We start from the raw sequence: 115,343 nt of genomic DNA, 5'->3' as shown, positions 1-115,343 counted from the left end.
TTCGCCGCCGCGGGCCTGCGTCCCGGAGACCGGATCGCGCTGCTGACCGCGCACGGCGCACCGACCGTCGCGGCGCTGCTCGGCGCCCTGGCCGCCGGGTGCGCGTACGTGCCACTGGACCCGGGCTTCCCCGTCGCCCGGCTGCGCCACATGGTCGACGCCGCCGGCGTCACCGCCGTCGCGTGCGCCGCCGAGCACCGCGACCTGGCCTCGGCGCTGGCCGGCGAGCGTCCGGTCGTGCCGCTGGACGAGGTGCCGCCGGCCCCGCTGCGCCCGGTTCCGGCCGAGCCGGACGCGCTGGCGTACGTGCTGTTCACCTCCGGCTCCACCGGCGTGCCCAAGGCGGTCGGGCAGACCCACCGCAACCTGGCCCACGTCGTCGACAACCAGATCGCCGCACTCGGCGTCGGACCGGACGACCGGCTCAGCCTGCTCGCGTCGTTCAGCTTCGACGCCGCCATCCCCGACCTCTACCCGGCGCTGCTCACCGGCGCCGCCGTCGTCCCGGTCGACCTGCGCCGCCAGGGACTCGCGTACGCCGTCGAGCAGCTCGACCGGCACCGCGCCACGGTGCTGCACTGCACGCCCACCGTCTACCGCTTCCTGCTCGACACGCTCGGCGCGCGCCGGCTGGCCACGGTGCGGGCGGTGCTGCTCGGCGGCGAACAGGCCACCTGGACCGACGCGGCCCGCGGCCGGGACCGGTTCGCCCCCGAGTGCGTGCTGGTCAACGGCTACGGCGCCACCGAGATGACGTTCGCCGCCCGGCATCTGCTGCCGCTGTCCGAGGTGAACCCGGGCGCCCACGGGCCGCTGCCGGTCGGCACCGCGTTCCCCGGCTACCGGCTCGACCTCGCCCCGGACACCGGCGAGATCGTCGTCCACAGCCGGCACCTCGCCCCCGGCTACCTCAACCAGGACAGCGACCGCTTCGGCGTCGACGCCGACGGACTGCGGTCGTACCGCACCGGTGACCTGGGCCGGCTGCTGCCCGGCGGGGAACTGGTCTGCCTCGGCCGGCTCGACCGCCAGGTCAAGGTACGCGGACACCGCGTCGAGCTGACCGAGATCGAAGCGGTGCTGTCCGCCCAGCCCGGCGTCGCCGGCGTCCGCGCGATCGTGCGCGACGGCGAACTGCTCGCGTACGCCCGCCCGGCCGGCGCCCGCCCCGACCCGGCGGCGCTGCGCGCCGCCCTGACCGCGGAGCTGCCCGACTACGCGGTGCCCCGCGCGGTGGTGGTGGTCGACGAGTTCCCGCTCACCGTCACCGGCAAGGTCGACGAGCGGGCGCTGCCCGACCCGGTGACCGAGGTGCCCGCCGACGCGGCGCCGGCCACCGAGACCGAGCGCGCCGTGCACGACATCTGGTGCGCGGTGCTCGGCCGCGACGCGGTCGGCCGCACCGACAGCTTCTTCGACGTGGGCGGGCAGTCGCTGCTGCTGGGCCAGGTTCAGCAGCGCCTCGCCGAGCGGTTCGGCGTCCGCCTGCCGATGCTGCGCCTGTTCGACCACCCGACCGTCGCCACCCAGGCGGCGCTGCTCGACGCCCCGCCCGAGGCGGTCCGCGCCCCGGTGCTGCCCGCGCCCGCCGCGCCGGTACGCGCCGCCCGCGAGTACACCGGCGACGAGATCGCCGTGGTCGGCCTCGCCGGCCGGTTCCCGGGCGCGCCCGACGTGGCCACGTACTGGTGGAACCTGTGCACCGGGGTCGACTCGGTGCACGACCACACCGACGAGGAACTGGCCGCGCTCGGCGTCGGGCCCGGCCTGCTCGCCGACCCCCGGCACGTGCGCGCCACCGGCCGGCTCGACGGGGTGGCCGACTTCGACGCCGAGTTCTTCGGCTTCGGCGCCGACGAGGCCGCCCGTACCGACCCGCAGCACCGGCTGTTCCTGGAGACCGCCTGGGAGGCGCTGGAGGACGCCGGGCACGACCCGGCCCGCTTCCCCGGGCTGGTCGGCGTCTACGCCGCCACCTCCGTCAACCGCTACTTCCTGTTCCACCTGATGGACAACCCGGCGGTGGTCGGCGACGTCGACCCGGACGACTGGGAGGCCCGGCTCGTCGGCCGCCAGCTCACCGACCACCTGCCCGGGCAGGTGGCCTACCGGCTCGGCCTGACCGGCCCGGCGATGGCCGTGCAGTCCGCCTGCTCCAGCTCGCTCGTCGCGGTGTGCGTGGCCGCGCAGAGCCTCGCCGACTACCAGTGCGACCTGGCCCTGGCCGGCGGCTCCACCGTGATGTGGCCCCGGCACCGGGCGGGCGGGCTCGTCTCGCCCGACGGCCGGTGCCGCGCCTTCGACGAGGCCGCCGCCGGCTCCGGCTTCGGCTCCGGCGCCGGCGTGGTCGCCCTGCGCCGGCTCGCCGACGCGCAGGCCGACGGCGACCGCATCTACGCGATCCTGCCCGGCTGGGCGGTCACCAACGACGGCCCGGACCGGGCCGGCTTCGCGGTGCCCGGCCCGGCCGGGCAGGCCGCCGCCGTCGCCGGCGCGCTCGCCACTGCCGAGGTCGCGCCGGGCGAGGTCCGCTTCGTCGAGGGCCACGGCAGCGGCACGCCGCTCGGTGACGCCATCGAGGTCGCGGCGCTGCACGAGGTGTACGCGGGCGCCGCGCCCGCCGAGTCCACAGCGCTCGGCTCGGTCAAGACGAACATCGGTCACCTCGACGCCGCCGCCGGCATCGCCGGGCTGATCAAGACGGTGCTCGCCGTCCGGCACGGGGTGATCCCGCCGAACCTGCACTTCAGCCGCCCGCACCCGGAGATCGACCTGACGGCCGGACCGTTCTACGTGCCCACCAAGGCGCGGGACTGGCCGGACGGCGCGCGCCGGGTCGCGGGGGTCAGCGCGTTCGGCCTCGGCGGCACCAACGCGCACGTGGTGGTGGAACAGCCGCCACCGGCCGAGCCGGCCGACCCGCCCGGCGAGGGGCCGTGGCTGCTGCCGGTCTCCGCGCGTACCCCGGCGGCGCTGCGGGCCGCGTTGACCCGCCTGCGGACCCACCTGGCCGGCGCCGCCCCGGCACTGTCCGACGTGGCCGCCACGCTGGCGCTGGGCCGGCGGGCGTTCGCGCACCGGGCGGCGGTGGTCGCCGCCGACCTGCCGGCCGCGCTGTCCGCCCTGGACGTGTTGCTGGACACCGACGCCCGGATCGCCGGCGACGGCGGTCCGCTGCGCGAGACGGCCGCCGACTGGGTCGCCGGGCGTGACGTCGACTGGCACGAGCTGCACCCCGACGGCACGGTGCGTCGCACCGGACTGCCCACCTACCCGTTCCAGCGCCGCCGGCACTGGATCGACCCCGTGCAGAAAGGTCCGCGGTGAACTGGTTCGTCTCCGCCGGAAGCCGACCCGAGGCCCCGGTGCGATTGTTCTGCCTGCCCTACGCCGGTGCGGGCGCCAGCGCGTTCCGGCGCTGGGCGTCCGAGTTCGGCGAGAGCGTCGACGTGACGCCGGTGCAACTGCCCGGCCGGGAGAACCGGATCACCGAGGACCCGCGCTTCAGCGTCGCCGAGGTGGCCGACGCCATCGCCTCCCGGGCCGACCGCCCGTACGCGATCTACGGCCACTCGATGGGCGGACGGCTCGGCTTCGACGTGGTCCGCGAGCTGCGCCGCACCGGCCGCCCGCTGCCGCTGCGGCTCTACGTCGGCGGTGCCCGCGCCCCGCACGTACGCACCCCCGGCCCGTTCGACGGGCTGTCCCGGGCGAGCGACGACGAGCTGCTGCGCCGCCTCGGCGAGGGCGGCGGCCTCCCCGCCGAACTGCTCGACCACCCGGAGCTGGTGGAACTGCTGCTGCCGCTGCTGCGCGCCGACTTCGGCCGGGTCGACGACTACCGCCACGTGCCCGGCGAGCCGCTGCCGGTGCCGATCGTCGCGTTCGCCGGCCGCACCGACCGGGCGGTCACCCGGGACCAGAACGCGGCCTGGGCCGAGCACACCGCGGCCGGGTTCACCCTGCACGAGCTGGACGGCGGGCACTTCTTCCTGCACGACCGGCTGCCCGAGCTGGCCGCGCTGATCCGCGCCGACCTGACCGCCGCGCTTTCGGACCCCCGCGCCGGCACGCCGGACGCGGGTCCGGACCCGGTGCGCGCCGCCGGCCGCGGGACCGCCGGCGCCGCGCACCGGGTCCCCCTCGGCGACACCGGCTGGTCGGTGTGGCGCGACGCGGTGCTGCGTACCACCGGGTTCCCGGCCGACGGGCTGGAGCTGTTCAGCGCGCCCCGGGCTGCCACCGCCGCCGACGAGCTGCTCGCCACCGGCGCGGGCGCGGACCGGTTCGACAAGGAGTTCGAGGAGGCGCTGCGCTCCGGCGCGCAGCGGTTCACCGCGCTGGCCGCCGATCCGCTGCTTCGCGAGGCGGTCACCTGGCAGAACCGGGGCGCGCTCGTCGCGTTCGACGGGCTGGTGCGCGGCGGCGCCGACGCGGCCCGCAACGTACGCCGCCGCGACCGGGAACGGGCGCTGCTGAAGTACTGGCAGCGCTACTGCGGCAAGAACGAGACGGTCGGCTTCTTCGGGCCCAGCTGCTGGGTCACAGTCGATCCGGCACAGCCGGAAGTTGCCCGGGTCAACCCCGGCGACCGGTTGACCCGCCGACGCTGGGTGTGGTTCGAGTCGTGGGCGCTGACCGCGTACGCCGACCGGATCGGCGCGGACCTGGCGGTCCGCCGCTGGTGGCCACCGATGCTCCGGCCACACCTGGCGGTCCGGGACCGGGCCGTGCTGCGCCCCGGACGTCCGCCGCTGACGCTGACCCCGGTCGAGGCCGGGCTGCTGCGCGCGGCCGACGGGCGGCGCCCCGCCGCCGACCTGGTCGCCGACCCGGCGATCGGGCTGCGCCGCCCCGAGGACGGCTACGCGCTGCTCGACCGCCTGGTGGAGCGCGAACTGATCACCTGGGACGCGGCCCTGCCGGTGAGCCCGGACGCCGAACGGGTGCTGGCCGACCGGATCGAGGCGATCGGTGACGAGCCGGCCCGCGCCGCCGCCCGCGCCGGGTTCGACCGGCTGCGCGCCGCGCGCGACGAGGTGGCCGCGGCGGCCGGGGACGCGGAGCGGCTGCGCGCCGCGCTGGACGCGCTCGACGCCACGTTCACCGAGCTGACCGGCGTGCCCGCGGTACGCCGGGCCGGACAGATGTACGCCGGGCGCACGGTCTGCTACGAGGACAGCGCCCGGGACCTGGACGTGGTCTTCGGCGCGCCGCTGCTGGCCGAGCTGGCCGCCCCGCTGGACGTGCTGCTGCGCGCCGCCCGCTGGCTGGCCAACGCGCTCGCCCGCGCCTACCTCGACGTGCTGCGCGGCCTGTACGAGGAACTGCGCGCCGAGTCCGGTGGCCCGGTGCCGCTGGCCGACCTGTGGTTCCTGGCCCAGGGCATGTTCTGGGGCGACGGCGAGCGGCCCGTCGACGCGGTGGCGGCGGAGTTCGCCGCCCGCTGGTCCGGGCTGTTCGGCCTGGACACGCTGCCCGCCGGCAGCACCGACGTACGGCTGCGCGCGGCCGACCTCGCCGACCGGATCGACGCGGTGTTCCCCGGCGCCGGCCCGGAGTGGTCCAACGCCGCCATCCACAGCCCCGACCTGCAGATCTGCGCCACCGACGCGGACGCGCTGCGGCGCGGCGACTACACCGTGGTGCTCGGTGAGCTGCACGCCGCCTGGTCGTCGTTCGACTGCGCCGTGTTCACCCCGTCGCACCCGGACGTGGAGCGGCTGCGCGACGCGCTGGCGGCGGACCTCGGGCAGCGGCGCGTCCGGTTGCTGTTCCCGGCCGACTGGCCGCGCCGGACCAGCCGTACCGCCGAGTCGCTGACCGGCCCGACCGACCGGCACCTGGCGTTCCTCGACGCGCCCGGCGCCGACCCGGCCCGCGTGCTGCCCACCGTGGACCTGGTCGTCGACGACGTCGACGGCGAGCTGGTGGCGACCGCCTCGGACGGGCAGCGCTGGCCGCTCACCGAGATCTTCGCCGAGCCGTTCAGCGCGCACGCCGTGGACGGCTTCAAGCTGGTCGCCGCCGCGCCGTACACGCCCCGGATCACCGTGGACCGGCTGGTGCTGGCCCGGCAGACGTGGCGGACCACAGTGGGCGACAGCGGCCTGGCCGTCCCGAACGGGGAGCGCGAGCGCTTCCTCGCCGTCCGGGACTGGCGCCGCCGCCTCGGCCTGCCCGAACAGGTGTACGTCAAGTTCGGCACCGAGACCAAGCCCTGCTTCGTCGATCTGTCCGCGCCGGCGTTCGCCACCACGCTCTGCGCGATGGCGCGCGCCGCCCGGGTCGACGGCGGCGACGACGTCTCGTTCACCGTCAGCGAGATGCTGCCCGCCCCGGAGCAGGCGTGGGTGCCCGACGGGCAGGGCCGCCGCTACTTCAGCGAGCTGCGCCTGCACATCACCGACGCCCGGCGGGAGGACCACCGGTGAGCCATCTGGTGCCCCTGGGCGACACCGGCTGGTCGGTGTGGCGTGACGTGGTCCTGCGGACCGCCGGTTTCCCGGCCGCCGGGCTGGACCGGTTCGCCGCGCCGGACTGCGCCGCCGTCGCGGACGCGCTGCTCGCCGGCGACACCGGCGCCGAGGTGTTCGACAAGACGCTGCGCGAGGCGTTCGCCGAGTCCTCCGCGGTGGCCGGCGAGCTGGCCGCCGACCCGCTGCTGCGCGAGGCGGTGACCTGGCAGAACCCGGACATGCTGATCGCGCTGGACGGGCTGCTGCGCACCGACCCGCAGGTCCGCAACGTGCGCCGCCGCAAGCGCGAGCTGAGCCTGCTGCGCTACTGGCAGCGCTACTGCGGCAAGGCCGAGACCATCGGCTTCTTCGGCCCGGTCTGCTGGGGCACGTTCGACACCACCCGGCCCGGCGTGCACACCGTGCCCGGTGCCGCGCTGGTGCACCGGCGGCGGGTGTACTTCGAGGCGTGGGCGCTCATCGCGTACGCCGACCGGCTTGCCGACGACCTGGCGGTGCGCCGTTGGTGGGCGCCGGCCCTGCAACCGCACCTGACCGTCGCCGGCCGGGAGCTGCGCTGGCCGCTGCACCCGCCGATCGCGCTGACCCCGGTCGAGGCGCTGGTGCTCGGCGCCTGCGACGGGCGTACCCCCGCGGTGGAGCTGGCGCAGCGGCTGTGCGACGCCGGCGACGTGCACAGCGCCGACGACGTCTACCTGCTGCTGGACCGGTGGGTCGAGCGCGGCCAGCTCAGCTGGGGCGCGAACCTGCCGATCGCGCCCGACGCCGAGCTGGTGCTCGAAGCGCGGATCGCCGCGATCGGCGACGAGCCGGTCCGCGCCGCCACGGCGGCCGAGTTCGGCCGGCTGCGCGCCGCCCGCGACGAGGTGGCCGCGTCGGCCGGCGACCCGGACCGGCTCGGCGCCGCGCTCGCCGCGCTCAACGCCGAGTTCACCGCCGTCACCGGCCGCCCGGCCACCCGGCACAGCGGGCAGATGTACGCCGCCCGCACCGTCTGCTACGAGGAGACCGCCCGCGACCTGGAGTTCCGCATCGGGTCGGCGGTCATCGACGCGCTCGCCGAGCCCCTCGCCGTGGTGCTGCGTACCGCCCGCTGGTTCACCGGCGAGGTGGCCGCCCGCTGCGGTGAGGTCTTCACCGAACTGCACGAGGAACTGGCCGCCGACGGCCCGGTGCGGCTGGCCGACCTGTGGCTGCTGGCCCAGGGCACGCTCGTCTCCCCGGACGGCCCGATCGGCCGGGCCGGCGCCACGCTCACCGCACGCTGGGCCGAGCTGTTCGGCCTGGCCGACCTGCCCGAGGGGCAGCCGGAGCTGCGGCTGCGCGCCGCGGACCTGACCGACCGGGTCCGGGAACTGTTCCCGGCGACCCGACCCGGCTGGCCGTCGGCCCGGCTGCACAACCCGGACGTGCAGCTGTGCGCCGCCTCGCCGGAGGCCGTCGAGCGGGGCGACTTCCTGCTCGTGCTCGGCGAGCTGCACCCGGCGTCGGTCGCGTTCGACAGCGCGGTGCTCAGCCCGTTCCACCCCGACCCGGCGGCGCTGCGCGCCGACCTCGACGCCGACCTGGGCCCGGTCCGGCTGCGGGTGCTGTGGCCGGACAGCTTCCCCCGCCGCACCACCCGCACCACGTACGCGCTGACCGGCCCGGCGGACCGCCAGCTCGGCATCGACACGGCGCACGGCGCCGACGTGGACCGCCTGGTCCCGGCCACCGCCGTGCTGGTCGAACGCACCGGCGACACGCTCACCGCGGTCTTTCCCGACGGCGCCCGCTGGCCGCTGATGGAGGTCTTCGCCACGCTGCTCGGCTCGCTGCTGCTCGACGCGTTCAAGCTGCTCGGCGCCGCGGCGTACATGCCCCGGATCACCATCGACCGGCTGGTGGTGGCACGGCGCACCTGGCGCACCACGGCCGGGGCGTGCGGGCTGGGCGGCCACCCCGACGAGACCTCCCGCTACCTGGCGGTACGCCGCTGGCGCGCCGAGACCGGCCTGCCCGAGCGGGTCTTCGTCAAGGTCGGCACCGAGATCAAACCCTGCTACGTGGACCTGACCGGGCCGCTGTACGCGCAGTCGCTGTGCGCCATGGTCGACGCCGCGCTGCGGACCGGCCCGGACGTGCCGGTGGTGGTCTCCGAACTGCTGCCCGCCCCCGCCGAGGCCTGGGTGCCCGACGCCCAGGGCCGCGGCTACGTCAGCGAACTGCGCCTCCAGATCACCGACCCGGCCGAGCACCTTGGAGCACTCCGGTGACCGACACCCTGACCGTCAGCGCCGTCCACGGCACCGACCTGCCCTGGCCGGACGCCACCCTCGCCGACCTGATCACCGCGCAGGCGGCCCGCACCCCGGACGCGGTGGCGGTGCGCCAGTGGGACACCCGGCTCACCTACCGGCAGCTCGTCGACCGGGCCGCCGGGGTGGCCGCCGCGCTGCGTGAGCACGGCGTCGGCCGGGGCGACCGGGTCGGCGTGTGCGGCGCGCGTACCCCCGACCTGGTGACGACTGTGGTCGGCGTGCTGCTCGCCGGCGCCGCGTACGTGCCGCTGGAGCCGGGCGGCCCTCGGGCCCGGCTGCGCGGCATCGTCCGCGACGCGGGCGTCCGGGTCGTCGTCGGCGACGCGGCGGCGGCCGAGTTCGGCGACGAGCCCGGCGTGACGGCGCTCGGCCTGCCCGGCCCGGCCCCGCTCGCGCCCTGCCCGGCCCGCCCCGGCGACCCGGCGTACGTGCTGTTCACCTCCGGCTCCACCGGCCGCCCGAAGGGCGTGCTGACCACCCACCGCAACGCCGTCGAGTTCGTCACCGGCGTGAGCGCGCTGACCGGCGCCGACGCCTCGATCCGCAGCCTCGGCATCGCCTCGCTCGGCTTCGACGCGGCCACCATGGACCTGTTCGTGCCGCTGACGCTCGGCGGCGCGGTGCAGCTGCTCGGCGCCGACGACCGGGCCGACCCGGTCCGGCTGGCCCGGTTCGTCGCCGAGCACGAGGTCACCTGGGGCTTCATCACCCCGACCGTGCTGTCGCTGCTGGACCCGGCCGGGTTCCCGTCATGGCGGGTGCTGCTCTGCGGCGGCGAGGCGGTCCCGGCCGAGCTGGTCGCCCGCTGGGCGCCGGGCCGGCGGTTCCTCAACGGCTACGGCCCCACCGAGACCACGGTGCTGGCGGTCACCTGCGACCTCACCCCGGCCGACACCGACCCGATGCCGATCGGCCGGCCGTTGCCCAACCACCGGGCGTACGTGGTCGACGCCGACCTGCGTCCGGTGCCGGCGGGCGAGACCGGCGAGCTGCTGATCGGCGGGCCCGGCCTGGCCCACGGCTACCTGAACCGGCCCGGCCTGACCGCCGAGCGGTTCGTGCCCGACCCGTTCGGGGAGGCACCGGGCGAGCGGCTCTACCGCACCGGCGACCTGGTCCGGCAGGGCCCGGACGGCCGGATCGTCTACCTGGGCCGCGCCGACCGGCAGGTCAAGGTGCGCGGCCAGCGCATCGAGCTGGGCGAGATCGAGGCGGTGCTGGCCGCATGCCCCGGCGTCGAGCGCGTCGCGGTGGAGGCGGTGCCCGGCCCGGCCGGCGCCGAGCTGGTCGCGTTCCTCACCCCGGCCGGCGCGCCCGGCGACGACGAGCTGCGGGCGTACGCGCAGACGCGGCTGACCACCGCGATGCTGCCGGCCCGGACGGTGCGGCTGGACGCGCTGCCGGTCAGCCCGGTCACCGGCAAGCTGGACCGGCCGGCGCTGCGCGAACTGGCCGCGGCGACCCCGGCCGCAGTCGCCGACGCGTCCGCCGACGACGACCCGGTGACGGCGGCGGTCCGGCGCGTCTGGACCCGGCTGCTTGGCGCCGCGCCCGCCCCGGACAGCGACTTCCTCGCCGCCGGCGGCAACTCCATCGCCGCGATGCGGCTGGTCGCGGCGCTGCGCGCGGAGCTGGGCCGGCAGGTGGACACCCGGGTGCTGTTCGCCGACCGCACGTTCGCCGCGCTGGTGGACCGGGTCCGCGCCGCCGACCCGGCCGACGCCGACGGGCTGACCACCGGCAACCCGCCGACGCTGTCCCCGCCGCAGCGGCGGCTGTGGTTCATGGACCAGCTCGCCCCGTCCAGCGCGCCGTACAACATCGCCGTCGCGCACCGGCTGCGCGGGCCGCTGGACGTCGCCGCGCTCGGCGCCGCGCTGCGGGCCGTCGCCGAACGGCACGACGTGCTGCGCTGGCGGATCCCGCAGAACGGCGGCGTGCCGTACGCGGTCCGCGAGGAACCCACCGACGTGGCGGTGCCGGTGGTCGACCTGACCGCCGCCGCCGACCCGGACACCGAGCTGGCCGGCATGCTCGCGGCCGGCGCCGGGCACGCGTTCGACCTGGCCACCGGCCCGCCCTGGCAGGTGACCGTGTACCGGCTCGCCGCGCAGGAGCACGTGCTCGCGGTCACCGTGCACCACGCGGTCTTCGACGGCTGGTCCGAGGCGCTGCTCTACGACGAGCTGGCGCTCGCGTACGCCCGCGCGCTCGGCCGGTCCGTGCCGGGCCGCCCGCCGCTGCCCGCCACGTACGCCGACTACGCCGTGTGGCGCGCCGACCGGGACCGGCGCCGCGGCGAGACCGACCTGGCCTGGTGGACCGCGCACCTGGCCGGCGCGCCGACGGTGCTGGACCTGCCCCGCGACCGGCCCCGCCCGGCCGTGCAGACGTACGCCGGCGCGGAGGCCGCGGTACGGCTGGACGAGGCCGCCGACCGGGACGTGCGCGACCTGGCCGCGCGGCGCGGCACCACAGTCGCCGCGGTGCTGCTGGCCGCGTTCGGCGAGCTGCTGCGCCGGGTCACCGGCGGCGACGAGCACGTGCTCGGCGCGATCGTCGCCGACCGGCGGCTGGCCGCGTTCGACGAGGTGATCGGCTTCTTCATCGACACCGTGCCGGTGCGGGTCCGCTCCGGTGGCGCGAGCTTCGCCGAGCAGGTCGACCGGGCCGCCGCCGAGCTGCACGAGGTCACCGCCCACCCGGGCGCGCCGCTGGAACGCATCGTGGAGGCGCTCGGCGTGGGCCGGGACACCTCACGTGCCCCGCTGGTGCAGGTGCTGTTCAACGTGCTCAACTTCGCCCCGCCCCGGCTGGCGCTGACCGGCCTGGCGGCCGAGCCGGTGGCGGTGCCCAAGCCCGGCTCACCGTTCGACCTGACCGTCTACGTGGTGGAGCGTGACGGGCGGGCCGGCGTCGAGGTGGTGCACAACCCGGACCTGTTCACCGCCGAGCGGATCAGCGCGCTCCTGGCCGACCTGGCCGCCCTGGTCGGCGCGCTCGCCGCCGACCCGGACGCGCCGGCCGCCGAGGTGGCGCCCGAGCTGCCCCGCCCGGCGGTGCGTGTGGCCGCGCTCGGCGCGATGACCGTCGCCACCGCCGAACCGGCCCGCGCGCCGCTGCCCACCGGCTCGGACGCGCTCACCGGCACCGAGGAGCTGATCGCCGGCATCTGGCGCGACGTGCTCGGCCGGGACACCGTCGGCGTCACCGACAACTTCTTCGACATCGGCGGCCACTCGATGGCCCTGGCCGCCGTGTACGCCCGCCTCACCGAGGCCACCGGCCGCTCGATCACCATGCTCGACCTGTTCCGCCACCCGACCGTGCGGGCGCTCGCCGCCAGCCTGGACGGGGCCGCCGACCGGCCGGAACTGGCCCGCGCCGCGCTGCGCGCCGCCGCCCGGCGGGGCCGCGCCCGCCGAACCCCGCCGCCACGCCGACCTCACCCGTGACGCGATCCCTTGTGAATGAAGGAACCCCCATGCAGAACGACATTCCCGCCGACGACGGCGTCGAGCCCATCGCCATCGTCGGGCTCGCCGCCCGCCTGCCCGGCGCGGCCGACGTCGACGAGTTCTGGCGCAACCTGGTCGACGGCGTGGAGTCGACGACCGAGCTGACCCGCGAGGAGCAGCTCGCCCGCGGCGCCCAGCCGCAGGAGGTCGACGACCCGGGCTGGGTCAACCGTGCCCCGCTGGTGGACGGCTACGACGAGTTCGACGCCGGCCTGTTCGGGATGACCGCCCGCGAGGCCGAGATCACCGACCCGCAGCACCGGCTGTTCCTGGAGACCTGCTACACCGCGCTGCAGGACGCCGGCTACGACCCGGGCCGCTACGACGGCGCGGTCGGCGTGTACGCCGGTACCGGCGGAAACACGTACCTGCACCGCAACGTGTACCGCAACAAGCGGGTCGGCGGGAACCCGCACGGCGCGGTGTCGCTGGCCACCGGCAACTCGCCGAACTACGTGGCCACTAACGTGTCGTACCGGCTGGACCTGCGCGGACCCAGCATGACCGTGCACACCGCCTGCTCCACCTCGCTGGTCGCGTTCCACCTGGCCTGCGAGGCGCTGCGCAACGGCGAGTGCGACATGGCCCTGGCCGGCGGCGTCAACATCGAGCTGCCGCACGTCGGCTACCTCGGCATGGACGGCTTCACCTCGCCGGACGGGCGGTGCCGGCCGTTCGACGCCGCAGCGAACGGCACGGTGTGGGGCAGCGGCGTCGGCGTGACGCTGCTCAAGCGGCTCTCCGACGCGATCGCCGACGGCGACCACATCCGCGCGGTCGTGCTCGGCAATGCCATCAACAACGACGGCGCCGGGAAGGTCGGCTTCACCGCCCCCAGCATCGACGGGCAGACCGAGGCCATCGCCCAGGCCGTCGCGCTCGCCGGCGTCGACCCGCGCAGCATCAGCTACGTCGAGGCGCACGGCACCGGCACCGCGCTCGGCGACCCGATCGAGGTCGCCGCGCTGTCCGCCGTCTACGCCAAGGACACCGACGAGCGCGGCTGGTGCGGCATCGGGTCGGTGAAGTCGAACATCGGCCACCTGAGCCAGCCCTCCGGCATCGTCAGCGTGATCAAGACGGTGCTGGCGATGGAGCACGGGCTGATCCCGCCGACCATCAACTACGAGTCGCCGAACCCGGCCATCGACTTCGCCGACACCCCGTTCTACGTGGCGAACACGCTGACCAAGTGGGACACCGACGGCGGGCCGCGCCGGGCCGGCGTCAGCTCCTTCGGCATCGGCGGCACCAACGCGCACGTCGTGCTCCAGGAGGCGCCGGCGGCGGAGCGGGACGAGCCGCCGGCCCGCCCGGCGCACCTGCTCCAGGTGTCGGCGAAGACGCCGACCGCGCTGGACGTCGCCGTGCGCCGGCTCGCCGAGCACCTGGAGGGCGGCAGCGACGTGGCGCTCGCCGACGTGGCGCACACGCTGCGCGTCGGCCGCCAGACGTACGCCCACCGCGCCGCCGTCGTGGCCGGGGACCCGGCGTCCGCCGCCGCCGCGCTGCGCGAGCGGCGCAAGGGCCACCGGGGCGTCGCCGACGGACCCGCCCCCCGGGTGGCGTTCCTGTTCAGCGGCCAGGGCTCGCAGTACGCCGGGATGGGCGCCGAACTGTACGCCCAGGACCGGGCGTTCGCCGCCGCCGTGGACGAGTGCGCCGACCTGCTCCGCCCCGAGCTGGGCCTGGACATCCGGGACCTGATCCTCGGCCGCGACCCGGACGCGGCGGACAAGCTCACCGAGACCCGGTGGACCCAGCCCGCGTTGTTCACCGTCGAGTACGCCCTCGCCGTCGCGTGGCGGGCCGCCGGGGTCGTCCCGGCCGCGATGATCGGCCACTCCATCGGCGAGTACGTGGCCGCCACGCTTGCCGGCGTGCTCGACCTCGCGGACGCGCTGCGCGTGGTGGCCGCCCGGGGCCGGCTCATGCACTCCCTGCCCGCCGGTTCGATGCTGGCGGTCACGCTCGACGAGTCGGCGGTGGCCGACCGGCTGCCTCAGGGCCTGTCGGTGGCCACCGTCAACGGCCCCGGCACCTGCGTGGTGGCCGGCGAGACCGCGCTCGTGGAAGAGTTCGCCGCCAGTCTGGGCGGCAAGAACAAGTCGAAGCTGCTGCGCACCTCGCACGCGTTCCACTCGCCGATGATGGACCCGATCCTGGACGAGTTCACCGCGCTGATGGCCACCGTGCCGCTGCGCGCCCCGGCGGTGCCGTTCCTGTCGAACGTGACCGGAACCTGGATCACCGAGGCGCAGGCCACCGACCCGGCGTACTGGGCCGCGCACCTGCGCCGCCCGGTCCGCTTCGGCGCGTGCGTGGCCACGCTGCTCGCCGAGGGCACCTGGGCGCTCGTCGAGTGCGGCCCCGGCCGGCAACTGGCCAACCTGGCCCGGATGCAGGTCGCCAAGGCCGGCGAGGCGCAGCGCGCGCTGACCCCGCTGGGCAGCCTGCCCGGCGCGGGCGAGCCGACCGGTGACCTGGCCGCGCTGCTCGGCACGGCCGGCGCGCTCTGGTGCGCCGGGGTGCCGGTGCGCCTTGCGGCCGACCCGGCGGCGCGGCGGGTGCCGCTGCCCACGTACCCGTTCGAGCGGCGCCGCTACTGGATCGACCCGGACCCGGAGCAGGAACTGGCCGCGGCGCCCGTCGAGACCGGCCCCCGGCCGCTGCCGGAGTGGTTCGCGGTGCCGGTGTGGCGCCAGGCCGCCTCGGCGCGCGCCGTGGAGCCGCTGGGCCGCTGCCTGGTGCTGGCCGACGGTCCGCGCGGCGAGGCGCTCGTGGCCGCGTTGCGCGCCGCCGGCGACGACCCGGTCGAGGTACGCGCCGGCGAGGCGTTCACCGCCACCGCGAGCGGTTTCCGGCTGCGCCCCGGCGTACGCGCCGACGCCGAGGAGCTTCTCGCCGCGCTCGGCGCCGACGTGCCCCGGCGGATCGTGCACGCGTTCGCGCTCGACGGCGAGCCGGCCGGCACCGACCCGGCGGCCGCCTGGGCGGCGCAGGAGCGCGGCTTCTTCGGCGCGCTGCACCTGGTGCAGGCGCTCGCGGGCGCCGGTGTGACCGCCGACGAGGCGGGCGTACGCCTGGACCTGGTCACCGCTGGCATCGGCGACGTACGCGGCGACGACCTCGTCCGCCCCGAGCACGCCACGCTGGCCGGCCTGGCCCGGGTGCTCCCGGCCGAGCTGCCCGGCCTGACCGTGCGGCTGCTGGACACCGACCCGGCCGCGCGCGGCGTGGCCGCCCTGGTGGCCGAGCTGCGCAGCCCGGTCGACGCCGAGCACCCGGAGGTGGCGCTGCGCGGCGACCGCCGCTGGCTCGGCGGCTACGAGCAGGTGAGCGTCGCGGCCGAGGCGGAGCCGGGCGTGCTGCGCGAGGAGGGCCGCTACCTGATCACCGGCGGTCTCGGCGGCATCGGCGTCACCCTGGCCGAGGACTTCGCCCGCCGGGCCCGCGCCAAGCTGGTGCTGCTGGCCCGCTCCGGGCTGCCCGGGCGCGACGAGTGGGACGGGCACCTGGCGGTGCACGGCGGCGCCGACCGGGCCGGACGCGCCATCGCGGCGATCCGCCGGATGGAGGCCGCGGGCGCCGAGGTGCTGGTGCTCGCCGCCGACGTCACCGACGCGGACGACCTGCGCCGGGTCCGCGACGAGGCCGAGCGGCGGTTCGGCGGGCTCGACGGCATCGTGCACGCCGCCGGCCTGCCCGGCGGTGGCATGGCCGAGATCAAGGAGCGCGACGAGGCGCAGCGTGTGCTGGCCCCGAAGCTGGCCGGCACGCTCGCGCTGGCCCAGGTCTTCGGCGACCTGCCGCTGGACTTCGTCGTGCTGTGCTCCTCGATCACCGCGGTGATCGGCGGGTTCGGCCAGGTCGACTACTGCGCCGCGAACAACTTCCTGGACGCCTTCGCGCGCTCCGGCACCGGGTTCCGCGCCCCGGTCGTGTCGCAGAACTGGGGCGGCTGGGCCGAGGTCGGCATGGCGGTGGAGACCGCCGCGCCGGCCGCGTTCCGGGCCGCCGGGCGGGACACCGTGACCACCACGGTCACGCACCCGGTGCTGACCACGATGGTCGCCGGGCCGGACGGCACGGTGCTGCACGGCCTGGTCGCGGCCGACACCCACTGGCTGCTCGACGAGCACCGCATCGGCGGCGTGCCGGTGGTGCCGGGCACCGCCCACCTGGAGTCGGTACGCGCGGCGGTGGCCGCCGCGCTGCCCGCGCCGGGGCCGGACGCCGCGGTCGAGCTGCGCGACGTGGTGTTCCTGGAGCCGTTCTCGGTGCCGGACGGCACCGTGGCCCAGTACCGGGTCGAGCTGACCCCGACCGAGGACGGCACCGACTTCACCGTGGCCAGCCTCGCCGCCGGCCAGGCGCGCGCCCACGTACGCGGCAGCGCCGGGTGGACCACCGAGGCGGCCCCGCCGGCCGCCGTGCCCGCCGTGGCCGGACGGCGGGTCGACGACGACGCCTCGTTCGGCCGGGGACGCACCAGCATGCTGACGTTCGGCCCGCGCTGGGCGGCGCTGGCCGAGCACCACCTCGCCGACGGCGAGGAACTGGCCCGCGTGCAGGCGCCCGCCGCCGCGCTCGGCGACCTGCCCTCGTGGGGGCTGCACCCGGCGCTGCTGGACGTGGCCACCGCGTTCGGCCGCGGCCAGGGCTCCGGCACCTACCTGCCGCTGTCGTACGGCCGGATCGTGGTGCGCGGCGCGCTGCCGGCGACGTTCCACAGTCACCTGCGGCACCGGCCCGCCGCCACCGACGAGGTGGTCGCCGCCGACCTGTCGCTGCGCGACCCGGACGGGCGGGAACTGGTCGCGATCAGCGACTTCGTGCTGCGCCGGGTCGACCAGGACGCGGTCACCGGCAACCTGGCCGACGCCCCGGCGGACGCCGACGCCCCGGCGGCGGTGACCGAGGACATCCGCCCGGTCGACGGCGCGGAGGCGTTCCGGCGCAGCCTCGCCGCCGGGCTCGGCGCCCAGGTGGTGATCGCCACCCGCACCGTCGCCGACATCCGTCGCCGGGCCGCCCGGGTCACCACCGACAGCATCGCCGAGGAGACCGACGCGGCGGCCGGCGCGACCGCGGCCACCGGCGGCGGCTCGGCCGCACCCGGCACCGAGCTGGAGAAGACCATCGCCCAGGTGTGGCGCGACGGTCTCGGCGTCACCGACATCGGCGTGGACGACGACTTCTTCGCCCTCGGCGGCAACTCGCTGGTCGCCGTGCAGCTGATCGCCGCCATGCGCAAGGCGACCGGGGTGCGGCTGCCGATGCGCAGCCTCTTCGAGACCCCCACGGTGGCCGGCCTGGCCGCCCGGATCGAGGAGCTGCGCGCCGAGGCGCCCGCCGACCAACCGGCCGCCCCGGCGGCGATCCCGGCCATCCCGCGGCTGCCCCGCGGCTGACATCCGACGGAACAAGGAGACACCGCACCATGAGCGAGACAACCGCGACGCTGCCGGTGGTCGTCGAGAACGACGGCCGGCCGCTGACCGACCTCATCGCCGCCCGGCGCGCCGAGCTGCGGGACACCCTCGTCGCCAGCGGAGGGCTGCTGTTCCGCGGCTTCGACGTGGGTGGCGTGGACGGCTTCGACCAGGCCGTACGGGCGCTGGCCGGTGAGCCGCTGACCTACACCGAGCGCTCCTCGCCCCGGCACTCCATCAAGGGCCGGGTCTACACCTCGACCGACTACCCGCCGGACGAGGAGATCTTCCTGCACAACGAGAACTCGTACCAGGCGCGCTGGCCGCTGACGCTGTTCTTCTACTGCGTCACGCCGCCGGACAGCCAGGGCGCCACGCCGCTGGCCGACGTGCGCCGGGTGTACGAGCTGATCGACCCGGCGGTACGTGAGGAGTTCGTCCGCCGCCGCTGGATGCTGGTGCGCAACTTCCACGGCGACTTCGGCACCCGCTGGCAGGAGGTGTTCAACACCGAGAGCCGCGCCGAGGTGGAGGCGTACGCGGCGGACAACGGGATCACCGTGGAATGGGTCGGCAAGGACGGCCTGCGTACCCGCGCGGTCCGGGACGTGGTGCACCACCGGCCGGGCTCGGACACCCCGCGCTGGTTCAACCACGCCACCTTCTTCCACCTCAGCACGTTGCCCAAGGACTACCAGGAAGGGCTGCTGGCCATGTTCGGCGCCGACGGGCTGCCGTCGAACACCTACTACGGCGACGGCGGCGAGATCCCCGCCGACGTGATGGACCACCTGCGCGCCGCCTACCGGGCGGCCACGGTCCGCTTCGACTACCAGCGCGACGACGTGCTGGTGGTGGACAACATGACCGCCGCGCACGGCCGGGAGCCGTTCACCGGCCCCCGCAAGATCGCCGTGGCGATGGCCGAGCCGCACACCCCCGACACCGCAGGAGCGAACTGACATGGCCGAATCCCGATTCCTGGTCGTCCGCAACGACGAGGAGCAGTACTCGATCTGGTCGGCCGACCGCGAGCTGCCCGCCGGCTGGCACGACACCGGCTTCGCCGGCAGCCGCGAGGAGTGCCTGGCCCACGTGGACGAGGTCTGGACCGACATGCGTCCCCGCTCGGTGCGCGAGGCCCTCTCATGACCCAGGAGTGGACGTTCCCGGCCTCCTACGCCCAGGAGCGGGTGTGGATGGCCAACCAGCTCGACGCCGGGTCGCCGGTGTTCAACGTCTCCTTCCCGTGGATGTTCCCCGGCGACGTGGACGCCGAGACGGCCGGCGACGTGGTCAACCGGGTGATCGCCCGGCACGAGGCGCTGCGTACCCACCTGCGGGTCGACGACGGCGCGCTGGTGCAGGTCGTGCGCGCCCACGAACCGGCGCCGCTGCCCGTCACCGACGTCACCCATCTGCCCGCCGGTGAGCAGCGCGGCGAGTTCGAGCGGATCCGCGGCGAGATGGCGCGTGCCCCGATCCCGATGGACGCCGCGCCGCTGTGGCGGGCCCGGCTGATCCGCATGGAGGACGGGCTCGCGCTGGCGTTCGTGGCGCACCACGCCGTCTTCGACAGCCACTCGGCGGTGCTGTTCCACCACGAACTGGTCGCGTTCTGCGAGGCCGCGCGCACCGGCGCCGAGCCCGCCGTGCCCGAGCTGCCCATCCAGTACGCCGACTTCGCGGTCTGGCAGCGCCAGCAGCTCACCGGCGAGGAACTGGACCGGCAGCTCGCCTTCTGGACCGGCCACCTGGCCGGAGCGCCGCCGGTGATCGGCCTGCCGCTGGACCGGCCCCGTCCGGGCCAGCTCGGGTTCGCCGGTGACGAGGTGCGCTTCACGCTGCCCGACGGGCTGCTGGACCGGATCGGCACGCTGGCCACCGGCGCGCAGGCCACCCCGTACATGGTGCTGCTGGCCGGTTTCGCGGCGCTGCTGTCGCGGATCTCCGGCGACACCGACGTGGTGGTGGGGGTGGCCACCGCGGGACGCGACAACCCGGAGCTGGCGCCGCTGATCGGCATGTTCGTCAACCCGGTGGCGCTGCGCTGCGACGTCTCCGGCGACCCGGCGTTCGCGGCGCTGCTCGGCCGGATCCGCAACGGCCTGATCGACGCCATGGAGCACGGCCAGGCGCCGTTCCAGAAGATCGTCGAGGCGGTCGACCCGCAGCGGGACCCGTCGGTGCAGCCGATCTTCCAGACCGCCCTGAACTGGATCCCGGACTCCGGCCTCGACCCGGTGGAGCTGGGCACCACGAAGGACGACCTGGCCTTCGACATCACCACCGGGGAGTGCCGCCTGGTCTACCGGACCGAGCTGTTCGACCGGGAGACCGCCGAGGCCGTGGTGCGCCGCTACGTGCGGCTGCTCGCCGCCGCCGTCGCCGAGCCGCAGCGCACCGTCGCCGCGCTGCCGCTGCTCACCGACGACGAACATGACCTGGTGCTGGGCGCCTGGAACGACACCGCCCACGACGTGCCGGCGACCACTGTGGTCGACGAGGTGCAGCGGCAGGCCGCCGCCACCCCGGACGAGCCGGCGCTGGTCTGCGACGGCGCGACGCTGCGCTACGCCGAGCTGAACACCGCCGCGAACCGGCTGGCCCGGCTGCTGGTGGCGCGCGGGGCCGGCCCGGAGACCCGGGTCGCGCTGGCCCTGCCCCGCTCCTGCGACCTCGTCGTGGCGATGCTCGCCGTGCTGAAGGCCGGCGCCGCGTACGTGCCGGTGGACACCACGTACCCGGCCGGGCGGATCGCGTACCTGCTCACCGACGCCGCGCCCGCGCTGGTGGTGGCCGACCCGGACACCGCCGCCCTGGTGCCCGGCGACGCGCTGGTGCTCGACGGTGAGGTCGGCTCCGACCAGCCCGGCGACGACCTCACCGACGCCGACCGGGTCGCCCCGCTGCGCCCCGAACACCCCGCGTACGTGCTCTACACCTCCGGCTCCACCGGCCGGCCCAAGGGCGTGGTGGTCGAGCACCGGGCGGTGACCGCGTACCTGGCCTGGGCCCGGGCCACCTACCCGGGGCTTTCCGGGGTGGCGCTGCTGCACTCGCCGGTCTCGTTCGACCTCACCGTCACCGGCCTGCTCGGCACGCTCACCGCAGGCGGCACGGTACGGCTCGCCGCGATCGACGAGCCCGCCGCCCGCGCCGGTGGGCGGCCGACCTTCCTCAAGGTCACGCCGAGCCACCTGCCGCTGCTCGACGGCGAGCTGTCACCGACGACCGACCTGGTCATCGGCGGCGAGGCGCTGACCGGGGAGCAGCTCGCCGCCTGGCGGGCCGCGCACCCCGACGTGGCGGTGATCAACGAGTACGGCCCGACCGAGGCCACTGTGGGCTGCGTCGCGGCCCGCATCGCCCCCGGCGAGCCGGTCGGGTCCGGCCCGGTGCCGATCGGCACGCCCACCTGGAACACCCGGGCGCTGCTGCTCGACACCGCGCTGCGCCCGGTGCCGCCGGGCGTGGTGGGGGAGCTGTACGTCACCGGCACGCAGCTCGCCCGCGGCTACCACGAGCGGCCCGGCCTGACCGCCGAGCGGTTCCTGCCCTGCCCGTACGGCCCGCCCGGCGCCCGGATGTACGCCACCGGCGACCTGGCACGCTGGCGCGCCGACGGCACGCTGGACTACCTGGGCCGCCGCGACGACCAGGTCAAGGTGCGCGGCATGCGGATCGAGCTGGGCGAGGTCGAGGCGGCGCTGCTGGCCCACCCGGACGTACGGGCCGCCGCCGCGGCGGTCCGCGCCGACGGCGGCGAGCCGATGCTCGTCGGCTACCTGGTGGGCCCGGCCCACGAGGACTCGGTCCGCGCCGAACTGGCCCGCGAGCTGCCGGCGCACCTGGTGCCGGCCGCCCTGGTCCGGCTGGACGCGCTGCCGCTGACCCCGAACGGCAAGCTGGACCGCGCCGCGCTGCCCGCCCCGGCGACGGCCGAGACGGCGCAGGACAGCTACGTCGCGCCCCGCACCGAGGCCGAGGCCCTGGTCGCCGAGGTGTACGCCGACATCCTCCAGGTGGAGAAGGTCGGCGCCCACGACGACTTCTTCGCCCTCGGTGGCAACTCGCTGCGCGGCATGCGGGCGATGGCCCGCATCCGCGCCGAGGTGGACGTGGAGCTGCCCATGCGGGCGCTGTTCAGCAGCCCCGTGGTGGCGGACCTGGCCGCCCAGATCGAACAGCGGATCGCCGCCGAGCTCGACGGCCTCTCCGACACCGAGGTCGCCGCGCTGCTCGCGGCGGAAGAGGGAACCAACTGATGACCGACCTGAAGGATCCGGCCCGCGAGGCGGCCCGGCAGGCGCTGATCGCCCGACGGCTACGCGCCCGCCAGACCGCAACCGCGGCCCGGATCACCCCCCGCCCGGCCGGCGCCGAGGTGCCGCTGTCCTACGCCCAGGAGCGGGTCTGGTTCATGGACCAGCTCGCCCCGGGCGAGGCGGCGTACCACATCGCGGTGCCGCTGCGGGTGCGCGGACCGCTCGACGTGGACGCGCTGCGCGCCGCCCTGACCGCGCTCGCGGACCGGCACGAGTCGCAGCGCACCCGCTTCCCGGCCGACGCCGACGGCCGCCCCACGGTGGTGATCGCGGACACCGCGGACGTGCCGCTGACGGTGGTGGACGCGCCCGACGAGGCCGCCGCGCAGGCGCTGGTCGAGGCGGCGGCGGCCGAGCCGTTCGACCTCGCCGAGGGGCCGCTGCTGCGGGCCCTGCTGATCCGGCTCGCCGCCGACGACCACGTGCTGTTCCTGGCCCAGCACCACATCGTCGGCGACGGCTGGTCGGTGGACGTGCTGCTGCGTGACCTGATCACGCTCTACCGGGGCGGCGAGCCGCCCGCCCTGCCGATCCAGTACGGCGACTTCGCCGTCTGGGAGGCCCAGGAGCTGGACGGCACGCAGGCGCGGGCGCACGTCGACTACTGGAAGCAGCGGCTGGCCGGCATCACCCCGCTGGAACTGCCGCTGGACCGGCCCCGCCCGGCCACCCAGACCTACCGGGGCGACTTCGTCGAGTTCCAGCTCGACCCGGCCGCCACCGAGGCGCTCAACACGCTCACCCGCGACAGCGGCGGCACGCTGTTCATGACGTTGCTCGCCGCGTACCAGGTGCTGCTGGCCCGGCACTCCGGCCAGGACGACTTCGCCATCGGCGCCTCGGTCGCCGGACGGTCCGCGCCGGAGCTGGAGAACCTCGTCGGCATGTTCATCAACATGCTGCCGCTGCGCGCCGACCTGGGCGACGACCCGACCTTCGCCGAGCTGCTGGAGCGCACCCGCCGCACCGTGCTGGACGGTTTCGAGCACGCCGAGGTGCCGTTCGCCAAGGTCGTGCACGAACTGGGCCTGCCGCGCGACGTCAGCCGCTCCCCGGTGTTCCAGGCCATGTTCGTGCTGCAGAACTACGAGATGGGCCGGTTCACCGGCGTGTCCCGCACCGACGAGGTCACGTTCACCTGGACCCCGATGGAGTTGCGGGCCACCCGGTTCGACTTCGAGCTGCACGCGGTCGAGACCGTCGACGGGCTCTGGGGCAAGCTGGTCTTCAACACCGACCTGTTCGACCGGGCCACCGTGGAGCGGATGGCGCAGCGGTGGACCGCCCTGCTGGACGCGGTCGTCGCCGCGCCGGACACCCCGGTCTCCCGGCTGCCGCTGCTGCCCGCCGCCGAGCAAGAGCTGCTGGCCGCCTGGAACGACACCAGCGCGGACTTCCCGCGCGCCGAGACGCTGCACGGACCGATCGAGGAGCGCGCCGCGGCCACCCCGGACGCGGTGGCGGTCACCATCGACGGGCACAGCCGCACGTACGCCGAGCTGAACGCGCAGGCCAACCGCGTCGCGCACCGGCTGCGCGCGGCCGGCGTCGGCCCGGAGACCCTGGTCGGGGTCTGCGCGGAACGCTCGGTGGAACTGGTCGCCGGGCTGCTCGGCGTGCTCAAGGCCGGCGGCGCGTACCTGCCGCTGGACCCGGAGTACCCGGCCGACCGGCTCGCGTTCATGGTCGGCGACGCGGACGCGCCGGTGGTGCTGGTCCAGTCGCACCTGCGCAACGTGCTGCCCGACACCGGCGCCACGGTGCTCGAACTGGACGACGCCGTCGTCTGGGCCGGCCAGCCCGACACCGATCCGGCGCCGGCCGCCGGGCCGGAGCACCTGGCGTACGTCATCTACACCTCCGGCTCCACCGGCCGCCCGAAGGGCGTGCCGAACACGCACCGGGGCATCGTCAACCGGCTCGACTGGATGCAGAAGACGTACCGCCTCGGCGCCGACGACGCGGTGCTCCAGAAGACCCCGGCGAGCTTCGACGTGTCGGTGTGGGAGTTCTTCTGGCCGCTGCGCACCGGCGCGCGCCTGGTGCTGGCCAAGCCGGGCGGCCACAAGGACGCCGGCTACCTGCGTGACCTGCTGGTGTCCGAGCGGATCACCACCGCCCACTTCGTCCCGTCGATGCTCACCGTCTTCCTCGCCGAGGACGGCGTGGAGGCGGCCACCGCGCTGCGCCGGGTGATCTGCTCCGGCGAGGAACTGCCGCTGGCCTCGGCAGCCGACTTCACCGCCCGGCTGCCCTGGTGCGGCCTGCACAACCTGTACGGCCCGACCGAGGCGGCCATCGACGTGACCGCCTGGGCGTGCGAGCCGGACCGGCTGGCGCAGGTGACCAGCGTGCCGATCGGCGCGCCGATCGCCAACCTGCGGCTGCACGTGCTCGACCCGTCCGGCGCCCAGTGCCCGGTCGGGGTGGCCGGCGAGCTGCACATCGGCGGTGTCGGGCTGGCCCGCGGCTACCACCGCCGGCCGGCGCTGACCGCGGAGAAGTTCGTCCCCGACCCGTTCTCCGCCGAACCGGGCGCCCGCCTCTACCGCACCGGCGACCTGGCCCGCTGGGTAATCGGCCCGGACGGCGCCGGGGTGATCGAGTTCCTGGGCCGCATCGACCACCAGGTCAAGCTGCGCGGCCTGCGCATCGAGCTGGGCGAGATCGAGAGCGCGCTGCGCGACCAGCCGGGCGTCACCGAGGCCACGGTGATCGTCCGGGAGGACAGCCCGGGCGACAAGCGGCTCACCGCGTACCTGGTGGGGGCGGCCGAGCACGCCGCGCTGAAGGCGGCGCTGAAGGACACGCTGCCCGAGTACATGGTGCCGGCCGCGTTCGTCACGCTCGACGCGCTGCCGCTGACCCCGAACGGCAAGCTGGACCGCAAGGCGCTGCCCGCGCCGGTGGTCACCCGCGAGGCGTCGGTGGCGCTGGTCGAGCCGCGCGACGACACCGAGCGGGCGCTGGCTGCGATCTGGTCCGAGGTGCTCGGCGTGGACACGCTGGGCATCGACGACGACTTCTTCGACCTGGGCGGGCACTCGATGCTCGCCACCCAGGTGGTCGCGAAGATCCGCAAGGCGGAGCTGGGCGGCCGGGCCGTCGGCGTGATGGACCTGTTCCAGCAGCGCACCATCCGCGACCTGGCCGCGTTCATCTCCGGCGACGCCGCCCAGGAGGGGCCGCGCCGGCTGCTCTACGAGCTGACCAAGCCGATCCCGGCGGGCAAGCGGGTGCTGACGTACGTCTGCGTGCCGTACGGCGGCGGCAGCGCCATCGTCTACCAGCCGCTGGCCGACGCGCTGCCGGCCGGGTACGGGCTGTGGTCGCTGGCCATCCCCGGCCACGACGTCGGCCTCACCGAGGACGCGCTGCCGTTCGAGGAGCTGACCAGCCGGGTCGCCGACGAGATCCTGGAGCGGGTCGAGGGACCGATCGCCCTGTACGGCCACTGCGGCGTGGGCAGCGCGATCGTCGCCGAGGTGGCCCGCAAGGTCGAGGCGTCCGGCCGGGACTTGGAGGCCGTCTACATCGGCGCGATGTTCCCGTTCGCCCGCCCCAAGGGCGTCTTCTCGGCGGCCCGCAACAAGCTGGAGCAACTGCGCAGCAACAAGCACTACGCGAGCTGGCTCAAGTCGATGGGCGTGGACACCGACGAGCTGGACCCGGAGCAGGCCGACCGGATCATCAGCAACATGCGGGCCGACTCCCGCGCCTCGGAGGAGTACTTCACCCGGCTGCTGGACAAGCAGGCGACGAAGCTGCGCGCGCCGATCATCTCGGTGGTCGGCTCCGAGGACCCGGTCACCGACTACTACCGCGAGCGGTACACCGAGTGGCAGTTCCTCAGCGACACGCTCGGGCTGGTCGTGCTCGACCAGGCAGGTCACTTCTTCCTCAAGTACCGTGCCGAGGAACTGGCCGAGATCGTCACGCAGGCGCACCCGGCGGTGGTCGCCGGTGACATCGGCGCGCTGAGCCCGCAGGCGCGGGGTGAGGACGCCGGCTGGGCGGTGGCGGACACGCTGCGCGTGGGCGTGGCCCGCAAGGCCAGCACCGCGGTCAAGCCGAGCATGGGCCGCTTCCTGGCCATCACGGTCGGGCAGCTCGTCTCCAGCACCGGCTCCGCGCTGACCGCGTTCGCGCTGCCGATCTGGCTGTTCAACCGCACCGGCTCGGTGGCCGACCTCGGTCTGCTGTGGGCGCTGGCGCTGATCTGCGGCGTGCTCATGCTGCCGGTCGCCGGCGCGCTGGTGGACCGGGTCAGCCGCCGCCGGATCATGATGACGGCCAGCTGCTTCGCCGGCTCCATCCAGCTGGTGCTGGCCAGCCTGCTGTGGACCGACAACCTGGTGCTCTGGCACATCTACCTGCTGGTGGCGCTGAGTTCGGTGGCCGGGTCGTTCCAGCGGATCGCGTTCCAGTCGGCGGTGCCGCAGCTGGTGCCCAAGCGCTACCTCGGGCACGCCATGGGCATCACCCAGCTGTCCACCGGTGTGGCCACGTTGCTCATGCCGGCGTTCGCGGCCGGCCTGCTCGCCACCATCGACCTGAAGGGCATCCTGCTCGTCGACGTGGCCAGCTACGTGCTCGCGGTGCTCACGCTCGCCGTGGTCCGCTTCCCGGACGCGCTCGGCTGGCGGCCCCGGGAGCGGCTGCTGGTGGCCATCGCCAACGGCATGCGCTACTCCTGGCGGCACCGCGGATTCCGGCTGATGCTCGGCTACTTCGCGCTGGGCAACATCTTCCTGGCGCCCGCGCTGGTGCTGATCACCCCGTTGGTGCTGTCGTTCGGCAGCCCCACCCAGGTCGCCCAGGTCGCGCTGGCCGAGGCGGTCGGCGCGGTGCTCGGCGGCATCCTCATGTCGCTGTGGGGCGGGCCGCGCAAGCGCCGCATGATCGGCGTGCTGATCGGCAACCTGGGCACCGCGATCGGCTGCATGCTGATCGGCCTGGACGCCTCGGTGGCGATGATCTGCGTCGGCTTCTGCTGGCTGGCCATGTCGATGACCACCGCGCAGTCGATCTACGCGACGATCGTCCAGGTGAAGGTGCCGCAGCGCTTCCACGGCCGGGTGTTCAGCCTCAACCAGACCATCTCCTGGTCCACGCTGCCGATCGGGTTCGCGCTGCTGGCGCCGGGCGCCACCGCGCTGTTCGAGCCGATGCTCGCGCCGGGCGGGGCGCTGGCCGGCACGGTGGGCGCGGTGATCGGCACCGGACCGGGCCGGGGCATCGGGTTCGCGTACATCTGTTTCGGCGCGGCGCTGGTCCTGGTCACGCTCGGCGGGTTCGCGATCCGGCTGCTGCGCCGCTTCGACATCGAGGTGGAGGATTCCCTGCCGGACGACCTGATCGGCGCCCAGGAGCGTGAGAAGCGTCTGGCCGCCAAGGCGGAGAAGAAGGAGCTCGTCTCGGTCTGACCCCGCCTCCCATCCGGTTGATCAAGGAGTTCGTGTCCTTTCCGGGCCTTCCGGCCGGCACGAACTCCTTGATCATCGGGGGTAGCATCGGTGCGATGGGCGAGGACGTCACCGACGCGCTGCTGCGGGAGATGGGGCGCCTCGATCCGTGTGTGGCGGTGGTCGAGGCCGGTGAGCAGGACGTCGACGGGCTCACCGACTACAGCCCGGAGGGTCACCAGGCCCGCGCCGATCTCGCCGCGCGCGCCCTGCGCCGGATCGAGGCGCTGCCCGCCCCGAGCCCGCTGCACGAGCACCTCGCCGAACGGCTGCGCGCCCGGATCGCCTTCCACGACGCCGGGGAGGACCTGCGGGAACTGCACGTCGCGGCCACCGGCCCGCTCCAGCTCATCCGCCAGTGCGTCGAATCAGCGGTGCCGGGCCGCGACGCCGGGCGCGCGGCCTACGAGGACGGCTGGGCCCGCGTCGGCGCGCGCCAGGCCGCGATCCCGGCATCCCTGGACGGGTACGCCCGCAGCCTGCTGGTCGCCGCCGAACGTGGTCACCTGCCCACACGACGCCAGGTGGACCTGGTGACGCAGCGCTGCCGCACCTGGATCGACGAGGACACGGCGCTCGTGCAGCGCTACGGCGACGGGCCGCAGCGCGCGTCGTTGCAGGCGGCGGCGCGGGACGCGCGGGAGGCGTACCGGAGGTTCGCCACGACGCTCACCGCGGACCTCGCGCCGCTCGCGCGCGACGACGAGGCGTTCGGCCCGGCGCGGTACGCCCTCTGGGTGCGGACCTTCCTCGGCACGGAACCGGACCTGCGCGAGCTGTACGAGTGGGGCTGGGACGAGTTCACCGCCATCGAGGCGGACCTGGTCGCGGAGGCGAGAGCCCTGGGTGGCACCGTGCCCGAGGTGCTTCAACGGCTCGACCGCCCCGACGCGCCAGGTGTGCTGCGCAGCCGGGACGAGTTCGCCGCCTGGCTCCAGGAGCTGCTGGAGGCCACCACCGAGCGGATGCACGGCACGCACTTCGACATCCCCGCGCCGCTGCGCCGCATCGAGTCCCGGGTCACCACGTCGGGCGGCACCGCCTACATCGCGCCGTCGCGGGACCTGACCCGGCCGGGCCGGGTCTCGTGGCTGCTGCCCGACGGTCAGGAGCGCTTCCCGACCTGGTGGGCGTACAGCACCGCGTACCACGAGGGCGTCCCCGGCCACCACCTGCACCTCGGCTCGGAGGCGTGCCGGGGCGGCCCCGGGCAGCGGCTGAACCTGCTCGGCGGGCTCTCCGGCGCCCAGGAGGGCTGGGCCCTGTACGCCGAAGGGCTGATGGACGAACTCGGACTCTACGAGCAGCCGGGCGCCCGGCTGGGCCACCTGTTCATGCAGTTGCTGCGGGCGGCCCGGGTGGTGCTCGACATCGGCCTGCACCTGCGGCTGCCGATGCCGTCGGGCAGCACGCCGTGGACGCCGCAGGCCGCGCTGGACCTGCTGCGCGACCGCTGCCACCAGGGCCCGTACGCGCCACTGGAAGTGGCCCGGTACCTGGGCCGGCCCGGGCAGGCGCTCACCTACAAGGTGGGGGAGCGGGTGTGGCGCGACGGACGCGCGGCGTTCCCCGGCGACCGGCGCGCGTTCCACAACCGGGCGCTGGAACTCGGCTCGCTGGGACTGGACCAGCTCGCGAGCGCGCTTCCCGCCTATCCGGCCTCGTCGGCGGGCAGCTCCTCCGGGTCGGCCACCCAGGCGGAGTAGACAGGCAGCGCGTGCCACGGGCCGCCGGCCGGGTCGGTGGTCACCGCGACCACCGCGTACGGGTGACCGAAGCGCAGCTCCGCGACGCGGGCGACCCCCTCCGGCGGCAGCGCTGTCGCCCGGCCGAACGCGGTCACCGCGGCGGCCTCGAAGCCGTAGCGGCCGAACCGGGCCACCGCGGACTGCGCGGCGTCGAACCTCGGCCCGGTCAGGCCCAGCAGCTCGCCGAGCGCCCGCGCCGCCGCGTCGAAGCCGAACCCGGGCGCGGTCAGGTCGTGTCGGCTCTGCGCCGACCAGCACGGCAGCACCGCCGTGGCGCGTTCCTCCCGGCCGTCGTCCGCGTACGTCCGGGTCGGCTCCTCCCGCAGCGTCCACAGCGGCGTCTCGCCCAGCGGCAGGTCGAACAGCGACCGGCGGCCCGGCATGGCGTCCGGCAGGAGCGCGGCGGCGCTCGCCAGCTCCTGCGCGGCGGCCAGCACGTCTGCGGCGGGCACGTCGGGCGCGGCGGCCACCGACACCACGAGCATCCCCGCGCCGTCGTCGCCGGTGCGGGCCGGCACCGCGTGCGCCGCCACGTCACCGGCCCGGTCGGTGGCCGCCACCCAGCACCGGTGCCCGAACGGCGGCGTACGCAGCACCCGGCTCAGCCGGCCCGACCAGGCGCTGCCCGCGCCCAGCTCCGCGCCGGGGGCGGTGTCGAACGGGTCGGCCCACGACACGCGGGTGGCCAGCGCGTTGGCCAGGAGCAGCAGCGTGTCCGGGGTGACGTCGACGGGGAAGCTGTCGATCAGCCCGCCGGTACGCTCCCGGGCCCAGCCGTCCAGCGTGGCCTGGTCGGGCAGCGGGCCGCGTTCGGTGTTCTCCGGCAGCGCGGCCCGCCACGCGGCCAGCTCCGGCGCCGGAGCGCGCTCCCACAGCGCGGTGGCCGCGGCGACCATCGGGTGCGGCGCGGCGAGCAGCGCCCGGGCCTCCGCGGCGGCGTCGTCCGGGTCGGCGTCGAGCGCCTCGGCCAGCGCCGCCCGGGTCTCGCCGGTGGCGGCCGGGCCGGTCAGCGCCAGCAGCAGCCACGCGCCCAGCGGCGAGGCGACGTGGTGGGTGTCACCGGCGGCGCGGTGCAGCCGCTCGGCGTAACGGGCCAGGGGTGCGTGCAGGGGAGTCACGGCTCCACTCTGCCCGCTCACGCGCCGGGTGGCACGCCCGCGCTCAGGACCACAGCTCGAACGGCTCGTCGATCTCCTCGCCGGCCAGGAACGCGGGCAGCAGTTCGGGCAGCCGCCCGGGATAACAGCGCGGCCGCTCGGCGAGCACCTCGGCCAGCGGCCACCAGCGGAACCCGAAGTAGTCCTCCACCTCGTAGTCCAGCCGCAGCGCCTCGTCCACGTCCGGTCCGGGGCCGGGCAGCCGTACCGCCACGATCACCTCGTCCTGGAGGTGGCGGCGCTGCCGGTGCCGGAAGCTGGCCCGCCGCCGCCACGTCGGCGCGCCCACCTCGTCCGGGCCGATCGCGATGCCGGTCTCCTCGCGCAGTTCGCGGACCGCCGCCTCCCGGTACGTCTCGCCCGGGTCCAGCCCGCCGCCGGGTAGCTCCCACCACACGCCGAGGTCGGGGTGGTCCGGGTCGCGGGTGTGGAACAGCAGCAGGTGGTCGGTGGCGTCGAGCACCACCAGCCGTACCGCGCTGCGCTCGAACACCGGCAGATCATCGGGTAGCCGCACGCCCCCAGCGTAAGGAAGGGCCCCTTATTAACGCCTCCGGTAGTAGAGGGGCCCCCTATTAACAGGGAGCATCCCGCACGGCCACCGCAGCGCCTGGCACGCCAGGTCGCACCACACCGCGTTCGCGGAGCGCGACCAGGCCGGGTGGCTGGCCGGGAACGAAGACGCCTACGTCGTTAACGCCCTACCTCGGCCATGTCTTGTATCGGCAGCTTTCTGCCGCCAGGCGGTGGAGCGAAGCACGAGCGCGGCAGAGTTGATCTTGCGGCGTTCGGCTTCGCACGAGCCTCGGGGAAGCCGAGCCACCAGGGCTCTCGCTTCCCGTAGCAGCTCCCACGCGGTCGACTCTCTACCGGTACGCATCGCGGCGACGAGGTTCGCGAGGTCGACGTTCAAGCGGTTGCGAACCAGGTTCTCCTTGGTGGGCAAAGGTCTGCGAGAGGAGGGGCTACCGAGAGGATCTCGGACAGGGCGCAGATCCGCTGTGAGACCGCCGGATATCAGGTGCACCCGTCGTGCTTTCATGTCATCTCCTTGTGTCGCCGGTCGCATGCATCCTTCCGGCGGTCGTCACAAATTCGCGCGTGGAAGCGGGTCGGGCTCGGGTACCGCGAGTGCCCTGCGGGCATTGCGGGCGTTGCGCGAACGGCTGTGACGCATCCAGATTGCGACGTCGAGCAGACGCAAGAGGCTGATTGAGTCGCCGCCTGCTGGGCGGAGGTCCTCTATCTGCTGTCGGAGGGTGGATTCGGTCAGCGCGGCCCCAAGTGTCATCCAGAACTTGTTCTTTGGCGGAGCCAGCACCCGAAACACGACGCTGTCATGGATGGGCACGAGCCGGGGCCGCTTGCGGGCAAGAAGCTTGCTCGCGATCACTGGACCTACCCCCGGCAGTCGGTCCAACCAATGATGCAAGGCTGTTGCTGACTGCAGGACGTCCGGACCGGCAGTCCACAGATCCAGATCAGTGGGGATCGCAGCGAGTGCTGCCGTGACCTGGTTGCCGGCAGCGAGAAGCGCACGGACGGCGAAGGGCTGCCAGGAGATGTCCAATAGCGTGGTTGCGAGCAGGTCGTCAAGGGTGAGCACACAAGGGGGGTTCTCGCCGAGCAGGTCGAACAACGTGCCGGCGAACGGTCCATCGGGGTCGAAGTAGGCAGCGACGAGGCCGTTGACGCCGGGGTCGGCGAGCACATCGCGGATCCGGTTGCGGACTTGCTCCTCAGCGTGCATCGCGAGAGGGTTACACAGCGTCGGCGTCACACACATCGATCATTCAGGTCGGAGAGATGGCCGGATCGTCGGCTGCCTCGCGCTTCGGCCGCAAGGGCGCTTCGGGAACACCTGCCGGTCGGCGGCGTCGGTCGGCCACAAATCGCTGCACACCTGTGAACAGTCCAGAGCAACGGGCGCCGTCCACCCGACCGGGCGACCCGATTCCCGGGCGGTCGTACCCCGGCCGATAGGCTGCCCGCCGTGGCAGGTCTGTTGAAGAACGTGGCGTCGCGGCTCGGCCGGATCACCCGGGCCGTGCCCGCCCCGCCCCGCCCGGGCGCGCCGATCCCGGCTCAGGTCGCGCGCCGCCGGCAGGTCAACGCGCTGCAGCGCCGCGAGTTGTCGTACGCGCCGGAGCCGGACGGCCAGGCCGACCCGGGCGAGATCGTCTGGACGTGGGTGCCCTACGAGGACGACCCCCGCCAGGGCAAGGACCGCCCGGTGCTGGTGGTCGGACGGCACAGCCGCACCCTGTTCGGGCTGATGCTGTCCAGCCAGAGCGACCGGGACGGCCAGCGGCACTGGCTGGCGCTCGGCCCGGGGGAGTGGGACCGGGACAACCGGCCCTCCTGGGTGCGCCTGGACCGGGTGCTCACCATGCGCGAGGACAGCATCCGCCGCGAGGGCGCGGTGCTGGACCGGCCACGGTTCGACCGGGTCGGGCAGGCGCTGCGCGCCGGCTACGGCTGGCGCTGACCGCGCGCCCGGAACCCACGCCAGCCAGGTAGCCGCGCCGGCCGGGCACGCGGACCGACCGGCCATGCTGATTAACTGAGCACACGGACCGGCCGGGCACGTGGGCGCTCTGGGCCGGGCCGGTCAGTACTCCGCGACGAGCTGCCGGGTCGGGCGGGCCGCGCCGAGCGTCTTCGCCTCGTACATGGCGGCGTCGGCGCGGCACAGCGCGTCGGTGAGCTGCGTCGGGCAGTGCACCGGCGCGAGCCCGACCGAGGCGGTGACCTGGATGCTGCGCGCGCCCAGCGGGATGGGCGCGGCGAGCGCCTCGCAGAGCCGCCGCGTGGCGTGCTCGATCCACCGGCGGTCGGCCGTGGGGCTGGCCAGCAGGCCGGCGAACTCGTCGCCGCCGAGGCGGGCCACCAGGTTGTTGCCGGCGAACGCGGCGAGCCGCTGCGCGACGCTGATCAGCACCTGGTCGCCGGCGGCGTGCCCGTAGCGGTCGTTCACCTGCTTGAAGTTGTCCAGGTCGAGCACGACCGCTACCAGTGGCTGGCCGGCCGGGTCGGTGAGCAGGGTGGCTGCGAGCCGGAAGAACGCGCGGCGGTTGGGCAGGCCGGTGAGCGGGTCGTGGCTGGCCGCGTGCCGTTCGGCGGCCAGTTCGGCCTGGAGCAGCTCGATCTCGGCCTCGGCGCGTACGGCGCGGCGGCGCAACTGCCAGGCCGAGATGAGGGCCCCCGCGGCGGATATGCCGGAGGCGACGGTCATCGGATCCGGCACGCGCGTCCTCCTCACCGCAGTCCCCTAGCCGCGCGCGGCGGCATCCGGAGGCCGGGTTCGGGTCACCGAATGTGAGCGACCCGGCACACCGTACGTTTCGGCTATCATGCTCTCCGTCCATTGCAGATGCAATAGCAGATGCACGTGCATCTCACTCCTCAGTCGACAGACGTCGCCACCCACCGCTCCTCCCCGCGGCCTCGGCTGGCTCATCCCGAAGGACGCCCATGCAACAACCGCCGAACGGTGTGCCCGTGCCCGAGCTGCCCCCGATGCGCTGGTCGAAGAGTCGTCGCAGCAACCCCAGCGGCAACTGCGTCGAGTTGGCCGAGCTGCCCGGTGGCACCGGAATCGCGGTCCGAAACTCCCGGCACCCGGAGGGCCCGGCGCTTATCTACACAGTGGACGAGATCGCCGCCTTCGTGCTCGGTGCGCGCGACGGCGACTTCGACCACCTGATCCCGCCGTCCCGCACACGGGACTGATTAACCGCTCCGGAGGAGTTCACCTCACTGTCGGTTCATGGCATGCTTACTCGTCGGCCGGGGGGCGCCCGGCCGGGGCAGTCGGGATGCGAGGGCGGTCAGGTGGCGACGGTGCCCGTCGAGGGTGGTCCGACAAGCGGGCCCACCGTGCTGCGCATGTTGCTCGGTGGGCAGCTGCGGCGACTCCGTGAGAGGGCCGGGGTCAGCCGGGAGACGGCCGGCTGGGAGATCCGCTCCTCCGAGTCGAAGATCAGCCGGATGGAGCTGGGCCGCGTCGGCTTCAAGGAGCGCGACGTGGCCGACCTGCTCACGCTCTACGGCGTGACCGACGCCGGCGAGCGCGAGTCGCTGCTCAAGCTCGCCCGGGACGCGAACAGCCCGGGCTGGTGGCACCGCTACGGTGACGTGCTCCCCGCGTGGTTCCAGGCGTACCTGGGCCTGGAGGCCGCCGCCGCGCTGATCCGCACGTACGAGGTGCAGTTCGTGCCCGGGCTGCTGCAGACCGCCGCGTACGCCCGGCAGGTGATCCTGCTCGGGCACCGCGGCGCGTCGGCGGCGGAGCTGGACCGGCGGGTGGAGCTGCGGATGCAGCGCAAGGAGCTGCTGCGCCGCAGCAACCCGCCGCAGTTGTGGGCGGTGCTCGACGAGGCGGCGCTGCGCCGCCCGATCGGCGGGGCCGCGGTGATGCGCGAGCAGCTGGACGCGCTGATCGAGGCGACCGCCGCGCCGCACGTACGGCTGCAGATCGTCCCGTTCTCCGCCGGCGGGCACGCCGCGGCCAGCGGGGCCTTCAGCATCCTGCGCTTCGGCGACGCGGACCTGCCGGACATCGTCTACATCGAGCAGCTGACCAGCGCGATCTACCTGGACAAGCGCGACGACCTCGAGTTCTACGCCGAGGCGATGGAACGGCTGTGCGTGGAGGCCGCGCCGCCGGAGCGCACCCGTGAGCTGCTGGCCCGCCTCCGCGACGAGCTGTACCCGGCCTGACCGGGCCGGCGCCGGGCAGTACCATGATCCGCACCGGAGACAGTGGACGGTGGGACCCGAGTCGTGGAGGTGGCCTTGACCAGCGACGCAGCAGGGACGGCGCCCGTTTCCGGGCCGCCCGGCGACCGGATCGACACGACAGTGGCGCACCCCGCCCGCCGGTACAACTACTGGCTCGGCGGCAAGGACAACTTCCAGGCCGACCGGGACTCCGGCGACGCGATGGCCGCCCGGTTCCCGACCATCCGGATCAGCGCGCTGGAGAACCGGCGGTTCCTGCGCCGCGCGGTGCGTCACCTGGCCGGTGAGGCGGGCATCCGGCAGTTCCTGGACATCGGCACCGGCATACCCACCGCCGACAACACCCACGAGGTGGCGCAGGCGATCGACCCGCGCGCCCGGGTGGTGTACGTCGACAACGACCCGATCGTGCTGGCCCACGCCCGCGCGTTGCTGACCAGTTCGGCCGACGGCGTCACCGCCTACCTCGACGCGGACCTGCGCGACCCGGAGCGGATCCTGGCCCACCCGGACCTGCGCCGCACGCTCGACCTGTCCCAGCCGGTGGCGTTGATGCTGCTGGCGGTGCTGCACTTCGTGCCCGACGGCGAAGACCCGTACGCGCTGGTCGACACGCTTCTCGACGCGCTGCCCGCCGGCAGTTACCTGGCCGCCTCGCACGCCACCCACGACTACCTTCCGGCGGAGGTGGCCGCCGAGGCGAAGGCGGCGGCCCGGGGCGGTGGCCCGCACGGCGTGATCAACCTGCGCAGCCGGGAGGAGGTCGTACGCTTCTTCGACGGCCTCGAACTGGTCGAGCCGGGCATCTGCTCGGTGGCCGAGTGGCGCGCCGACGGCGAGCCGGAGCCGCGGCCGTCCGTGGTCGACGTCAGCATGTACGGCGGGGTCGCCCGCAAGCCCTGACGCGGGCGGAAGAACGCCGGAACACGGACGAAACGGGGGCGCGGGTTGGTGCGGCCGGTGCCGCGCATGGCAGCCTGGTGAATTATGTCGCCGTTCACGCCCGCCCTGCGCCTGCACGACCGCTACGTCCTGCGTGAGCGCATCGGCCTCGGCGGGATGTCCGAGGTGTGGCGCGCCGACGACGAGGTGCTGCACCGGCCCGTCGCGGTCAAGGTCCTCGCCGGGCAGCTCGCCGCCGACCCGCAACTGCGCGCGGTCATCCAGCGCGAGGCCCGCGCGGCGGCGCGGCTGACCCACCCGCACGTGACCCAGGTGTACGACTACGCCGAGGCGACGCTTGCGGGCGGCGTCGTGGTCCCGTACCTGGTGATGGAGCTGGTGGAGGGGCAGACGCTCGCCGACCGGCTGGCCGGCGGGCCGCTGGCCTGGCCGGACGCGGTCCGCACGGCCGGGCAGGTCGCCGGGGCGCTGGCCGCGGCGCACCGCATCGGCGTGGTGCACCGCGACATCAAACCGGCGAACGTGATGCTCACCGAGACCGGCGCGAAGGTGCTCGACTTCGGCATCGCCGCGCCCGCCGGCCCGCACCCGGTCACCGGGCAGACCGGCGTGCTGCTGATGGGCACCCCCGCCTACTTCGCCCCGGAACGCCTCGACCCGGGCCCGGCGCATCCGGCCGGTGACGTGTACGCGCTCGGCGTGCTGCTGTACCGCAGCCTCACCGGCCGGGCCCCGCTGCCGGTGCGCAGCTGGGACGACGTGCTGGAGGTGCGGCGCACCCGGCCGCCGGTGCCGCCGCCGCGGGTGCCCGGCCTGCTGCCGGAGATCGCCGACCTGGTGCTGGCCTGCCTGGACGTGGACCCGGCGCGGCGGCCGAGCGCGGCCCGGCTCGCCGAGCGGCTCGGCGCGGGCCGCCCGGTGGATCCGCCGACCGCGATCCTGCCCACCGTGGCGCCGGTGACGCGTTCGCCCACCCTGGTCGAGCGGGTTCCGGCCGCCACGGCCCGCCCGGTCGCGCCGGGGCGTCCCGGCGCGCCGCCGCGTCCGGCGGTCTCCTCGAACCGGCTGTTCGGGCTCCTGGTCGCCGGCGCCGTGGTGCTGCTGCTCGCGGTGGTCGGCTCGCTGGTGTGGGGTGACGGCCCCGGCGCCCCGCCGGCCGCCGCGCCCACGACTGGCCCCACGACCGGCGCCGCCGAGGCGCCCGCGCCCGAGCCGAGCAGCGCGGCGCCGCCGTCGACGGCGGCCGAACCGGTGACGCTGCGGCAGCTCGGCGACCGGTTCGACGAGCTGCTCGACCGGGCCGAGTCGATCGGGCTGATCGAGCGCAAGGTCGCCGACGACCTGCGCAAGAAGGTCGCCGAGCTGGACCGGGGCAAGCCGAAGGACCGGGAGAAGCGGGTCGAGGACCTGCGCGAGAAGATCGACGACGCGGCCGAGGACGAGAAGATCGACCCGGTCACCGCCACCGCGCTGCGCAAGCTGCTCGACGGCTACGAGCGGCTGCGCGGCGGCGACGAGGGCTGAGTGTCACCGCAGCGTGGCGGTGACCACCTCGCCGGTGTCCGTGCCGGCGCGGGCCACCGGCTCACCCGCCGGTGACCAGATCCCCGAACCACCCGCGGCGCGCGCGTACCCGCCCCCTGTCGACCCGGCGAAACTCGCCGTCGCCACCCACACGCCGTGCGCGGCGGCGACCCGGCGGGCGCGTTCGTCGGGCACCGCCGCGTCGTCGGCCGACTCCAGCACCCCGGCCAGGTAGGCGTCCGCGCCGAGCGCCACCGTCGCCGCCGCGTGCTCCGGCGTGCCGGTGTCCTTGCAGACCGCCAGGCCCAGCCGCCAGCCGTCCACATCGAGCACCGCCGGCTCCCGGCCCGGCCGCATGTGCTGCGGCTCCGCGCCACCCAGGCACATCTTCCGGTACGCCACCCGCACGCCCTCGGCGTCGATCGCGAGCACCCCGATGTGCGGTCCGGGCACCGGCGCGCCGGCCAGCGCCAGCGTCCCGGTCTCGGCGCACGCCGCCCGCAGCGGTGCGAGCCGGGGATCGGCCGGGTCCAGCGGCGCGGCGTCCAGTTCGTACCCGGTCAGTGACATCTCGGGGAAGAGCACCACGCGGGCGGCGGCGGCACGCACGGCGTCGGCGTGCCGTGCCGCGTTGCCCGCGACGTCGCCGGAGCGGGTGAGCGGCTGGGCGACGGCGATCCGCAACGGCGTACGCATGGCGTACACGATAATGGTTTCCATGACGCGTGGTCGTCCGCAGCTTCGCCCCGTAACGTTGGTCGGATGATCGGAAACGCACAGCTGCTCGCCGGCCCCCGGGTGAGCGCCGCGCGGGCGGCAGAGCCGTCCGGTGACGGAGTGACCGGCTGGGTCACCGGCCTGATGGAACGGCTCGGCGGTCCCGGCGCCGGCCTCGCGGTGGCGCTGGAGAACCTGTTCCCGCCCATCCCCAGCGAGGTGATCCTGCCGCTGGCCGGCTTCACCGCGAGCCAGGGCAAGATGAGCCTGGTCGGTGCGATCGTCTGGACCACGATCGGGTCGATCGTGGGCGCGCTGGCGCTCTACTACATCGGCGCGGCCCTCGGGCGGGACCGGATGCGCGCCCTGGCCGAGCGGCTGCCGCTGATCAAGCTGGAGGACGTGGACCGCACCGAGGCGTGGTTCCTGCGCCACGGCGTCAAGGCGGTGTTCTTCGGCCGGATGATTCCGATCTTCCGCAGTCTCATCTCCATTCCGGCCGGGGTGGAACGCATGCCGGTGCCGGTGTTCCTGCTCTACACCGCGCTGGGCAGCCTGATCTGGAACACCACGTTCGTGCTCGCCGGGTACTTCCTCGGCGAGCAGTGGCACGTGGTCGAGGCGTACGCGGGCACGTTCCAGAAGATCGTGATCGTGGCCGTGATCGCCGGGTTCTGCTGGTTCGTGGTCAGCCGGGTCCGCCGCTCGCGCCGGAGCGCCCTCGCGGCGGAGGCGGCGCCGGCGCCGGAATCGGCGCCGGAGTCGGCCCGGCAGGGCACCGTCTACCGCGGCGGCTGGTACGGCCGCGAGGAGGACTGAGCCGGGCAGGGCGGATAGAGCGGGCGGGTGCCGGCCCCGGCGGCCCGGGCGGCCTGGTCGCTGAACCGGCAGCCGAAGTCCGGCGCCGCCACCGCGCGCCGGTCGGTGACCGCGTCGCCGGCCGGGCGCTTGCCGGTGCGGACCCAGCGGGTCAGGTCGTCCCAGGCGGCGCCGGCCTCGGCCGGGCTGAACTCGCAGTGCTGCGCGGTACGCACGGCCCGCTGCACCAGCAGCCGGGACCGGCCGTGCCGGGCCACGTCCCGGGCGTACGCCTGCTCCATGCCGAACGGCACGAACAGGTCACCGAGGCCGTGCAGGCTCAGCACCGGCGCGGTGGGCCGCCCGGCGATCCGGGGCACCTCGGTCAGACTCGGCGAGAGCCGCTGGCGCAGGTTCTCCGGCGCGACCCGCTGCACCGTCGCGTTCAGGTCGACCGGCTGGTTCGGCGCGTACCTGGTGAACAGGTTCGTGGCGAGCTGGCCGGGCCGCCGGGCGGGGGAGCCGTCCGCCTCGCTGACCGCGATGCCGAACAGGAAGTCCTTCCAGACCGCGAACGCGGCGTCGGCGCCCGGCCGCGGCCCACCGGAGCGCTCCACGGTGACCGCGCGCAGCTGCTTGCCCAGGTCGTTCGTGGTGTCGGGGCCGCCCGGAGCCAGTCCGGCCAGGCCGAGCGTGACCTGGATCCGGGGCACCGCCGAGGTCAGGTAGTCGGGCGGCGTCGGGTACGCGCGCACCCCCGCGAGGGCCTGCGCGACCAGGTTGTAGTCCAGGAAGAAGTCGAACAGCTCCTGGTCGCCGAGCACCCCGCACATCGGCAGCGCACCGGCGTAGAAGCCCGGGTACTGTTCCAGCGAACGGCCGATGACGTGACCGCCCATCGACACCCCGGCGATCAGCACCCGGTGCGGGCGCCGGACGGTACGGCTGAACAGGTCGGCCAGGGCGCGGGTGCTGCGCACGCCGGAGCGCACGTCGTAGCCGTTGCGGTCGTACGACGACGACGCCCACGCGTACCCCTGGGTCACCAGGCGCTGCCGCAGGTCGAAGCCGGGCGGCTCCGGCGACAGCTCGGTGCCCTGGCCCCGGTAGCCGTGCGCCCACATCACCAGCTCGCCGTTCCAGTGCTCGGGGATCTCGATGACGTACCCGGCGTTGGCGTGCACGCCCTGCCGCACGGTGGTGGCGGCGCCGCCGACGACAAGTGGCGGCAGCGGCGGGTTGACGATGGTGTAGCCGGGCAGCGGGCCGCTGCCGTCGTCGCGGCCGGTGGCGGCGGCGGGGGCCGCGCCGGTGAGGCCGAGCGTCAACGTGAGGGCAGCGCCGACGGCGAGCAGCCGGCGGCGGACGGGTGAGGGCTGCATCGCTGCTCCCCGGGGACGGGTGCCACCCCGGGACGGGGGCGACGACGCGGGACGGATGCCTACCGACCGGTAGCGCCCTGAACCTAGGCCGGGCGTCGAGAGCTGTCAATCACTGACCGACCGCTCGGTCAGCGTCCGTCCCGCCGTCCGCTCACACCAGGCCGTGCGCCAGCATCGCCTCGGCCACCCGCCGGAACCCCTGGATGTTCGCGCCGGCCACGTAGTCGCCGGGCAGGCCGAACTCCTCCGCGGTCGCCCAGCACCGGTCGTGCACGTCCCGCATGATCTCGCGCAGCCGCTGCTCCGACTCGCCGAACGTCCACGTGTCGCGGCTGGCGTTCTGCTGCATCTCCAGCCCGCTCACCGCCACGCCGCCGGCGTTGGCCGCCTTGCCCGGCGCGAACCGCACCCCGGCCCGGCCGAGGATCCGCACCGCCTCCGGCGTGGTGGGCATGTTCGCCCCCTCCACCACCGCGACACACCCGCCGGCCACCAGCGCGGCGGCCTCCGCGCCGCCGATCTCGTTCTGCGTGGCGCAGGGCAGCGCCAGGTCGCAGGGCACCTCCCAGACGTTGCGGTCCGGGACCGCCACGGCGTTGCGCGCGTGCTCGGCGTACTCGGCCAGCCGTCCCCGGCGCTGCTCCTTCAGCTCCCGCAGCAGCGCCAGGTCGATGCCCTTCTCGTCGACCACGTAGCCGCCGGAGTCGGAGCACGCCACCACCGTGCCGCCGAGCTGGTGCACCTTCTCGATCGCGTAGATGGCGACGTTGCCGGAGCCGGACACCACCACCCGCTTGCCCTCCAGGCTGTCACCCGCCTGCCGGAGCATCTCGTCGGCGAAGAACACCGCGCCGTACCCGGTCGCCTCCCGGCGCGCCTGCGCGCCCCCGTACGCCAGGCCCTTGCCGGTGAGCACGCCCGCGTCGTACCGGTTGGTGATCCGCTTGTACTGCCCGAACAGGTAGCCGATCTCCCGGCCGCCCACCCCGATGTCCCCGGCCGGCACGTCGGTCTGCGGGCCGATGTGCCGGTACAGCTCGGTCATGAAGCTCTGGCAGAACCGCATCACCTCGCGGTCGGAGCGACCCTTCGGGTCGAAGTCCGCGCCGCCCTTGCCGCCGCCGATCGCCAGGCCGGTCAGCGCGTTCTTGAAGATCTGCTCGAAGCCGAGGAACTTCACGATGCCCAGGTAGACCGACGGGTGGAAGCGCAGCCCGCCCTTGAACGGGCCGAGCGCGCTGTTGAACTCCACCCGGAAGCCGCGGTTCACCCGTACCCGGCCCTGGTCGTCCTCCCACGGCACCCGGAAGATGACCTGCCGCTCGGGCTCGCAGATCCGCTCGACCACCTCGGCGTACTCGGGATGCCGGGCCAGGGCCGGACCGATGCTCTCCAGTACCTCGCGGACCGCCTGGTGGAACTCGGGCTCTCCCGGGTTCCGGGCGACCACGCCGGCGAACACCGACTCGACGGTCTCCGGCATCACGGGCACCTCCTCTCGCCTGGGCCGCAGACCTGCTGGCCTGCGTCGCCCCAGGATACGAACGGTCTGCGCGATCAGGTTCACTGGTCGCCGTGGACGCCACCATCTGGACAACGGCGCGGGACGCGCGCGCCTGGCTGGACGCCGCGAACGGCCGCGGCGACACCGAGCTGACCTGTCGCATCCTCAAGATCGGCGAGGAGGCCGGCGAGGTCGCCGCCGCCTGGATCGGGATGCTCGGGCAGAACCCGCGCAAGGGGGTGACGCACACCCGCGAGGAGGTCGCCGCCGAACTCGCCGACGTGGCGTTCACCGCGCTCGTCGCCATCGAGAGCCTCGGCCTGGACGCCCACGCCGTGCTGACCACGTGCGCCGACAAGGTGCGCTCCCGTACCGCTGCCACGGAAAAGGAGTGAACCGACCGGGAAACGGACACGTATGACCCGTTGGGGACCGGCGAGAGGGGATGACCATGACCACATCCGAGGATGAGCCCGGCCTGACCCGACCCCGCTGGTCCGGCGCGGCCCGCCTGCTGGCCGCCGCCGCCGCGCTGGTGGTCGTGCTCGGCGGGGTGGCCGTGGCGGTGACGCTGTCCAACCCGGGCCGCCTCGGCGTGGTCTTCTCCGGCGGCGCGCCGCCGTCGCCCGCCACCGGCGCCGGAGGTGTCGGCGCGGCCGAGGCCGCCGGAGCGCAGACGCTCGCCGAGCCCCGGGGCGGCCGGCAGCGCGCCGAGTTCGAGCTGGCCGACGGTCTGACCAGGTTCACCTTGCGGGCCGCCGACCTCGGCGACGACCTCTACCGCATCGACGTGCCGGAGGACGGCGGCGTCACGCCGCGCCCGCAGATGGTCGGCGACCGGGTCCGCCTGCGGGTCGAGGAGAACGGCCGTCGCGGTCCGGCCGCCGTGGACGTCGTGCTCAACTCCCGGGTCACCTGGCGGCTGCGGCTCGTCGGCGGCGTCAGCGAGCAGCGACTCGACCTGGGCGACGCCCGGCTCGCCGGGATCGACCTGGTCGGCGGCGCGTCGCGAACCCGGCTGCTGCTGCCCCGGCTGAACGGGTCGCTCACCGTCCGGATGACCGGCGGGGTCAGCGAGCTGACCGTCACCGTGCCCGGCGGGCCGCCGGTGCGGGTGCGCGTCGCCGCCGGGGCCGGCTCGCTGACCGTCTACGACGAGCGGCACGGCGGGATCGCCGCCGGTGACCTGGTCAGCTCACCGGGCTGGGACCGGGCGGCCGAACGGCTCTACCTCGATCTGGCGGCGGGCGCGAACGCGGTGAGCGTCACGGCGGACTGAGCGTACAGTCGGGGCGGTGGACCGCACCGAATCCCTGCCCGCGCAGACGCTCCCGCCCGGCGTCGGCCCGACCGACCCGGGCAGCGTGCTGCTGCCCGGGCACGACGTCCCCCTCGGCCGCTACACCACGGTGCGCCGGCTGCTGCCCCAGCGGCAGCGCCGGATGGTCGGCGCGTGGTGCTTCGTCGACCACTTCGGGCCCGACGACGTCGCCGACCGGCCCGGCATGGAGGTGCCGCCGCACCCGCACACCGGCCTGCAGACCGTCACCTGGCTGCTCGACGGGGAGATCCTGCACCGCGACAGCCTCGGCAACGTCCAGCCCATCCGCCCCGGCCAGCTCAACGTGATGACCTCCGGGCGCGGCATCGCCCACTCCGAGCGCTCCCCGCTGGTGCACCCGCCGCTCATGCACGGCGTACAACTCTGGGTGGCGCTGCCCGACCCGGCGCGCGCCGGCGACCCGGACTTCGCCCACCACGCCGACCTGCCCCGCTTGCGCGACGGCGACCTGGACGTCACGGTGCTCGTCGGTGAGTTCGGCGGGCAACGCTCGCCCGCCGTCGTGCACACCCCGCTCGTCGGCGCGCAGCTCGAGGCCCGCGGCGCGGCGCCGGCCACGCTGCCGCTGCGCCCCGACTTCGAGTACGCGCTGCTGGCCATGTCCGGCGCCGCCGACTGCGACGGCGTGGCGCTGGCCCCCGGCGCGCTGCTGTACCTGGGCCTCGGGCGAAGCGCGCTGACCCTGAGCGCCGAACCGGGGACCCGGCTGCTGCTGCTCGGCGGCACCCCGTTCGACGAGCCGCTGGTGATGTGGTGGAACTTCGTCGGCCGCTCGCACGAGGAGGTGGTGGCCGCCCGGGAGGACTGGATGGCCGGCCGCCGCTTCGGCGTCGTCGCCGACGACGCGGCGCCGCCGCTGCCCGCGCCCGCGCTGCCCACCACCCGGCTCAAGGCCCGCGACCGCAGCGGCGGCGTACGCGGCTGACGGTCGTACCCGAATGCCGGGCCGTCGCCTGGGTAGTCCGCGGCATGCCGACAAAGACCGCCCCGCGCGACGTCGCGGACAAGAAGCGGCTCGCCCGCCGGCTCGCCGGGGACGGCCGCGGGTTCGCCGAGTGCTTCGGGTTCCGGGTGACGAACAACCCGGCCCAGCTGTTCCAGGTTCTCTACCTGTCCGTCCTGCTGGCCCGCCGGGGCGACTTCCACCGCGCGATCGACGCGGCCACGGCGCTGCGGGACGCCGGCTGGGACACGGCGGCGCGGATGGCCCGCTCGCGCCACGAGGACCGGGTACGCGTGCTGCGCGCCGCCGGGCTGCGCGGCGACCTGGCCGGGCTCGCCGACACGCTCGGCGACCTGGCCCGCACGGTCGTCGACACGTACCGGGGCGACCTGCGCCGGCTGCGCACCGCCGCGCGGCAGGACCCGGCGGGGGAGCGGCGGCTGCTGACCGCACTGCCCGGAGTGGACGACGAGGTGTGCGACCTGTTCCTGCGTGAGGCGCAGGCGTTGTGGCGCGAGGCGGCGCCGGTGGCCGACCGTCGAGCGCTCGCGGCGGCCCGCCGGCTCGGCCTGGGCCGTACCGCCGGTGACCTCGCCGGGCTGGCCGGCAGTGGTGAGTCGGAACAACTGTCGTGGCTGGTCGGAGCGCTGGCGCGAGTGGAGCTGGAACGCCGGTACGCCGAGGTGACCGCCTGAGCGCGTACGTGCGCCCGGACACAGTTCCGCGAATCTCACCCGTTCGGCTGATGTTGCGTCGTATGATGATCGTGGCAGCGATGCCCGCCCGGTTCGGGCGAACATCTCACCGCCTCGCGGTCGCGACCCGGTTCGGGCGTGAACCGCGGGGGACAGGTGCTGCGTGGCGCCCCAGGTCGCGGTTCGTGACCCGGGGCGCTCGCCTGTCCGGGCTGCGCGACCGGCCACAGAGGAGCCCAGCTTTTCCGCACGCGCAGAGGCCGGCGGCCGTGTCGCCCGCCGGCTCTCCCGCCGTGCTCAGATGCCGCGCAGGTGCTGCGACACGCGCGGGTGGTTGTCCCGGGCCTGCGCCGCGCGCTGCGAGCGGCTCACCTCCGGGGCCGCGTCGATGCCGGCCGAGCGGGCCACCTCGGTGCCGTTGGCGTAGTCCACCGGGGGCAGCGCGCGCAACGCCCGCAACACGTCCGGCGGCGCGCCCTCCCGCTCCGCCTCGCGGATGACGTCGTCCTTCCCGGCCGGGTAGTCCAGCGCGGACAGGTACTCCAGGACATCCGAGTAACTCGCCATCAGTCGGGCTCCTCGCGGCAGTAGTTGGGGTCACGACCGGGCGGCGGTTACCCGCCGCGCCGCCGCTCACGCCCGCCGCCACCGGAAAACCTGCCGCCCCGTCGCAACCGTTTCCGCCGCGCCGGGGCGGGTAGCCGCGCTGGGCGCACCGAAGGGGGTACCACCGATGCACTACCTGACGTTCGTGGGCCGGGTCGCCCGGCTCACCGGCACCAGCGAGGACCGCGCCGCCACGCTCACCGCGGCCACCCTGGAGACGTTCGCGCAGCGGCTGACCGGTGGCGAGGTGCTTGACCTGGCCGCGCAACTGCCGAAACCGCTGCAGGGGCTGCTCAGCCCGTACCCGCGGGACGAGGCGGCCGAGCGGTTCGGCGCGGCGGAGTTCGTGGCCCGGGTCGCCCGCCGGGCGGACTGCGACGAGAACACCGCCCGCGACGCCGTACGCGCGGTGTTCACCACGCTGCGCGAGGCGATCGGCGGCGGCGAGTTCCAGGACGTCGTGGTCCAGTTCCCGCGCGACTACCGCGACATGGTGGAACCGGCGCTCGCCCCGGCCGCCGCGCGCCGGCGCTGACCGCCCACGATCAGGCGATCACACCGGCCGCCCGCAGCGCGGCGATCCGGGCGGCGTCCACCCCCGCCTCGGCAAGGACCTCGTCGGTGTGCTCGCCCGGCCCCGGCGGCGGGCGCCGCACACTTGTCGGGGTGGCCGAGAAACGCGGCGCGGGCGCGGGCTGGGTGACCCCGTCCGGCGCGACGAAGGTGTCCCGGGCGCGCAGGTGCGGGTGCTCGGGCGCCTCGGCCCAGTCGAGCACCGGCGCCACGCAGGCGTCAGTGCCGGCCAGCAGCTGCGTCCACTCGTCCCGGGTACGGGTGCGGAACAGCCGCGCCCAGGCGGCCCGCAACGCCGGCCAGTTCGCCGGGTCGTCCCGGTCCAGCGCGTCGCCGCTGTCCGGGGCGTCGTCGCCGTCCAACGGGAAACCGGTGAGCCGGACCAGTTCGGCGTAGAACTGCGGCTCCAGCGCGCCGACCGCCACGTACCGCCCGTCGGCGCACTCGTACGTGTCGTAGAAGGGCGCGCCGCCGTCGAGCAGGTTCACGCCGCGCGGATCCTGCCACAGCCCGATGCCGCGCAGCGCGTGGATCTGGGTGGCCAGCACCGAGACGCCGTCCACGATGGCGGCGTCGACCACCTGGCCGGGCGCGCCGCCGCGTACCGCGTACAGCGCCGCGACCACGCCCAGGGCCAGCATCATGCCCCCGCCACCGAAGTCGCCGAGCAGGTTCATCGGCGGCACCGGACGCTCACCGGCCCGGCCCACCCCGTGCAGCGCCCCGGTCAGCGCCAGATAGTCGATGTCGTGTCCGGCGCTGTGCGCGAGCGGGCCGTCCTGCCCCCAGCCGGTCATCCGCCCGTACACCAGGCGCGGGTTGGCGGTGAGGCAGTCGTCCGGGCCGAGGCCGAGCCGCTCGGTCACCCCGGGCCGGAAGCCCTCCACCAGCGCGTCGGCCCGGGCGGCGAGCGCCAGCACCAGGTCACGGCCCGCGGGCTGCTTCAGGTCCACCGCGATCGAGCGGCGGTTGCGGTTCAGCAGGTCGCCCGGGAACGCGCCGAACCCGCCGCCGCCGGGCCGGTCGATGCGCACCACGTCGGCGCCGAGGTCGGCCAGCATCATCGCCGCGAACGGCCCGGGGCCGATCCCGGCCAGCTCGATCACCCGTACGCCGGTCAGCGGTCCCTGGACTGTCACCTGCGTCACCATAGGGGCCGCGGTGACCAGGCGCCATGCCCTGAACCGCCGCCCAGTCTGTTGACCAGGGCAAGCATCCGTGTCCCGACTTGGCGTCCGGTCCGGCGGTGACCTAGCCTTGTCCAGGCGAGGGGAGTACTTCCCAAAAATCATTCCGGTCAGTACGGCAAGCCGCCGAGGCGAGCCCCGGGTGGTTGCCCACGGAAACGTGGGTGAAGGAGACCTCGAACATGACACGGTGTTCGAGGAGGTTCCATGCCCGAATTGTCCCCGCTGGCTGCGGCCGAACTGTCGTCGGTCGGCACGCCCACGCTGTGGGCGGTGACGATCGTCGGCGTGCTCGTGCTGCTGGTGCTCGACTTCCTGGTCACCCGCAAGCCGCACGAGGTCTCCATCCGTGAGGCCCTGGGCTGGTCGGCCTTCTACATCGCGCTGCCGCTGGCGTTCGGCGCCTGGATCTGGTCCCGCTGGGGCAGCCAGCAGGGCATCGAGTACCTCACCGGCTACCTGGTCGAGAAGTCGCTGTCGGTCGACAACCTGTTCGTCTTCATGCTGCTGCTCGCCGCGTTCGCGGTGCCCTCCGTGCTGGCCCAGCGGGTGCTGCTCTACGGCATCGCGGGCGCCCTGGTGCTGCGCGGTGTGTTCATCGCGCTCGGCGCCGCCGCTCTCAAGACGCTCGACTTCGCCTTCCTGCTCTTCGCGCTCATCCTCGTCGCCACCGCGGTGAAGCTGCTGCGCGACGCCCTCAGCGGGCACGAGCAGGAGGTCGACATCAACAAGATGCGGTCGGTGCGGCTGCTGCGCAAGGTCATGCCGGTGGTCGACGAATACCACGGCACCCGGATGACCATCCGGCAGAACGGCCGCCGGGCGCTCACCCCGTTCGCGCTCGTCGTGGTCGCGGTACTGGCCACCGACATCGTGTTCGCCGTCGACTCGGTGCCCGCCGTCTACGGCATCACCGAGGACCCGTACCTGGTCTTCGCCACCAACGCCTTCGCGCTGCTGGGCCTGCGGGCGCTCTACTTCGTGCTGCACGCCGCGCTGAGCCGGCTCGTGCACCTCAGCTACGGCCTGGCCGTCATCCTGGCGTTCATCGGCCTCAAGCTGGGCCTGCACTGGGCGCACGGCATCTGGGAGGGCGTGCCGGAGATTCCGACGCTGGCCTCGCTCGGCGTGATCATCGGCGTCCTGGTGATCGTCACCATCACCAGCCTCCGGGCCACCCGCAACAGCGGCGACGGCCAGCGCACCGTCGTGCACGAGGTGCAGGGCGGAGGCGGCGCCTGACTCGGTGGGAACCGCTGCCCCGGCACGGCCGGCGGTGGTACGACTGACGGGTGGGAATCGTCTCGCCGGGCTTCCAGGGCCGGCCCCGTTCGTCCGCGACCGACCTGCCGCCGGGGCAGTACCTCACCGAGGACTTCCCGGTGCTCTCCGCCGGCCCGACGCCGCGGGTGCCGCTCGACACCTGGGAGTTCGTGCTGACCAGCGAGACCGGCGCGGAGTACCGCTGGTCCTGGGACGAGATGATGGGCCTGCCGCAGGACACCCCGACGGTGGACCTGCACTGCGTCACCCGCTGGTCCAAGCTCGGCACCACCTGGCAGGGCGTCTCCCTGGACACGCTGCTCGACGGCGTCGACACCACCGCCCGGTACGCGCTGGCGCACTCCTACGGCGGCTACACCACCAACCTGCCGCTGGACGACCTGCGTGGCGGGCGGGCCTGGGTGGTGCACACGTACGACGGGGGGCCGCTGCCGGCCGAACACGGCGGCCCGGCGCGGCTGCTCGTGCCGCACCTGTACCTGTGGAAGTCGGCGAAGTGGGTGCACGGCATCCGGCTGCTCGTCGACGACCGGCCCGGCTTCTGGGAGACCGCCGGCTACCACGACTACGGCGACCCGTGGCGCGAGCAGCGCTACCAGGGCGACTGAGGTGACCGCGCAGGCGCAGGGCCGCCGCGTCGCGCCGCTGATGTGGCGGGTGGCCCGGCTCGTCGAGCGGCGGATCGAGACGCCCACCGCGCAGACGCTGGTGCTGGACGTGCCCGGCTGGCCCGGCCACCTGCCCGGGCAGCACGTCGACCTGCGCCTGACCGCCCAGGACGGCTACCAGGCCGCCCGGTCGTACTCGCTGGCCGGCCCGGCCGACGGCGAGCGGATCGAGGTGACGGTGCAGCGGGTGCCCGACGGGGAGGTGTCGCCATACCTGACCGACACCTACGCCGAGGGCGACCCGATCGAGGTGCGCGGACCGGTCGGCGGCTGGTTCGTCTGGCGTACCGACGAGACCGCGCCGGTGCTGCTGGTCGGCGGCGGATCCGGCGTCGTGCCGCTGATGGCGATGATCCGCGCGCGCCGGGCCGCCGGCAGCCGCACCCCGTTCCGGCTCGTCTACTCGGTGCGCACCCCGGACGACGTCATCTACGCCGACGAGCTGCGCCGCCGCGCCCGCGACGACCAGGGCCTGGACGTCGCGTACGTCTACACCCGCGCGGCGCCCGACGGCTGGCGCGGCGAGCCGCACCGGATCGGCCTGGCCGACGTGAACAACCACGGCTGGCCGCCGGACCTGGAGCCGCTCTGCTACGTCTGCGGCCCCACCGGATTCGTGGAGACAGTGGCCGACCTGCTGGTGGGGCTGGGCCACCCGACCCGGCGCGTGCGGACCGAACGGTTCGGCCCGACCGGCTGACGACCCGAGGAGAGCGGATGACCGACCTGTCCTACCTGGATGGCAACATGCTCGACGGGCCGTTGCGCGAGGTGTTCGCCGTCGACCTGAGCGCCACCACCGGGCGCTGCGACACCTGCGGGATGACCGGCCCAATGGCCGGGCTACACGTCTACTCGCACGCCCCGGGCCTGGTCGGGCGATGTCCCGCCTGTTCCGGAGTGATGGTGCGCCTGGTCCGCGCGCCGCAGCGGGCCTGGCTGGACCTGCGCGGCACCACGTACCTCCAGGTGCCCATGCCGGCCGAGCCGGCCTTCCGCGCCGCGCCCTGACGTCTGCGCGGGGCCGTGCCCCGCTGTCTGCGCCGCGGCTGGACCGCGCCGGCCGCGCCGGCGCAGCCGCCCGACGAGCTGCCCGACGGTCACCGGCACCACGGACAGGACGAGCTGACCGTTGCGCCCGTCGACGGTGGCCGCGACCGCGTACAGCCGGGCGCCGTGCCGCAGCAGGCGGGGCCGCCCGGCGGCGAGCCGGGGCGCGCGCACCGCGGCCCCGCCGCGCCCGTGGCCGCCGTCCACCTCGGCGCGTACCGGATGCCGCCGGCCGCCCGCGCGGCTCGCGGCCAGGAGCCGGTCGAGGGGGAACTCCGTGCGGACCGTGCGGCCGGTCGGGTCGCCGGCGTCGACCCGGGTGGCGCCCACGACCGCACCGGCCAGCAGCCGCACCGGTCCCGCCTCCGCGGCGAACCGGGGGTACGGGCTGCGCGCGGTCACCGTGAGCGTGTCCCCGTCGGCCCAGCTCACGTCGACGGCGTCCAGCCGCGCCAGCCAGCCGGCGCGTACGTCGGTGACGTCCGACCAGCCGGCCGGGGCGCCCGGATAGCCCGCGTGCCACCGGTCCCCGGCGAAGACCGTCGCCGGCACCCCCCGGCCGGTGTCCTGCTCGATGACCGCCAGCAGCTCGTCGACCCCGCCCGCGGTCACCGCGCCCAGCCGCAGCCGGGCCTCGATGCCGAGCCGGTCCCGCACGCCGTCCGTGACGTGCTGCCGCACCAGCCGGGCGACGCTGCTGTGCACCAGTTCCTGCGTGGCCCGGTCCAGGTGCCGGAAGTCGTCGCCGACCAGGTTCGCCAGCTCCAGCCCGACGTGGCGGCACAGCACCGCGTCCCGGCGCGGTCCCGCGGGGATCAGGCCGGCGACGAACGCGAACAGCCGCTCCACGCTGACCAGGCGCTGCTCGACCCGGCTGTGGTAGGTGATGTTGCGGGCGTCCAGGCGGCGCACCGCGTGGTAGTAGTCGTAGTCGCCCAGCACCGAGATCCGCCGGGCGTGGTAGCAGGCGGCCAGCGTGAACGGCTGGTCGCTGAGGACCGGCATGTCCTCCGGGAAGCGCAGCCCCAGCCGGTCGACCAGTTCGCGCCGGAACAGCTTCGTGTTCGCCAGCGACCAGGGCAGCGCCGAGTCGAACAGGCTCACGTCGACCGCGTTGCCGTCGGCGAACACGTCGGAGAAGACGTGCCGGCCGTTGACGCCCACCACCCTGCCGAGCACCACGTCCGAGCCGTACCGGTCGGCGGCGGCGACCAGGCGTTCGAGGGCCTCCGGGCCGAGCCGGTCGTCGGAACCGACGAAGAAGACGTACCGGCCGGTGGCCAGGTCCAGTCCCCGGTTGCACGGCGCGGCCGGACCACCCGAGTTGGGCTGGTGCGCCACCCGTACGGTGCCCGGGTACCGCGCGGCGTACCGGTCCAGCAGGCGGCCGCTGCCGTCGGTGGACCCGTCGTCCACCGCCACGATCTCCATCCGGTCCGGCCCGATTGTCTGCCGCAGCAGCGAGTCGAGGCACTGCCGCAGGTAGCGCAGCGTGTTGTAGACCGGTACGACGACACTCACGTCGGGGCGGTTCGTCGCCTCCTCGGCTGCCACTGCTGCTCCTTCGCGCTCGCCCGGACGGTCCGGCGCGACCCAGCGTGGTGGAGCGACCCGTCCGGGTGACGACACCCGCGTGACGACGAGGTGACCGGACGGCAGCCGTTGGATACGCCGAAGGGCCCGACCCCGTGGTGGGGGTCGGGCCCTTCGTGTTCGGTCAGGAGCTGTAGCCGCGGCTGGCGATCCAGCGGGCGAGCTCGTCCACGTCCATCCGGTAGGAGGCCTGGTTCGGGTTCGCCGAGTCGGCGATCGTCACGACCTTCCCGCCGTCGCGGTAGCCCACCACGCTGATGTAGTGGCCACCCTCGAAGGAGTGGGCGTTGCCGTCGGTGTCGGTCGCGGTGCCGGCGATGTTGGCCACCACGGCACGGCCGTCGTCGACGGTCTTGACCACGTCGGCGCGCAGCTTGTCGACCTTGTCGCGGTCGCGGGCCTTGTCCACGGGGATCTCGGTGGACTTGTAGACGTCCTTACCGGTCTCCTTGTTCAGCACGGGGGTGATGTCGTTGATGGAGTTGGTGCCGGCTTCGGTGGTGCCCATCTCGCGGGCCATGGCGTGCACGTCGATGTTCTTGCCCTGCACGCTCAGCGCGTTGCGGGCGGCGGCGGGGCCGCAGAAGTAGAAGTTGGGCTGGGCTTCGTAGCGGACGTCCAGCTCGCGCTCGCCATGACCGCTCTTGCGGTCGGCGACGATGGCGGCCTTCTCGGCCGGGGCGGCGTGGGCGGCGATGGCGGGGCCGGCGATGCCACCGGCGGTGGCGACGACACCGGCAGCGGTCAGAACGGTCTTGCGCAGCAGAGTGGTAGCCATGATGGTTGCCTCCCTGAAGTGGGGGATACGCGGCGGGGGTGCCGCGAAGGGGGAAAGTCTTGGGGGGTGCCCGTGGAGGGGCTGGCACGCGGGCGGCCCGGAAGGGGCCTGCTCGTCGCGGCTCGGGGGATGTAACGACCTGCGGGCCGGGGATGATTCCCTCCGACCGTGGCTGCCAGCCGGGGGGTGACCGGTGGCGTGGGTCTGGGGATGTAACCACGACCGGACCGGGGCCATTCCCGGGGACGGCGGCGTGCCCGTCGCTCGGGGATGTAACGACGTCCGGGCCGGGCCGATTCCCTGACCTGGCGACCCGCGCGGGGGTGCCGGGCGGCTGGTGTTCGGCGCTCGTCCCGGTGTCCCGGGGTCAGCCATGTACAACGCCCCGCGCCCACCACCGATTCCACCCTGACGGTGGCACCGACCACAGCCCCGCAACACAGCGAACCGGGCACCGACGCCAAACGACCGGCCCGCACATCGCCGACGGGTCCGCTAGCTCAAGAGCCCTCAAGATCCACCATGTGTGCGCGATCTTGCACTTATTGCCCCGGCAAACCTCGCAAAACAGGCAAGCCTTGGGCGGTAACTGCAAGATCGCGTGGGCGTGGGCGTGGGCGCGTCCGAAGGGTGGATTGGCGGTCTTGCCGATCGGGACGAGACCTCGTGCTGGGCGAGATCTTGGAACGAAACGGCCCCTATAGGGGCTGTCATGTCCCGGGACATGTGTCAACGGGAAGTCCCGATAGATGTGTCAGGGGTTGTGGATCGTGGGGGTGGGGGTGAGGGGGATGTAGTTCTTGTCGGGGTTGAGGTGGAGGTAGCCGATGGGTTGGCCGTCGGGGTGGTAGATGGTGACGTGGTTGTTGTCGCGGATGGCGGTGACGGTGGTGCCGGCGTGGGTGGTGCCGACGCTGGTGCGGTGTCCGGCGACGGCGATGGCGCCGTTGCTGGCGACGGGGCAGTGGTGCAGGGTGGCGTCGGTTTGCAGGGGTGGGCTGGTGGGTCCGCCTAGGGTGGGTGCGTGGGTCCAGGCGTGGGCGGGTGTGGTGCGGTGGGGTAGGGCGCTGTGGCGGCGTTGGGTGTTGTAGTAGCGGCGGTAGGTGTCCAGGAGTGTTTGCAGGGCGGTGAGGGTCTGTGGTGGGGGTTGGGTGCTCAGCCATTTTTTGAGGGTTTGGTGGTGGCGTTCGACCTTGCCGCAGGTTTGTGGGTGGTAGGGGCTGGAGTTGATCGGGCGGGTGCCGTGGTCGATCAGGGTCTGCACGAAGGTGGAGATTGATCCGGGTCGGGTGCGGCGGCTGGTGAACGCGATGCCGTTGTCGCTGAGCACGATGGCCGGCACGCCGTAGGCGGTGAACGCCTGTCTGATCGCGGTGATCGCGGCTCGGGCGGTCTCCGCGGCGGCGGCGTGGCAGGCGACCAGGGTGCGGGTGCAGTCGTCCAGGACGTCGAAGACGACGACAGTGCGGCCGTCGGCGAGTTTCACTTCGGTGGCGTCGATCTGATAGCAGTCGCGGGGCCGGGCATAGCTGAAACGCCGCCACGAGCTACGCGGTCGTTTAGCCGGAGTAGCCACGAGCAGGTCATGCCGGGCCAGCACCCGGTTGACCGTCGAGCGTGACGGCACCGACCAGGACGCGTCGGTGCGCCGGCGCACATCGTCCAACGCGTCTCGGATGAAGTCAGCCCCGTTGTCCGGGCCCAGTTCAGCGCGCAGTTTGCAGATCCACGCGTCCACCTCCGGCGGCGTGACCCGCGGACTGGTACGCGGCCGCCGGGATCGTTCCTGCCACTGACCCTCGGCCCGGATACGTGCGCGGTGCCGGTACACCGTGCGCACCGACACCCCGTGCTCACGCGCGAACTCGGCCGCGTTCACCCGAACCCCCGCCGCCAGCAGCGCGTCCAGCAGGTTCATCACATGCCGCCGAGAAGCCATGCCCGGCAGCACATACCACCCGACCCAAGATCCCTACCACGTGACACATGTATCGGGACTTCAACGCTGACAGATGTCATGGGACTGAACAGCCCCTATAGGGGCGCGTTCCTTCCAAGATCTCTTGTGGTCCTGAGGAGTGGAACAGTGCTCCCGGTGAGTAGGACAGCGGGTGGCGGAGCTGACCCGGGTGGGGCGGAGTGGGGGCGGTGGCCGAGAGTGGGACGGTGCGATATCTGCGCAGCGACGGCCGCGTCGCCATCCGCCGCCCCCGCCCCGCCGACGAGGCGGAGTTCGTCGCCGCCGCCCGGCGCAGCCGTGATCTGCACCATCCGTGGCTGTCCGCGCCGGACGACACGCAGCTGTACGCGGCGTACCTACGCAAGATCCGGCGGCGGGACAGTTCCGGGTTCCTGTTCTGCGACCGGGAGAGCGGTGAGATCGCCGGGTACGCGAACATCAGCGGCATCGTGCGGGGCGCGCTGCGCGGCGGCTACCTCGGATACGCGGCGTTCCGCCCGTACGCCGGGACCGGGCACGCCTCGGCCGGGGTGTGCCTGGTGATCGGGTACGCGTTCGGGCCGCTGGGGCTGCACCGGCTGGAGGCGAACATCCAGCCCGGCAACGAGCCGTCGAAGCGGCTGGCGCGTCGGCTCGGCTTCCGGCTGGAGGGCTTCTCCCCGGACTACCTGTTCATCGACGGCGCGTGGCGCGACCACGAACGCTGGGCGATCACCGCCTGACGCCCGAGCCGCGCCGCCGCCGAACCGAGCAGCCCCAGCTGCCCGGCTTCGGGAAGGCGACCGGGCTGTGGTGCCCGGCCCGGTCCACCGCCCGCACACCGAGGAACACGTTGTCCTTGGACAGGTCGACGGTCACCTCGGTGACGTCGCCGACCGGCAGCACCCCGCGGCGGAGGCGGTACATCCTCGCGTCGATCGCGAGGAATGTCCATATAGCCGCTGATGGATGGATCTTGGGTACGTTTGTCGCAGGTCTGCCCGGGAACGGCAGCAGGCATGACGAAACCACGTGTGGTGATCGTGGGGGCCGGGTTCGCCGGGTACCACGCGGCCAAGACGTTGCGCCGACTGGCCCGCGACCGGGCCGAGATCGTCCTGCTGAACACGACCGACTACTTCCTCTACCTGCCGCTGCTGCCCGAGGTGGCGGCCGGCGTGGTGGAGCCGACCCGGATCGCCGTGCCGCTCGCCGGCACGCTCGACGGCGTCCGCGTGGTGGTCGGCGAGGCGGACCGGGTCGACCTGCAGAACCGGTGGGTCGGCTACCGCTCGATCGAGGGCGACCACGGTCAGCTCGCGTACGACCGGCTCGTGCTCAGCGTCGGCAGCGTCAACAAGCTGCTGCCGATTCCCGGCGTGACCGAGTACGCCCACGGCTTCCGCGGCCTGCCCGAGGCGCTGTACCTGCACGATCACGTGGTCCGGCAGATCGAGCTGGCCGAGCTGACCGACGACCCGGCCGAGCAGCGGGCCCGCGCCACGTTCGTGGTGGTCGGCGCCGGCTACACCGGCACCGAGGTGGCCGCGCACGGGCAGCTGTTCACCGACCGGCTGATGGCCCAGCGCCCGCACCTGAAGGTCCGGCCGCGCTGGATGCTGCTCGACCTCGCGCCCCGGGTGCTGCCCGAACTGGACCGGCGGATGTCGGTCACCGCCGACCGGGTGCTGCGCAAGCGCGGCGTGGACGTGCGGATGAACACCTCGGTCGCCGAGGCCACCCCGGACGGGGTGATGCTCACCGACGGCGAGTACGTCCCGACGTGCAGCCTCGTCTGGTGCGTCGGCGTACGCCCCGACCCGTTCGTGGCCGAGCTGGGGCTGCGCACCGAGAAGGGCCGGCTGGTGGTCGACGAGTTCCTCAACGTCCCCGGCTTCCCGGAGGTGTTCGCCTGCGGCGACGCCGCCGCCGTGCCCGATCCGACCCGCCCCGGGCAGGTGTGCGCGATGACCGCGCAGCACGCCCAGCGGCAGGGCAAGCTGGCCGCGCACAACATCGCCGCCTCCTACGGGCAGGGCGTGCGCAAGTCGTACAAGCACCACGACCTGGGCTGGGTGGTGGACCTGGGCGGCAAGGACGCGGCGGCGAACCCGCTGAAGGTCCCGCTGGCCGGGCTGCCGGCCAAGGCCGTCACCCGCGGCTACCACCTGCTCGCCATGCCCGGTAACCGGCCCCGGGTCGCCGCGGACTGGGCGCTCGACGCGACGCTGCCCCGCCCCGCCGTGCAACTGGGCCTGGTCCCGGCCAACGCGGTGCCGCTGGAGAGCGAGTCACCGGAGCTGGCCCGGCGGCGCTGAGCGCGTACGGTCACCCGCCGGCCGGCCCTCACCCGCCGGCCGGCGGCCGCTGCGCCGGCTCGCCGCCGGCCGGCTCCGGCAGTGCCTGCCGCCCGGCCGGCACGAACTCGCGCAGCAGCACCTGCGCGATGCCGGCCGCCGGGATCGCCAGCAGCGCGCCGACCAGGCCGCCCAGCTCCACCGCCAGCAGCAGGCTGACCAGCACCGTCAACGGGTTGAGCCGCACCGCGCGGGCCATGATGACCGGCTGCAGCAGATGGTTCTCCACCTGCTGGTAGACCACGAAGAAGACGAGCACCACGATGCCGGCGGTAGGGGAGTGCACGAATCCCGCCCCGGCCGCGGCGATCGCCCCGAGCGTGGCGCCGACCAGCGGGATCAGGTCCACCACGGCGACCGTCAGCGCGATCACCGCGGCGAACGGCACGCCGAGCAGGAACAGCACGACGAACGTCAGGCCGCCGCAGATCACGCTGATCAGCACGTTGCCGCTGAGGTAGCCGGTGACGATCCGGGACGAGTCACGGCCGATGCGCCGCAGCCGCCGCGCCGGGCCGTCGCCGACCAGCCGCAGCGTCGCGGCGACGATCTTCGGCGCCTCCAGCACCATCAGGTACGCCAGCACCACCACCGTGACCAGCGCGGTCACCGCCTGGGCCACGCTGCGGACCACCCCGACCGTCGGGTCGCCGAGCCGCGAGCCGAACCGGCGCAGCTGGCCCGGCTCGGCGTACCGGAGCAGGTGGAAGCGGTCCAGCAGCCGCCCGACCGGTCCCCGCCCGGCCTGGGCCTCGCGCACCAGCTCCGGCAGCCGGTCGGCGAAGCGGGCCACCTCGTCCACCAGCGGCACCAGGATCAGCGCGCCGACCGCGGCGAACAGCGCGAACGCGGCCAGGAACACCAGCAGCGTGGCCAGCGCGCGGCGGCGTACCCGCCGCTGCAGGCGGTCCACGAGCGGTTTCAGCGCGACCGCGAAGAACACCGCCACCAGACCCCACACCAGCACCCGCCGGGTCGCCCAGACCAGCGCCAGCCCGACCACCGTGGCGAGGACCAGCCCGATCACGACAAGCGTCCGGCGCGCGGTGGACCGGTCGTCGGCGGTGCTCATCCGGCGCGGCTACCCGCCGCGCGGGGCGGAAAACCCGGCTCAGCCCAGGTCGGCGTCGGTGACCGGGAGGGCGCCGGCGGCGAACGCGTCGAGCGTCGCGTCGTGCAGCACGGTTCCGGGCACCGGATCGGCGGCGGCCCGGGCGGCGAGCCGGCGCGCCGGCAGCCGTCCCGGCGTGGGCGAGGCGGCCAGCACCACGTTGCCGTACCGCCGTCCGCGCAGCATCCGCCGGTCGGCCACCAGGCAGACGTCGGCGAACACCGCCCGCAGCGTGGCCACCTGCCCCCGGGTGTGCGCCAGCGGCGGCAGGTCGGTGAGGTTGATCAGATAGATGCCGTCCGGGCGCAGCACGCGGGCCACCTGCGTCGCGAACTCGACCGCCGCCACCTGCGGGGGCATCCGGGCCGCCCGGTACACGTCGGCCACCACCACGTCGTACGCCCCGGACGGCGCCTCGGTGACCGCCTCCCGGGCGTCACCGATCGCGACCACCACCTTCGGCGGCAGCGGCGGCAGCTTCCGCCGGACCAGGTCGACCACGCCCGGGTCCCGCTCGATCACCCGCTGCGCGGAACCGGGCCGGGTGTGCGCGAGCCAGCGCGGCAGTGTGAGCGCGCCCCCGCCCAGGTGCAGCGCCGTCAGCGCCGCGCCCCGCGGGGCGGCCAGGTCGATCGCGGCGGCGATCCGCCGCACGTACTCGAAGTGCAGGTACCGGGCGTCGGCCACGTCCACGTACGACTGCTCGACCCCGTCGGCCAGCAGCGTGCGCCCGGACGGGCGGGCCGGGTCCACCACGATCTCCAGGGTCTCGGTGTCGTCGTGATCCACGGCGGCACACGGTACCGCCCGGCCACGGGTGGCCCCGGCCCGCGGGGGACCGGGACCGTTCCGCCGCCGGGTCAGCCGGCCGCCATCCCGGCGCCGGCCTCGTCGACTGCCGCGTCCACCCGGTGCGCGAGGTCGACGTCCGCCGCGGTCACGCCGTCGACCTGCTGTGTGCGGACCGTCAGCACGGCGTTGTCCGGGTCCGGCCGCCCGATCTGCGGCGCGCGCCCGGCCTCGGCCTTGAGCTGGTCCAGCCGGTCGAGCACCCGGTCCAGGTTGCCGCCGGGCAACTCGATCGTGCGCACCAGCGACCGCCGGTCGCTGGACCAGTAGGGCAGCGCCGCGAGCGCGTCACGCAGCTCCGGCTCGGTCAGTGGCGCGGTGGCCGAGGACGCGCCCACCAGGCCGCCGCCGAAGTCGGTCGGCCCGAGCAGGTCACGCAACTCGTCGGGTACGCGCAGCGACTCGACCAGCTCCGCGTCGGCCTCATTGAGCGCGGCGAGCGTCGCCTCGGCCTGGTAGCGCGCCTGCTCCGGGGTGAGGCGGCTGTAGCGGCCGACCTCGGCCAGGAACCCGGGCAGGTCGCGGCGGGGTTCCATGCCGTAGACCGGCACCACGTCGTGCAGGGTCAGCGGCACCGCCTCCAGCAGTCGCTCCCGTTCCACCTCGTCCAGCGCCTGGGCCAGGGCCAGCACGGTGCCCTCCGCGGCGACCTTGGCCGTGGTGAAGTCCACCCCCGCGCGCCGGCTCACGTCGTCGACGAGATCCCGGTAGCTCATCGAGACCCCGGGTGACGGCGTCGGGTCCGGCAGCGGGCGCTGCTGCTCCGCGACGGCGACCGGCGGCGGCGCGGGACCGCCGCGCGTGGTGTCCGGCTTGTGCCGTCCGGCCGGCGGCGGGCCGGACCGGTCGTGCCGGTCCAGCGAGGTGACCTGCTTGGACGCGCTCAGGCTGGCGCCGGTCTGGCTCGGCCGCAGCCCTCGCTCGCGGGCCTCGCGGGCGAGAGCCCGGCGGCGCTGGTTGTCGCCCTCCATCTGCTTGCGCATCGTCGCACCTCGTTCCTGGTCGGTTGCGCTTGCGCCGACCGCGTTCCCGGCGCTGCCGGGAAGCTAACGGGAGGCCCGCCCGGCGGAGGCTTCACTCGCTGCGGGTGAGGAGCGCTCACCCCGGCGGGCGGCAGGATCGGATGGACCGGACAACTTCCGACGCACGCGGAAGGGCAGGTCGACATGAAACGGATCGTGGAGATCGTCCCCGCCCGTCCCGGGTGGTACGCCCGCTGGCGGATCGGCCCGGACGTCACCCGCTGCTACCCGGTGACCCTCTGGGCGCTGCTGGAGCACCACGACGGCACCGGGCGTGAGGTGATCGGCGTCGACTGCGTCGGGCAGTGGCCGGGCGCGGACGACGACGGTGCTACCGGAGACTTCGTCCGTTACCTGTTCCAGACGCCCGATTCCGGCGCGCCGGAGGACGCCGAGGCCCCGATCGTGGGAGAGCCGCACACCACCGGCCCGCGCCGGCAGGCCGCGCCCGCCGCCTGAGCCATCCTCCCGGCCCCCGGCCCCTGGTCCCAGGGCCGGGGGCCACCCCTTCCCGGCAACGGCGTGCCGCGCGGTCAGCCCACCTCGCGGGCGCCGCCGGTCACGTCGCGGGGCGGGGCGGCCAGCAGCTCGGCCAGGCCGGTGCGGTCCAGCAGATGCCGTACCTGCGGATTGGTGTTGCGCAGCCGGACCGCGCCGGTGCCGGAGCGGTGGATCACCACGAGCGCGCTCAGCCCGGACGAGTCGCAGAGGACCACGCCGCCGAAGTCGAGCTCCACCTCCTGGCAGCCGTCGCGGCGAAGCCGCGCAACGGCCTCGACCAGTTCCGGGGCGGTGTCGTAGTCCAGCTCACCGGCCAGCCGCACCCGGACGGCGCCGGCGTCGAGCCGGTCCACCTCGATGGTCAGCATCTGGGAGGGCACGCTCCCATGTTCCCAGCCGGACCCCGGCGGGAAACCCCCGGGGTCACGCGGAGGCGGCCGAACCCGTGGCGGGCGGCCCGGTCCGGTCGTCGACCGGCGCACGGTCGAGCAGGCCGGTGACGCCGGTCAGGTCGAGAATGGTCTCCAGGAACCGCGGGACCGCGCGCAGCTCGATCCGGGTGCCGACCTGCTGCCCCTCCCGCCAGGCGTGCACGATCACGGACAGGCCGGTGCTGTCCAGGAACAGCAGGTCGGCGAAGTCGAGCACGAGCGTCGCGGGACGCCCGGCGAGCAGCCGGTCGACCTCCGCGCGCAGCGGCGCCGCGGTGGCGTAGGCCAGGTCGCCGCCGACGCCGATCACCGGGACGGCAGGGTCGGAACGATCCACGGAGATGCTCAGCGGGGTCGCCTCGGACCTTCTGCGTTGAGGAACCACCATCACGCCTTTCCGCACGCTGCCGGTCGGGCAGGGATGCCTGGATCGTAACAACAGCGGCACCGCCCCGCTGGGCGCGCGCGGGCCGCCCCAGCAGCGTCGGCTGGGTGGCGGTACCGGCATACCGGCGTAGTGTGGGGCGAAGAGATGTGGCCACAGGCGCCGTGCGGCGCCCCGGGGGTGCCGACGAGGAGAGTGGGGCTCAGCTGGTGACTGCTGCCGACGTCAGGGGTGCCGACCCGGGCGACGGACGGATCTCCACGCCGAGTGCCGCACGGGTCCCGGCGTGGTCCGCCGCCGCTGCGGCGACGCCTGCCCTGCCGCCGCTGGCAGCCGACCGCGGCCCCGCCGTCCCGGACTGGTCCGAGGTCGTCGAGCACTTCCGGGAGGGCCTTGTCGTCTGCGACGCCGACGGTGTCGTGCGGCACGTGAGCCCCGTCGCGGAGCGCCTGGTCCCCGAGGTGACCGCCGGAGAGCTGCTCGCCGCGGCGGGCGTGGACGCGCTGCGCGGCGACGGCCCGGCGGAGTTCACCCACCACGGGCGACGGCTGCGCGTACGGCCGGTCGCGCTGTCCGGTCACCGGCGCTGCTGGTACGTCGAGGACGTCACCGAGAGCGTCAGCCGGGCCGACGCGCTGCTGGCCGAGCGGGCCCGCTCGGCGTTCCTCGCGGTGGTCGGCGAGAAGCTCGGCAACCCGCTGCACCCCGACCGGGCGGCCGCCGCCGTGGTCCGCCTCGCCGTGCCGACGGCGGCCGACGTGGCGGTCCTGGTGCTCGCCCCCCGCTCCGGCCGGTCCCGGTGGTGGCGGGCGGTACGCGCCGACGACCAGGCGCCCGTGGTGGACAGCGGCGTGCTGCCCGCCCCGGCGCTGCCCGTGGCCATCGAGGCCGGCCTGTCCGGCGCCGAGCCGCACGAGCTGGACTGGCTGGTCGAGCAGGCCGCCGAGGCGGGTTGGCTGCCGGGTCTGGACACCTCCGGCGCCGTCGCCCGGGTGGTGCCGCTGCCCGGCCGGGATGCGCCGGCCGGCGCGCTGCTGGTGGCCCGCCGCGCCGACCGCTGGTACGACGAGGCCGATGTGGACCTGATCCGCGCGTTCGCGGCACGGGCCGGCGCGGCGCTGACCACCGCTCTGCTCTACCGCGACCAGGCCGAGGTCGCCGACACGCTGCAGGCCAGCCTGCTGCCGGTCGAGCCGGCTCCCGCGACCGGCGTGCAGTGGGGCACCGCGTACCGGCCCGCGCAGGCCGGCCTGCGCATCGGCGGCGACTTCTACGGTTCGCACCAGCTCATCGACGGCGGGTCGGTCTTCTTTCTCGGTGACGTGTCGGGCAAGGGCGTGGAGGCGGCCGTCTTCACCGGCCAGCTGCGCCAGTGCCTGCAGGCGCTGCACCGGGTCGAGAGCCAGCCCGGGCGGCTGCTGAAGCTGCTCAACGACGCGCTGCTGGAGACCACCCAGGCACACGGGCAGGGCCGGTTCGCCACCATGGTCCTCGGCGTGGCGCGTCCGCACCGCGACGGCGGCCAGACCCTGACCCTGGCCGGTGGCGGGCACCTGCCCCCGCTGGTGCTGCGGGAGTCCGGTGACGTCGAGGTGGTGCCGTTGCGCGGCATGCTGATCGGCGTGGTGCCCGATCCCCGCATCGGCGAGGTCACCGTGCGCCTGGCGCCGGGGGAGACCTGCCTCTTCTACAGCGACGGCGTGACCGAGGCGCGGGGCGGCCGGCGCGGCGACGAGCAGTTCGGCGCCGAGCGGCTGCTCAACGCCGTGGCCGGCTGTAACCGGATGCCGGCGCCCGCGCTGGCCGAACGGGTCGAGCAGGTGACCTGTGACTGGCTCGCGCACGGCGACCACGACGACATAGCGGTGCTGGCGCTGCGGGCGACCGGCCCGGCCGGGCGGGCGCCCCGGCACCTGCACGCGGTGCCGGAACCGGCCGCGGCCGAGCTGACGAGGGAGTGGTCCGCGTGACAGTGCCGACTGTCGGGGTCGATGCGGGTCACGCCTTCGCCCGCTACCTCCAGTGCCTGGCCGACGCGGACGAGTCCGCCGCCGTGGCGGTGGCCGTGGGGCTCCTGGAGGCGGGCGTGCCCGCCGAGCGGGTGCTGCTCGACCTGGTCGCGCCGGCGCAGGCCGAGGTGGGCGAACGGTGGGCGCGCAACGAGTGGAGCGTCGCCGAGGAGCACGCCGCCACGCACATCAGCGAGCGGGTGGTGGCGGCGGTGGCCGCGTACGCCGATCCCCGGCCGACGCGGGGACGGATCGTGATGGCCTGCATGGACGGCGAGTGGCACGCGCTGCCGGCCCGGCTGGTGGCCGAGGTGCTGCGGTTGCGCGGCTGGCAGGTCGTCTTCCTCGGCGCCAGCGTGCCCGCCGCCCACCTGGTCTCCTACCTGCACCGTTACGACGCGGAGGCGGTGGCGCTGGCCTGCGCGCTGCCGATGCGGCTGCCGCACGCCCACCGGATGGTGGAGGCGTGCCGCCGCTCTGACGTGCCGGTGGTGGTGGGTGGCCGGGGCTTCGGCGAGGACGGCCGCTGGGCGCGTGTGCTGGGTGTGCCGTGGGCGCCGGACGCGCCGGCCGCGGCCGACCTGGTGGCCGACGAGCGGGCGCTGCGTGCGGCGCCGCCGGCCCGGCTGGACCACCTGGCCGACGACGAGTACGCCAGCCTGGTCAAGCGGCGCGGCGAGTTGATCGACAGCGCCCTGGCCGACCTGCGGGAGCGGGTGCCGTCGGTGTCCGGCTACACCCCGGCGCAGCTCGACTCCACGATCAGCGACCTCGGTTACATCGTGGACTTCCTGGCCGCCGCGCTCTATGTGGACGACGGGACGCTGTTCACCGCGTTCGTCGAGTGGCTGGTGGAGATCCTGGTCAGCCGCGGGGTGCCGGCGGGGGCGGTCGGCCTGACGCTGGAGCACTATGGACAGCAGTTGCGCGACTTCCCGCGCGCGGCCGGTTTCCTCGACCGGTCCCGGGCTCTGGTCGGCGGCCTGTCTGCGGCGGGCCGCTGACGGCACCCGGGTGGGCCGTCCCATATACTTGCACTACTGCAAGCGTTCGCCTGCGGTGGGGAGCGAGGGGGGCCAGGGTGACGTTCACCGTCACGTACGCCCAGCGGGACGGGGGCGGTGTCTGCCTCCGGCTCGCCGGTGAGCTCGACCTGGGCACGGCCCCCGAGCTGAACTCGGCGATCGACCGGCTGATCGCCGAGGGACAACGCGAGCTGCTGCTCGACCTCGCCGAGCTGACCTTCTGCGACTCCACCGGCATCGCCGCCTTCGTGCGCGGGGACAATCTCGTCGCCGCCGACGGCGGCTGGCTGCGCCTGACCGGGGCGACCGGCCGGGTGGCCCGGGTGCTGCAGGTGACCGGGCTGGCCGAGGTGCTCCGGTACGCCCGTGACACCGTCGACCCGGCCGCGCCGGCCGCCTCCTGATCCGGTACATTTCCCCGCCAGCAACCGGCCGTGCGGCCGGCCGCCCTCCTCGAGACAAGCAGGTAAGACGATGGGTCAGAGCAGCCCGAGCCCGGTTCGCATCCTGGTGGTGGACGACGATCCGGGTGACGTCCTGATGATCGAGGAGGCGCTCGCCGACTCCGACGTCGACAAGGTCATCGACGTGGTCGCCGACGGTCAGGAGGCGATGGAGTTCCTCCGGCGCGAGGGCCGGCACGCCGAGGCGCAGCGTCCGGACGTGATCCTGCTGGACCTGAACATGCCCCGGATGGACGGGCGGCAGGTGCTCGGCGAGGTCAAGGGCGACGAGAGCCTGCGGACCATCCCGATCGTGGTGCTGACCACCTCCAACGCCGACACCGACGTGGTCAGCAGCTACACGTTGCAGGCCAACGCGTACGTGACCAAGCCGATCGACCTGGACGACTTCAACGACGTGGTACGCCGCATCGACGAGTTCTTCGGCCGGGTGGTCGTGCTCCCGAAGCACCAGTAGGTGCGGGAAGTCCGGGCCTCCGCATCCTGAACATTTTGTGGGAACGGCCCCGCCCGTGAGCGACCGGCCCGCAGGATCGGCAGTGGGGACGAACACCGGCTGCCTGGGGGGCGACGCATGAGGTTCTCGGTGGTGGAGACCGGATACGACAGGCGTCAGGTGGATTCCTGCCTCGACGAGCTGAGCCTGCGGCTGGGGCGGCTGGCGGCGCGGGCGGAGGGCGCCGCCGGGGCCGGCCGGGAGTGGGATCAGATCCGGTCCGACGCCCTGCACCTGTGCGACTTCCTGCACCGGCGGACCGCGCCGGTCGAGGGCCCGGAGGCGGCCCGCCCGTCGCCGGCCGAGCGGGAGGCCGCCGAGCTGCTGGCCACCGCCCGCGCCGAGCTGGAGGCCGCCCGCGAGGAGGCCCGCCGGTTGCGGGAGGAGGCGTACGCCGACGCTCTGCGGGCCCGCCGCGAGTTCGAGGCGGCCCTGCTGGCACGGCGTCGCCGCGAGTCCCGGGTGGACGAGATCCTGGCCGGCGCGCGCGGCGAGCGGGTGCCGGTGGACACCCCGACCGCCGCCGCGGGCGTGCGGCCCGGCGCCGCCTGACCGGTCCGGGTCAGGTCAGCGCCGCCACGATCGTCGCGGCCCGGTCCTCGTGCCGGGCGTACGCGTCCGGGTACGCGGACACCTGCACCGCCTGGGCGGCGGCGGTGACGCTCATGTCCGCCCAGCCGGGCACCTCGCGCAGGGCGGTGTAGAAGGCGCGGGCCGCGTACGAGGGCCGCATGAGCTGTGCGACGGTGCCCCAGCCGCTGCTGGGGCGCTGCTGGAACAGCCCGACCGAGTCGTGGTCGGAGCCGCTGCCCTGGTGCGGGTGGTCGAACGACTCCGGGAGCACGTCGCTGGCCAGGTTGTAGAGGTTGCTCTCCTGCATCGCGGTGGCCACCGCCACGACGAGCGCCCGGCGCGGCATGCCCATGTCCCGCCCCACGTCCACGATGATCTTCGCGTTGTTCATCTGCCGCTGGTCCAGCCCGGCGACCGGCCGCGGGTTCTTCGGGCGGGCGGGCTTGCGCGGCGGCTTCTTCGTCGACGCGGACGGGCTCGGCGTGACGGCCGGGGCCGGCAGGACCGGCGCGGCGGCGGCTGGTGGCGCTAGGCGGCTGAAGTCGCGGGAGGCCCGCTGCTCGGCGGCGGCCCGGTCGGCGACCGCCTCGCGTACGTCCAGCCGCGCGGGGCCGGTCTCGCCGACGCCGGCGACGCCGATCAGGCCGAGGCAGCAGGTGACGCCGGTGGCGACGGCGATCCGGCCCGGTACGGAGCGGGCCGGGCCGCGCCGGGGCGGCTCCGGGGCGCGGTGACGCCCCACTCTCCGTTCGGCTGATGCCGGGTCAATCGTTCGGCGAACCGGGCGGTTGGCGCGCAGCGGCTGGTGGGAGGGGTGGTCGGGAGGCACCCGCCGAGGCTAGAGAGCTTCCGGGCCGTTGCCATCGGGGTGATTGGTGGCATGCGCCACAATCTGCCGGATTCGCGGCCGACAATCCGTGCGGGAGATCATGAATCGAGTGAACCGCGCGTACCCGGAAGATGCCTCATGTCGGTTTAAGAACCGGAATTCGGACGCGAGCGCGCGTGTCCCGCCTCGCGCGCCGGCCTCCACCGTTCGGGGGAGGCCGGCCTGGTCGGCCGACCCGCCCGGCGCGGCGGTCCGCCGACCACCGGCATCGACCACGCCGGATGCGCCCGGTAGCTGTGGATCATGGTGAGGCCCCGGCGCGGCGACCCGGACGCTCGTTACGATTCCGACGGTGACCGAGCAGAAGGCCGACGAGCGTGGCCCCGGAGAGCCGTCCGGCCGCCGGAGGCGGCGCGGACTCGTCGTCATCGCCTGCGCCGGGCTGCTCGCGGCGCTGCTCGCCGGCCATCGGGCGGTGCCGAACGTGCACGGGCTGGGCAGCCTGCTGGACAGCGCCGTTCCGCTGCTCGGCCTCGGCGTACCGGTGCTCGCGCTCGCGGCGCTGCTGCGCCGCTCCCGCCCGGCGCTGCTGGCGGTGCTGCTGCCGGCGCTGGTCTGGGCCGGCCTGTACGGGCGCGCGTGGCTGCCCCCGGCGGCCGGCGCGGCGGGCGCCTCGGTGCGGGTGGCCAGCCAGAACCTGCGTGTCGGCAACCCCGACCCGGCCGCCACGGTGGGCGCGCTCGCCGGCGACGGACCGGACCTGATCGGGCTCCAGGAGGTCGCCGACGGTGACCGGGTGGCGCCGGTCCTCGCCGGCCGGTACCCGCACCGCGCGGTGGTGTCGACGGTCGCGCTGTGGAGTCGGTGGCCGATCCGGGAGGCGCACGGCATCGACACCGGGCTGGGCTGGGACCGCGCGCTGCGCGCCGTGGTGGCCGCCCCCCGGGGCGACCTGACCGTGTACGTCGTCCACCTCGGCTCCGCGCGCGCCGGGCACACCGCCACCCGGGACCAGACCGTCGCCGCGCTGGCCGACGCCGTACGCGCCGACCCGGCGGAGCGGCTGCTGGTGCTCGGCGACCTGAACACCGCCACCACCGACCGGGTCTTCGACCCGCTGACCCGGCTGCTGCGCGACGCTCAGGCCGAGGCCGGGCAGGGATTCGGCTTCACCTGGCCGGCGGAGCTACCGGTGACCCGACCGGACCACGTCCTCTACCGGGGACTCACCCCCACCACTGCCGGGGTGCTGCACACCCCGGACAGCGACCACCGCGCGGTGACCGCTGGCTTCCGCTGGTGAGCGCTCAGTGCCGGCCGTTCTCCGCCGGGGTCACCGTGAGCCGGTGCCGGCTCGGGTCGCCGCTGGAGAACGGCCAGAGCCGGTCGGCGTACGCGACCAGGTCGGCCAGCTGATCCCGGGTCAGTCCCGCCGAGGAGATCTCGGCGTGCACGTCGGCCCGGTAACGGCCGTCGTCGTCGCGGCCCAGTTTCGCCTCTGCGGTCACCTGCACGGTGTGCGCCTCGTCGGTGATCTCCCCGGCCGCCTCCACAGCTGCGTGGTGCAGGCAGGAGGCGAACGCCGCGGCCAGGAGCTGCTCCGGCGTCAGACCGGTGCAGTGCGGCGCCAGCGGGGACGCCAGGGCGGAGGAGAGACCGCCGTCGTCGGTGCGTACGTGACCGCCCGCCGCGGTCGCCGTGGCCGTCTCGGCCAGCCAGGAACTCGGATCCGGCATCGCGTTCCTCCCGTCACTCACCGGACCGCGTTCCCGGACCCCGAGCAGCGAAACCGCGCCCGGGCGGGCAGTAGGAGCGCTCAGCCGACCCGGCCGCTCGGCGCGGCGTCGACGGCCATCGCCTCGGTGGCCTCGGCGGCCGCCCGGCTGGTCCACGGCGAGACCTGCTCCGCGCGCTGGCGGGGCAGCACCGCGCTCATCGGCACGTACACCCGGGCGTCCACCGCCTCGGCCAGCAGCAGCGCGGCCATCGGGCTGGTCGGCCGGGCCGCCGGGTCGGCGTCGAGGCAGCTGCGGCACAGGTCGGCCACCTCGGGCGGCAGCCCGGGAACGTCGGGCAGCGGCCGGGGCTCGGGCCGGCGTCCCCCCGGCCCGAGCAGCCGGGTGGTGCTGTCCGCCTCGTACGGCAGGTGACCGGTGAGGCAGTAGTAGAGCAGCACGCCGAGGGCGTACATGTCGGCGGCCGGGGTGGCGGGCTGCCGGTCGAGCTGCTCCGGCGCCAGATAGGCGGGGGTGCCCACCACCACGCCGTCCGGAGTGTGGTCCGGCGCGCCGGCCGGGGTGGCGATGCCGAAGTCGAGCACCTTCACCCCGCACGGGGTGAGGATCACGTTCGCGGGCTTCACGTCCCGGTGCACGATGCCGTGCGCGTGCGCGGCCGCGAGCGCGGCGCACACCTCGGCGCAGACCCGCGCCGCGATCCGCCAGTCCAGCGGCCCCGCGCGCAGGTGCGCGGCGAGCGTCTCGCCCTCGGCCAGCTCCATCACGATGTACGGCGCCGGCCGGCCGTCGGGCAGCGTGGCGGTGCCGAAGTCGTGCACGCTGGCGACGTTCGGGTGCACCAGGCGAGCCGCCGAGCGCGCCTCGGCCCGGATCCGCTCCACCGAGCCGGCCTCGCCGTCGAGCCGGGGCGAGATCAGCTTCACCGCGACGGTCCGGTCCAGCACACGGTCGTGCGCCCGCCAGACCTCCGACATGCCACCCAGGCCGGCCCGCTGTTCGAGCTCGTACCGCCCGCCCAGCGTCCGCATCGCCCACTCCTCGCCTCGTCCGGTGTGCCCTCCGGTCCCGCTACCCGGCCCCGGAGCTGTGCAAACCGGCGGGGGTTTCCATTCCGGCGGGGTAGCTTCGCGGCGAGGGGTCGACACAGGGAGGGCAGCGGTGGCTTCGGTGCGCGTACGGTTCGTCGGCGGTCCGGCCGACGAGCTGACCCGGGACCTGCCCGCGGGGCCGGACGGCGGGCCACCGCCCCGGTGGGTGCTGCGGCATCCCGAGGAGCCGGCCGAGGGGGTGGCCGACCACCTCTACGAACGCGACGAGCACGCCGCGGCGGGCGGCTGGACCATGCGGTACGTGCACACGTTCCCGTTCGGCGCGACCGAGTGAGACTCAGCCCGCCCGGACGCCGGTGGTGGCGAGGATGACCGAGGCGACCAGCTCCGGATCGTCGTGCATCGGCACGTGGCCGCAGCCGGGCAGGTCCAGGTGCCGCGCGGCGGGCAGCCGGGTACGCGCCAGCGCCGCCTGCCGGTAGGGCAGGATCCGGTCCCGGGTGCCCCACGCCACGGTGACCGGCACCGTCGGCGCGCCCGCGTAGGCGTACCCCCGGCCGGCGCGCGCGACGGCGCGGAACGCCCGCGCCTGGCGCAGCGCGCGGGCGTCGGCGACCGCGTCGTCGAGGGTCATCCGGTTGGGCCGGGCCAGGATCATGCCCATCGCCAGCATCCGCAGCGCGGGCGCGGCGAACAGGCGGCGCAGCACCGGCTCGGGCAGCCGGGCCGCGTTGCGGTGCAGGGCGAGCACGGTCAGCGCCCAGCGCAGCTCGCGGGCGGTGCAGAACCCGGCCGGGGACAGCGCGGTGGCCGAGGAGACCGCGCCGAGCGCGGCGAGTTCCAGCGCGATCGCCCCGCCGAGGCTGTTGCCCGCGACGTGCGGGCGATCCAGCCCGAACGCGGCGAACAGCTCGACCATGGCCGCGGTCAGGCCGGGCATGTCGGCGGGCAGCCCGGTGGCGGGCACCGGGGAGCGGCCGAAGCCCGGCAGGTCGACGGCTATCACGTCGTGCGCCTGCGCGAGCCGGTCCAGCACCGGCCGCCAGGCGCCGCCGTGGTGACCGATGCCGTGCAGCAGCACCAGCGTGGGCCCGGCGCCGCGCCGCTCGTAGACGACCTCCACCGGCGCGGTCACGGCCGTCCCTGCGGCGTGCTGGGGCCGAAGCCCCGCCCCAACGCGCGGGCCTGTTCCTCGATCAGCGGCACGGTGGCCCGGGCGGTGCGGCCCACCAGCCGGTCGGCCAGCGGACTGACCAGCACCGACCGTACGGCCTGCACGCCGGCGACGGCGCGTGGCACGTACACCCGGCGGCTGCGCCGCTCGATCGCCCGGACGAACGCCTCGGCGCACTCGGCCACCGTCGTGGTACGCCGCAGCGGCCACGGCAGCTTCGTCAGCGCCGTTTCGAAGGCCGGCAGGTCGGCGCGCGCCTCGCGGACCAGGTCGGTGTCCACCCACGACGGATGGGCGGTGCCCACCGCCACGCCCCGGTGCGCCAGCTCCAGGCGGATCGCGTTGCCGAACTGCTCGACGCCTGCCTTGGAGGCGCAGTAGGCGGCCATGCCGGGCAGCGCGGCGAACGCCGCGGCCGAGGACACGATCAGCAGGTAGCCGCCCCGGTCGACGAGCGCCGGCACGGTCGCGGCGGCGGTGCGCATCACCCCGATCAGGTTGACCTCGACCGTACGCACCAGCGCCTCGACGTCGCCGACGGCGATCGTGCCGCGGTTGGCCACCCCGGCGTTCGCGACCACCGCGTCGATCCCGCCCAGCGCCGCCACGGTACCGTCGACCGCCTCGGCCAGCGCCTGCTGGTCGGTGACGTCGGCGGCGAACCAGGCGTGCCCGGGACCCAGCTCGGCGGCGAGCGCGGCGAGCCGGTCGGGTTCCAGCCCGACCAGTGACAACCGAGCGCCGCGTGCGGCGGCGAGGCGGGCGGTGTGCTCGCCGATGCCCCGGGCCGCGCCGGTCACCAGCACCACCTTGCCGGCCAACCGGCCGGAAAAACGACCGTCGATGGACATGCCGGGAAGTTACCACCGGGTAGCCCGGGTGTGGAAGACCCGGCCGGACCTGCCCGGATTCGAAGTCGGCCGGCGCGCACAGCTGGTACACAGGATCGGGACAGCCCGGCGACAGCGGGTCCGCCCACGATGGGGGCATGGTCATGAACGGGCAGGCCGCGCAGGGCCGCATCGAGCTGCACCGACCGGACGGCGAGCCGGTGCGGGTGCTCGTGGTCGACGACGAGCCGACGCTCACCGATCTGCTCGCCATGGCCCTGCGGTACGAGGGCTGGCAGGTCGCGACCGCCGGCAACGGGATGGCGGCGATCAGCACCGCCCGCCAGTTCCGCCCGGACGCCGTGGTGCTCGACGTGATGCTGCCCGACCTGGACGGCTTCCAGGTGCTGCGTCGCCTGCGCGAGGAGTCGCCGAGCGTGCCGGTGCTGTTCCTGACCGCCCGCGACGCCGTGGAGGAGCGCGTCGCCGGGCTCACCGTCGGCGGCGACGACTACGTCACCAAACCGTTCAGCCTGGAGGAGGTCATCGCCCGGCTGCGTGCGCTGCTGCGCCGCTCCGGCTTCGCGGTCGCCGCCCGCCAGGAGGCGGTGCTCACCGTCGGCGACCTCACCCTCGACGAGGACAGCCACGAGGTACGCCGAGGCGACGACCTGATCACGCTCACCGCCACCGAGTTCGAGCTGCTGCGCTACCTGATGCGCAACCCGCGCCGCGTGCTCAGCAAGGCGCAGATCCTCGACCGGGTCTGGAACTACGACTTCGGCGGCCAGGCCAACGTGGTCGAGCTGTACATCTCGTACCTGCGCAAGAAGATCGACGCGGGCCGCGCGCCCATGATCCACACGCTGCGCGGGGCGGGTTATGTCCTCAAGCCCGCCGAGTGACGCCCGCGGCCGGCTGCGCCGCCGCCTGGCCGGCTGGTCGCTGCGCCGCCGGCTCGTGCTCTCCGTGGTGGCGCTGCTCGCGCTGGTCAGCCTCGGCATCGGCGGCCTGACCACAGTCGCGCTGCGGCACTTCCTGATCAACCAGATCGACAACCAGCTCACCTTCGGCGACCGGCGGCCCGCCGACTTCGAACGCTGGGCCCGGCGCGGCATCGACCCGCCGCGCCCGGACCAGCGGCCCACCCCGCCGAACTCCGACGAGGTCGCGCCGGACCCCCCGGGCGGCTTCCCGCCAGGCTCCATCGCGGTCCGGGTGCCCGGCGCCGCCGAACCCGTCGGCCGGGTCCGGTCCGAGAGCGGCGGCAGCGAGGAGGTGCCCGCCGCCGACCTGACCGCGCTGGCCCGCGTACCCGTCGGCGACCGCCCGCGCACCGTCGTCGTCGGGGACCGGGGGGACTACCGCGCGGTCGCGCTGCCCTCGCCGCGCGGCGACGGCGACGTGCTGGTCCTCGCGATCCCGCTGGCCCAGGTGGACGACACCGTCATGTGGATGATCGTCGCGCAGGCCGGGGTGATCGGCGCCGGCCTGGTCATCGCCGGCGCCCTCGGTCTGCTCATCGTGCGGGTCACGCTGCGCCCGCTCAACCGGGTCGCCGCCACCGCCGCCCGGGTCACCGAACTGCCGCTCGATCGCGGTGAGGTCGCCCTGTCGGTGCGGGTCCCGGCCGCCGACACCGACCCCCGCACCGAGGTCGGGCAGGTCGGCGGCGCGCTCAACCGGATGCTCGGCCACGTCGCCGCCGCGCTCTCCGCCCGGCAGGCCAGCGAGACCCGGGTACGCCAGTTCGTCGCCGACGCCAGCCACGAGCTGCGCACCCCCCTCGCGGCCATCCGGGGGTACGCCGAGGTGGCCCGCCGGGGCCGACAGGAGGTCCCGCCCGACGTGGCGCACGCGCTACGCCGCGTCGAGTCGGAGAGCACCCGGATGACGAGCCTCGTCGACGACCTGCTGCTGCTGGCCCGGCTGGACTCCGGCCGCCCGCTCGCCGCCGAACCGGTCGACCTGACCGCCACGGCGGTGAACGCGGTGAGCGACGCCCACGTCGCCGGCCCCGACCACCGCTGGCAGCTCGACCTGCCCGACGAGCCGCTCACCGTCACCGGCGACGCCCACCGGCTGCACCAGGTGCTGGCGAACCTGCTCGCCAACGCGCGGGTGCACACCCCGGCCGGCACCACCGTCACGGTCCGGCTGGCGCCCGCCGCCGGCGGCGTCGAGCTGCGCGTCACCGACGACGGACCGGGCATCCCGGAACAGTTGCAGCCGGAGGTCTTCGAGCGGTTCGCTCGCGGCGACAGCTCCCGCTCCCGCGCGCAGGGCAGCACCGGCCTCGGCCTGGCCATCGTCGCCGCCGTGGTGGAGGCCCACCACGGCCGGGTCGACGTGGTCAGCCGGCCCGGCCACACCGCGTTCACGGTCTGGCTGCCCGGATCCACAGCAGACGCATAGGTCACTCACGGCAGCGGGCCAGCGGACGCTCCGAGGCTTGCCGGCATGGACAGAACCGAGAGCCTGCCGACCCCGCCCACGGCCGGTCCACCCGGCGCCGAGCCGGCCCCCGCGCCCGTACCGGAGGAGACCCGCGCCGACCGGTGGGCCCGCCCGGCGCTGCTCGGCCTGCTGGCCGCCACCGCGTTGCTCTACCTGTGGGGTCTGGGCGCCTCCGGCTGGGCCAACGCCTTCTACTCGGCCGCCGTGCAGGCCGGGTCGCAGAACTGGACCGCGTTCTTCTACGGCTCGTCCGACGCGGCCAACTCGATCACGGTGGACAAGACCCCGGCCTCGCTCTGGCTGATGGCGCTCTCGGTGCGGATCTTCGGCTTGAGCAGCTGGTCGATCCTGGTGCCGCAGGCGCTGCTCGGCGTCGCCTCGGTCGGCGTGCTGTACGCGACGGTCCGCCGCTGGTACGGCCCGGCCGCCGGACTGCTCGCCGGGACGGTGCTCGCGCTCACCCCGGTGGCGACGCTGATGTTCCGGTTCAACAATCCGGACGCGCTGCTGGTGTTCCTGCTGGTCGCCGCCGCGTACGCGACGGTGCGCGCGGTCGAGACGGCGAGCACCCGGTGGATCGTGCTGACCGGCGTGCTCGTCGGGTTCGGCTTCCTCACCAAGATGCTCCAGGCGTTCCTGGTGATCCCGGTCTTCGCCGTGGTCTACCTGCTGGCCGCGCCGACCGGCCTGGGACGGCGGATCCGCCAGCTCCTGCTGGCCGGGCTCGCCGTGGTCGTCTCCGCCGGCTGGTGGGTGGCGATCGTCGAACTGGTGCCGGCGAGCGCCCGCCCGTACGTCGGCGGCTCGCAGAACAACAGCATCCTGGAGCTGACGCTCGGCTACAACGGCCTGGGCCGGATCACCGGCGACGAGGTGGGCAGCGTCGGCGGTGGCGGCGGACGGCCCGGCGGCGGTGGACCGTTCTCCGGTCAGACCGGGCTGCTGCGGATGTGCGACACCGAGGTCGGCGGGCAGATCTCCTGGCTGCTGCCGGCCGCGCTGATCCTGCTGGTCGCCGGGCTGTGGCTGGCCGGGCGGGCACCGCGTACCGACCGGACCCGGGCCGGTCTGCTGCTCTGGGGCGGCTGGCTGCTGGTCACCGGACTGATCTTCAGCTTCATGTCCGGGATCTTCCACGCCTACTACACGGTCGCCCTGGCTCCGGCGGTCGGCGCGCTGGTCGGCATCGGCGTCACAGCGCTGTGGCGGGCCCGTGCCGGCGCCGCTTCGGCTGCACCTGGCCCGGCCGCAGCGGCCCGGTGGCGTGGGTTCGCCGCCACGCTTGTCCTGGCCGCCACGCTGGCGGTCACCGCCTGGTGGTCCTGGCACCTGCTCGGCCGCACCCCCGACTGGTACCCCTGGCTGCGCCCCACGGTGCTCGCAGTGGGCCTGACCGCAGCCGTCCTCCTGGCCGCACAGGCGTTCCTCACCACCGGCCCCCGCCGGCCCGTCCCGCCCTCCCCGCCCTCTCCCGCCTCCCCGCCCCCTCCCGCCTCCCCGCCCACCCCGTTGATCAAGGAGTTTGTGTCCGGGAACGGCGTTCAGGCTGACGCAAACTCCTTGGTCAACTCCGGCATTGGGGTGGCGGCGGGGCACCGGGGCGGGTTTGCCGGGCGGGTCGTGCGGTGGCTGGTGCCGGTGGTGTCCGTCGCCGGGATCGCGGTGGCGCTGGCCGGGCCGGCCGCGTACGCGATGCAGACCGCTGCCACCCCGCACACCGGCGCCATTCCGAGCGCCGGACCGGCCGGAGCGGGGGGCTTCGGCGGCCCGGGTGGCCCGGGCGGGCGGATGCCGGGCGGCGGGGACGGGCAGTTCCCCGGTCGCCCGGGCGGCGGGAACGGGCAGTTCCCGGGCTTCCCGGGCTTCCCGAACGGCACCGGCTCCAGCGGCACGGGTCCGGACGGCACCGGCCCGGACGGCGGGGCGAGCGCCGGCGGATTCCCCGGCTTCCCGGGCGGTGGTTCGGCTCCGGGCGCGCCCGGCGGCACCGGTCAGGACGGCGGCGCCGGTCCGGAGGGTGGCACGGGACCGGACGGCCGGGGGCAGCGTGGCGGCGGCATGGGCGGGCTGCTCGACGCCCGCGAGCCGAGCGCCGAGATGACCGCGCTGCTCACCGCCGACGCCGACGACTACACCTGGGTCGCCGCCACGGTCGGCTCGAACAACGCCTCCGGCTACCAGCTGGCCACCGGGCGGCCGGTCATGCCGATCGGCGGCTTCAACGGCAGCGATCCGTCGCCGACGCTCGCCCAGTTCCAGCGGTACGTCGCCGACGGGCGGATCCACTACTTCCTCGGCGGCGGCGGGTTCCGGGCCAACGGCGGCAGCAACGCCTCGGCCGAGATCGCCGCCTGGGTCGCCGAGAACTTCACCGCGACCACCGTCGACGGCGTGACCGTGTACGACCTGAGCAGCGGAAAGCAGGGCTGAGCGATGACTGACACGTACGCGCCCCGGGCCGCCGTGCGGGCCCGGCCCGCCGCCGGCAGCGCGGTGCTGGACGTGGTGGTCCCGGTCTACAACGAGGAGACCGACCTCGGTCCCTGCGTCCGGCGGCTGCACGCGCACCTGACCGCGCACTTCCCGTACCCGTTCCGGATCACGGTGGCCGACAACGCCAGCGTGGACGGCACCCCGGAGGTCGCGCGGGCGCTCGCCGACGAGCTGCCCGAGGTGGGGGTGCTGCGCCTGGACGAGAAGGGCCGTGGGCGGGCGCTGCGCGCCGCGTGGTCGGCCTCGCCCGCGCCGGTGCTCGCGTACATGGACGTGGACCTGTCCACCGACCTGGCCGCGTTGCTGCCGCTGGTGGCGCCGCTCATCTCCGGGCACTCGGATGTGGCCATCGGCACCCGGCTGGCGCGGACCAGCCGGGTGGTCCGGGGCGCCAAGCGGGAGGTGATCTCGCGCGGCTACAACCTGCTGCTGCGCGGCACGCTCGCGGCGCGGTTCTCCGACGCCCAGTGCGGGTTCAAGGCGATCCGCGCCGACGTGGCGGCCGAGTTGCTGCCGCTGGTACGCGACACCGGCTGGTTCTTCGACACCGAGCTGCTGGTCCTGGCGCAGCGGGCCGGGCTGCGCATCCACGAGGTGCCGGTGGACTGGGTGGACGACCCGGACAGCCGCGTCGACATCGTCGCCACCGCGCTGGCCGACCTGCGGGGCATCGGCCGGCTGGGCCGGGCGCTGGCCACCGGGGCGCTGCCGCTGGCGCAGCTGCGCGCCCAGCTCGGCCGGGGACCGTTGCCGGCCCCGCCGGCGCGCGTGCCGGCCGGACTGCCGCGCCAGCTCGTCCGGTTCGCCGCGGTGGGCGTGGCGAGCACGCTCGCGTACCTGCTGTTGTTCCTGCTGGCCCGCGGACCGCTCGGGGCGCAGCCGGCGAACCTGCTGGCGTTGCTGCTCACGGCGGTGGCGAACACGGCGGCCAACCGGCGGCTCACGTTCGGGGTCAGCGGCCGGCGGCACGCCGGCCGCCACCACCTCCAGGGCCTGCTGGCGTTCGCGCTGGGCCTGGCCCTGACCAGCGGCTCACTGGCCCTGCTGCACGCCGCCACACGCCCGAGCCGCAGCCTGGAGCTGGTGGTGCTGGTGGCGGCCAACCTGGCCGCGACAGCCCTGCGCTTCCTCCTGCTCCGCCTGGCCATGCACCACCGCCCCTGACCCACCCCGAACACCCCGTCGATCATGAGGTTGGCGGCGCGACACGCCGGGCGCCGGCACCGTCAACTTCATGATCGACGGGGCGGGTGGCAGGGTTGGGGGCGTGTACCGGGAGTGGGGGGCGGCGGGGGTTCCGGGCGCGGTGCTGTGGGGCAGCGTGTCCGGCGGGGGTGAGACGCGGGTGCTGCCGGACGGGTGCCTGGACCTGCTCTGGTCCAGCCGGTCCGGGCTGCTGGTGGCCGGTCCGGACCGCACCGCGCACCTGTCGCGGTCCGCGCCGGGGGACCGGTGGATCGGGCTGCGCCTGCCGCCGGGCACCGGCCCGGCCGTGTTCGGCGTGCCCGCCGAGGAGCTGCGCGACCGCCGCGTACCGCTGGCCGACCTGTGGGGCCGCGCCGCCGCCGAGGTGACCGAGCGGGTCGAGGCGGCGCTGGCCGCGCCGGGCGACGAGGCCGCCGGGGTGCTCACCCGGGTCGCCCGCGACCGGCTGCGTGCGGCCGGCGGCCCCGACCCGGTCGGCGCGCGTGTCGCCGCCCGCCTGGCCGCCGGGGCCACCGTCGCCGCGACCGCCGCCGAGGTCGGCCTCGGCGCGCGGGCCCTGCACCGCCGCAGCCTGACCCTGTTCGGGTACGGCCCGAAGACGCTCGCCCGCATCCTGCGGATGCGCCGGGCGCTGGACCTGGCCCGCGCCGGCGCGCCGCTCGCCGAGGTGGCCGCGCGCAGCGGGTACGCCGATCAGGCCCACCTGACCCGCGAGGTGCGGGAGCTGGCCGGGCTGCCCCCGTCGCGGCTGCTCGCCCCGGCCACCGCCTGACCGGCCGCCTTTCAGTCGCCCGCCGGCAGCGGGGCGAACAGGTCCACGCCGTTGCCGTCCGGGTCGTGCAGGACCGCGTACCGCTGGCCCCAGAACGCGTCCCACGGGGGCAGCTCCCCGTGGTGGCCGGCGGCGGTCAGCTCGGCGTACCAGCGGTCCACCTCGGCCGGGTCGGCGCACCGGAAGGCCAGGCTCATCCGGTTGTTGCCGCCGGACGGGTCGAAGTCGGGGTGGAAGCTGCGGATCACCTCGACCGTGTCCCAGGCCAGCCGTACGCCGTTCGGCAGGGTGACCTCCACGTGCCCTTCCGTCTCGGCGCCGGCCGGGATCGGCAGCCCCAGCCGCCGGTAGAAGTCGAGTGTGCGGGCCATGTCGGTGACCACGGCCCCGACCAGATCGAACTGCGGTGTCATGGCGTCACGGTAGGCGCGACCGGTCCGGCCCGTCTTGAACGGATCGGACGGGGGACGAGTGGCCGGTGTGGCCCCGCGTGCGACGCCCGAGGCGTTACGGTGGGGGACAAGTCCGGTGCGAAGCACGAAAGCTCGCATTCCGGGCGCGCACTGACGACCGGCGACGGAAGGAAGCAGCCGTGACCCACCTGGCCTACCTGGACGCGGGATCGGGCAGTCTCATCGTGCAGGCGGTGGTCGGCGGCGTGGCCGGAGTGGCCGTGGCCGCCAAGCTCTACTGGCGCCGCCTGGTGTCCCGGTTCCGCCGTCAGCCCAGCGACCAGGGCCCCACGGCGTGACGGTCCCCGACGCCGGCGTCCGCGTCGAGCCCGGCTCCTTCCGCGACCCCGGCAACCGGGTGTTCCACCGGGGCGAGGAGGTGCTGCGCGGGCTCGACGAGCGCTCCGCCCGGGACTGGCGTGCGCTGTCCGTCACCGACTTCTTCCGCCGCGCGGCCGAGCGGGGGCAGATCGTCGCCACCGAGGAGCTGACCCCGACGCCCGTCGACACGCGGTGGGCTGCGGTGCTGCGGCACGAGCGGATCCCGTTCGTCTCGCACCCCTACGAGTGGTCGTACGCGATGCTGCGCGACGCCGCGTTGCTGCACCTCGACGTGCTGCGCGCCGCCCTGGAGGCCGGCTTCACCACCAAGGACGGCTCGGCGTACAACGTGCAGTGGCGCGGCGCGCGACCCGTCTTCATCGACGTCGGCTCGTTCGAGGCGCTGCGCGACGGCGAGCCCTGGGCCGGCTACCGGCAGTTCTGCCAGACGCTGCTCTACCCGCTGCTGATCCAGGCCCACCTCGGGCTGGACTTCCAGCCGTTCCTGCGGGCCCGCGTCGACGGCGTCGAGCCGGACCAGATGCGCCGGCTGTTCGGCGGCGCCCGGCGCTGGCGCGCCGGCGTGCCCACCCACGTGCACCTGCACGGCGCGATGCAGGCCCGCAACTCCGCCGCGAGCACCACCGACGTCCGCGCCCAGTTGCGCGCCGCCGGCTTCTCCCGCGAACTGGCGCTGGCCACGGTACGCGGGCTGACGAAACTGGTCCGCCGCCTCGACCACCGGCCCGGCGACAGCCACTGGGCGGACTACCAGCGCACCTGCGCGTACTCGGTGCCGGACCGGCAGGCCAAGGAGGAGTTCGTCGACCGGGCGGTGGCCGCCGTCGGTGGAGGCTCGGCGCTGGACCTGGGCGCCAACGACGGCCGGTACGCCCGCATCGCCGCCCGGCACGCCACGCACGTCGTCGCGGTCGAGCAGGACCCGGCGGTGGTCGACACGCTCTACCGCGCGCTGCGCGACGAGGGCGAGACGCGGATCCTGCCGCTGGTGATGGACCTGGCCGACCCGTCGCCCGGCGGCGGCTGGCGCGGCGTCGAGCGGGCCGCGTTCGCCGACCGGGCCCGCGCCGACGTGGTGCTCGCCCTGGCCGTCGTGCACCACCTGGCGATCGGGCGCAACGTGCCGCTGCCCGAGGTGCTGGACCAGCTCACCGCGCTCACCGCCACCGGCGGCAGCCTGGTGGTGGAGTTCGTCCACCCGGACGATCCGATGGCCCGCCGCCTGCTCGCCAACAAGCCCGACGGCCTGTTCCCGGACTACCGCCGCGACGCCTTCGAGGCGCTGCTGGCCCGCCGGGGCCGGGTGGTCGCCCGCACCGAGCTGCCGTCCGGCACCCGGACGCTCTACCAGGTGGTGGTGGGTGGCTGAGCGCACCCTCGCGCCCCCCCGGGACCACACGGCCGGCCCGGACCGGCGGGAACGCCCGCCCTGGTGGCGGTCCGAGCTTGCGCGGCTGGCGGAGGTGACGGCGCTGGTCGGGCTGGTGGTGACCCAGCCGCTGCTCGACGTGCTCGGCCGCAGCCCCGACTTCTTCCTGTTCCACCGCGCGTCCCGGGGCGACGTGCTGCTCCTGGTCGCCCTGATCGCGCTCGCGCCGACGGTACCGTTCGCGCTGTTCGGCGCGCTGGCAGTGCCCGCCGGACGCCTTATCCGGGCCGCCGTGCACACCACCTTCGTCGGCCTGCTGCTCGCCGCGCTGGCCGTCCAGGTCGGCCGGCACGTCACGCCGCTTCGGGGCGTACCCCTGCTCGTCGCCGCCGGTGTGGCCGGAGCCGCCGGGGCGGCCGCGCACCGGCGGTGGCGGGCGCCCCGGCGGGTGCTGCGGGTGGCCGCCGCCGGGCCGCTGGTGTTCGTCGGGTTGTTCCTGTTCGCCTCGCCCGCCTCGGCGGTGGTGCTGCCGCGCGGCGAGGGCGGCGCGGCCGGGATCGCCGGCGCGGGCGCGCATCCGCCGGTGGTCATGATCGTGCTGGACGAGCTGCCGCTGGTCTCCCTGCTCGGCCCGGACGGACGCATCGACGCCGAGCGCTACCCGAACTTCGCCGCGCTCGCGGCCGGGTCGACGTGGTACCCCAACGCCACAGGCGTCAGCGGCTGGACGCCCTACGCGCTGCCGGCGATGCTCACCGGGCGCTACCCGGAGCAGGGCGCGGCGCCGCACTACTCGCAGTACCCGGACAACCTGTTCACCGCGCTCGGGGGCCTCTACCGGATCAAGGCCGAGGAGAGCATCACCCGGCTCTGTCCGCCGAGCCGCTGCGAGCAGGCCACCACGCCGGAGCAGGGGCTCGGGGTGCTGGTCCGGGAGAGCGGCAAGCTGATGGGCCGGATCGCCGCGCCGGTGGACAGCCGCGTCGACCCGGAGGACTCCTACCGCGAGCGGACCGCCGCCGAGGCCGGGCTGGACGCCGCCGAGCCGGTGCCGGACGACCCCAAGTTCCGCTGGGACACCCTCGACGACAACCAGCCGGCCCGGTTCACCTCGTTCCTCGCCGGGCTGCGCCCCGACCCCCGGCCCACGCTGCACTTCCTGCACCTGCTGATGCCGCACTCGCCGTGGGCGTACCTGCTGTCCGGGGCGCACTACGCCGCACCGGAGGACCTGCCCAACGACGGGACCGGCTGGGTCGACCTGGCCCGCGCCCGGCACCTGGCCCAGCTCGGCTACACCGACCGGCTGATCGGCGAGACGCTGCGGACGCTGCGCGCCACCGGCCTCTACGACAAGGCGCTGGTGGTGGTCACCGCCGACCACGGGGTGAGCTTCCGGCGGGACTGGCAGGGGCGGGGGATGGACGCCATCGAGCACGCCGCCAACGAGGTGGCCTGGGTGCCGATGTTCGTCAAGGAACCCGGCCAGCGCGCCGGCCGGGTGGACGACCGCAACTGGGAGCACGTGGACCTGCTGCCCACGATCGCCGACGAGACCCACATGCGGGTGCCCTGGCAGATGGACGGCCGGTCGGCCAAGGCGGCCCCGCGCGAGCGAGCCGACAAACGCTTCTACGACCGCCCCGGCCAGCCGGTGACGATCACCGGCGGGGTGCCGGCCCCGCTCCCGCCGCCGGCCGCTGATCCGCTCGTCGGGACCCGGGTCGGGAACGTGCCGGTGGGCGGGTCCGCCACGGTGGCGAACCGCGACGCGTTCGACGCGGTCGACCCGGCGCGCGGCGGCCTGCCCGCGCTGGTCTGGGGGACGGTCCCGGACGACGTGCCCGACGGGACACGGCTCGCCGTCGCGGTGAACGGCACGGTCGGGGCGGTGGCGCCGGTGGTGCCCCCGGACGCCGGTGGCCGGCGGTTCGCAGCGTTCCTCCCCGACGACCGGCTCTTCGCCGCCGGCGCCAACCGGCTCGACCTCTACCGGGTCGGCGACGACGGGGCGCTGCGGCGGCTCACGCTGTCGTGACGGGCCCCCGGCCGGCGCCCATGGTCGCGCTCCCAACCGGTTTCCGGACCGCCTGGCCGGGAAACAGGTGACGCACACCTCACCCCGAAACCATGACGAGCGGTGTTCTCCGCGCCGTGATTACGGTAGAAGCGAAGGCAATTCAACGAAGATCTTGCCGGCGAAGCGAGGAACAGATGACGGAAGTCAAGCTCGACCACCCCGGTGGGCAGCTGTCGATGCCGGTGCAGTCCGCGGTTGAGGGCCCCGCCGGGATCGGGGTGAGCAAGCTGCTCAAGGAAACCGGGATGACCACGTACGACCCCGGTTTCGTGAACACCGCGTCCTGCTCGTCCGCCATCACCTACATCGACGGTGATGCCGGCATCCTGCGGTACCGGGGTTACCCGATCGACCAGTTGGCCGAGAAGTCCTCCTTCCTGGAGGTCTCCTACCTGCTGATCTACGGCGAGCTGCCGACCCAGGCGCAGCTGTCGGAGTTCAGCGAGCGGATCCGGCGGCACTCGCTGCTGCACGAGGAGATGCGCCGGTTCTTCGACGGCTTCCCCCGTGACGCGCACCCGATGGCCGTGCTCTCCTCGGCCGTCAGCGCCATCTCCACCTTCTACCAGGACAGCCTGGACCCGTTCGACTCCGAGCACGTGGAGATGTCCACGGTGCGGCTGATGGCGAAGGTCCCGACCATCGCCTCGTACGCGTACAAGAAGTCGATCGGGCAGCCGCTGCTGTACCCGGACAACTCGCTCGGCTACGTCGAGAACTTCCTGCGGATGACGTTCGGCGTGCCGGCCGAGCCGTACGAGGTCGACCCGGTGGTGGCCCGGGTGCTGGACATGCTGTTCATCCTGCACGCCGACCACGAGCAGAACTGCTCCACCTCCACCGTGCGGCTGGTCGGCTCCAGCAACGCCAACCTGTTCGCCTCGGTCTCGGCCGGCGTGAACGCGCTGTTCGGCCCGCTGCACGGCGGCGCCAACCAGGCCGTGCTGGAGATGCTCCAGAAGATCCAGGCCGACGGCGGCGACGTCCGCTCCTTCGTGCAGAAGGTGAAGGACAAGCAGGACGGCGTGAAGCTGATGGGCTTCGGGCACCGGGTCTACAAGAACTACGACCCGCGTGCCGCCATCGTGAAGAAGGCCGCCCAGGACGTGCTCGGCCGGATGTCCAAGCCGGACCCGCTGCTCGACCTCGCGGTGCAGCTGGAGGAGATCGCGCTCGCCGACGACTTCTTCGTGTCCCGCCGGCTCTACCCGAACGTGGACTTCTACACCGGCCTGATCTACAAGGCCATGGGCTTCCCGACGAAGATGTTCACGGTGCTGTTCGCGCTGGGCCGCCTGCCCGGCTGGATCGCACAGTGGCGCGAGATGATCAACGACCCGGAGACCAAGATCGGTCGCCCGCGGCAGATCTACACCGGCGCCACCGAGCGGGAGTACGTCCCGGCCGACAAGCGCTGAGCGTGCAAGGAAGGGCCCCTTCTTAACGCCTCCGGTAGAGGAGGGGCCCCCTTTTAACACGCGGACCACGAAGGCCGCCGACCCGAGCAGGGTCGGCGGCCTTCGTCGCGTGCGCGGGGGTGCGGGGCGTTAAGAAGGGGCCCTTCCTCTACCGCAGGCGTTAACAGGGGGCCCTTCCTTCACCGCAGGCCGGCGGCGGTGAGGAGGTTGCCCTCGGGGACGCGCGGCGTGGGCCGGCCGTGTGTCATGCGGTGCTGGGCGCGGGCGGCGGTGAACGACGGGTCGCCGGCGATCGCGGCGGCGTACGCGGCAGCCGTGCGGGACGCGATGGCCGCCCAGCCGTACCGCTCGTGGACCATGGCGCGGGCCCGCCGGGCGAGCACGCGGGCCCGGTCCCGGTCCGACAGCAGCGCGTGCACCGCCTCGACGAGCCCGTCCGGGTCGTGCGGGGCGAACGTCATCCCGGTGACGCCCGGCTCGACGATTTCGGCCAGGCCGCCGGTACGGGCCACTGCCAGCGGCGCGCCCGCGGCGGCCCCCTCCAGCGCCACCATGCCGAACGGCTCGTAGATGCTGGGCACCGCGAAACAGTCCGAGGCGGCCATCACCGCGGGCAGGTCGGCGCCGCCGAGGAACCCGGGCATGCTGACAGTGGCACCCAGCCCGAGGCGGTGCACCTCGGCCTCCAGGTCCGCCCGGTACGGCCCGTCGCCGACGATCACCGCGCGCAGGCCGGGGTGCCGGTCGCGCAGCCGGGGCAGCCCGGCCAGCAGGTGCTGTACGCCCTTCTCGTACACCAGGCGGCCGGCGAACGTGACCAGCGGGCCGTCGGCGGCGAACCGGGTCCGGGCGGCGGCGACCGCCGACGCGGGCACCCGCCAGCGGTGCGGCTCGACGCCGTTGGGCACCACGTCGACGCGGGCGGCGTCCACGCCGAACAGCGCGCCCACCTCGTCGCGCATGTAGCCGGAGCACACGATCACGCGCCCGGACTCGCCGGCGAGCCAGTGCTCGACGCCGTGGATGGTGCGGTTCATCTCCTCCGGCAGCCAGCCCTGGTGCCGGCCCGCCTCGGTGGCGTGGATGGTGGTCACGAGCGGTACGTCCAGGTGCTCGCGCAGCGTCATCGCGGTGTGCGCGACGAGCCAGTCGTGGGCGTGGATCACGTCGTAGGCGCCGGAGGAGGCGGCGCGCAGCGCGGCCCGCGTCAGCGTGTGGTTGAACGCCATCGTCCAGGCCAGCAGTGACCCGGTGGCCAGGGGGAAGGTGACCGGGTCCTCGGCGGCGCGGACGATACGGACGCCGTCGGCGTACTCCTCCAGGGGAGCGCCCTCGGCGTGGCGGGTGACGACCGTGACCTCGTGCCCGGCGGCGGCCAGCGCCACGGACAGCGCGTGGACGTGGCGGCCGAGTCCGCCGACGAGCACCGGCGGGTACTCCCACGACAGCATCAGGATGCGCCGGGTCCGGGGCCCGGCCCCGGCCGGCGACGGCGGGGCCGGGCGGGAGGTGAGAGTGGGCCGGTGGAGCCGGTCCGTCGCGGTGGCGGGCTGCGCGCCGACCCGCAGAGTGGTCACGTCGATCTCCGTCCATGCAGGGTGAGGCACGCCGGCAGCGGTGGCGGCGTCGAGCGGTGGTCAGGAGCGACCGGACGGCCGGCCGGGCGCCGGCACCAGCTCGCCGACGACGGCCTGGCCGGATACCGATCGCGGGCCACCGGGAGGGTGCTGACGTCGATCGGCAACCGGAACCGTCCAGTCACCCTGCCAACCTACTGTGCCGGATCCTCTCGCGCGCGGTGAGCGATCCTCATCACTCTCCGACGCCTCCGCGCACATGGGACGGTCACGGGAACGGGTGCGGATACGGGTTGATCTCCTCCGGGGCGAGCGGTTCGGCCCGGTGTCCGAGCCGGACCGGCAGCTCGCGCAGCCGGGGCAGGTCGACGCGCCGGTTGCGGTGACCGAACGTCATCGGCAGCAGCCCCGGGATCAGCACCTTCACGCTGGTGAGGCCGACGGCCTCCTGCTCGCGGGCGGTCTGGTCGACGACCACCACGTCCAGGCCCTCGTCGAGGTAGCGTCCGGTCACGTGCCGCAGGTCGTCGAGCAGGTCCGCGGCCGGGCGGTAGCGCGCCGCCGGTGGGAACGCCTCCGCCATGGACCGGATCTCGTCGCGCTCGTACAGGAACGCGAAGCGCGGCCAGGCGTCCGGGTCGGCCGCCGCCAGCAGGTGGTCCTCCATGGTCCGGACCAGGTCGGAGTCGGCGACCAGGCCGGGGGCGGTGGTGTCCTCGGCGACCATCTCCCGGGTGGCCTCGGCGACGCTGGCGAGCTCCACCAGCGCGGACCACAGGGCGCGCTCCGGGTCCAGGTGCGCCCCGGCGCCGCAGAACGCCCGGGGACGTCCCGGCCGCACCTCGTCGTCGACGAGCATCAGCCAGACCGCCGGGACGCCTTCGGGCATGGTGATGTCGAAGACGTCCAGGCGGCTGCCGGTGGTGCGCTGGATCCAGTCGACGAGCACGCGGGTCATCGGGTCGGCGGAGGTCATCGGGTCCACGCGCGGCACCGGTAGCCGGGCGTACCAGGTGGACAGGAAGGCGTCCCGTTCGGCGACTTCGAAGATGCCGTGCAGGATCGCCTCTTCGAGGTTCGCGCCCAGCGCGCAGCCGTTTGAGCACTCCGGACCGAAACCCGTGCCGTGCGAGCCGTAGTAGGCGAAGGTCTCCGGCACCAGCACCGGGCCGCCGCGCCGGAACGAATAGGCGTACACCCATTCCACGGGCCGGTCCGGGTCGTATGCGACCGCGTGGTCGTCGGGCGGCGCGGGCGGCAGCCCGAACTCCGTCGGCTCGACGGCCCGCCGCGGTCCGAGCTCGCGGAACGAGGCGCGGGTGACGGTACGGCGGGCGCGTGGCACGTTGCCGCCGAGCCGTTCCAGCGCCTCGGCGACGGCGACGGCCACGCTCGCCGGGTAGGTGAAGGTCCGGCCGTAGCCGGCCAGTTCACCACAGCACAACGGGCCACCGATCGCGCCGGCGAGGACCATCGGATGGTTGTGGTGGACGGTGATCGACGACAGCAGCCCGGTCTCCTCGTCGTGCAGCGCCGCCAGCAGGGCGAGGTGCTCGTCGGGAAGGCTGCGGGCCCGGTAGTCGTCCGGTGCCCGCTTCGGCCGGGACGTCAGCGTGAAGGTGCCGGCGGCCGGGCCGTCGTCCGGCAACGGGCCGCACACCGGGCAGCCGGGTTCGGGGACGAACCGGTGCCGCTTGACGGCCATCGAGGCCGTGGCGACCTCCAGCACCGCTTCCGCGCACCGGCCGTCGCCGCCCTGCGCGACCCGGCGCAGCTCGTCGGCCACGAGCGCGGCGACCGCGGCGCGTACCGGCGGGCCGAGGACGGGCCGGGCGGGCTGCACGGTGCCGTCGTAGAGCCCCTGCCACAGCGCGGACCGGTGCGGTGTCCCGGTGGTCCGCGCCCGGCGTTGCCGCACCTGGAGGCAGTGGTGGCAGCCCGGCCGGCCGGGTGTGACGAACGGGCCGATCCGTACGCCGCGCGGCGTGGTGTACACCGGCAGGAAGGACCGGCCGGCGTCGGCGGCAGCCCGGGCGGCCACGTCGACGTCCTCCGGTGGCCCGTCGACGACGAAGACGTCGACGTCGGTGACCGGGGCGGCGCCCAGCGCCTGTTCCACCGCCCGGCGCAGGGCGCCGGCGCCGAGGATCCGCAGGCCGGGACGCGGCGCCACGTCGGACGGGGCGGGGACGGCCGGTGTGGTCGTGACGTCGGTCATGCGCTGCTCCCCGCTCGTGGCGACCACGCCGCCCTGATCATGAACGGCATCACCCGCTGCGCCCCGGGCAGCGAGTCGGCGGGCCGCACCAGCAGCGACCGTCCGTCCCGTGCCAGCTCGCGCAGCAGCGGCGGCAGCGCCGTGTCCCAGTCGTGGCCGCCCACGTCCGGCCCGATCTCGGCGCCGTCCGGGCGGCGTCCGGTCAGGACGGCGACCGCCGCCTGCATCGCGTTCGCCAGGGCGGTGTCCGTGTCGGTGGCGCAGCTGCGGGCGACCCATCCGCCGCCGACGGCGACGAACACGGTCGGGGTGCTCGATCCGTCGTGCCACGCCCGCGGCTCGTGGCCGAGGAGGGCCAGCTCGTGTGCCATGACGCGGGTCGGCTCCGGCCACCGCGCCCGGTCGAGCCAGCCGCCGGGCGGCCCACCGTCGGCGACCTCGGGTGGGGTCGCGGCCGCGCGTCGCAGTTTCAGGATCGCCCGGCCGCGCGCCTCCGCCCAGGTGTGACCGCCGGCGATCACTACGCCGTCCGGCCGTGCGTCGACGACAGCGCCACGCGCGGTGTCCCACCACACCGTGGCGGCGTCGCCGGCGCAGGCCCGGGCCGCGAGCGTCTCCAGTGCCGCCGTGGCGGCGCGCAGCAGCGCCTGCTCCCGGCTTGCGCCGACGGCGGTGAGCAGCCGCGGTGCGCCGCCGGCCAGGTCCACGACCGTCGCCTCGACGCAGCTGACCGAGATCTGCGAGTGGGCGCCGGTGTCGATGGCCAGCAGCGGGCCCAGCCGCGCGTCGACCAGGAACGGCATCCGGGCGACGAACTCCTCGACGCCCACCGGCGTGCGGGCGGCCATCGCGTCGACGTGCGCGGCGAGATCGGCGTACGGGGCCGGGGGCCGGCAGGAGCGGCAGCGGGGGTGCACGTCGAGCAGATGCTCGCTGGTCACAGCGGTTTCCAGGTCCACGCGGGTCATCCGGTTCGTGGCGGTGGTCTCCGCTCCCATCCGGTGGCGCAGGTACGCGAACCCGAGCGCCGCGCCGATCAGGCCGCAGACCGGCGCCGACAGCCACCCGGACGTCGTGTCGGGCTCGTCGGCGTCACCCGGGGGGAGCCCGGCGCCCTGCCGGCTGAGCAGGCCGCACTCCCAGCAGCCGCCGGTGACGCCGCCGCCGGTCGGGCCGATCCACGCCTCCGCGCCGCCGGGCACCGCGTGCAGGACCGGCACCCCGATCGCCCGGGCCGCCCGGTTCAGCCGCGTCGCCCGCCCGGCCATCGGACGGGCGGCGCAGTGCAGCACCGCGTCGTACCCCGTCAGCAGGCCGGCGAGCCCCTCGTCGGTGTCGAGGGCGGCGGCCGCGTCCAGCAGCGTCAGCCCGGTCGTCGGATCCTCGGCTCGACGGCGCTGCACGATCCGCCGGAAGCCGTCGCGTTCGGTGCCGGTCTCGGTGGTCTCGACCAGCGAGGCCGTACGCAGCCCGAGTTCGAACAGCGTCTGGACGAGCGCGAGCATGCCGGCGCCGGCGCCGACGAGCAGCACCCGCCCGTCGCGGAACGCCTCGAAGCGGCTCAGCGGCGCGTCGGTGACGTGCTCGGCGAACGCGATCGAGTCCCGGTAGGTGTCGAGTTCCCAGTCCCGCAACGTGTGTGGCGGCTCGCTGTCGAGGTCGCGGGCGATGCCCCGCCGCACCAGCATCCGGACCAGGTCGGTGACGAGCTGCCGCTGCGCCGGGGGCAGACCCGCGGTCAGCGCCTCCACCGTGCGGGTGCCGTCCAGATGCGGGGCGAGCCGCTGCACGAGGCCGTACGCCGACGCGCCCGCCAGGTGCGTGCCGGCGAGTCCCGTCTCCAGGTACACGCCGTCGTCGACCGGCACGTACATCAGGTCGTCGCGGAGCTTGACCCTCACGCGGCCCCCTCCTTCCGCAGGTGTCCCATCCGCACCGCGACCGCGCGTCCGGCGTCGGTGAACGCCTGCCGGCCGTGCAGGTACCGGGAGTTGTCCACGACCAGCACGTCACCGGACCGCCACGGCACCGCCACCGTCAGCCGCGCGGCGACGTCCGCGGCGGTGGCCACGAGGTCCTCGGGCACCGGCGCGCCGGTACCGGAGCGCACCCGCAGCCGCCGGTCGTGGTACTCGCCGGGCTGCGGGCGGCTGATGAACAGCGAGTTGCAGAACGCCGGCACACCTTCGAAGAGGGTCGGTGGCGTGCACCGGGTGCCGAAGCCGACAGTCATCGCGTCCTCGTCCACGTCGATGTGGATCGACTCCCACGGCCGCAGGTACGGCTCCCACTGCCGCAGCATCCGTTCCGCCGCCTCCGGGTCGGTCGTGCCGCACATCCGCTGCCACACCGGTGTGGGCAGCTCGCTCTCCCAGCGCAGCGTCAGTTCCTCGCAGGCGGCGCGGACCGTGGCGGGCAGGGCGGCCAGCAGCGCGAGACCGTCGCACAGCGTCGTGGCCCCGCCGTCGGCGGCGGGCCGCTCGCACCGGAACATGAGCAGGTCCGGGGCGCCGGGCGCGTACGACGCCTCCCGGTGCAGCGGCATGCCCTGCGTTCCCCGGGTGACTGTGGTCGTCGTCGGGTCACCGCCGATCACGTCCCGCTCGTCGTGGAACCCGCCCTGGTACGGCGACGCGGTCATCAGCGCGTCGCCGAGCGCGACGTAGTCCTCGTGCCGCCACCCGCCGCGCAGCAGCACCGCGCCGTGCTCGGCGACCGCCGCGAGCACCGCGTCCGGCGTGGGGGTGCCGACGAGCGCCGGAACGTCCTGTTCAGCCATGAGGGTTCCCTTCGGTGAGATGGGCCGCCAGCACCCCGGGACGCGGCGCGGGCGTGCCGACCAGCAGTTGTGTCAGCGGGGACGCCCCGTCCGGCAGGCCGAGCCGGGCGGCGACCGCGTCGGCGGTGAGGCCGCCCAGCGCCCGGCTCGCCGCGCCGGTCGCGGTGGCGGCGAGCCCGGCCAGGTGAAGGGCCACACCGGCGAGCAGGTGCAGCCGGTGGAACGAGGCCGGGGAGAGCTGGTCGACGGGGCGGCTCCCGGCGTGCACCAGGTAGAGGGTCGCGCCGCGGGTGACCATCCGGCGGTCGACCCGGTGCGGGTACGCCGCCGCGTCGTCGGCCGCTCCCGGCGGCCCGGTCGGCACCAGCCGGTGGTGGTGCGGCTGGTAGCGGTACGCGTCCGCCGGGATGCCGTCGACGGCCCGGGCGAGGCACCAGATCTCCGGGTACAGCGGCTGCCGGGCCAGCGCCGCCAGGGCCGGCGAACTGGCCCGGCCGGCGGCGCAGGCCAGGATGTCGGCGACCTGCCCGGCGGTCAGCCCGGGGCCGAGGTTCGCGGTGGAGGCGCGGCGGGCGGCTGCCGCGACCAGGTCGAGCGGCCGGGCCGGCGGCAGGTCCAGCGCCCGGCCCGCCGCCGGACCCACCGGAAGGCGGTCCGCCGGGAGGCGCTGGGCCGGGACGCCGTCGGCCGGAAGGCGGTCGGCCGAGGGCGGCTCGGCGTCGGCGTGCCGGTCGTACCTTGCCCGGTGCAGCGCCACCGCGCTCGGGTGGGCGGCCTCGTGGCCGAGCCGGTCGTGGTCCAGCCCGGTCGCCGGGGGCGGCCCGCCGGACGCAAGCGGTGTCCCGGGGACGTCCGCGTGCGCGGGGAACTCGATCGCCGCGTAGAGGGCCTCCAGTTCGGCGTCGAGTCCGAGCAGCTCACCGGCGAGCGCCGGATCGAGGTCCAGGCGCGGTGTCGCGTCCACCGGCGACGTGAGCAGCTGGGCCAGCAGGACACCGGAGTCGACGATGCCCAGCCGGTAGCCGAACGCCCCGTACTTGCTGGTGTTCTTCCACGGCCGGTGGGTCAGCAGCAGCGCGTGCCGGGGCGCCGCCGCGACCCCGAGGAGCCGGTCGAGCCGGGCGGCCGGGCTGCCCGGGCGCAGCAGTTCCAGGCAGTGGTGCGGCGGGTCGTAGTGGTAGACGCCGGCCGCGAGGTCGGGGGAGCCGGCCCAGGCGAGGTAGATCTCGTTGGGGTGGAACGCCCCGCCGGAGGGCACCGACCGGCGCAGCGTGTGCCAGCCGGGCAGCAGCCGCGACGGCGTGGGCGTGTCCGACGGGGCGCCGGTCAACGCGGACAGTCCGGCCAGCGTGATCGTCTCCGCCCGGCGTGGCGCGTACCCGAGCAGCATCGCGCTGAGCCGGTCGAGGCAGCCGTCGCCGAGCGGCACGGACCCCGGGCCGGGCCACCGCAGCGGCCGGCGGGTCGCGCCCGGGTACCGCTTGCCGCACGGCGGCAGGTACGCCGTCGGCTGCCCGGTGTCGTCCCGCACCGCCGCCAGGTACCGGCCGGTGACGCCGGCCCGCGTGGCTGCCATCTCAGCTGCCCGCGCTCTCGTACCGGCGCAACCCGGCCCGGAAGATCGCCCACGCCCCGGCCGCGCAGGCCGCCGCGACGACCGGGGTGAGCGCGCCCGCAGTGGTCGAGGCGCCCTTGTCCAGCAGCGCGGCCGTCGGGAAGTAGCCGACGAACGCGACGGGTACGAGCGTCAGCAGCGAGCGCAGGCCGGTGCCGTACAGGGTCAGCGGATAGCGGGCCAGGTCGCCCAGGGTGTGCACGCTCGCCGCGAGCGAGCTGGACGGGCTCAGCAGCCAGAAGACGACAGCGTTGGTGGCCAGGTTGACCGCCAGCTTGACCAGGACTCCGCTGGCGAGCAGCACCACCGCCCAGAGCACCGTCAGCGGCGTCCAGGCCAGGTCGAGGTGGACGGCCGCGGCGCCGAGCAGCGCCGCGCCGAAACCGACGTTGCCGAGGCCGTTGAACCCGACCGCGTTGCCGGTGACCTGGAGCACCACCGGGTAGGGCCGGACCAGCAGGTAGTCCAGCAGGCCGAGGTTGACCAGGCCGCCGAGATGCCAGGTCCCCTCGAACAGCAGGGAGCCGACGCCCTCGGCGAGCATCACCATGGCGCAGACGTACAGCACCTCCCAGCGGGTCCACCCGCCGAGCGCGGTCACCTGCCGGAACACCATCACCACGAAGACCAGCCCGGCGAGCTGACCGAGCACCGTCGCCCCGATGGTCAGGAGCGCGTCGGCGCGGTACTCGAGCACCGCCCGCAGATGCGCGCCGAGGAGCCGGCGGTAGATCCGTGCCTCGTGCATCATCGGCCGGTCACCCGCCGTGCGCGGTCAGCCGCCGCACGCCCGCGGACCACAGCAGCCGGGCCGCGCCCCACAACACCAGAACCCAGAGCAGTTGTACGCCGATCAGCGTCACCGCCTCGGCGCCCCGTACCTGCCCCAGGTAGATCAGCGCCGGGGTGGAGACGATGCCGGGGAACGGGGAGAGCTGGCAGACGACCTGGAGCCAGCCGGGGAACAACGCGATCGGCACCAGCGCCCCGGAGAGGATGTTGGTGACCGCCACCCGGGACAGGCTCAGCCCGTGGAAGTTGCCGGTCCAGAAGCACAGCAGCCCGACGAGGTAGACCAGGCCGAACTTCAGCGGCACCACCGCCAGCAGGCTGAGCAGGAACAGCCCGGCCTGCCCGGCGGCGGGCAGCGCGGCGCCGCCGAACGCCGACACCAGCGTCGCCGCCATCACCGCCACCGTCAGCACCTCACCGACGACGTATCCGAGTGACAGCGCGAAACGCGAGAGCTGGTAGTCGATCGGCCGGACCAGGTCGAGCGCCACGGTGCCGTGCAGCACCGGGCCGGCGATCTGCGCGTCGGTGAAGCTCGACAGCAGCGCCCCGGTCAGGAACGCCACGACCAGGTAGCCCTTCATCTGCTCCCAGGACAACCCGCCCACCTCGCCGCCGGCCGCGCCGGCGAAGACCGCCTGCCAGACCGCGAACAGCGCCACTGTCTGCACCACGACCCCGGTGAGCTGGAGGAGGAACTCGCCCCGGTAGATCAGCAGCGTCGACCAGGACATCCGCGCCAGCGTCAGGTACGCCCTCATGCCGGCACCGACGGGCTCAGCTCGCCGGCGTACGCCCGGCGCACCACGTCCTCGATGGACGGCTCGTCGATCCGGATGTCCACCACCGGCGCCTGACGGGCGACCACCGAGACGATCTCGCCCGCGCCGTACGCGCCGTGGTCGAACGTGACGGCGATCTGCCGTGCCGACCCGTCGTGGACCAGCCGGACGCCCGGCAGGTCGGCGTCGAGGTCGCCGTGCCAGTCGGCGCCGAGCGTCAGGTGCACGGTCCGCTGGTCGGCGACCAGCCGGCGGACGGCGTCGATCGAGCCGTCGAAGATGATCCGGCCCCCGTCGATGATCACGAGCCGGCGGCAGACCTGCTCGATGTCACCGATGTCGTGCGTGGTCATCAGCACCGTGGTCCCGCTCGCGCGCTGGGCCCGCAGGAAGTCCCGGACGGCCTGCCGGGCGACGATGTCCAGCCCGATGGTCGGCTCGTCGAGGAACACCACGGGCGGTGCGTGCAGCAGCGCGGCGGCCAGGTCGGCTCGCATCCGCTGGCCGAGCGAGAGCTGCCGGGCGACCACCGGCAGCAGCCGGCCGAGCCCGAGCAGCGCGTCGAACTCCTCCAGGCGTGCCGCGTACCGGGCCCGGGGGATGCGGTGGATGTCGCGCAGCAGCGCGAGGGAGTCGCGGACCTGCAGGTCCCACCAGAGCTGGCTGCGCTGGCCGAACAGCACGCCGATGTTGCGGGCGTTGGCGTGCCGGTCGCGGTGCGGGTCGAGGCCGCAGACGCGTACCCGCCCGGCGGTGGGGTGCAGGATGCCGGTGAGCAGCTTGACCGTCGTCGACTTCCCGGCGCCGTTGGGCCCGACGTACGCGACCGCCTCGCCGGAGGAGATCGACAGGTCGACGCCGTCGACCGCCACGTGCTCGACGTGTCGTGGCCGTACGAGATGGCGCAGCGAGCCGCGCAGGCCCGGCTGCTTGTCGGCGATCCGGAACCGCTTGGTCAGGCCACTGGCCTCGATCACTGGCATCGGCGTTGTCGTTCCCGGTCAGCCGGCCGCGACGGCGGCACGGTGGTGCGGGCGCAGCCGCAGCACCGTGCCGAGGCCGTCGACCTCGGTCAGGGTGGTCTCGAACGCGGCGCCCATGACCCGGCCGAGGTAGCCCAGGCTCGCCGGGTCCGGGTCGAACCGCGCCGAGAGCTCCGCGCCGGTGGAGACCAGGTGCACCTCGTCGGCGAGGGCACCGGCGACGTTGACGAACTGGCACAGGTCCTCCCAGTAGAGGTACCGCCAGAAGTCGACGCTGACCACGGCGTCCAGGCTGTCCGCGGCGACCGGTGGCCTGATCCCGACCAGGTGGAAGTTGGCCGGACCGGCCGGCGCCCCGTAGTCGTAGGTCAGCGCGCCGTCGGGCAGCCCGGCCTCGGCGCTGCCGGTGCCGACCCACAGCACCCGGTCGCCGGGCAGGCGACCGGCGAGCCGCTGCACCGCCGGCCCGATCCGGCACCAGGAGCGGCGTACGCAGTCGTCCATCGCCCGGCGGTAGTGCACCACCCGCTCGGCCGCGCGGGCCACGTCCACCGGCCCGGCGAACTCCCACTCCACGACCGGGTACTTGAGCGCGACCCGATCCAGGTTGTCCATGAAGTCGTTCCAGTTCTGGATGACGTTGCGGTGGTGCGGCAGGTGGTAGACGGCGGCCAGATCGTCGTAGGCGAAGTTGCGGTTGAGTACGCCGAGGTGCGCGTGCACCCGGTAGAAGAGCTCCATGTCCTCCAGGCCCCAGCGCAGGCCGAAGCCCTCGTCGAAGCCGCCGACCGCCTCGAACACGTCCCGGCGCACCGAGGCGTTGTGGGTGAAGCAGAACAGCCACCCGGCCAGCAGCCAGTCGTCGCCGGACGGTCCCTCCTCGGTCCCGAACCGCATGTCGCCGCCGCCGCGCCCACGCAGCCGGGGTACGGGCATGGTCGGCTGGTCGGCCAGCGCCGCGTGCACGTGCTCGATGCCGGTCTCGTCGCGCCGGCCCATCAGCACCGCCGGCGCGGACGGGTCGCGGTGGTGGTCGAGGTGGCGGCGCAGCAGGTCCGGCGTGGCGTACGAGTCGGCGTCGAGGAACAACAGCAGCGGCGCGGTCGCCCGGCGCGCGGCCTCGTTGCGGGCCGCCGCCCGGCCGCCGCGCTCGGGCCGTTCGACGAAGTGCAGGCGCAGCCCCTTGCCGGCGTCGGCGATGCCGGAGTACTGGCTGCCGTCCCCGCCGTCGCGGACGACGATGACCTCGAAGCGGTCCGGGTCCAGCGTCTGACGCCGCAGCGACCGCAGCGTGAGCTCCAGGCAGGGGGCGTCCGCGTGGGTGGGGATCACCACGCTCAGCTCGACGGCTCGACCGGGTTCAACGCTCATCTGACGTACCTCTCCGCTTGTCCCACGAGCCGGGCCACCGGCCGCGCTGACGATGGGACGGAGCCGCCGGCGATCGCCGGCGGCTCCGCGATGATCAGTGGCAGTTGACGCAGCACCACTGGATCGGCCGGCCCTGGCACGCGGCGCCGCCGCAGGAGCCCTTGCCCATGGCGGACGGGTCGGTCAGCGTGATCCCGCCGCCCGTCGGCATGGCGTACAGCCCTGCCGACGCCTCGTCGCCGGCGCCCGACCAGGAGACCGCTGTGGTGTCCAGGTCGGACAGGTCGATCGACAAGTTCCTGCTTTCACCCATCGATTCATCCTCTTTTCGGATCGATGTGGACAGTGGAACGAAGCGTAGGCCGGTACTGGCGGGATTCGCACCGCGCTGATGTAACAGGGAGATAAAGCGAGGCGGAACCGTCAATTCGCGCAGGTGAAGGCCGGTCGGGAACGGAAAGATTCCGGGCGGTGACGCGGCGTAGTTCCGGGATCCACTATTCGAGACGCCCAGGTCAGGTGGGGTCGAACGATGAATCACCGCATCAATTGCCTCCTTCTCCGATCGCGTGAAGACGATGTAACGAGAAGATTAAGTAGGGGAAGGTGTCAATGAATGCGGGCGACCCTCTATTGTGAAGTGACCTGCTTATTCGCCGACCCCGGCTATGGAATGCCGGGACGGGTGGCCCCGATCGCCGCAGGCGGGCCCGAACGTGACATCCGGCCCCACGAGGGCGGATTTCGGTTACCGTCCGAACGGGTGGATTGACGAGGCGTACGACTGGGCATCACCGGCGTGCGCATCGGCGGCCCCCTGTCCGCTGCGCTCACGATCATGGGCCGAAGGAGCGACATGCAGGTCTGGCCGGGCGAGAGCTACCCCCTCGGCGCCACCTACGACGGGATGGGCACCAACTTCGCGATCTTCTCCGAGGTGGCGGAGAAGATCGAGCTCTGCCTGTTCGACGAGTGGGACATCGGCACCGAGCGCCGGGTGGAGCTGCGCGAGGTCGACGCGTACGTCTGGCACGCCTACATCCCCGGCGTCGAGCCCGGCCAGCGCTACGGCTACCGGGTGCACGGGCCGTGGAACCCGGCCGAGGGGCTGCGCTGCAACCCGCACAAGCTGCTGCTCGACCCGTACGCGAAGGCGGTCGACGGGGAGATCATGTGGCACCCGTCGGTCTACGACTACGAGGTCGGCGGCGACCCGGACCGGATGAACACCGAGGACTCCGCGCCGTACATGCCGAAGTCGGTCGTGGTGAACCCGTACTTCGACTGGGGCAACGACCGGCCGCCGCGCACCCCGTACCACCACTCGGTGATCTACGAGGCCCACGTGCGCGGGCTGACCATGCGCCACCCGGGCATCCCGGAGGAGCTGCGCGGCACGTACGCGGCGATCGCCTCACCGGTGATGATCGAGCACTTCAAACGGCTCGGCGTCACGGCGGTGGAGCTGATGCCGGTGCACGAGTTCGTGCACGACCACCGCCTGGCCGACCTGGGGCTGCGCAACTACTGGGGCTACAACACCATCGGCTTCTTCGCCCCGCACCACGGCTACTCCGCGCTGGGCCGCCTGGGCCAGCAGGTGCAGGAGTTCCGGGGCATGGTCAAGGCGCTGCACGCGGCCGGCATCGAGGTCATCCTCGACGTGGTCTACAACCACACCGCCGAGGGCAACCACCTCGGGCCGTCGCTGAGCTTCAAGGGCATCGACACGCCCAGCTACTACCGGCTCTCCGAGGACGACCGGCGCTACTTCGTCGACTACACCGGCACCGGCAACAGCCTCAACGTCCGCAGCCCGCACTCGCTGCAACTGATCATGGATTCGCTGCGTTACTGGGTGACCGAGATGCACGTCGACGGCTTCCGGTTCGACCTGGCGGCCACGCTGGCCCGCGAGTTCTACGAGGTGGACCGCCTGTCCACCTTCTTCGAGGTGGTGCAGCAGGACCCGGTGGTCGGCCGGGTGAAACTCATCGCCGAGCCGTGGGACGTCGGCCCCGGCGGCTACCAGGTCGGCAACTTCCCGCCGCAGTGGACCGAGTGGAACGGCAAGTACCGCGACACCGTACGCGACTTCTGGCGCGGCGAGCCGGCCACGCTCGCCGAGTTCGCCTCCCGCATCTCCGGCTCCGCCGACCTCTACCAGGACGACGGCCGCCGCCCGTTCCACAGCATCAACTTCGTCACCTGCCACGACGGGTTCACGCTGGCCGACCTGGTCTCCTACAACGACAAGCACAACGAGGCGAACGGCGAGGACAACCGGGACGGGGAGAGCCACAACCGGTCCTGGAACTGCGGCGTCGAGGGCGAGACCGACGACCCGGGCGTACGCGCGCTGCGGGCCCGGCAGCGGCGCAACTTCCTGGCCACGCTGATGCTGTCCCAGGGCGTGCCGATGCTCGGCCACGGCGACGAGCTGGGCCGCACCCAGCGCGGCAACAACAACGCCTACTGCCAGGACAGCGAGATCGCCTGGGTGGACTGGGACCGGGCCGACGACGAGCTGCTGGACTTCGTCCGCCGGCTCACCGACTTCCGCAACCGGCACCAGGTGTTCCGCCGCCGCCGGTTCTTCACCGGCCTGCCGGTGGGCGGCCGGGCCGCCGGCTCCGGACTGCCGGACCTGGCCTGGTACACCCCCGACGGCCGGGAGATGACCGGCGAGGACTGGGGCAACGACTTCGGCCGCTCGGTGGCCCTGTTCGTCAACGGCGACGGCATCGGGGAACGCGGCCAGTACGGCCAGCGCCACCGCGACGACTCGTTCCTGCTGCTGTTCAACGCGCACGACGCGCCGCTGGACTTCACGCTGCCCGGCGAGGAGTTCGGCAGCCGGTGGGAGTTGGTGATCAGCACCGCGGAACCCGACCCGGAGAAGACGACACTGGTCGAGGCGGGCGGCACGGTCTGCGTGCCGGACCGCTCGCTGCTGGTCCTGGAGAGGACGGCCTGACCCATGCCCGACACCCCCCGCTCGACCTACCGGGTCCAGGTGCGTCCCGGCTTCGACCTGGACGCCACGGCCGAGCTGGCGGGCTACCTCGCCGCGCTCGGCGTCACCCACCTCTACACCGCGCCCCTGCTCACCGCCACGCCCGGCTCCACGCACGGCTACGACGTGGTGGACCACCGCGCGGTCAACCCGCAGCTCGGCGGCGAGCCCGCCCGGGCCCGGCTGGTCCGGGCGCTGCGCGCGGCCCGGCTGGGCCTGGTCGTGGACATCGTGCCCAACCACGCCGGCGTCGCCCGGCCCGAGGCCAACCCGGCCTGGTGGGACATGTTGCGGCGGGGACGCGACTCGGCGTACGCGCGCTGGTTCGACATCGACTGGGACCGGGGGCGGCTGCTGCTGCCGGTGCTCGCCGACAGCGCCGACGCGCTCGACGACCTGAAGCTCGTCGACGGGGAGCTGCGCTACCACGAGCACCGCTTCCCGGTCGCCGAAGGCACCGGCGACGGGACGCCCCGGCAGGTGCACGACCGGCAGCACTACGAGCTGGTGAACTGGCGGCGCGGCGACGCCGAGCTGACGTACCGCCGGTTCTTCGCCGTGTCCGACCTGGCCGGCCTGCGGGTGGAGGACCCGGAGGTGTTCGACGCCACCCACGCGGAGATCCTGCGCTGGGTCGACGCCGGGGAGGTCGACGGCATCCGCGTCGACCACCCGGACGGGCTGCGCGACCCGGCCGGCTACCTGGCCCGGTTGCGCGCCGCCGCGCCGCAGAGCTGGCTCGTGGTGGAGAAGATCCTGGAGTACGGCGAGGACCTGCCGGACTGGCCGGTCGACGGCACCACCGGCTACGACGCGCTGGCCGCCGTGTCCGGGCTGTTCGTCGACCCGGACGCCGAGGCGGACTTCACCGCGCTCGACGGCCGGCTCACCGGCCGGCACACCTCCTGGGCGGACCTGACGCACGCCACCAAGCTGGAGGCCGCCACCCGGCTGCTCGCCGCCGAGCTGACCCGGCTGGCCGCGCTCGTGCCGGAGCTGCCCGGCGAGCAGGTCCGCGCCGCCCTGGCCGAGCTGGCCGCGTGCTTCCCGGTCTACCGCGGATACCCGCCCGAAGGCGCCCGGCACCTGGCCGCCGCCCGCAGCGAGGCAGGCCGCCGCCGTCCCGACCTGACCGGCGTGCTCGACCAGGTCACCGCCCGGCTGCGTGACCCCGGCCACGAGCTGGCCGCCCGGTTCCCGCAGCTGACCGGCGCGGTGATGGCCAAGGGCGTGGAGGACACCGCGTACTACAGGTGGAGCCGGTTCGTCGCGCTCAACGAGGTCGGCGGCAGCCCGGCCCACTTCGGTGTGCCAGCGGCCGAGCTGCACCGCTTCGCCGCCGCCCGGCACGTGCGCTGGCCGGCGAGCATGACCGCGCTGTCCACCCACGACACCAAGCGCGGCGAGGACGTCCGCGCCCGGCTCGCGGTGCTGTCCGAGCTGCCCGGCCGCTGGGCCGAACGGGTCGCCGACTGGATGTCGCGCGCGCCGCTGGCCGACCCCGCGCTGGCCCACCTGCTCTGGCAGACCGCCGTCGGGGCGTGGCCGATCGAACGGGAACGACTGCACGGGTACGCCGAGAAGGCCGCCCGGGAGGCGTCCGTCACCACCAGCTGGGCCGACCCGGACCCGGGCTTCGAGCACGAGCTGCACGCCCTGGTCGACCGGATGTACGACGACCCGGAGCTGCACGCCCAGATCACCGCGTTCGCCGCCGAGATCACGCCGCCCGGCTGGTCGAACGCGCTCGGGCAGAAGCTGGTCCAGCTCGCCATGCCCGGTGTGCCCGACGTCTACCAGGGCACCGAGCTGTGGGAGAACTCGCTCGTCGACCCGGACAACAGGCGGCCGGTCGACTTCGCCGTACGCCGGGACCTGCTGGCCCGGCTCGACGCCGGCTGGCGGCCCGCGGTGGCCGCCGACGGCGCGGCCAAGCTGCTCGTGGTGTCCCGGACGCTGCGGCTGCGCCGCGACCGCCCGGACCTGTTCGGCGGCTACCGGCCGGTGCCCGCGCGCGGCCCGGCCGCCGCGCACGCGGTGGCCTTCGACCGGGGCGGGGCGGTCGCGGTGGCGACCCGGCTGCCGCTGCGACTGGCCCGCTCCGGCGGCTGGCGGGACACGGCGCTGTCACTTCCCGTTCACGAGTGCACCGACTTGTTCACCGGACGGGTCTACAGTGGTTCTGAGCTGCTCCTTCATGATCTGCTGAGCACCTACCCCGTCGCCCTCCTCGCACCCACCGACTCTGTGGAGGCCGCCGCATGACCGAGTTCACGGTGTGGGCGCCCGAGGCCGCCCGGGTGCGGCTGCGCCTGCCCGGCGTCGCCGATCACGCGATGCGTCAGGCGCCGGACGGCTGGTGGCGGGTCGAGGTCCCCGGCGCCGGGCCCGGCACCGACTACGCGTTCCTGCTCGACGACGACGCCCAGGCGCTGCCCGACCCCCGCTCGGCCTGGCAGCCGGCCGGGGTGCACGGGCCCAGCCGGCTCTACGACCACGCCGCGTTCGCCTGGACCGACGCCGCCTGGACCGGCCGGCAACTGCCCGGCAGCGTGCTGTACGAGCTGCACATCGGCACGTTCACCCCGGAAGGCACGTTCGACGGGGCGATCGCCAGGCTCGACCACCTCGTCGACCTCGGCGTGGACATGGTCGAGCTGCTGCCCGTCAACGCGTTCAACGGAGAGCACAACTGGGGCTACGACGGCGTCTGCTGGTTCGCGCCGCACGAGCCGTACGGCGGCCCGGACGGCCTGAAACGGTTCGTCGACGCCGCCCACGCCAAGGGCCTGGGGGTGATCCTCGACGTCGTCTACAACCATTTCGGGCCCTCCGGGGCCTACGCGCCGCGGTTCGCGCCGTACCTCACCGAGCAGAGCAACACCTGGGGCCGCACCGTCAACCTGGACGGCCCGCACTCCGACGGGGTACGCCGCTACATCGCCGACAGCGTGCTGGGCTGGCTGCGCGACTACCACGTCGACGGGCTGCGGCTGGACGCCGTGCACGCCATGCCGGACGGCCGGGCCGTGCACTGGCTGGAGGAGGTGGCCGCCGAGGTGGAGGCGCTGTCCACGCATCTCGGCCGGCCGCTGTCGCTGATCGCCGAGAGCGACCTCAACGACCCGCGCCTGATCACGCCCCGCGAGGCGGGCGGGTACGGCCTGCACGCGCAGTGGAACGACGATGCCCACCACGCGCTGCACACGCTGCTCACCGGCGAGCGGCAGGGCTACTACGGCGACTTCGGCTCCCTGGAATGCCTCACCGACGTGCTGACCGGCGGGTTCTTTCACGCCGGCACCTGGTCCAGCTTCCGCGGCCGCAGCCACGGCCGCCCGGTCGACAGGCAGCGCACCCCCGGCCACCGCTTCGTGGCGTACCTGCAGAACCACGACCAGATCGGCAACCGGGCCACCGGCGACCGGATCTCCGCCACGCTGTCGCCCGGGCTGCTGCGCGTCGGCGCGACGCTGCTGATGACCGCGCCGTTCACGCCGATGCTGTTCATGGGGGAGGAGTGGGCGGCCGCCACGCCGTGGCAGTTCTTCACCAGCCACCCCGAGCCGGAACTCGCGACGGCTGTCGCCACCGGCCGCAGACGCGAGTTCGCCGACCACGGCTGGGCCACCGACGACGTGCCGGACCCGCAGGATCCGCAGACGTTCCTGCGGTCCCGGCTGGACTGGGCCGAGCTGGACAAGCCCGAGCACCGCGAGACGTACGACCTCTACCGGCGGCTGATCGCGCTGCGCCGCTCCCGGGCCGACCTGTCCGACCCCCGGCTGGACCGGGTCGACGTCCGCCACGGCGACCGGTTCCTGGTGATGCGGCGCGGCGACACGCTCGTGGTGGCGAACCTGGCCGGCCGGGCGCAGCGGATCAACCTGCCCGGGGTGGTACGCCGGGTGCTGCTCGCCACGTCCGAGGGCGTCACGGTGATGCGCGACGGGATCGAGCTGCCGCCGGAGTCGGCCGCGATCGCGGCGCTCTGACCGCCCCCGCGGCCCCGCTCCCGCGGCCCCGCTCCCGCGGCCCCGCCCCCGGGCCTCCGGCCCTCGGCGCCGATCTTGGAGTTGTGGCGCCTCGAAGGTCGCGCATGCCGGGTTTGCGAACCACCACAACTCCAAGATCGGCGGGGTGGGGAGCGGTGAGTTCGTCCAGGCAGCGCGGTCCTACCTCCGACGACCCGGCCCCTGGAGGTTTCATGTCCGACACGCTGACCCGCCGTGAGCTGTGGGCGCTCGCGCACGCCGAGCGCGCTGCCCTCGCCGACGACCTCGCCGATCTCGACGCCGCGCAGTGGGCCCGACCCTCGCTGTGCGGCCGGTGGACCGTTGAGGAGACACTCGCGCACATGACCGCGGCGGCAAGCGTCGGCCGGGCCCGCTGGGTCGCCAGCGTGCTCGGCGCCCGGTTCGACTTCGACCTGCACAACGACCGCCGGCTGGCCGAGCACCGGGGCGCCGACCCGGGGGAGACGCTCGATCGGTTCCGGCGGATCATCGGCAGCACCACGTCGACGTTCGGCCCGACCGAGGCGTGGCTCGGTGAGGTGGTCGTGCACGCCCAGGACATCCGGCGGCCGCTCGGCCTGGCCCGGACGCCCCCGGTCGAGGCGGTGACGCCGGTCGCCCGGTTCTACGCCGGGCGGGACTTCACGGTGGCCGGGCGCAGCGCGATCGACGGCCTGCGGGTGGAGGCGACCGACGGGCCGTTCACCGCCGGCGACGGCCCGCTGGTCAGCGGCACCACGCTGGCGCTGACGATGGCGATGGCCGGGCGGGCCGCGTACTGCGACGACCTCACCGGGCCCGGTGTCCCCACGCTGCGGGAGCGCTGCACGCCCGTGTGACCACGGCGGGTGCCCGGGTCACGGCTTCGGCAGCGTCAGGATCTCCGCGCCGTCGTCGGTGATGGCGATGGTGTGCTCGCTGTGCGCGGTGCGGCAGCCGGTCGCGCTGCGCAGCGTCCACCCGTCGGCGTCGGTGACGAGCGTGGCGGTGTCCGCCATCACCCACGGCTCCAGCGCCAGCAGCAGCCCGGGGCGCAGTTTGTACCCGCGTCCGGGGCGGCCGGTGTTCGACACGTGCGGGTCCTGGTGCATCGTCGACCCGACGCCGTGCCCGCCGAACTCGGTGTTGACCGTGTAACCGGCCGCGGTGAGGACCGATCCGATGGCGTGCGAGAGGTCGCCGATCCGGGCGCCGGGACCGGCGGCGGCGATCCCGGCCTGCAACGCCCGCTCGGTCGCGTCGATGAGCGCGACGCTCTCCGCGGGCCGGGCGTCACCGACGAGGAAGCTGATCGCGGAGTCGGCCACCACTCCGCCGAGGCTGACGGCCAGGTCGAGGCTCAGCAGGTCGCCGTCGGCGAGCGTGTAGTCGTGCGGCAGGCCGTGCAGCACCGCGTCGTTCACCGACGTGCAGATGTAGTGGCCGAACGGCCCGCGCCCGAAGGACGGCTCGTAGTCGACGTAGCAGGACTGCGCCCCGGCCTCGACGATCATGCGCTGGGCCTGCCTGTCGATGTCGAGCAGGTTGGTGCCGACGGTGGTGCTGCTCCGGAGGGTCTGCAGGATGTGGGCGACCAGGGCGCCGGTGTCCCGCGCCCGCCGTACGTCGGTGGGGCTCAGGATCTCGATCATGCGGGCGCCTTCCTCACGCGACCAATAAGTATCCCGGTCATGTTATCCCGGTATTAGAATCTCGGCATGGTCCGGTTGCCCCTCACTCCCGCCGAGGTCGAGCGCGGGCAGCGCCTCGGCGCGCTCCTGCGCCGCGCCCGGGGTGAGCGATCCATGCTGCTCACCGCGCTCGACGCGGGTGTCTCCCCGGAGACGCTCCGCAAGATCGAGTCCGGCCGGGTGGCCACCCCGGCGTTTCCCACCATCGCCGCCATCGCCGACGTCCTCGGCCTCTCCCTGGATGCGGTCTGGTCGGAGATCAACCACTCCGACGAGGTGGCGCGTCTCGCGCCGTCCGAGCGGCGCCTCGCCTCGTAGGGCAGCCCTCTCGACGGGGTCGAGCATACCGAGTATGTAAGATTCCGCGCATGCCACCCTCGCGTCGCGCCGTCGCGCTTGTCGTTCCCGTCGCCGGTTTCCTGCTCGGCTTCCTGGACTTCGTCTGGATCAAGTGGGTGCCGTTCCCGTTCGCCGAACTGGGCAACTCCACAGCCACCTGGGCGGTGGCCGCGTTCGCGCTGGGCTGCTGGATCCGGTCGGGCGCGGTGCGTGCCGCCGTGGCCGCCAGCGTCCTGCTGATCGTCGCGGTGCCCAGCTACTACCTGGCGGCGACGCTGCTCCAGGGCGACGACCTCGCCGTGATCTGGGCGCTCACCTCGTTCGTCTGGATGGCGTTCGGCGTGGTGGCGGGCGTGGTGTTCGGCGTCGCCGGCATCTGGGCGCGGACCGACGGATGGCGGCGCGTCGTGGGGACCGCGCTGCCGGTGGCCGTGTTCGTGGAGGAGGCGCTGCGGTTCGCGCTGAAGTCCGGGTCCTACCCCGGAGCCTGGTGGAACGTGGCGATCGACCTCGGGCTGGCGGTGCTGCTCGTGGTGCTGATCGGCCGGTCCGCCCGGGTGCGGCTGCTGGCCGCCGCGGTGGCGCTGCCGCTGGCCGCGGTGGGCGCGCTCACGTTCGCCGCCGTCGCGGGGAGCTGACCTGCCCCGCCGCCGAGGCTGCGAGCCACCCCGCCGGCCGAGGATGCGGGCCACCGCGTCGGCCGAGGCGGCGGACCACCGGCCCGACCGGGATCGGCGACAATGACCCGAGAACGGCGTGGTCCGGATGACGGGGGAGGAAACGGATGATCCGACGGCAGGTGCTCACGGCGGCGATGCTCACGGCGACGGCCCTGGTGGCCGGCTGCACAAAGGACCGGCCCGAAGCCGCGTCGCCCACCAGCGCCCCGACCGCACCCGCCGCGTCGGCGACGCCGAACGCCGAGCCGGTGCCCGCGCCGGCCGAGCTGGCGGCGCTGGAGCGGCGCTTCGGCGCCCGGATCGGCGTCTACGCCGTCGACACCGGCACCGGCCGCACCCTCGCGCACCGGGCCGACGAGCGGTTCGCATACGCCTCGACGTGCAAGGCGCTCGCCGCCGGCGCGATGCTGGCCGCCACGTCCGACGCCGACCGGGACCGGGTGGTCCGCTACCGGCGCGCCGACCTGGTGGCGCACTCACCGGTGACCGAACGGCACGTGGAGACCGGGATGACGCTGCGGGACGCCGCCGAGGCAGCGGTGCGGTACAGCGACAACACCGCCGGCAACCTGCTGTTCGACGCGCTCGGCGGCCCGGCCGGCTTCGCGCGGGCGCTCCGGGATGTCGGTGACCGGGTCACCCGGCCGGTCCGTATCGAGCCGGAGCTCAACGCGGCCACGCCCGGCGACGAGCGCGACACCAGCACGCCCCGCGCGCTGGCCGGCTCGCTGCGGGCGTACACGTTGGGTGAGGCCCTGCCGCCCGCGGACCGGGACCTGCTGTTGAGCTGGATGCGGGCCAGCACCACCGGCAGCGGGCTGGTCCGGGCCGGCGTGCCGGCCGCGTGGCAGGTGGCGGACAAGTCCGGCACCGGCGGGTACGGCACCCGCAACGACATCGCCGTGGTGTGGCCGCCGGACTCCGCGCCGATCGTGCTGGCGGTCATGTCCAGTCGCGGCAGCCGCGACGCTAAGCCCGACGACACCCTGGTCGCCCAGGCCGCGCGGGCGACGGTGACCGCGTTGCGCTGACGGGAGGCCGGCTCAGGGGATGGGCCATTCGTGCACGGGCCGGTTGCTGTGCATCAGGTCGACGTAGTGGCGGACCACCTCGCGCAGCGCCGCCGGACGGTCCAGGTGGTCGGCCGACTCCAGCCGGTGCAGCGTCTCCACCTGCCAGGTCGCGCCGTTGCGGCTGGTCAGGCAGCGCTGCTCGACGATGCCGAGCAGCCGGTCCCGCTCGGCGGGGTCGAGGCCCCACCGGTCCAGCCCGTGGTGGGCCATCGGCAGCAGCCGGCGCAGCACCAGCTCGGTCACCGGCAGGTAGCCCAGGCCGGGCCAGTACACCTGGGCGTCGATGCCGTGCCGGGCGCAGGCGTTGAAGTTCTCCTCGGCCGCGCTGAACGACATCTGCGACCACAGCGGACGGTCGGACTCGGCGAGCGCCCGGACCAGGCCGAAGTAGAACGCGCCGTTGGCGACGGTGTCCAGCACCGTCGGCCCGGCCGGCAGCACCCGGTTCTCCACCCGCAGGTGCGGGCGGCCCTTCAGCACGTCGTAGACCGGCCGGTTCCACCGGTAGATGGTGCCGTTGTGCAGCCGCAGCTCGGCCAGTTTCGGCACGCCGCCGCTGTGCAGCGTGATGGCCGGGTCCTCCGGGTCGCAGACCGGCAGCAGCGCCGGGAAGTAGCGCACGTTCTCCTCGAACAGGTCGAACACGGAGGTGATCCAGCGTTCCCCGAACCACACCCGCGGGCGTACGCCCTGGGCCTTGATCTCCTCCGCCCGGGTGTCGGTGGCCTGCTGGAACAGCGGCACCCGGGTCTCGCGCCACAGCTCCCGGCCGAAGAACAGCGGCGAGTTCGCGCCGAGCGCCACCTGGATGCCGGCGATCGCCTGGGCCGCGTTCCAGTAGTCGGCGAACTGCGCCGGGCTGACCTGGAGGTGGAACTGGGTGCTGGTGCAGGCCGCCTCCGGGGTGATCGTGTCGGCGGTGGTGGCCAGCCGCTCCACCCCGCTGATCGCGATCGGCAGGTCCTCGCCCCGGGCGGCGAAGATCTGCTCGTTGAGCAGCGCGTACCGGGGATTGGCCGACAGCGTCTCGGCGGTCAGATGCTCCGGGCGCAGCGTCGGCAGGATGCCGACCATCACCATGTGCGCGCCGACCGTGCGGGCCTTTTCCTCGGCGGCGTTCAGGCTGGCCCGCACGTGTTCCTCGAACGCGGCGGTGCCGGTGCCGGCCAGCCGGCGCGGCTCGACGTTGATCTCGACGTTGAACTGGCCCAGCTCGGTCTGGAACGCCGGGTCGGCGATCGCCTCCAGCACGTCGGCGTTGCGCATGGCCGGGTCGAAGTCGTCGTCGACCAGGTTCAGCTCGATCTCCAGGCCGGTCATCGGCCGCTCCACGTCGAACCGGGACTCGCGCAGCATCTCGGCGAACACGTCCAGGCACCGCCGGACCTTCTCGCGATAGCGGGCCCGGTCCTCCCGGCTGAAGGTACGCACGCCGACGTCCTCGCCCATGGTCACCACCCTGTCACCGTTGGTTCTTCCCAACCTCGCACGGAGTGGCGGGTCAGGAAAGGTCCGCCAGACCCTTTTCTGTACCCCGTGGCGGCCCCGGTGATCCCCGTCGCGGGGCAGCGGGTTCCGTCCGGGCCGCCCGGCCCGGGCGGCTAGCATGGCCGCCGACGGCGCGAAGGGGAGTGGCTGATGCGCGACGGGTGGATCCGGGCGTTCGTGGTGGCGGCGTTCGCCGAGGGCTGCTCGTGGGCGGCGCTGCTGGCCGGCATGGCGGTCAAGTACGGGCCGCCCGGAAACGAGATCGGCGTGAAGATCTTCGGCCCGATCCACGGCGCGTTGTTCGTGGTCTACGGACTGCTGACGCTCGTGGTGGCCCGGCGGCGCCGCTGGACGCTCGTGCAGACCGGGCTGGCCCTGGTCAGCGCGGTGCCCCCGTTCGCCACAGTGCTGTTCGAGCGGTGGGCGCGCCGCCGGGGCCTGCTCGACGCGCCGGCCCCGGTCGCGCGACCGCTCACCCCCGCCGGTCGCTGACCGAGGCAGGGTCCTCCGCGAGGAAACCGGCCAGCACGTCGGTCAGCTCCCGCGGCGCCTCCTCGGCCATGTGGTGCCCGGACGGGATCGAGGCGGTCCGCACGTCGTCGGCCCAGTCCCGCCAGATCGCGGCCGGGTCGCCGTACAGGTCGACCATGTCGTCGCGCTCGGACCAGGCGAACAGCACCGGGCAGCCGATCCGGCGTCCGGCGGCGCGGTCCGCGTCGTCCGCCGCCCGGTCCGGACCGAGCCCGGCCCGGTAGTCCTCACACATGGCGTTCACGGTGGCCGGATCGTGGATGGCGCGGCGGTAGTCGGCGTACGCCTGCTCGCCCATCTCCTCCGGTGAGCCGCCGTACCAGGCGTCCGGATCGGCGTTTATCACCCGCTCGGCCGGTTTGGCGAGCTGGCCGAGGAAGAACCAGTGCCACCAGCGGGCGGCGAACCGGGCGTCGCAGCGGGCCAGCGCCTCACCGATCGGCACCCCGTCCAGCACACCCAGGCGGCTCACCCGGTCCGGGTGGTCCAGGGCGGTGCGCATGGCCACGTACGCCCCGCGGTCGTGTCCGACGACGGCGGCCCGGCGGTGGCCGAGCGCGTCGAGCAGCCCGACCACGTCGGCGGCCATCGCCCGCTTGGAGTAGACCGTGTGCTCCGGGTCGCTCGGCGGCTTCGACGAGCCGCCGTAGCCGCGCAGGTCCGGGCAGATCACCGTGTGCCGCGCGGCCAGCCGCGGCGCCACCCGGTGCCAGGTCGCATGGGTACGCGGGTGCCCGTGCAGCAGCACCACCGGCGGCCCGGAGCCGCCGTGGCGTACGCGCAGGCGCACCGCGCCGGCGTCGATCTCGGTGAGCGTGAATCCGGCGAACATGGCCGCAGCGGTGCCCGCCACCGGCGACGGGGAAACCTAGGTCAGCGCGGAGCAGGCGGCCACGCCGAACAGCAGCACGGCGCCCAGCACGGCCTGGAGCAGCAGCGCCGGACCCAGGTGCGACCAGAGCGTGGCGGTACGCGGGGTGAGCAGTTGCCCGGTGGTCAGGTTGACGATCCGCTCGATCCGGGGCGGCAGATCCTCGTCGCGCTGCGCCCGCAGCGTGAGCTGGACGTGGTCGCCGGGGTGCAGCGCGCTCTGCGGCAGGTGGCCGTGCAGCTCGACCTCGACCAGCCGGCCGGCGGCGTCGCGGACCCGGACCGGGGTGACCAGGAACTCCGGCCCCTTCTTCAGCTCCTTGAAGCTGCGCCGGGCCCCGCCGCCACCGTTGCTGAGCAACGCGCGCACCACCTTCAGCAGCAGCCCCACCACCCCCGCGGCGGTCAGCACCGCGACCAGCGCCGGCTGCCCGACCCGTACCTCCCGGGCGTAGCCCTCCATCAACCGGACGAGACGTCCGGTGACGACGCGCTCCGCCGGGTGGACGACGCGACGGGTATGCAGCTCCGTGTCCATGTTCACCACCGAGAGTTCCGATCCGTGCACATATGGTATCGACCCGTGGAGTTGAACGACGTGAATGAACACCGGTCACGCCCGGGCGGCCGGCAGGTGAACTCCGCCGGGGCGCGGGTATGCGTGCGGCCGAGCCGGAAAGGGGTCGAGCATGCAGCTGTCCTTCCTGCGCCCGCTCTACAACCGTCCCGGGCCCTGGTGCTCGGTGTACATGGACGCCTCCCGCGACACCCAGGACGCGCGAGCGCAGGTCGACCTGCGCTGGCGGGCCCTCAAGGGCGATTTGCTGAGCCAGGGCGCCGACCCGGTCACCGTCGAGGCGGTGGAGGAGGTCGTCCGCCGGCACCAGCCGATGCCCGGCGACTACGGGATCGCTGTGTTCGCCACCCGGGGCCGCGTGGTGCTCACCGAGTACCTGTCCGCGCCGCCGCTGCGTGACCTGGCGAGCTGGTCGGCGCTGCCGCACACCATGCCGCTCGTGGCCCAGCGCGGCGAACAGGTGGCCTGGGTGCGGGTGCTGGCCGACCGGACCGGCGCGGACGCGATGGCGGTCAGCGCCGGCGGCGTGCCGCGCCGCGCCCACGTCACCGGCGGACAGAGCCGGCAGCTGCGGCGCGTACAGCCGGGCGGCTGGTCACAGTCCCGCTACCAGCGCGCCGCCATGGAGGCGTGGCACCAGAACGCCGGCGACGCCGCCGCGGCCACCGCAGACCTGGCCGAGCGGGTCGGCGCGGACGTCGTGGTGGTGGCCGGGGACATCCGCGCCACCGGCATGATCGCCGCCCAGCTGCCGGAACGGTGGCAGGACGTGCTGGTCCGCACCGACGCCGGCGCCCGCGACGTCGGCGCGGACGACACGCTGATGGACGACATCACGGCGCAGACCGTCGCCGAGGTCGCCGACCGGCGCGTCACCGCCGCCCTGGACCGCTTCGGCGTGCAGGAGGACGTCGGGGCCGGCCTCGACGCCGTGGTCTCCGCGCTGCAACGCAACCAGGTCGACACCATGCTCATCGTGGACGACCCGTCCGCCGACGGCGAGCTGTGGGTGGGCCCCGAGCCGACCGAGATCGCCACCGACCCGGGGCAGCTGTCGGACATGTCGGTGGCCGACCCCCAGCGGGTACGCGCCGACGCCGCGCTGCTGCGCGCGCTGATCGGCACCGACGCGGACCTGACGGTGCTCGCGCCCGAGGAGGCGCCGGAGCTGACCGACGGGGTCGGCGCGGTTCTGCGCTACGTCGACGCGAGCACGCCCGGGCGGGGTAATGGCTGAGCGCATCGTCGCCGACCTGGTGGTCGAACGCCTGCGGGCCTGGCGGGTGCCGCGGGTCTTCGGCTGTCCGGGCGCGGCGATCGCCCCGCTCGTGGGCGCGCTCGACGACGCGGGCGGGGACCCGGCGTTCGTCCCCGCCCGGCACGAGGAGACCGCCTCGTACATGGCCACCGGGCACGCGAAGTTCACCGGCGGCGTCGGGGTGTGCCTGGCCACCCAGGGGCCCAGCGCGGTGCACCTGCTCAACGGGCTCTACGACGCCAAGCTGGACAGCAAGCCGGTCGTCGCGATCGTCGGCGAGGACGTCACCGGCCCGCTCGGCGGCGCGCACGAGGAGATCGGGCTGAGCCGGCTCTTCGGCGACGTGTGCAACCAGTTCGTCCGCTACGGCCGCCGCCCGGAGCAGGTGCCGGCGCTGCTGGACCAGGCGTTCCGTACCGCCGCCGCGACGCGCAGCCCGACCTGCGTGGTGCTGCCGCGCGCGTTGCAGGTCACCGCCGTACCGGACCTGCTGCCGCAGACCGCCGGAGTGGTCACCGCGACGCCCGGCGAGCCGCTGGCCCGGGTGCTGCCGCACGACGCCGACCTGGACGCCGCCGCCTCGCTGCTGGGCAGCGGGCAGCGGGTGGCGATGCTGGTCGGCCAGGGCGCGCACGGCGCGGCCGAGGAGATCGTCGCGCTCGCCGACCGGCTCGGCGCGGGCGTGGCCACGTCGCTGCTGGGCAAGCCGGTGCTGGACGAGCGGCTGCCGTTCCACACCGGCGTGCTCGGCGAGGTCGGCACCACCGCCGCCGCGCAGCTCATGGGCGGCTGCGACACGCTGCTGATGATCGGCACCAACGATCCGTGGACCGACTGGTTCCCGATGCCCGGCCAGGTACGCACCATCCAGATCGACATCGACGGCCGGCGCGTCGGCACCCGCTACCCGGTGGACGTGCCGCTCGTCGGCGACACCGCCGAGACGCTGCGGGCACTGCTGACCCGGGTGCCCGACCAGCCCCACCGCGAGTGGCGCGGCATGGTGGAGAAGATGGTGGACCGGTGGCGGGAGACCGCCGCCGAGCGGGCCGCCACGCCCGCCGAGCCGGTCAACCCGCGGCTGGTGCTCCACGAGCTGTCCGCCCGGCTGCCCCGGCACGCCTCCGTCGCCGTCGACGTTGGCTCGGTCGTCTACTGGTACGCCCGGCACCTGGAGCTGCCACCGGGGGTGCAGGCGCGGCTGTGCGGCACGCTCGGCTCGATGGGCTGCGCGCTGCCGTACGCGGTCGCGGCCAAGCTGGCCCGCCCGGACGAGCCGGTGATCGCGCTGCTCGGCGACGGCGCGATGCAGCTCAACGGCCTGGCTGAGCTGATCACGGTGGCACACCACTGGACGCGGTGGCGCGATCCCCGGCTGATCGTGCTGGTGCTGAACAACCGGGACCAGTCCGGTGTGGGCGGCGGGCGTACGCCCGGGGGACGACGCTCCGACGTGCCGTACGCCGGGTGGGCGCGCCTGCTCGGGCTGCACGGCGTACGGGTGGACCGGCCGGACCTGGTCGGCGCCGCCTGGGACGAGGTGCTCGCGGCCGACCGGCCCGCCGTGCTGGAGGCGGTGGTGGACCCGTCCACGCCGCTCGACGTGCCCGAGCCGGCGCTGGCCGACCTGCGCGGCCTGGTCGCCGACGGGGACGCCGCCCGCCGGGTGCGGGAACGGGTGATCCAGACCGAGGCCATCGCGGCCGACGAGATCGTCTAGCGGCATCCGGGCGGCCCACCCTCTCTACCCTCGCGATCTTGCAGTTCCGGCCCCCTGAGTGCCCGGTTCAGGACGGTTTTCCGGGGACCGAAGTGCAAGATCGCGGGGGAGGTGGCAGGGGGGTCAGCGCTCGCGGTCGCCGGGGCGGCCCGGAGACGTCTCGATACTCGGGCGTGACCAGCGCGAAGTCGTTGCGTTCCGGCGGCGGTCCGTCCCGGTACGGGGGTGATGGTCGCCGCCGGGGTGCTCCCGTCGTCGGGCATGCGCCGTGCAGTGCCCGTCCCGGTCCGGCCCATACCCGCCCGTGACGGCGGGCGCGCGGCGCGACGGCGTACCTGGGTGCCGCGGGCGGTGCGGCCACCGGGCGGGCCTTGGTCCTGCCCCGTGGGGAGATGCCCCGTTTAGACCCCAGAGGGACGGGAAGCCGGGCCGCGTGGTGAGCGAACGAGTCGAACGGGCCGGCGGCGCGGGACTGCCCGCCGAGCGGGTGGTGGCGGCCGGCAGCGCCGCCCGGACCCTGGTCGCCGCGACCGCCCGGGCGCTGCGCGGCGACGACTGCGGCGACCTCGGCCACCCGGGCGCGCTGTCGCGCCTCGGTGGCGCGCCCGAGCCGGTACGCCGGGCCGCCGCGTCGCGGGCCGCCGGGCGGGCCGCGCTCACCGCCGCCCAGATCGCCGCCGTGGACGCCGAGCGGGTGGCCGGATGGTTCACCGGACAGTACCCGGACCGGCGCTGGCCCGGCGTGGTGCTCGGTTCACCGCACGGCGCCGCCGCCCACCTCGCGGTGGCGCTCGGCGTGCCGTGGTTGCCGGCCGGCTTCGAGATCACCGCCCGGTGGAGCCGGGGGGCGGTGGACCGCCCGGACGCCGCGTACGCGCACGGCGCCACGCTGGCCGCCCGGCTGCTCGACGCCAATCCGCGCGTGCACGTACGCCAGGTGCACTGCCCGGCGAGCCGGGGCGCGGCGGCGGGCGCGGTGGTGACGTTCGCGGTGCGCTGGCGCACGCTGCCGAAGGCGTACGCGCGTTTCCTGGCCGACCGGCTGGAACCGGCCGCGCCGGTGCTGCTGCTGCACGACGCCCGCACCTGGCCGGTGCGCGACGGCGGCGACGGGCACAGCTTCCAGACCGGCTGCCCGGCCGGCGGGCTGGACCCGGTCGACTTCCACCCGGACGCCCGCGCGCTGGGTCAGGTGCTGCGCGGCGCCGGCGGGGACGAGTCGCGCTGGGTCACGCCGGAGGTCACCGTCGCGGGCGCGTTCGCCGAGCACGGTGTGGAGTCCGGTTTCGAGCACGACGCCCGGTCTGCGGGGGACCGGCACGGGCACCCGCTGCACCGGGTCGTGGTGCCGCAGCCGGACGCGCTGAGCGCGGTGACCGCCGACCTGTACCGGCGCTGGCTGCGGCGGGCCGGCAAGACCGGGGACCGGCTGGTGGTGGAGTGCGGGCGGCTGCTCGATCCGGGGCAGGTGCTGCGGGCCGGCCTGGTGCCCTACTGGTGCGAGAACGCCACCGCGCGCCGGGTCGCCGGCGTCGAGTGGTGGCTGGCCGGCAGCGAGCCGTTCAGCTCGGTGGACGTGCTGCCCGAGCCGCCCGGCCTGCGCTCGCCCGCGCACGCGGGCCTGCCCCAGTGGCTGGCGGTGGCCGGTTTCGGGCGCAAGCGGCGGGCCCTGGACCGGGGTGCCGCCCGCGGCTACCCGGTCGCCTCGGTACCCACCCGACGTGCCACGGAGGTGTTGCGCAACCAGCCCTGCGACCTGCCCACGCCGCCGCCGCTGCGGGCGGCCGAGGCCCTCACCGCGCTGCGTGACGCGGGCGCGCACCAGGGCCTGCTGGTCTGCTGAACCGCCGTCGGGACCGGCTGCCGGGCAACCTGGCGAAACTTCCTCGCGATCCT

92 protein-coding genes and 1 pseudogene (1 of these 93 only partly in view) are annotated in these 115,343 nt (G+C 74.5%); 55 read left to right on the top strand and 38 right to left on the bottom strand.

The genetic code is table 11. The features are described from left to right. The 10 genes from O7542_RS12220 to O7542_RS12175 form a co-directional block, all read left to right on the top strand. Nucleotides 1-3,327, top strand: partial view of an AMP-binding protein gene (locus O7542_RS12220; protein WP_281606238.1) — the 3' portion only. Its footprint begins 123 nt before the window's first position; only the last 3,327 of its 3,450 coding nucleotides appear in the window; its start codon lies off the left edge, out of view; the stop codon is at nt 3,325-3,327. Next, nucleotides 3,324-6,434, top strand: a complete 3,111-nt coding sequence (locus tag O7542_RS12215) for a thioesterase domain-containing protein (RefSeq protein WP_281606237.1) — start codon at nt 3,324-3,326, stop codon at nt 6,432-6,434. Before O7542_RS12220 ends, O7542_RS12215 begins: the two co-directional genes overlap by 4 nt. Continuing rightward, nucleotides 6,431-8,734, top strand: coding sequence for a lantibiotic dehydratase (locus O7542_RS12210; RefSeq protein ID WP_113973834.1), 2,304 nt, complete (start codon nt 6,431-6,433; stop codon nt 8,732-8,734). Before O7542_RS12215 ends, O7542_RS12210 begins: the two co-directional genes overlap by 4 nt. Next, entirely contained in the window at nt 8,731-12,234 is a 3,504-nt protein-coding gene (locus tag O7542_RS12205; RefSeq protein WP_281606236.1) for an amino acid adenylation domain-containing protein, read from the top strand. The genes O7542_RS12210 and O7542_RS12205 overlap by 4 nt, the downstream gene beginning before the upstream one ends. A gap of 29 nt (nt 12,235-12,263) precedes the next feature. Beyond that, nucleotides 12,264-17,711, top strand: coding sequence for a type I polyketide synthase (locus O7542_RS12200; protein ID WP_281606235.1), 5,448 nt, complete (start codon nt 12,264-12,266; stop codon nt 17,709-17,711). Nucleotides 17,712-17,740: 29 nt separating this feature from the next. Continuing rightward, a complete protein-coding gene (locus tag O7542_RS12195) occupies nt 17,741-18,694 on the top strand; it encodes a TauD/TfdA family dioxygenase (RefSeq protein ID WP_043324628.1) in 954 nt (317 codons plus the stop codon). Between the two features lies 1 nt (nt 18,695). Further along, entirely contained in the window at nt 18,696-18,884 is a 189-nt protein-coding gene (locus O7542_RS12190; RefSeq protein ID WP_043324625.1) for an MbtH family NRPS accessory protein, read from the top strand. Further along, complete coding sequence (locus O7542_RS12185; protein WP_281606234.1) at nt 18,881-22,000, top strand: amino acid adenylation domain-containing protein; 3,120 nt, start codon at nt 18,881-18,883, stop codon at nt 21,998-22,000. The genes O7542_RS12190 and O7542_RS12185 overlap by 4 nt, the downstream gene beginning before the upstream one ends. After that, complete coding sequence (locus O7542_RS12180; protein WP_281606233.1) at nt 22,000-27,486, top strand: non-ribosomal peptide synthetase/MFS transporter; 5,487 nt, start codon at nt 22,000-22,002, stop codon at nt 27,484-27,486. The genes O7542_RS12185 and O7542_RS12180 overlap by 1 nt, the downstream gene beginning before the upstream one ends. Before the next feature lie 95 nt (nt 27,487-27,581). After that, the gene (locus tag O7542_RS12175; RefSeq protein WP_281606232.1) at nt 27,582-29,231 is read left to right on the top strand and encodes a DUF885 domain-containing protein; all 1,650 of its coding nucleotides are present in this window, start codon (nt 27,582-27,584) and stop codon (nt 29,229-29,231) included. On the opposite strand, the gene O7542_RS12170 is transcribed toward O7542_RS12175, so the two are convergent. From O7542_RS12170 to O7542_RS12160, 3 genes are all read right to left on the bottom strand, one after another. After that, a complete protein-coding gene (locus O7542_RS12170; protein WP_281606231.1) occupies nt 29,177-30,391 on the bottom strand; it encodes a hypothetical protein in 1,215 nt (404 codons plus the stop codon). The genes O7542_RS12175 and O7542_RS12170 overlap by 55 nt on opposite strands. A gap of 43 nt (nt 30,392-30,434) precedes the next feature. Beyond that, nucleotides 30,435-30,947 carry an NUDIX domain-containing protein gene (locus O7542_RS12165; protein ID WP_043324617.1) on the bottom strand — a complete coding sequence of 171 codons (513 nt, stop codon included), beginning with the start codon at nt 30,945-30,947 and terminating at the stop codon, nt 30,435-30,437. Between the two features lie 570 nt (nt 30,948-31,517). Further along, nucleotides 31,518-32,180 carry a DUF6308 family protein gene (locus tag O7542_RS12160; RefSeq protein WP_274478244.1) on the bottom strand — a complete coding sequence of 221 codons (663 nt, stop codon included), beginning with the start codon at nt 32,178-32,180 and terminating at the stop codon, nt 31,518-31,520. A gap of 243 nt (nt 32,181-32,423) precedes the next feature. Between O7542_RS12160 and O7542_RS12155 the strand changes: the two genes are divergently transcribed. After that, the gene (locus O7542_RS12155; RefSeq protein ID WP_043324613.1) at nt 32,424-32,918 is read left to right on the top strand and encodes a type II toxin-antitoxin system PemK/MazF family toxin; all 495 of its coding nucleotides are present in this window, start codon (nt 32,424-32,426) and stop codon (nt 32,916-32,918) included. A gap of 123 nt (nt 32,919-33,041) precedes the next feature. Here the strand turns inward: O7542_RS12155 and O7542_RS12150 are convergent, their stop codons facing one another. Further along, the gene (locus tag O7542_RS12150; protein WP_043324610.1) at nt 33,042-33,677 is read right to left on the bottom strand and encodes a GGDEF domain-containing protein; all 636 of its coding nucleotides are present in this window, start codon (nt 33,675-33,677) and stop codon (nt 33,042-33,044) included. A gap of 227 nt (nt 33,678-33,904) precedes the next feature. Between O7542_RS12150 and O7542_RS12145 the strand changes: the two genes are divergently transcribed. The 4 genes from O7542_RS12145 to O7542_RS12130 all read left to right on the top strand — a co-directional run bounded on the left by O7542_RS12145 (nt 33,905) and on the right by O7542_RS12130 (nt 37,600). After that, nucleotides 33,905-34,162: a DUF397 domain-containing protein gene (locus tag O7542_RS12145; protein ID WP_030502645.1), complete on the top strand. Its 258-nt coding sequence runs from the start codon at nt 33,905-33,907 to the stop codon at nt 34,160-34,162. A gap of 102 nt (nt 34,163-34,264) precedes the next feature. Beyond that, nucleotides 34,265-35,152 carry a helix-turn-helix transcriptional regulator gene (locus O7542_RS12140; protein WP_043324606.1) on the top strand — a complete coding sequence of 296 codons (888 nt, stop codon included), beginning with the start codon at nt 34,265-34,267 and terminating at the stop codon, nt 35,150-35,152. 75 nt (nt 35,153-35,227) lie between these two features. Continuing rightward, entirely contained in the window at nt 35,228-36,076 is an 849-nt protein-coding gene (locus O7542_RS12135) for an SAM-dependent methyltransferase (RefSeq protein ID WP_104114560.1), read from the top strand. Between the two features lie 84 nt (nt 36,077-36,160). After that, on the top strand, nt 36,161-37,600 hold the full coding sequence (locus tag O7542_RS12130) for a serine/threonine-protein kinase (RefSeq protein WP_281606230.1): 1,440 nt from the start codon (nt 36,161-36,163) through the stop codon (nt 37,598-37,600). Nucleotides 37,601-37,603: 3 nt separating this feature from the next. On the opposite strand, the gene O7542_RS12125 is transcribed toward O7542_RS12130, so the two are convergent. After that, nucleotides 37,604-38,296, bottom strand: a complete 693-nt coding sequence (locus O7542_RS12125) for a carbon-nitrogen hydrolase family protein (RefSeq protein ID WP_043324599.1) — start codon at nt 38,294-38,296, stop codon at nt 37,604-37,606. A 66-nt stretch (nt 38,297-38,362) separates the two neighbouring features. Between O7542_RS12125 and O7542_RS12120 the strand changes: the two genes are divergently transcribed. After that, nucleotides 38,363-39,136, top strand: coding sequence for a DedA family protein (locus tag O7542_RS12120; RefSeq protein ID WP_043324597.1), 774 nt, complete (start codon nt 38,363-38,365; stop codon nt 39,134-39,136). Here the strand turns inward: O7542_RS12120 and O7542_RS12115 are convergent. Together O7542_RS12115 and gdhA are read right to left on the bottom strand one after the other, a co-directional pair. Next, nucleotides 39,100-40,497 carry a hypothetical protein gene (locus tag O7542_RS12115; protein WP_281606229.1) on the bottom strand — a complete coding sequence of 466 codons (1,398 nt, stop codon included), beginning with the start codon at nt 40,495-40,497 and terminating at the stop codon, nt 39,100-39,102. The genes O7542_RS12120 and O7542_RS12115 overlap by 37 nt on opposite strands. A 151-nt stretch (nt 40,498-40,648) precedes the next feature. Beyond that, complete coding sequence (gene gdhA, locus O7542_RS12110; RefSeq protein ID WP_210868929.1) at nt 40,649-41,980, bottom strand: NADP-specific glutamate dehydrogenase; 1,332 nt, start codon at nt 41,978-41,980, stop codon at nt 40,649-40,651. Between the two features lie 92 nt (nt 41,981-42,072). On the opposite strand from gdhA, the gene O7542_RS12105 reads away from it, so the two are divergent. From O7542_RS12105 to O7542_RS12090, 4 genes are read left to right on the top strand one after another with little or no spacing between them, the layout of a single operon-like run. Beyond that, nucleotides 42,073-42,396: a MazG-like family protein gene (locus tag O7542_RS12105; RefSeq protein WP_043324595.1), complete on the top strand. Its 324-nt coding sequence runs from the start codon at nt 42,073-42,075 to the stop codon at nt 42,394-42,396. A 56-nt stretch (nt 42,397-42,452) separates the two neighbouring features. Beyond that, nucleotides 42,453-43,280 carry a hypothetical protein gene (locus O7542_RS12100; protein ID WP_069088214.1) on the top strand — a complete coding sequence of 276 codons (828 nt, stop codon included), beginning with the start codon at nt 42,453-42,455 and terminating at the stop codon, nt 43,278-43,280. Nucleotides 43,281-43,296: 16 nt separating this feature from the next. Beyond that, nucleotides 43,297-44,268 (top strand): pirin family protein, encoded by a 972-nt coding sequence (locus O7542_RS12095; RefSeq protein ID WP_113973805.1) that lies wholly within the window; start codon nt 43,297-43,299, stop codon nt 44,266-44,268. Nucleotides 44,269-44,312: 44 nt separating this feature from the next. Beyond that, nucleotides 44,313-44,981: a hypothetical protein gene (locus O7542_RS12090; protein WP_064446175.1), complete on the top strand. Its 669-nt coding sequence runs from the start codon at nt 44,313-44,315 to the stop codon at nt 44,979-44,981. A gap of 297 nt (nt 44,982-45,278) precedes the next feature. On the opposite strand, the gene O7542_RS12085 is transcribed toward O7542_RS12090, so the two are convergent. Continuing rightward, nucleotides 45,279-45,548: a DUF2795 domain-containing protein gene (locus O7542_RS12085; protein ID WP_030502657.1), complete on the bottom strand. Its 270-nt coding sequence runs from the start codon at nt 45,546-45,548 to the stop codon at nt 45,279-45,281. 166 nt (nt 45,549-45,714) lie between these two features. Here O7542_RS12085 and O7542_RS12080 point away from each other — a divergent pair, with 166 nt between their 5' ends. Then, the gene (locus O7542_RS12080) at nt 45,715-46,122 is read left to right on the top strand and encodes a DUF2267 domain-containing protein (protein WP_030502658.1); all 408 of its coding nucleotides are present in this window, start codon (nt 45,715-45,717) and stop codon (nt 46,120-46,122) included. 10 nt (nt 46,123-46,132) lie between these two features. Here the strand turns inward: O7542_RS12080 and O7542_RS12075 are convergent, their stop codons facing one another. After that, complete coding sequence (locus O7542_RS12075) at nt 46,133-47,311, bottom strand: CaiB/BaiF CoA-transferase family protein (RefSeq protein WP_281606228.1); 1,179 nt, start codon at nt 47,309-47,311, stop codon at nt 46,133-46,135. A gap of 243 nt (nt 47,312-47,554) precedes the next feature. Here O7542_RS12075 and O7542_RS12070 point away from each other — a divergent pair, with 243 nt between their 5' ends. The 4 genes and pseudogenes from O7542_RS12070 to O7542_RS12055 all read left to right on the top strand — a co-directional run. Continuing rightward, a complete protein-coding gene (locus O7542_RS12070) occupies nt 47,555-48,589 on the top strand; it encodes a TerC/Alx family metal homeostasis membrane protein (protein WP_064446173.1) in 1,035 nt (344 codons plus the stop codon). A 50-nt stretch (nt 48,590-48,639) separates the two neighbouring features. Further along, nucleotides 48,640-49,239 (top strand): sulfite oxidase-like oxidoreductase, encoded by a 600-nt coding sequence (locus O7542_RS12065; RefSeq protein WP_043324587.1) that lies wholly within the window; start codon nt 48,640-48,642, stop codon nt 49,237-49,239. A gap of 40 nt (nt 49,240-49,279) precedes the next feature. Beyond that, nucleotides 49,280-49,999, top strand: a complete 720-nt coding sequence (locus O7542_RS12060) for a ferredoxin reductase (RefSeq protein ID WP_281606464.1) — start codon at nt 49,280-49,282, stop codon at nt 49,997-49,999. A 17-nt stretch (nt 50,000-50,016) separates the two neighbouring features. Then, a pseudogene (locus O7542_RS12055) lies at nt 50,017-50,217 on the top strand (DUF6510 family protein); the annotation flags it as partial. Here the strand turns inward: O7542_RS12055 and O7542_RS12050 are convergent. From O7542_RS12050 to O7542_RS12040, 3 genes are all read right to left on the bottom strand, one after another. Then, on the bottom strand, nt 50,143-51,903 hold the full coding sequence (locus tag O7542_RS12050) for a glycosyltransferase (RefSeq protein ID WP_281606227.1): 1,761 nt from the start codon (nt 51,901-51,903) through the stop codon (nt 50,143-50,145). The pseudogene O7542_RS12055 and the gene O7542_RS12050 sit on opposite strands and share 75 nt — an antisense overlap. Nucleotides 51,904-52,066: 163 nt before the next feature. Beyond that, on the bottom strand, nt 52,067-52,720 hold the full coding sequence (locus O7542_RS12045; RefSeq protein ID WP_043324579.1) for a C39 family peptidase: 654 nt from the start codon (nt 52,718-52,720) through the stop codon (nt 52,067-52,069). Between the two features lie 754 nt (nt 52,721-53,474). Next, nucleotides 53,475-54,659, bottom strand: coding sequence for a DDE-type integrase/transposase/recombinase (locus O7542_RS12040; RefSeq protein ID WP_083297081.1), 1,185 nt, complete (start codon nt 54,657-54,659; stop codon nt 53,475-53,477). A gap of 227 nt (nt 54,660-54,886) precedes the next feature. Here O7542_RS12040 and O7542_RS12035 point away from each other — a divergent pair, with 227 nt between their 5' ends. After that, nucleotides 54,887-55,402, top strand: coding sequence for a GNAT family protein (locus O7542_RS12035; protein ID WP_281606226.1), 516 nt, complete (start codon nt 54,887-54,889; stop codon nt 55,400-55,402). Here O7542_RS12035 and O7542_RS12030 read toward each other — a convergent pair. Further along, complete coding sequence (locus O7542_RS12030) at nt 55,392-55,586, bottom strand: hypothetical protein (protein WP_187694238.1); 195 nt, start codon at nt 55,584-55,586, stop codon at nt 55,392-55,394. The two genes, O7542_RS12035 and O7542_RS12030, sit on opposite strands and share 11 nt — an antisense overlap. A gap of 92 nt (nt 55,587-55,678) precedes the next feature. Here O7542_RS12030 and O7542_RS12025 point away from each other — a divergent pair, with 92 nt between their 5' ends. Next, nucleotides 55,679-56,977, top strand: a complete 1,299-nt coding sequence (locus O7542_RS12025) for an NAD(P)/FAD-dependent oxidoreductase (protein WP_064446170.1) — start codon at nt 55,679-55,681, stop codon at nt 56,975-56,977. A 28-nt stretch (nt 56,978-57,005) separates the two neighbouring features. On the opposite strand, the gene O7542_RS12020 is transcribed toward O7542_RS12025, so the two are convergent. The 3 genes from O7542_RS12020 to O7542_RS12010 form a co-directional block, all read right to left on the bottom strand. Then, nucleotides 57,006-58,088 carry an AI-2E family transporter gene (locus O7542_RS12020; protein WP_274478255.1) on the bottom strand — a complete coding sequence of 361 codons (1,083 nt, stop codon included), beginning with the start codon at nt 58,086-58,088 and terminating at the stop codon, nt 57,006-57,008. A 39-nt stretch (nt 58,089-58,127) separates the two neighbouring features. Beyond that, complete coding sequence (locus O7542_RS12015) at nt 58,128-58,916, bottom strand: fused MFS/spermidine synthase (protein WP_281606225.1); 789 nt, start codon at nt 58,914-58,916, stop codon at nt 58,128-58,130. A gap of 71 nt (nt 58,917-58,987) precedes the next feature. Then, a complete protein-coding gene (locus O7542_RS12010) occupies nt 58,988-59,959 on the bottom strand; it encodes a DUF2267 domain-containing protein (protein ID WP_069089851.1) in 972 nt (323 codons plus the stop codon). Nucleotides 59,960-60,142: 183 nt separating this feature from the next. Here O7542_RS12010 and O7542_RS12005 point away from each other — a divergent pair, with 183 nt between their 5' ends. Continuing rightward, the gene (locus O7542_RS12005; protein WP_030504313.1) at nt 60,143-60,457 is read left to right on the top strand and encodes a hypothetical protein; all 315 of its coding nucleotides are present in this window, start codon (nt 60,143-60,145) and stop codon (nt 60,455-60,457) included. A gap of 74 nt (nt 60,458-60,531) precedes the next feature. Here the strand turns inward: O7542_RS12005 and O7542_RS12000 are convergent, their stop codons facing one another. Both O7542_RS12000 and O7542_RS11995 read right to left on the bottom strand, forming a co-directional pair. Then, nucleotides 60,532-60,879, bottom strand: a complete 348-nt coding sequence (locus O7542_RS12000) for an STAS domain-containing protein (protein WP_233514741.1) — start codon at nt 60,877-60,879, stop codon at nt 60,532-60,534. 43 nt (nt 60,880-60,922) lie between these two features. After that, the gene (locus tag O7542_RS11995) at nt 60,923-61,267 is read right to left on the bottom strand and encodes an STAS domain-containing protein (RefSeq protein ID WP_043324565.1); all 345 of its coding nucleotides are present in this window, start codon (nt 61,265-61,267) and stop codon (nt 60,923-60,925) included. A 257-nt stretch (nt 61,268-61,524) separates the two neighbouring features. Between O7542_RS11995 and O7542_RS11990 the strand changes: the two genes are divergently transcribed. From O7542_RS11990 to O7542_RS11970, 5 genes are all read left to right on the top strand, one after another. Next, nucleotides 61,525-63,285 (top strand): PP2C family protein-serine/threonine phosphatase, encoded by a 1,761-nt coding sequence (locus O7542_RS11990; RefSeq protein ID WP_281606224.1) that lies wholly within the window; start codon nt 61,525-61,527, stop codon nt 63,283-63,285. Then, nucleotides 63,282-64,328, top strand: a complete 1,047-nt coding sequence (locus O7542_RS11985; RefSeq protein ID WP_281606223.1) for a cobalamin-dependent protein — start codon at nt 63,282-63,284, stop codon at nt 64,326-64,328. The genes O7542_RS11990 and O7542_RS11985 overlap by 4 nt, the downstream gene beginning before the upstream one ends. Nucleotides 64,329-64,405: 77 nt before the next feature. Continuing rightward, a complete protein-coding gene (locus tag O7542_RS11980) occupies nt 64,406-64,753 on the top strand; it encodes an STAS domain-containing protein (RefSeq protein ID WP_043324561.1) in 348 nt (115 codons plus the stop codon). A 70-nt stretch (nt 64,754-64,823) separates the two neighbouring features. Further along, on the top strand, nt 64,824-65,270 hold the full coding sequence (locus O7542_RS11975; protein ID WP_030504307.1) for a response regulator: 447 nt from the start codon (nt 64,824-64,826) through the stop codon (nt 65,268-65,270). Between the two features lie 117 nt (nt 65,271-65,387). Further along, nucleotides 65,388-65,861 (top strand): hypothetical protein, encoded by a 474-nt coding sequence (locus tag O7542_RS11970; protein ID WP_064446164.1) that lies wholly within the window; start codon nt 65,388-65,390, stop codon nt 65,859-65,861. A 10-nt stretch (nt 65,862-65,871) separates the two neighbouring features. On the opposite strand, the gene O7542_RS11965 is transcribed toward O7542_RS11970, so the two are convergent. Beyond that, the gene (locus O7542_RS11965) at nt 65,872-66,624 is read right to left on the bottom strand and encodes a hypothetical protein (protein WP_064446163.1); all 753 of its coding nucleotides are present in this window, start codon (nt 66,622-66,624) and stop codon (nt 65,872-65,874) included. 439 nt (nt 66,625-67,063) lie between these two features. On the opposite strand from O7542_RS11965, the gene O7542_RS11960 reads away from it, so the two are divergent. Beyond that, nucleotides 67,064-68,014, top strand: coding sequence for an endonuclease/exonuclease/phosphatase family protein (locus tag O7542_RS11960; protein WP_281606222.1), 951 nt, complete (start codon nt 67,064-67,066; stop codon nt 68,012-68,014). A 4-nt stretch (nt 68,015-68,018) separates the two neighbouring features. On the opposite strand, the gene O7542_RS11955 is transcribed toward O7542_RS11960, so the two are convergent. Together O7542_RS11955 and O7542_RS11950 are read right to left on the bottom strand one after the other, a co-directional pair. Further along, nucleotides 68,019-68,447: an OsmC family protein gene (locus O7542_RS11955; protein WP_013285994.1), complete on the bottom strand. Its 429-nt coding sequence runs from the start codon at nt 68,445-68,447 to the stop codon at nt 68,019-68,021. 80 nt (nt 68,448-68,527) lie between these two features. Beyond that, nucleotides 68,528-69,478 carry a serine/threonine-protein kinase gene (locus tag O7542_RS11950; protein WP_064446162.1) on the bottom strand — a complete coding sequence of 317 codons (951 nt, stop codon included), beginning with the start codon at nt 69,476-69,478 and terminating at the stop codon, nt 68,528-68,530. A gap of 130 nt (nt 69,479-69,608) precedes the next feature. Here O7542_RS11950 and O7542_RS11945 point away from each other — a divergent pair, with 130 nt between their 5' ends. Further along, complete coding sequence (locus O7542_RS11945) at nt 69,609-69,833, top strand: hypothetical protein (RefSeq protein WP_043324550.1); 225 nt, start codon at nt 69,609-69,611, stop codon at nt 69,831-69,833. 3 nt (nt 69,834-69,836) lie between these two features. Here the strand turns inward: O7542_RS11945 and O7542_RS11940 are convergent, their stop codons facing one another. Together O7542_RS11940 and O7542_RS11935 are read right to left on the bottom strand one after the other, a co-directional pair. Continuing rightward, nucleotides 69,837-70,634 (bottom strand): alpha/beta fold hydrolase, encoded by a 798-nt coding sequence (locus O7542_RS11940; RefSeq protein WP_281606221.1) that lies wholly within the window; start codon nt 70,632-70,634, stop codon nt 69,837-69,839. Further along, complete coding sequence (locus O7542_RS11935; protein WP_064446160.1) at nt 70,631-71,524, bottom strand: SDR family oxidoreductase; 894 nt, start codon at nt 71,522-71,524, stop codon at nt 70,631-70,633. The genes O7542_RS11940 and O7542_RS11935 overlap by 4 nt, the downstream gene beginning before the upstream one ends. Before the next feature lie 143 nt (nt 71,525-71,667). Here O7542_RS11935 and O7542_RS11930 point away from each other — a divergent pair, with 143 nt between their 5' ends. From O7542_RS11930 to O7542_RS11910, 5 genes are all read left to right on the top strand, one after another. Then, entirely contained in the window at nt 71,668-72,408 is a 741-nt protein-coding gene (locus O7542_RS11930) for a response regulator transcription factor (protein WP_104112809.1), read from the top strand. Next, nucleotides 72,386-73,918, top strand: coding sequence for an ATP-binding protein (locus tag O7542_RS11925; RefSeq protein ID WP_210872185.1), 1,533 nt, complete (start codon nt 72,386-72,388; stop codon nt 73,916-73,918). Before O7542_RS11930 ends, O7542_RS11925 begins: the two co-directional genes overlap by 23 nt. Before the next feature lie 45 nt (nt 73,919-73,963). Beyond that, complete coding sequence (locus tag O7542_RS11920; protein WP_281606220.1) at nt 73,964-76,390, top strand: glycosyltransferase family 39 protein; 2,427 nt, start codon at nt 73,964-73,966, stop codon at nt 76,388-76,390. Nucleotides 76,391-76,393: 3 nt separating this feature from the next. Next, complete coding sequence (locus O7542_RS11915; protein ID WP_187694726.1) at nt 76,394-77,617, top strand: dolichyl-phosphate beta-glucosyltransferase; 1,224 nt, start codon at nt 76,394-76,396, stop codon at nt 77,615-77,617. Nucleotides 77,618-77,720: 103 nt separating this feature from the next. Then, on the top strand, nt 77,721-78,431 hold the full coding sequence (locus tag O7542_RS11910) for a helix-turn-helix domain-containing protein (RefSeq protein WP_281606219.1): 711 nt from the start codon (nt 77,721-77,723) through the stop codon (nt 78,429-78,431). Nucleotides 78,432-78,442: 11 nt separating this feature from the next. Here the strand turns inward: O7542_RS11910 and O7542_RS11905 are convergent, their stop codons facing one another. Further along, on the bottom strand, nt 78,443-78,844 hold the full coding sequence (locus O7542_RS11905) for a VOC family protein (RefSeq protein WP_043324537.1): 402 nt from the start codon (nt 78,842-78,844) through the stop codon (nt 78,443-78,445). 179 nt (nt 78,845-79,023) lie between these two features. Between O7542_RS11905 and O7542_RS11900 the strand changes: the two genes are divergently transcribed. The 4 genes from O7542_RS11900 to O7542_RS11885 all read left to right on the top strand — a co-directional run bounded on the left by O7542_RS11900 (nt 79,024) and on the right by O7542_RS11885 (nt 84,092). After that, nucleotides 79,024-79,182 carry a hypothetical protein gene (locus tag O7542_RS11900; RefSeq protein WP_166456093.1) on the top strand — a complete coding sequence of 53 codons (159 nt, stop codon included), beginning with the start codon at nt 79,024-79,026 and terminating at the stop codon, nt 79,180-79,182. Beyond that, nucleotides 79,179-80,594, top strand: coding sequence for a class I SAM-dependent methyltransferase (locus tag O7542_RS11895; protein WP_281606218.1), 1,416 nt, complete (start codon nt 79,179-79,181; stop codon nt 80,592-80,594). Before O7542_RS11900 ends, O7542_RS11895 begins: the two co-directional genes overlap by 4 nt. Beyond that, nucleotides 80,587-82,632 carry a sulfatase-like hydrolase/transferase gene (locus tag O7542_RS11890; protein WP_281606217.1) on the top strand — a complete coding sequence of 682 codons (2,046 nt, stop codon included), beginning with the start codon at nt 80,587-80,589 and terminating at the stop codon, nt 82,630-82,632. The genes O7542_RS11895 and O7542_RS11890 overlap by 8 nt, the downstream gene beginning before the upstream one ends. 176 nt (nt 82,633-82,808) lie before the next feature. Then, on the top strand, nt 82,809-84,092 hold the full coding sequence (locus tag O7542_RS11885) for a citrate synthase (protein WP_187693419.1): 1,284 nt from the start codon (nt 82,809-82,811) through the stop codon (nt 84,090-84,092). A 179-nt stretch (nt 84,093-84,271) separates the two neighbouring features. Here O7542_RS11885 and O7542_RS11880 read toward each other — a convergent pair whose 3' ends face one another. From O7542_RS11880 to O7542_RS11835, 10 genes are all read right to left on the bottom strand, one after another. Continuing rightward, nucleotides 84,272-85,669: a glycosyltransferase family 4 protein gene (locus O7542_RS11880; RefSeq protein ID WP_281606216.1), complete on the bottom strand. Its 1,398-nt coding sequence runs from the start codon at nt 85,667-85,669 to the stop codon at nt 84,272-84,274. Nucleotides 85,670-85,937: 268 nt separating this feature from the next. Next, nucleotides 85,938-87,887, bottom strand: a complete 1,950-nt coding sequence (locus O7542_RS11875) for a TOMM precursor leader peptide-binding protein (RefSeq protein ID WP_174537433.1) — start codon at nt 87,885-87,887, stop codon at nt 85,938-85,940. Then, entirely contained in the window at nt 87,884-89,788 is a 1,905-nt protein-coding gene (locus O7542_RS11870) for a hypothetical protein (RefSeq protein ID WP_281606215.1), read from the bottom strand. The genes O7542_RS11875 and O7542_RS11870 overlap by 4 nt, the downstream gene beginning before the upstream one ends. Further along, a complete protein-coding gene (locus tag O7542_RS11865; protein ID WP_140946440.1) occupies nt 89,785-90,666 on the bottom strand; it encodes a TauD/TfdA family dioxygenase in 882 nt (293 codons plus the stop codon). The genes O7542_RS11870 and O7542_RS11865 overlap by 4 nt, the downstream gene beginning before the upstream one ends. Beyond that, nucleotides 90,659-92,242 (bottom strand): hypothetical protein, encoded by a 1,584-nt coding sequence (locus O7542_RS11860; protein WP_281606214.1) that lies wholly within the window; start codon nt 92,240-92,242, stop codon nt 90,659-90,661. The genes O7542_RS11865 and O7542_RS11860 overlap by 8 nt, the downstream gene beginning before the upstream one ends. 1 nt (nt 92,243) lies before the next feature. Continuing rightward, on the bottom strand, nt 92,244-93,032 hold the full coding sequence (locus O7542_RS11855; protein WP_247659834.1) for an ABC-2 family transporter protein: 789 nt from the start codon (nt 93,030-93,032) through the stop codon (nt 92,244-92,246). Between the two features lie 7 nt (nt 93,033-93,039). Beyond that, nucleotides 93,040-93,834 carry an ABC-2 family transporter protein gene (locus tag O7542_RS11850; RefSeq protein WP_069089834.1) on the bottom strand — a complete coding sequence of 265 codons (795 nt, stop codon included), beginning with the start codon at nt 93,832-93,834 and terminating at the stop codon, nt 93,040-93,042. After that, complete coding sequence (locus O7542_RS11845; RefSeq protein ID WP_113973765.1) at nt 93,831-94,838, bottom strand: ATP-binding cassette domain-containing protein; 1,008 nt, start codon at nt 94,836-94,838, stop codon at nt 93,831-93,833. Before O7542_RS11845 ends, O7542_RS11850 begins: the two co-directional genes overlap by 4 nt. Before the next feature lie 18 nt (nt 94,839-94,856). Continuing rightward, nucleotides 94,857-96,209: a glycosyltransferase gene (locus O7542_RS11840; protein ID WP_082930928.1), complete on the bottom strand. Its 1,353-nt coding sequence runs from the start codon at nt 96,207-96,209 to the stop codon at nt 94,857-94,859. 94 nt (nt 96,210-96,303) lie between these two features. Beyond that, complete coding sequence (locus tag O7542_RS11835) at nt 96,304-96,522, bottom strand: hypothetical protein (RefSeq protein ID WP_113973761.1); 219 nt, start codon at nt 96,520-96,522, stop codon at nt 96,304-96,306. A 543-nt stretch (nt 96,523-97,065) separates the two neighbouring features. On the opposite strand from O7542_RS11835, the gene glgX reads away from it, so the two are divergent. From glgX to O7542_RS11815, 4 genes are all read left to right on the top strand, one after another. Continuing rightward, the gene (gene glgX, locus O7542_RS11830) at nt 97,066-99,186 is read left to right on the top strand and encodes a glycogen debranching protein GlgX (RefSeq protein WP_064446146.1); all 2,121 of its coding nucleotides are present in this window, start codon (nt 97,066-97,068) and stop codon (nt 99,184-99,186) included. A 3-nt stretch (nt 99,187-99,189) separates the two neighbouring features. Next, entirely contained in the window at nt 99,190-101,490 is a 2,301-nt protein-coding gene (gene treY, locus O7542_RS11825; protein WP_281606213.1) for a malto-oligosyltrehalose synthase, read from the top strand. Next, nucleotides 101,487-103,220 carry a malto-oligosyltrehalose trehalohydrolase gene (treZ, locus tag O7542_RS11820; RefSeq protein ID WP_113973757.1) on the top strand — a complete coding sequence of 578 codons (1,734 nt, stop codon included), beginning with the start codon at nt 101,487-101,489 and terminating at the stop codon, nt 103,218-103,220. The genes treY and treZ overlap by 4 nt, the downstream gene beginning before the upstream one ends. Before the next feature lie 212 nt (nt 103,221-103,432). Beyond that, the gene (locus tag O7542_RS11815) at nt 103,433-104,080 is read left to right on the top strand and encodes a maleylpyruvate isomerase family mycothiol-dependent enzyme (RefSeq protein WP_281606212.1); all 648 of its coding nucleotides are present in this window, start codon (nt 103,433-103,435) and stop codon (nt 104,078-104,080) included. Nucleotides 104,081-104,098: 18 nt separating this feature from the next. On the opposite strand, the gene map is transcribed toward O7542_RS11815, so the two are convergent. Continuing rightward, a complete protein-coding gene (gene map, locus O7542_RS11810) occupies nt 104,099-104,872 on the bottom strand; it encodes a type I methionyl aminopeptidase (RefSeq protein ID WP_064446143.1) in 774 nt (257 codons plus the stop codon). Between the two features lie 66 nt (nt 104,873-104,938). On the opposite strand from map, the gene O7542_RS11805 reads away from it, so the two are divergent. The 3 genes from O7542_RS11805 to bla all read left to right on the top strand — a co-directional run bounded on the left by O7542_RS11805 (nt 104,939) and on the right by bla (nt 106,961). Then, a complete protein-coding gene (locus O7542_RS11805) occupies nt 104,939-105,229 on the top strand; it encodes a helix-turn-helix transcriptional regulator (protein ID WP_043324508.1) in 291 nt (96 codons plus the stop codon). Between the two features lie 50 nt (nt 105,230-105,279). Beyond that, a complete protein-coding gene (locus O7542_RS11800; protein ID WP_281606211.1) occupies nt 105,280-105,888 on the top strand; it encodes a DUF6518 family protein in 609 nt (202 codons plus the stop codon). 146 nt (nt 105,889-106,034) lie between these two features. Further along, nucleotides 106,035-106,961, top strand: a complete 927-nt coding sequence (gene bla, locus O7542_RS11795) for a class A beta-lactamase (protein WP_281606210.1) — start codon at nt 106,035-106,037, stop codon at nt 106,959-106,961. A gap of 12 nt (nt 106,962-106,973) precedes the next feature. Here bla and O7542_RS11790 read toward each other — a convergent pair whose 3' ends face one another. Then, entirely contained in the window at nt 106,974-108,452 is a 1,479-nt protein-coding gene (locus tag O7542_RS11790) for a glutamate--cysteine ligase (protein WP_209961669.1), read from the bottom strand. 189 nt (nt 108,453-108,641) lie between these two features. Between O7542_RS11790 and O7542_RS11785 the strand changes: the two genes are divergently transcribed. Beyond that, nucleotides 108,642-108,983, top strand: a complete 342-nt coding sequence (locus tag O7542_RS11785) for a DUF3817 domain-containing protein (protein ID WP_064446141.1) — start codon at nt 108,642-108,644, stop codon at nt 108,981-108,983. Here O7542_RS11785 and O7542_RS11780 read toward each other — a convergent pair. Then, nucleotides 108,964-109,854 carry an alpha/beta hydrolase gene (locus tag O7542_RS11780; RefSeq protein WP_281606463.1) on the bottom strand — a complete coding sequence of 297 codons (891 nt, stop codon included), beginning with the start codon at nt 109,852-109,854 and terminating at the stop codon, nt 108,964-108,966. The two genes, O7542_RS11785 and O7542_RS11780, sit on opposite strands and share 20 nt — an antisense overlap. A 36-nt stretch (nt 109,855-109,890) precedes the next feature. Then, on the bottom strand, nt 109,891-110,439 hold the full coding sequence (locus tag O7542_RS11775; protein WP_199496088.1) for a hypothetical protein: 549 nt from the start codon (nt 110,437-110,439) through the stop codon (nt 109,891-109,893). Between the two features lie 142 nt (nt 110,440-110,581). Here O7542_RS11775 and O7542_RS11770 point away from each other — a divergent pair, with 142 nt between their 5' ends. From O7542_RS11770 to O7542_RS11760, 3 genes are all read left to right on the top strand, one after another. Next, the gene (locus tag O7542_RS11770) at nt 110,582-111,706 is read left to right on the top strand and encodes a Vms1/Ankzf1 family peptidyl-tRNA hydrolase (RefSeq protein ID WP_030504049.1); all 1,125 of its coding nucleotides are present in this window, start codon (nt 110,582-110,584) and stop codon (nt 111,704-111,706) included. Further along, nucleotides 111,699-113,447, top strand: a complete 1,749-nt coding sequence (locus O7542_RS11765) for a thiamine pyrophosphate-binding protein (protein WP_187693678.1) — start codon at nt 111,699-111,701, stop codon at nt 113,445-113,447. The genes O7542_RS11770 and O7542_RS11765 overlap by 8 nt, the downstream gene beginning before the upstream one ends. Before the next feature lie 433 nt (nt 113,448-113,880). Beyond that, complete coding sequence (locus O7542_RS11760; protein WP_281606209.1) at nt 113,881-115,290, top strand: hypothetical protein; 1,410 nt, start codon at nt 113,881-113,883, stop codon at nt 115,288-115,290. Nucleotides 115,291-115,343: the final 53 nt, after the last annotated feature.

Source organism: Micromonospora sp. WMMC264 (assembly GCF_027497275.1).
GTDB classification, from domain to species: Bacteria; Actinomycetota; Actinomycetes; order Mycobacteriales; family Micromonosporaceae; genus Micromonospora; species Micromonospora chalcea.
Note: the sequence above shows the minus strand (reverse complement) of the source record. Positions and strands in the feature narration are given on the sequence as shown.

Coding starts and splice junctions, on each gene's coding strand:
- O7542_RS12200 (WP_281606235.1), top strand. CDS start 12,264: ATGCAGAACGACATTCCCGCCGACGACGGCGTCGAGCCCATCGCCATC.
- O7542_RS12195 (WP_043324628.1), top strand. CDS start 17,741: ATGAGCGAGACAACCGCGACGCTGCCGGTGGTCGTCGAGAACGACGGC.
- O7542_RS12190 (WP_043324625.1), top strand. CDS start 18,696: ATGGCCGAATCCCGATTCCTGGTCGTCCGCAACGACGAGGAGCAGTAC.
- O7542_RS12185 (WP_281606234.1), top strand. CDS start 18,881: ATGACCCAGGAGTGGACGTTCCCGGCCTCCTACGCCCAGGAGCGGGTG.
- O7542_RS12180 (WP_281606233.1), top strand. CDS start 22,000: ATGACCGACCTGAAGGATCCGGCCCGCGAGGCGGCCCGGCAGGCGCTG.
- O7542_RS12175 (WP_281606232.1), top strand. CDS start 27,582: ATGGGCGAGGACGTCACCGACGCGCTGCTGCGGGAGATGGGGCGCCTC.
- O7542_RS12160 (WP_274478244.1), bottom strand. CDS start 32,180: ATGCACGCTGAGGAGCAAGTCCGCAACCGGATCCGCGATGTGCTCGCC.
- O7542_RS12145 (WP_030502645.1), top strand. CDS start 33,905: ATGCAACAACCGCCGAACGGTGTGCCCGTGCCCGAGCTGCCCCCGATG.
- O7542_RS12130 (WP_281606230.1), top strand. CDS start 36,161: ATGTCGCCGTTCACGCCCGCCCTGCGCCTGCACGACCGCTACGTCCTG.
- O7542_RS12125 (WP_043324599.1), bottom strand. CDS start 38,296: ATGCGTACGCCGTTGCGGATCGCCGTCGCCCAGCCGCTCACCCGCTCC.
- O7542_RS12120 (WP_043324597.1), top strand. CDS start 38,363: ATGATCGGAAACGCACAGCTGCTCGCCGGCCCCCGGGTGAGCGCCGCG.
- O7542_RS12115 (WP_281606229.1), bottom strand. CDS start 40,497: ATGCAGCCCTCACCCGTCCGCCGCCGGCTGCTCGCCGTCGGCGCTGCC.
- gdhA (WP_210868929.1), bottom strand. CDS start 41,980: ATGCCGGAGACCGTCGAGTCGGTGTTCGCCGGCGTGGTCGCCCGGAAC.
- O7542_RS12100 (WP_069088214.1), top strand. CDS start 42,453: ATGACCACATCCGAGGATGAGCCCGGCCTGACCCGACCCCGCTGGTCC.
- O7542_RS12090 (WP_064446175.1), top strand. CDS start 44,313: ATGCCGACAAAGACCGCCCCGCGCGACGTCGCGGACAAGAAGCGGCTC.
- O7542_RS12085 (WP_030502657.1), bottom strand. CDS start 45,548: ATGGCGAGTTACTCGGATGTCCTGGAGTACCTGTCCGCGCTGGACTAC.
- O7542_RS12080 (WP_030502658.1), top strand. CDS start 45,715: ATGCACTACCTGACGTTCGTGGGCCGGGTCGCCCGGCTCACCGGCACC.
- O7542_RS12075 (WP_281606228.1), bottom strand. CDS start 47,311: ATGGTGACGCAGGTGACAGTCCAGGGACCGCTGACCGGCGTACGGGTG.
- O7542_RS12070 (WP_064446173.1), top strand. CDS start 47,555: ATGCCCGAATTGTCCCCGCTGGCTGCGGCCGAACTGTCGTCGGTCGGC.
- O7542_RS12060 (WP_281606464.1), top strand. CDS start 49,280: ATGTGGCGGGTGGCCCGGCTCGTCGAGCGGCGGATCGAGACGCCCACC.
- O7542_RS12045 (WP_043324579.1), bottom strand. CDS start 52,720: ATGGCTACCACTCTGCTGCGCAAGACCGTTCTGACCGCTGCCGGTGTC.
- O7542_RS12040 (WP_083297081.1), bottom strand. CDS start 54,659: ATGGCTTCTCGGCGGCATGTGATGAACCTGCTGGACGCGCTGCTGGCG.
- O7542_RS12030 (WP_187694238.1), bottom strand. CDS start 55,586: ATGTACCGCCTCCGCCGCGGGGTGCTGCCGGTCGGCGACGTCACCGAG.
- O7542_RS12025 (WP_064446170.1), top strand. CDS start 55,679: ATGACGAAACCACGTGTGGTGATCGTGGGGGCCGGGTTCGCCGGGTAC.
- O7542_RS12020 (WP_274478255.1), bottom strand. CDS start 58,088: ATGAGCACCGCCGACGACCGGTCCACCGCGCGCCGGACGCTTGTCGTG.
- O7542_RS12010 (WP_069089851.1), bottom strand. CDS start 59,959: ATGCGCAAGCAGATGGAGGGCGACAACCAGCGCCGCCGGGCTCTCGCC.
- O7542_RS12005 (WP_030504313.1), top strand. CDS start 60,143: ATGAAACGGATCGTGGAGATCGTCCCCGCCCGTCCCGGGTGGTACGCC.
- O7542_RS11975 (WP_030504307.1), top strand. CDS start 64,824: ATGGGTCAGAGCAGCCCGAGCCCGGTTCGCATCCTGGTGGTGGACGAC.
- O7542_RS11970 (WP_064446164.1), top strand. CDS start 65,388: ATGAGGTTCTCGGTGGTGGAGACCGGATACGACAGGCGTCAGGTGGAT.
- O7542_RS11955 (WP_013285994.1), bottom strand. CDS start 68,447: ATGCCGGATCCGAGTTCCTGGCTGGCCGAGACGGCCACGGCGACCGCG.
- O7542_RS11950 (WP_064446162.1), bottom strand. CDS start 69,478: ATGCGGACGCTGGGCGGGCGGTACGAGCTCGAACAGCGGGCCGGCCTG.
- O7542_RS11935 (WP_064446160.1), bottom strand. CDS start 71,524: ATGTCCATCGACGGTCGTTTTTCCGGCCGGTTGGCCGGCAAGGTGGTG.
- O7542_RS11930 (WP_104112809.1), top strand. CDS start 71,668: ATGAACGGGCAGGCCGCGCAGGGCCGCATCGAGCTGCACCGACCGGAC.
- O7542_RS11925 (WP_210872185.1), top strand. CDS start 72,386: ATGTCCTCAAGCCCGCCGAGTGACGCCCGCGGCCGGCTGCGCCGCCGC.
- O7542_RS11920 (WP_281606220.1), top strand. CDS start 73,964: ATGGACAGAACCGAGAGCCTGCCGACCCCGCCCACGGCCGGTCCACCC.
- O7542_RS11915 (WP_187694726.1), top strand. CDS start 76,394: ATGACTGACACGTACGCGCCCCGGGCCGCCGTGCGGGCCCGGCCCGCC.
- O7542_RS11905 (WP_043324537.1), bottom strand. CDS start 78,844: ATGACACCGCAGTTCGATCTGGTCGGGGCCGTGGTCACCGACATGGCC.
- O7542_RS11885 (WP_187693419.1), top strand. CDS start 82,809: ATGACGGAAGTCAAGCTCGACCACCCCGGTGGGCAGCTGTCGATGCCG.
- O7542_RS11875 (WP_174537433.1), bottom strand. CDS start 87,887: ATGACCGACGTCACGACCACACCGGCCGTCCCCGCCCCGTCCGACGTG.
- O7542_RS11865 (WP_140946440.1), bottom strand. CDS start 90,666: ATGGCTGAACAGGACGTTCCGGCGCTCGTCGGCACCCCCACGCCGGAC.
- O7542_RS11860 (WP_281606214.1), bottom strand. CDS start 92,242: ATGGCAGCCACGCGGGCCGGCGTCACCGGCCGGTACCTGGCGGCGGTG.
- O7542_RS11855 (WP_247659834.1), bottom strand. CDS start 93,032: ATGATGCACGAGGCACGGATCTACCGCCGGCTCCTCGGCGCGCATCTG.
- O7542_RS11850 (WP_069089834.1), bottom strand. CDS start 93,834: ATGAGGGCGTACCTGACGCTGGCGCGGATGTCCTGGTCGACGCTGCTG.
- O7542_RS11845 (WP_113973765.1), bottom strand. CDS start 94,838: ATGCCAGTGATCGAGGCCAGTGGCCTGACCAAGCGGTTCCGGATCGCC.
- O7542_RS11840 (WP_082930928.1), bottom strand. CDS start 96,209: ATGAGCGTTGAACCCGGTCGAGCCGTCGAGCTGAGCGTGGTGATCCCC.
- O7542_RS11835 (WP_113973761.1), bottom strand. CDS start 96,522: ATGGGTGAAAGCAGGAACTTGTCGATCGACCTGTCCGACCTGGACACC.
- glgX (WP_064446146.1), top strand. CDS start 97,066: ATGCAGGTCTGGCCGGGCGAGAGCTACCCCCTCGGCGCCACCTACGAC.
- treY (WP_281606213.1), top strand. CDS start 99,190: ATGCCCGACACCCCCCGCTCGACCTACCGGGTCCAGGTGCGTCCCGGC.
- treZ (WP_113973757.1), top strand. CDS start 101,487: ATGACCGAGTTCACGGTGTGGGCGCCCGAGGCCGCCCGGGTGCGGCTG.
- O7542_RS11815 (WP_281606212.1), top strand. CDS start 103,433: ATGTCCGACACGCTGACCCGCCGTGAGCTGTGGGCGCTCGCGCACGCC.
- map (WP_064446143.1), bottom strand. CDS start 104,872: ATGATCGAGATCCTGAGCCCCACCGACGTACGGCGGGCGCGGGACACC.
- O7542_RS11805 (WP_043324508.1), top strand. CDS start 104,939: ATGGTCCGGTTGCCCCTCACTCCCGCCGAGGTCGAGCGCGGGCAGCGC.
- O7542_RS11800 (WP_281606211.1), top strand. CDS start 105,280: ATGCCACCCTCGCGTCGCGCCGTCGCGCTTGTCGTTCCCGTCGCCGGT.
- bla (WP_281606210.1), top strand. CDS start 106,035: ATGATCCGACGGCAGGTGCTCACGGCGGCGATGCTCACGGCGACGGCC.
- O7542_RS11790 (WP_209961669.1), bottom strand. CDS start 108,452: ATGGGCGAGGACGTCGGCGTGCGTACCTTCAGCCGGGAGGACCGGGCC.
- O7542_RS11785 (WP_064446141.1), top strand. CDS start 108,642: ATGCGCGACGGGTGGATCCGGGCGTTCGTGGTGGCGGCGTTCGCCGAG.
- O7542_RS11780 (WP_281606463.1), bottom strand. CDS start 109,854: ATGTTCGCCGGATTCACGCTCACCGAGATCGACGCCGGCGCGGTGCGC.
- O7542_RS11770 (WP_030504049.1), top strand. CDS start 110,582: ATGCAGCTGTCCTTCCTGCGCCCGCTCTACAACCGTCCCGGGCCCTGG.
- O7542_RS11765 (WP_187693678.1), top strand. CDS start 111,699: ATGGCTGAGCGCATCGTCGCCGACCTGGTGGTCGAACGCCTGCGGGCC.